This window comes from Pirellulaceae bacterium, assembly GCA_019636385.1.
In the GTDB taxonomy this organism is placed as follows: domain Bacteria; phylum Planctomycetota; class Planctomycetia; order Pirellulales; family Pirellulaceae; genus Aureliella.
This window is the reverse complement of the sequence record JAHBXT010000004.1, coordinates 403,699-519,041: the sequence shown is the minus strand read 5'-3', so window position 1 is coordinate 519,041 and position 115,343 is coordinate 403,699. Positions and strand designations below refer to the sequence as shown.

Sequence of the window (115,343 nt, the reverse complement as noted above, 5' to 3'; positions counted from 1 at the left end):
GCTCACAAGATGCAGGAACGTGGTGAAAGTGTGCTCACGTTGGTTTTGTCCACAGTTTTGGAGTCGTTACGACAACAGAATCTGGCGACGGGTAATGAGGCTGCGCAGGGCGATGCTGTGACCAATGATCCGCTGGAAAATCCGCTGAGCCTTGTCGAGTTGTTGAGCAATCCACAGAAGGCCAAGATCATGCTGGCCAAACAGTTTTCGTCAGCCGGTGCCCTGGACCAAGCTATGGGCGGATCGCTCAATCAGTTGTTGGTCGTGGATCGCAATGCCGAAGCGTTGCGCGGATTAAAGAAGCAAATCGACATGGGGCGTCGAAAAATCGGCATCTTCTACGGAGCAGCGCACTTGCCTGACCTGGAACAACACTTGCTGCAAGATTTCGGACTCACGCGTCAAGAAACGCGCTGGTTGAAGGCCTGGGATTTGACGGCCTCGGAAAGTCGCCAAGCGGACGAGCCCCTGCCGTTATTGCTCCAGTTGCTGCGGGAACTCGAATAGTTTCTGACGCCTTTTTTGCAACCTGTATTTTGACGAAACCACGTTGCTTCGGCTTCAACGAGAGTGTAGGCTAGACCGCACGAGTTCGATAATCCTCGATCGACTGGGAGCGGACTATGGTTGATAAATCCTCCACACGGATCACGGTCAACGCACCTTTCTTTCAGGAGATCAAACAAGATCACTTGCAATTGCAGAAGCTGTTGGTTGAACTGGAAAAGCTGACCGGCAATCGGATTGCATTACAAAATCACCCACGTCAGTTTCTGGAATTGATCGAAGCCCTAGTCGATCAATTAGCGCTGCATTTTTCATTGGAAGAGGCCTACGGTTACTTCGACCACGCCCTAGAAGAGTCGCCGCGATTCCATGAACAAGCTGTCAAGCTGCGCGACCAACATGCTCCACTGTATAACACAATTCGGGAGATAGCTGAATCCGTAGTCAAACAGTGCTCAGGTAAGCACCCACAGCTGGATTCAGCCGCAGATCGTTTTGCCGATTTCAATCGGTCCCTGAAAGCTCATGAATCTGCTGAAATGAGTATGATTCTTGAATCGCTCAATCGCGATATGGGCGGAGGCGACTGACTGCCAGCACTGCTGCGGGTCAAATCAGTACTGATTCACGCAATTTCTACAAAGCCGCTTCCAATAGACTCAGCAAATCAGCCAAGTCCCGGGGCGTTAGCAATTCCAGCATCCCGCTAGGCATGATCGAGATTTGACTCGGACTCAGCCGTTCAATTTCCTCAGCAGCCAGACGTATGCTCTGGTCGGCTGAAATCTGTAGCTCGATGGCACCATCGGGCTGTCGCGCGACGACGACACCGTTAAGTACTCGACCGTCGGTGGTTAGCGCCTGTATGGCTTGAAAGCCCTGTTCAATGCGTTCGTTAGGAAACAGAATGGCCTCCAGCAGTGCCTCGCGAGTCCGACTACGACCAATTTGACTCAGTTCTGGCCCGATTTTGGCACCGCGATAACCCATTTGGTGACAACCGCCGCAGTTGATCTTGGCGCTATGAAACAAGGTTAGCCCGCGTACCGGATCGCCCGGAGGCAATTGATCCAGCAGGGACCGAACTGTTTGTTGAACATCGGGATGCGATTGTTGAAGTTGTTCGTTCACGCGCTCAGCCGCAGCGCGCAGTTCAGCGCTGCGGTCGCGATAGATGTTCGGTAAGGTATCCGTAGGCCACGCTTTCGCTGCCGGTAATTTGGCCAGTTGGACCAGCAATTCCTGGTCCAGTTCATCGTCCCTGATGGTCGACACGATTTGGGCTGCTTGCAATAGATCGGTAGATGACATGTTCGGCAGGCGCAGGACAATGCTCTCGGCAGTCGAGCGCGTCAGGTGTAGTCGTTGTAAAACGCTCCACAGCGGGGTCGCCGAACCGGCGGCATCACTTACATCCAAGGCTTTGATTAACGAGTTGGCTAGAGCGTCGTCTCGGTAGAGATGTTTCGGTGGCAAACATCGCACCAGAAGCAACTTGGCGTTGTCGTCGGGTTGCTGCTGTAGCACTTCCAAGAGGCGCGAGACGATCGGAGATTGATCTTGGCCTCTCAGGTCAATTGTTGTTAGCAGGCTAGCCATGCGCTGGGCATCTTGCTGCAAGCCATGCAATACCCAAGAATGCCAGGCAACTGGCAGCTTGGCTCCCGATAGTGAAAGCAACGACGCCTCCATCCACTGCCAATGCTGCTCGGCAACGGGGGGGGTTAGCAGGTCAGACACCGCCTTAATCCAGGCGGGTTGACTGTGCCAGTGGCGCGCAAGTTGTGTAAACAAAGCCGGTGGAGCTTGACCAGAACTTAATGACTGCTGCCAGTGCGGGGTGAGCTGTGTCAAGACTTGCGGTGCCAGTGCGGGGCGTTTGATGAGCAATTCCGCGCCCACATCGTCCAGAGCAGGTTGCTGGGCAGCTTGGATTAATCGGTCGACACTGAGGTACGATTCAGCGTTCAACAGATCCAATGTTCCCAGTGCTAATCGTTGCTGTCGCCGATCGGAGCTGTCCAAGTATTGGGCCACCGCTTCAGCCTTGCCAATTTCAAACAGCGCATAACGAATCGAGTGATCCAGCACGCGGTCTATGTCGATCAGATGACTGCAACGCATCACCATAGCCACCGATTCGGTGTTGCCGATTCGGCCTAGAGCCTCGGCAGCGACGCGGGCCAATGCTGGCTGCTGCAGGTCTGGCAGGCTGGCGCTCCCCAGCAGTTGTTCGACAGGCGATCGCGCCGGTTGGTATCGATGCAGAGCGACAATATGCGCTGCAATCATTTTCAAAGCTTGCGCCGCTGTGAAACTTGAGCTATTGGAGGGCGCGTTACGATTTTCATGGGTGGGCATTGCCGAGGCTAGCAGTTTTGTAACGATCTCTAACGATTCTGGTGAGCCGATTGCGCCGAGCGCCCACAGGGCGTTTTGGCGCGAGGCGAGCGGTCGAGTGGATTGGCTGAGGTGCTGGGCGAGTTCATTCGTAGCCCAGTTATGCGAAGTCGCGATCTTGAGTAGTGCGGCTCGCGCGATCCACGGTCGGTCATCGTCCAGCAAATGGATAGCCTCCGTTGCCGAGATATTGTGCCATTGTGGAGCGGCCACCAAGCGGGGCGTTGCAGCGGATTGTCCTGGGCGGCGCAGCCGATAGATTCCGCCGGAAGCGGTCTGCTGATCGACTCGCGATGTTGGGCAACACAGGTCATACCAACCGCCGGTATCTACGATCAGCAAACTGCCGTCGGCGTCTTCCAGTACATCGGTGGGATGAAAGTCGATTCGGCTGCCGACCACCAGATCAACCGGCTGACTTTCAAACGATGCACCGACGGCTTGCAGTGGTATGGCAACGACTTTTTGAGTATTGAAAAGGGCTACCACCAGAGTTGGCATTGTCTTGCCTAGCAATTCAGTCTTTTCCAGGTGAAGCAGACCACTGGGTGCCGCTGGACCCAAATGTACTGCGATCGGCATCAGGGATCCCGTACGAATCACACCGTTCAGGGCCGCGTGTTCTTTGCCGTAAGCACCTCCATAGATTGCATGAACGACCGCATCACGCTGGCCGCCACCTGGATGAACCAGAAAGGTGCTGCTGAAGAATCGTTCACCATTGGGCAGCACTGCCAGTTCAACCGGATTGTCCATCCCGCCACTCATCACCGGCTCAACTGGTCCACCCGACAGATGACGACGAAAAATGTGTGCTGCGCTGTTCTTTAAGGTTGTGCCATCGATGAGTTGGTGGGTCTGCTCGGCAAAGGCACCTTTGCACCAGTACACCCAGCCATCACGCCCTAAATAGGGGCCATGCAAATCGTTGGCACAGCCGGTAATCGTTTGTCCGTCAAACCATACCTGGCGACTTTCGCAAAAGCCGTCTGCATCGGCGTCAGACAGTTGCCAGATCACCGGTGGTGCGCAAACCAACAACTCGTTTCCTAGGCACAGTACGCCTTCGACGAAGGGCAATTGATCGGCCACCAATTGTCGACGATCCATCACGCCGTCCCCGTTGTCGTCGATCAGCCGTACGATGCGGTGCAATCGACGCTCGTTGTGTTGTTCGATCGGCTTGGCGACTCCCGCGGATTCGACTACCAACAGATTTCCGTGCTGGTCCCAGTCCACAAGTGTAGGCCATTTCGTTAGCGGCTCGAGCGCGATCGGTGCAATCGAAAATCCATCGGCTACGTGAAAGCTAAGTGGCGCAGTGGTCGATTGCCCCCTGGCGGTACTACCTTCGATGTGCAGGCTTGTCAAACAGCCGACGATCAGCATCAAGAAACAGCGAGCCATGAATGAGCCTTCTAGTGTTGGATAGTCGGTAGAATTGCAACAGCGGACGATCGATGCCCTGCCAAGCCTGGCAATTACGCGTATATTGTAAACCAAAGCCTAACCCTTCACGCGCACGTAGTTCATTCCCACGCTGGCCAACCGCTGGCGTCAACAGCAGTTAGCGTTCGCCGTTGCACCAAAGTTGGCAATCGCAGAAATTGACATCAGGGTCTAAAGCAGGTTGCCATCGCAGTTCAGGACAGGTTCGATCAACAGATGATTGCAGCTCAGTCGCAACCGTCGATTCGCGGCATTTTATGGTTGATCGCCAGCCTTTGGGTAGTGTACCTCTTGGATGGGTTACTGCCGATCAACTTCACGGATTGGGGGATTGTGCCCCGTCGATTGACGGGGTTGATGGGGATTCCGCTGTCGGTTTGGTTACACGGCAGCTTGGGACACTTGATCAGCAATACGATACCCTTGCTGATTCTGCTGCTGCTGTTTGTGCATTCGCGCCGCACACCTTGGATTCGTATCGCCGAAATTATCGTTTGCAGCGGGGTGCTGTTGTGGGTTTTTGGACGCAACGGCAGCGGACAACAAGTGATCGTACACGTTGGGGCTAGCGGCCTGATTTATGGCTTGATCGCCTATCTAATTGTGGTTGGCTTTCGAGAGAAACATCCAGTGTCGCTGCTCATTTCCGTCGTGGTTGGATTTCTGTATGGTGGGTCGCTATTGTGGGGAGTACTACCGACGGCGGGCGGCGTTTCCTGGGATGGGCATCTGGCCGGTGCAGTGGCAGGAGCCATCCTGGCGCTGCTGTTTCCCGTCGAAGATGGGACTGAGGCCGCACAGAGAGTTGAAGTTGAGTCGTGAATTTTCACTGGTGACTGATGGACGAAGTCCGATGAAGCGTTGGGTGTATGTTAACGGAAACGTGGTGACTGCCGAGCAAGCTGTGGTCTCGGTCTTCGATCGTGGCTTCCTGATGGCCGACGCTGTCTATGAAGTCACGGCGGTTCTTGATGGAAAGCTGATCGACTTTGCCGGGCATTGCCAGCGACTGGCGCGTTCTTTGAGCGAGTTGGAAATCGCCAATCCGCATACGCCTCAGCAGTGGCTTGAACTGCACCGCCAGTTGGTGCAGCGCAATCAATTGGTCGAGGGTCTGGTCTATCTGCAGATCTCGCGAGGAAATTCGGGCGATCGCGACTTTGCATATCCGCCGAGCGATACGCCACCTACAGTGGTGATGTTCACGCAGTCCAAGCCAGGAATGGCACACCCGGCAATCGCCAGCACCGGGCTGAAAGTTATTACGGTGGCTGATATTCGGTGGGGCCGGCGCGACATTAAGACTGTCCAGTTGCTTTATCCCGCGATGGCCAAGATGATGGCCACGAAAACAGGTGCCGACGAGGCATGGTTCGTGCAAGATGGGCTCGTCACCGAGGGCACATCCAACAATGCCTACATTCTTCGCGGTCAAGTGATGATTACCCGACAGCTCAACAACGATATCCTGCACGGCACCACGCGTGGTGCCGTCCTGCAAATCGCCCACGAACTGGGCTTGGCGGTCGAGCAACGAGGTTTTTCAGTGGCCGAAGCATTGCAGGCCGATGAGGCCTTTATAACATCCGCTTCGGCGTTCATCTTGCCAGTAGTGGAATTGGATGGTCAGCCCATTGGCTCTGGGCGGCCAGGTGCGAATACGCAGCAGCTCCGACAAGCCTACATCGCCCGCGCTCGACAGCAGGCGATTTGAGCTTCTGCTACCTGGGGTCGCTGGCTGGCGGTCCAATACCCGCTCCTGAGGGCATGTATTTGCACAGCAGGATGCCAAAGAAATAAAGCACCACGAGCGGTGCCCCCAGTCCAATCATGCTGTAGGGATCGGCCGGTGTCAGCACCATAGCCAGGAATGAAATGATCAGCACTGCAATTCGCCACTGAGCCAAGAATGTTTCGACGGTAACAATGCCGAAGCGATGAAATCCCAACATGACCAGCGGCAATTGAAATGCCAAGCCAAATCCCAGTGGCAACATCAGGGCAAATGACATGTAGTCGTTTAGACGCGGTGTGAACTCCACATCTAAACTCGTGGTGTAGCCAATCAAGAACATCAGGATCAAGCGAAAGACTACAAAGAATGCCAACGCAACGCCACTAAAGAACAGCAGCAGACTCAGGGGCATATACCAATAAACATACCGTCGCTCATGAGGGTAAAGTCCGGCAGCAAAGAACTGCCAAATGTGCCAGAAGATGCCAGGAGCGCCAAAGATCGCTCCAGCCACCAATCCGGCTTTCATCCACATCATGAAGGGCTCCATGGCGGTCAGCGTTACCAGCTTGTTGGGAATAGGCTGAAATAAAACAAAAGGCTGCAGGCGATTGAGGTTTTCTGCATTTACTCCGCGCCACGCGCTGATCTTCGGCTTTACTTCCGAATGGTTTTTTGCCGTCAGTGGCTGCGGCTGTTGCGTGTTTTGCGCTGCTGCACTTGGCTGCGCAGCAGGCGATGGATCAGGCGTAGCTTGGACATCTGGCGAACTTGCCGATGCCTCAGAGGCTTCCACCAACATGGCTTGGATATTGGCTGGATCGACGAACACATGCTGGGGCATCATCGTATGTTGATGCATCCATCGCGCCAGTTCGTCGCTGGCCTCGATGTCATTGGCCTCTTTGTATTCCAGTTTCGCCCGCTCAATGTAATACTCGGTGATGGCTGCCTTGAGCGGAGTTTCGATAAACTTGACAATCCGATCGGCCAGCATCAGCCCCAACGCAGCTCCCAATCCCAACCATATTAAAGCTTTGGCCAAGGCGCGGCGCAGCTCTTCCAGATGCTCGCCGAAGGTCATCGAGCTACTCTCGAACAGATCGTCCGCCACCTGCTTCTTTAACATGCCAACAAATCCCTAGTCGTTCAATCGCCTTGGTGCCATCAGTCCGTTTGGCCTACCACGCCACCAGAAGTTTCCACTATAACTGGGCCGGTTCCTTTTGTGAGCCGCAATTGAAAAATTGCTTCGGCTCCACACAGTTTCCTGCGAGTGGACTCCACAACCCGCTGTGTTAGCGAAGGAATTCTACCGGTCTTCGGCTAACATTGCAGATGGTGATTGGACCTGGATGTCTGCATAAAACAGAGTGAGTCTTGATGATTACAGAAGCTTACCCGCTGCGTTGCCAGCCCAAGTTTCAGAATTATCTGTGGGGGGGCAGAAGACTGGCCGAGCGCCTTGGTAAAAAACTACCTGATGGCGGAGTGTGGGCCGAGAGCTGGGAGATCGTCGATCACCCGGAACATCAGAGCATCGTTGAAAATGGCCCGCTGGCTGGCTGGTCCCTGCGTCGCTTGGCTGAAGGCAATCCAGGCTGGTTGCTAGGGCCGGGGATCAAGACTCTGCCGCTGCTTTTGAAATACCTTGACTGTCAAAACGTTCTCAGCGTGCAGGTTCATCCAAGCGATGACTATGCACTTTCGATGCAGCAGCCCGATTTGGGGAAGACCGAAGCCTGGTATGTTATTGACAGCCGACCCGGTGCCGTGCTGTATGCAGGTCTGAAATCCGGGGTGTCGCGGGAAGACTTAGCACATGCAGTAACCGCAGGATCGGTCGAGCAGTGCTTGCATCAAATCCAGCCGCAGCCCGGTGATTGCGTGTTCATTCCGGCAGGCACAGTCCACGCTTTGGGGGCTGGGCTGTTGGTGGCCGAACTCCAACAAGCATCCAACACGACCTTTCGATTGTTCGACTGGAATCGAGTGGGACCAGACGGTCAACCGCGTGCGCTGCACGTTCAACAGGCATTGGCAGTAACGGATTTCGATGTCGGTCCCAGACAAATTGAAGTTCCCCAACCCACGTCACAGCCCGGTCGCCAGCGCTTGGTGAGTTGCGACAAATTCATCTGGGATCGCTGGGTTGGTGGTCAAGTACAACCCATTGCTGGCGACGGAGCGTTTCACATCGTCACCGCGCCTTACGGGGGAGTGGAATTGATTGGCGAAGCGTTTTACGAATCACTCTCCTGTGGCGATAGCGCATTTTTGCCAGCCTCGCTGCCGCATTGCATGGCCAGTATCGCTCCCGACGCGATACTGCTGGATATGTTTCTGCCGAAACAGAAGCGGTGACATGCGTTCGGCAGCGCCGCGCGCCAGCGCGTGGAGAAGCGGCCAGCGGCCCACATCAGGGCTGCCCGATCATCAACTGCAGCGCCGCGCGCCAGCGCGTGGAGAAGCGGCTACCTGACCCCACCGCCTGTGCGACGGTAGCTACCGAAAATGCCCACCGTCTGCGCGACGGTAGCTAGGCTCGATGGAGCCTCCAGACGCTTCCTCATCCCCATTGTCTGGCGATGCTAGATAAGGCCGAATTCGGCGCCCATAGCGGCCTTGATATATCTATTCTCAAGTCTTTGCATTTCAAGGCTTTGCGTCGCTATCGAATCAAGCTCAGGCGGTTGTCGAACGCAGCCCATTTTGGTATATTGCCGCCTTCCAAAAAGATTGCCCAGGAACTCAGCTTGAGCCACCATTTTGGCGATTTTTAGACCGCGTGGCGGCGGTATTTTCGGTGGCCCCGATGAACCCGTTTAGAAGGCAGAGACCTTGTCAAATCTACCTCCCGACGATGATGACTTCAATGCGCAGGACAACGCTGGCGGAGGTCAAGCGGATGACACTGATGTACCCGATGAAAGCGCACAGGATGATAATAGCGGTGCCGTCATGGACAGCGGCACAGGGACGATTTTGATCGATCAGCCTATCGAAGACGAGCTGCGCGATAGTTATTTGACATACGCCATGAGCGTGATTGTGAGTCGCGCTCTGCCCGACGTTCGCGACGGACTCAAGCCGTCGCAGCGTCGCATCTTGGTAGCCATGAACGACCTTAACTTGGGACCAGGTGCTAAGCGCGTCAAGTGCGCCAAAATTTCCGGAGATACCAGCGGTAACTACCACCCGCACGGCGAGGCAGTAATTTATCCTACCTTGGTTCGCATGGCGCAAGAATGGAACATGCGCCAAGTGTTAATTGACAAGCAAGGCAATTTCGGTTCAATCGCCGGCCTGCCAGCGGCAGCTATGCGATACACCGAAGCACGACTCAGCAGCGCTGCCTCGTTGTTGTTGGATGATCTCAAGCTGGATACGGTGGACTTTGTCCCAACCTACGATGAGGCTCGCACTGAGCCGGTTGTGCTGCCCAGTCGCTTTCCGAATCTGTTAGTCAATGGTGCCACTGGAATCGCCGTGGGCATGGCCACTAGTATTCCACCGCACAACTTGCGCGAAGTATGCGCTGGCATCATCGCCTTGGTAGACAATCCGGACGTCAGTCTAGACGAATTGATGGAGATTATTCCAGGTCCCGACTTTCCCACTGGTGGGATCATTTGCGGTCGCTACGGCATTCGGCAGGGTTATCGGACTGGGCGCAGTACCATTGTGGTTCGCGCCAGGACGAAGATCGAAACCGTCAGAAACCGCTCGCGAATCATCATCAACGAAATTCCCTTCCAGCAATTTCGTGATCGCGTTGTCGAGCGCATTGCCGAATTGGTCAGCAGTGGTCGAATTAAAGGCATTTCAGGGATTCGAGACGAGAGCGATCTGAAGGAGCCTGTTCGCTTGGTGGTCGACATCAAGCAAGGTCATGATGCCGATGTCGTGCTGAATCAACTGTATCAGTTCTCGCCACTGCAGGATTCATTCTCGTTGATCTTCTTGGCATTGGTTGACGGCAAGCCACGTGAGCTGAACATCAAAGAGATGCTGCAAGAGTTCGTGCGGCATCGCGTGACCGTGATTCGTCGACGAACGCAATTCCTGTTGGCTCGGGCGCGTAAGCGCAAGCACACGGTCGAAGGTTTGTTGTTGGCCCTGGCGGACATCGATCAGATCATTCAGATTATCCGCACCAGTCGCACGCAAGCCGAGGCCAAACAGCGATTGATGGGCGTGGAAGTTCCAGCCGCGATGATGCAGCGCGCTCTGGGCGATCGTGGCTTCGAGCAATTCAAAGAAGATCGTGGTCAAGCACCTACCTATTCGCTGACCAGCGTGCAGACCGATGCCATTCTAGTCATGCGGCTAGGCCAGTTGGTCAACTTGGAACAGGATAAGTTGGTCGAAGAATATCAAAAGCTGTTGGAGGAGATCGAAGGCTATCTGACGATCTTGTCGGACATGCGCAATATCTACGCCATTATCAAAGCCGAGACCGAAGAGATCGCTCGGCGGTTTGGCGACAATCGACGGACCGAGATCAGCCACGAAGAGATCGGCAACTACAACTTGGAAGATTTGATTACCGAAGAGACGATGGTAGTGACCATCAGTCATCGCGGCTACATCAAGCGCATTCCTTCGGTTACTTATCGAGCGCAGCGTCGCGGCGGTAAAGGTATCACCGGTGCCAAGACAGATGACGAAGATCCAGTTGAGCACCTGTTTGTAGCCAGTACTCACGCTTATCTGCTGTTCTTTACGACGCAGGGCAAGGTCTACTGGCAAAAGGTGTACGACATTCCGCTGCTCAATCGTGAAAGTCGGGGGCGGGCGGTCGTCAATCTGCTGAATTTGGCTGAAGATGAGAAAATTGCCGAATGCGTCGCGGTTCGCGATTTTAATTTGCCGGGGCATTACTTGATGATGGCCACCAAGCAGGGGTTGGTAAAGAAGACTCCATTGGAAGCCTACAGTCGCCCCAAGCGCGGAGGCATCATCGCCATCAAACTGCGCGAAGACGACGAGCTGATGGATGTCGTGGTGGTTGGTCCCGACGATCAACTGGTGCTGGCAACTGCACAAGGCAAAGCGATTCGCTTTGCCGAAACCGACGCGCGGGCCATGGGGCGGAACACTTCGGGAGTTAAGGGTATTCGACTGCGCAAGGGTGACAGCGTGGTCGGTATGGTCGTGGCCGACCCCACTGCCACGCTGTTGACTGTGTGTCAAAACGGCTATGGCAAGCGCACTTGGTTTGGGCAGGGAGAGAAACTTGCTGGCGGCGACCCGGATACCGAGACAGTCGATGGTGACTTGCCAGTCGCAGAGGTGGAAGAGCCAGCCGAAGTGGAAGTTGCGGACGAGCCCAATTCCAGCCAATCCTATCGCACCCAACGCCGTGGCGGAGGCGGTTTGATGGATATCAAAACCAGCCAGCGCAATGGTCCGGTGATCGGCATTGTGCCCGTGACCGATGACGATGAGTTGTTGATGATGACCTCGCGCGGAAAAATCCAACGCGTGGCCGCCAATGAAATCAACATCATCGGCCGCAACACCCAAGGCGTGCGGATTATGAAACTGGATGACGAAGACGCGCTAACCGCGATCGTTAAGGTTCCTAAGGAAGATGAAGTTGATGAAGCAGCGCCACTACCGAGTCCTGTCGGCCAGTCGCCGATGGAGCCATCGCTGGATGCAACTTCGCAGTCTGTTTCAACGTCGTTAGCTGACGACGAAAATGGAGCTGTAGATGTAGACGCGGACCAGGAGTCCGAAGAGTCTGACAACTAGTAGTGCTCGCTTTTTCATCAGCCTGCAGCACCCCTGGCTAGTGCCTGCCACCGCGCAGCGGCTGAAGAGATGCATGTGCGGGTGCGGATTCGAGCAGGAGATGCGTCACCAAGTGGGAACTGGGTGACAAGGGTCAAGGAAGGGAAGTGCACAGGGGGCTAGGCAATGAGCGCGGCGCGAGCTTGCTGTGCTAAGGTCGCGGCGTGATAGTCGTCTAATACAGTGATGTGGCCCATCTTCCGGCCGGAGCGGGCTTCGGATTTTCCATAGAGATGCAAGAAAGTCTGAGGGAGTTCTAGAACAGCATTCCAGTTGGGTGTGCTGTCTCGCCATAGATCACCCAGCAGGTTGGCCATGGCGGCTGGGCTGAGCTGACGTGGGGTTCTGAGTGGCAGGTTGCAAATGGCGCGCACTTGCATTTCGAACTGGCTGATGTCGAAGGCCTCTATCGTTAAGTGTCCTGAATTATGCGGGCGGGGAGCGATTTCGTTAATCAGTAAACGGCCGTCACGGCTGACAAAGAACTCGATGCAAAACAGTCCAACCACCGAAAACGATTGGGCGACATGGCGACAAATCTCCGTGGCTTGTTCTTGGAAGGGCAATAGTTCGGGACGCACAGGGCAATGGGTTACATCCAGAATGTGGTGGCTGTGCTGGTTTTCAAACAGTGGGTAGTGAACAATCTGTCCAGCGGCGTTGCGCGCAGTAAGCATCGAGACTTCGGCCACAAAGTCGATCCACTTTTCAGCCACCACGTGATCCGAATTCAGCTTGTTCCAGGCGGCAGGCAGGTCGGCGGGCGCGCGAACTAGGCATTGTCCTTTACCATCGTAGCCACTGCAGGCCGTCTTCAGAACGACCGGCCAGCCCAGTTGGGCTCCGGCAGCGGCCGCCTCGGATTGTGAGGTGACAGGCGTAAATGGCGTCGTGGGACAGCCAATACTGGACAACGATTGTTTTTCACGTTTGCGGTCTTGGCACAGCTCCAAGAACTCGGCGCAAGGATGCGTCAGGCAGTGATCGGCTGCAGCCCGCACCATGGACGCCGGAATATTCTCGAATTCCAACGTGACGACGTCGCATAAGTGGGCCATCCGCTGGACCAAGGCTTCGGGCGAAACGCCTGGCTGGTCGCTGGGGCAAAAGTTGCGATTGGCCAGTTGCGCCGCCGGACTTTCTGGTTCAGATTCATAGATGGCGACCTGGTAGCCCAGCCGTTGAGCCGCCTGGGTAAACATGCGCCCCAATTGGCCACCGCCCAGGACTCCCAACCAACTTCCCGGTTGTACCGATTGCGCGGCGAGCGTCGAGGTTGATGGCGATGGGGTATTGGCAGAAGCTGGCACGGTAATTTCCACGGAAGAAATATTGGAGATATTAGAGATGAAAACCAGAAAGTTTAGCGTGCGGTGGCCAGATATCCCAGTATGCGACTGAGGTTGCTTGTGAGATACTAAGTGCGGATCGACAATACATGGCTGCTCCTGGCACAGTAGTCGTTCACACGCCACTCTGTCTACGCAGGTGGTGGGCCGACGCGAGGCCGAGCTAATGGTGATACGACGATCGCTGCCGCTTTCCCGATAGTTTGTGTTTTGAACAGCTTGTAGGGGCCCGGCTGGTCCCACTCTACAAATTGCGTGAACGGTTACCTAGCATCGTAACGTGGAGAATGGATCCGCATGTGGTGGAAGTTTGCTTGTCTGTTCGTGGCCGGCGGGTTGGGTTCGTTGGCCCGAGTCGGATTGTCAACATTAGTTCAGCGCTGGAACGGCGGCGATTTTCCCTTGGGAACATTAGCGGTCAACCTACTGGGCTGCTTGTTGTTCGGATTGGTCTGGTCGTTGGCCGATCAGAAATCGCTGATGAGCGCCCAGACCAGTTGGATCATCCTGGCCGGATTCATGGGAGCGTTCACGACCTTTTCGGCTTTTGCTTTCGAATCCAACCTGTTGGTTCGTCAGGCACAGTGGGGCCAATTGTGCGTAAATTTACTGTCGCAGAACGTGTTGGGCATTGGTGCAGTGTTTGTGGGCAGCGCCATACCGCGATGGCTGTGAGCGACACGTTGGCCATTGCAACCATCAATCTTGTCCCCGATAACTGCTCATAAAGTACAGGGATATTAGGAGCACTAAGCCGCCCAGACCGCTCCAATAAAGTTGCCAGTCGACATGCTGGTCGTCGCGGCACATGGTGAGCCACCAACCGGTTGTCAAGTAACCAATTAAGTTGCCCACGCCACCAATCATCAGGCTTAAGAGCGCCTGAGCGCGCGTGGTCCAAGCCGCCTCGATGCGCTGAGCCAGATAAATCTGCGTGCTGATATAAGTGAAGGTAAACGCAAAGCCGTGCAGTCCGATGCCCAATAGAACCGGCACTGAAGCATTGCACGCATACAGCACATAGCGCAGCAAGCCGCAGGCCAATCCGGCGGTGATGACCCACTTGAAGCGCCAGCTACTAAGCAATCCCGTCACAAACATCATCGCCGCAATCTCACTGACTTGACCAAGACTCATCCAGGCACTGGTGCGCTCGAAGCCTAAATCACGCAGATGCGCCGGTGTGATGGGGTAGAAGGCCGAAAACGGAATGGCCACCAGTGCGCCGGTAATGAAGATCGTGCGGTGGTCGCGTACCCGCATGAGGCTCCACGCGTCCAGCCCGAAGCGCTCATGCAATGTCAATCGTTGTGGGCTACCACTGGCGGTAGGCAGTTCGGGCAATACCAGTGTATAGATTGACAACAAGAGCCACAGCAGACTGCTAAATACGAAGCTCAAGGTGCTGCCATCCAAGTGCATCAGACTAACCGCCCAACATCCGGCCATCCAGCCGATGGTTCCCCAGGCCCGGATCGAACCGAACTGGTGTCGCGCATGTCGCAATTGGGTGAAGACAATTGAGCCTGTGAGACTGGCGGCTGGGGTGCAGAACAAATATTGAATCTGGATAACTGTCAGAATTAGCCAGCGGGGCGATTGACTTTGGATACACCCAGCTACTAGGCTCACCAGTACCGCAGTGATTAGCGCAGTCCAACGCAACACTTTGGCGGGCGAGACAGAACGATCGGCCATAGCACCGAAGAACAGTGGCGAAAGCAGCGCCGAGACTGCGGACGCCGCAAAAGCATAAGGCGTGAGTTGGCTCAGACCGGCTTGATTCAGAATGGGAGTCATGGGAACGAACCAAGCAGCCAGCGCCATTCCATGAATGAACAGCAGTCCCATCAACTCCAGTTTTTCGGTCCGTGTCAATTCGCGTTGCAAGTGCGATCCTCGGCAGATGTATCGTCGATACTAGCTCGGCGCGCGGACTAGTCGAGGGGCGAATCGTCCAGTACGGTCTGAGTCTGAGATTGAGTCCAAGCCCGCAGCCGCTGGCGCAGATTGGCATCCTGCGTCGCCAGAATTCGCACCGCTAGCAGAGCCGCGTTCTTGGCACCTGACGATCCAATAGCCAGTGTCCCTACGGGTACTCCGCCCGGCATCTGCACGATTGACAACAGAGAATCCAGTCCTTGCAACGCGCGACTTTGCACGGGCACTCCCAGCACCGGCAGAAGTGTTTGGGCCGCAACCATTCCCGGCAAATGCGCTGCGCCACCAGCTCCGGCAATGATGACCTGCAGTCCACGCTGTTCGGCTTGCTGAGCATACTGAACCATCCAGTCCGGCGTGCGATGCGCCGATACGACGCGACATTCGTGAGCCACGCCCAGTTGACTAAGCATGTCCGCCGCTGCGCGCATCGTCTCCCAATCGGAGCGACTGCCCATAATGATGCCAACCAGTGGTGTTGCTGTCGCAGCTTGGCTACTCATGATTCAGCACTTGTCGAACTGGAGGCAGCCGTTGAGCCAGTTTCTTGATGACGTAACAGAGGAAACAAAATCACGTCGCGAATGCTGCGCGATCCGGTCAGCAGCATGACCAGTCGGTCGATGCCAATTCCTAAGCCTCCTGCGGGCGGCATGCCGTTGCGCAGCGCCAACACAAAATCATGATCCATGGTGGCCATAGAATCCTCAGCAGCTTGACCTGCCAACTGCTTGCTGAACAGTTCCTGTTGCAGCAGCGGGTCGTTCAGCTCCGTATAGGCGTTCGCCAATTCCATGCCATGAATGAACATCTCGAACCGCTCGGCGACCTCGGGATTGTTGGACTTGCGCTTGGTCAACGGGCAAATGCTGGCTGGATAGTCGATGACGAAAATCGGCCCGATCAGGCTATCTTCCACCTTCTCTTCGAATACTTCGCTCTTGATCACGTCGGGATGTTTGCCAGCCGTTTCCAAACCGATCTGCCGAGCATAAGTTGCCACAGCCGACGGGTCGGCAGGATTGACTCCAGTTGCTTCACAAAACAGATCGTCGTATGTGCGTCGAGCGAACGGTGGTGTGAAGTCGATCGTCTTACCGGCCCAGTTTACAACATATCCCTGTCCGATGGCTTTCAGAGCGTCCAAGATGATCTGTTCGGTCAGGTCCATCATCACTTCGTAGTTGGCAAAAGCTTCATAGGCTTCCAACATCGTAAACTCGGGGTTGTGGCGAGGACTAATACCTTCGTTTCGGTAGACACGCCCCAGTTCGTAAACCCGCTCCATGCCACCCACCAGCAACCGCTTTAAATGCAGCTCCAGGGCAATCCGCAAGACCAACGGCATGTCCAACGTATTGTGATGTGTCAAGAAGGGTCGCGCAGCGGCACCCCCGGCAATCGTGTGCAGTGTTGGACCTTCAATTTCGCAGTACCCACGACTGGCCAGTGTCTGCCGAATCGAATGGATAATCTTGGTCCGTGCCAGAAAAGTTTCCAATGAACCTTCGTTGTAGGTTAAATCCAAGTAACGTTGACGTTGTCGCTGTTCAATATCCTGCAGGCCAGCATATTTTTCCGGAGGCGGCTCCAGCGTTTTGCACATAAAGTGCAGTTGGGACGCAAACACGGTCAGTTCGCCGGTGTTGGTCCGTCCCAGTCGGCCATCGACGCCGATCCAATCCCCCAGATCGTAGTTGGACGTCATCTCGAAGGCCGCTTCGCCCACCTGCGCTTTGCCAATCAAGATCTGAATATCCCCAGTCCAGTCACGCAGCGTGATGAATTTCAACTTGCCTTGCCCGCGCAGCAAGATGATGCGGCCCGCTACCCGAACCTGTGGACCACGTTCCTCGCCATCCCCCGCTTGTTGCTTCCAGGAACGATAGTCGACCACCTTGTTGCCATCTGGATCGGTCAGCTCCAAATCCGGCAGATCCAGTCGCGTTCCATCTTTGAGCACGTAATGGATTTCGGCCGCGCGGCTGCGCACGTCACGGGTCCATGCGCGATGGGGAAAGTAATGACCCCAGGGATCGGTACCCTGGGCCTGAATTCGTTGCAACTTAGCCAGTCGCGACTCGTGATGTTCTGACATATTAGCAGCGCTAGTGGGTAGGTCGGGGGCGGTAAGCAACTTTGCCAGAATCGCCTGGCCATTCACGAAAAGGGGCCTCTTACCAGGCCGCTTCTTCAAGCCTTGCCTAAACAGCTTGTCTCAGCGGCATTGTCACGCGCAAACCGCCCGCCGCAGTCTGGCGATTTTATCCCACTCAGAGATTCTCGGCGAGGGGAAATCGAAACTAGCCCTGGTTGTCTTTAGTCGTGGCTGGCTCCTGCACATGGCTGCTGCTTCTGCCACAGGGGGATTACGCCAACCATTGCCGGACACGCCGGCACAAACCTTCAGCCACGACCGTCGAGCCAGCGTGCAACGCCAACCCGGCGGCGGCACCCGCCGGACCTCCAAACAAACCGCCGATACCGATGGCGGCAATGTTCCCCGACGTCCTGGCCAAGCGCTGCGTATGGTCGGCACTGAGGCCGCAGCGACAACCGGCGGCTAGCGCCACGACTTCGACGCCATCAGCCAATAGCGCCGCCGGATGTATCTTCACCGCACCGCGCAGACCCAGGCGAGCCGAAACGCCAACCGCCGTGGCCCACAGCGTTTTCGTAGCAGCCGACCCCAGGCAGCGGACTGCCGATGCGCTAACTTCGACTTGCCGGCTAACCCACTGGCCGGTCGCGCAGGCAGTTGCAAAGTGCTCGCAGTTGCCCTCCAACAAACTGTATCCGGTGCATCCCAGCATCGACTCGGCAGTTCGCACGGTGGTTTCGGGATCAAGTTGTTCGGGATGTCGCCGAGTCCAAATGGGGCGCCCGGCGGAGAATTCGTGCCAACTGACGCGGCGAACCGCAAACCTTTGCGACGAGTCTTTCAGGGCAATTCGAGGAGCATCCAGTGGGCCAAGGTGGATGATCGTGCCGTCGCCCATGTCGATGCCATGGTGTTCGTATAGCCAGCCCCCCCAATCATTTTCGACAAAAACATGGTCGCCACGCGCCATCGTCACACCGCCTCACGGGTCGCTGCCAATACTCAGTAAAGTTCAAGCTATTTCAGTGCAATCATTTGCTGCAGCGGCTGCAAAATGTTTTCCACCAGATAGTCGTTTACGAGCTGCCCAGCAATACCAGCCAGCCTCTCAAGTTCTGTGGTGAATTGCTCTTCTTGCGACAGACTGGCATAGCGCCGCACCGTCAGATGCACACTCAGTCCTTCCTCGCCGAATTCTCCTGTGCGGACTTGGTAGGCGGTCGAACGCGATTCAAAATTGATGCGGGCTTGCGTTCGGCAGTCTTCGTCCAAGGCAAATTGCAGCGTCGGCTCGTAGCCCAGCAGCGGGCCGGGCACGACTTCCGACAATCGCTCCAGAGCCGGCACCATTCCCAGCGCCTCGGCTAACAATTGGCTGTGGTTGCCGCGATAATGAAAGTCAAATCCCATCGTAAAATTCAACGACTCGCAGTCCAAACGTCCCAACGATAGGTCATAGGGAGCGATGTCCAGCACGCTACGATGCTGAGCCAGTGCGGCCTCCAGCGATGTCGGATTGACCGCTCCACTGCACAGCCTGCGCTGTTCGATGGAGACCCAACGATACTGCCCGTCCACCTTCTCCTGGTCGATGCAGTATTCGCCGCGCTGGCGAGCATAAAAGTTGGTCAAATTGGGATGTCGCCGCCGAATCTGATCGAAAAAATGCAGCAGTGTTTCTCGATTTCGAGGCAACCGCATTTCCGTTTGCAGGTACATGTTGGCGTAAAACTCGTCGCAGCAATTCTCGTATAGATGCATATCGTCATTCGTAGGGTTCGAGGAGGTTAACTAGTCAACGATTTTAAGCGACAATCTTTGCTGCCAGCCGGTTCGGAACAACCAGCCGACTCTTGTAGCTACGTGCGCCAGAAAGTGGTTAAATTAGCGGTACTTCCTCGACCGGCTGGTGACGGTAGCTACCATCGGCCTAAGAATAGGTGAATTTCGCATTTCAACAATGGACCACTCACTAAAACACGTCTTTGTTTATGGTACTCTCAAGCGCGGCCAATGCCGCGAGAATTGCTGGCCTTTGGCTCCACAGCGAGTCAGAGCGGGCTGGACATTTGGTCGCTTATTTGATCTTGGAGCCTACCCGGCCTTGCTGGAGGGAAAAGACCGGATTGCTGGCGAGGTATGGTCGTACTGTGAATTGGACCTGCCACGGGTCCTGCAAGTACTCGATCAAATCGAGGTTACTGGACAACCCGGCATACCGAACGAATATGATCGGATTCAGGTGCCGGTAACGCTTGTCGGTGGTCACCAGACGGTGCTGGCTGAGACCTACCGGTTTGCCGATCCCCACTATCTGCAGTGCTATGGAAGACCTGTGGCCGTTTCGGTTCGCTTGGACAATCACCAATGCGTCACTTGGCCGGTCAGTGTCCATCAGTCGTAACCGGTCACGCCCATGGTAGGGCGGACCACCGGAGGCCCACCGTCTGGTGACGGCAGTTACTGGATAAATTCTTTTTAGCCGCTGGCATTTGACTCCACAGGTGAAGTTTCCGGCCCTTGGTCCGTCTAAGTGCCCTTGGACGAATGAGCTTGCGCGGTGAAAATCTGCCGTGGCAAACGCGTGTGAGTTCCAGAGCCAAACGTACTCAAGGCATCCTATTTTCCGGCGACGCGGTGACAATTAAGCAGGCATTCATGTTCAAAGCTGTTAGTACTCAGGTTCGTTTTTCGCAGCAGGAAGAGGAGATTTTGGACTTTTGGAAGAGTCATTCTATCTACGCCAAGAGCCTTCAGCAGCGCTCGCAGGCACCGCCATTCGTCTTCTACGAAGGGCCCCCTACCGCCAATGGCATGCCGCATCCTGGCCACTGTTTGACGCGAGCCATCAAAGACCTGTTTCCCCGCTATAAGACGATGCGCGGTTATCGCTGCGAACGCAAGGCGGGGTGGGACACCCATGGTCTGCCCGTCGAAGTCGAAGTGTGCAAGCAACTAAACATCCATGGTAAGGATGAAATCGAAGCTTACGGCATCGAGCCGTTCATCCACAAATGTCAACAGAGCGTCTGGCGCTACATGCAGCAGTGGGAGCGGTTGACCGAGCGCATTGGATTTTGGATCGACTTGAATCAGGCCTACGTGACGTACCATCAGAGCTTCGTAGAAAGCGTCTGGTGGTCTCTCAAAAACCTATACGATCGCGGGTTGCTGTATCGCGGTCACAAGATTGTTTGGTGGTGGGCGCAGGGAGGTACGGCGCTGTCCAGCGGTGAGGTAGGGCAGGGCTATCGCCAAGTCGCTGATCCCAGTGTCTACGTCAAATTTCCGTTGGTCGATCAGCCTGACACTTCATTGGTGGTGTGGACAACGACACCTTGGACGCTGCCCAGCAACACATTTGCCGCCGTCCGTGCAGATATCGACTACGCGGTCTGTCGCGACCAGCAAAGTGGTGAGCAATTGATCGTGGCCGCGGAACTGCAAGCCGCCATCGCTGACAAGACCAAGCGGCAGTGGTCGGTGCAGCGAATCGTCCAAGGCCGCGATCTGGTGGGCCAGCGCTATGTGCCGCCAAGCGACAATTACTATCGCACCCTGGCAGACGCTCAGGGAACATTGATTGGCGGCCAGCGTTCCTATCTGCACTGGCATGTGGTGGCGGCGGACTTCGTGACACTCGATAGCGGCACCGGTCTGGTGCATATCGCTCCGGCTTTTGGCGAGGTGGACTATGAATTACTAGTGGCCGAACAAGCGCGTTACGCAGCCGACAGCCCCAAGCCGTCACTACTGTGCGCTGTAGGCCCCGACGGAAAGTTCACCGACGATTATCCGCCGCAAAAGGGTGTGTGGGTTAAGGACGCCGACAAGGCCATTACGCGGCAGCTCAAGGAAGATGGCAGGCTGCTGTTTTTAGATCAATACCTGCACGACTATCCGTTTTGTTGGCGAGCAGAACAAGACCCGCTGATTCAATATCCGCGCGAGAGCTGGTTCATTCGTACAACTCAGTTTCGCGACGCCATGCTGGCCAACAACTCGCAGATCGGTTGGCTACCCGAAAACATTCGCGATGGTCGCTTCGGCAACTTTCTGCAAAGCAACGTGGATTGGGCGCTGTCGCGTGAGCGCTATTGGGGTACGCCTCTTCCGATCTGGCAGTGTGAACAGACCGGCCACCGCGAGGCGATCAGCAGCTACGCCGAACTGATTGCCAAGCCCGGGGCCGCTGGCATGGAGGTCTGGCAGCGCGCCAAGCAAGCCGATCCGGAGTTGGTGGAAGATTTGAAGGTGCATAAGCCCTACATCGATGCCGTGACCTATGATTCGCCGTTCGCTCCTGGATCCACAATGCGGCGCGTGCCGGAAGTCATCGACTGCTGGTACGATTCCGGGGCGATGCCGTTTGCGCAGTGGGGTTATCCACATCAGGGGCAGAGGCAATTTGAGGCCGCTTTTCCAGCGGATTTCATCAGCGAAGCCATCGATCAGACTCGAGGCTGGTTCTACAGTCAACTGGCTATCAGCACCATGCTGTTCGGCGATCCAAGCGGCAAACCCACAGGTGCCGGTCAGCAGCCGTTTCCCCATCCGTTCAGAAATTGTATCGTGCTGGGGCTAATGCTGGCCGAGTGGTACGAAAGCAAAGATGGACGCAAAACCGCTGATGGGGCTGCCTGCCTGACGGAAGAGGATGCTCGACAGGCTTTCGGCGATGGTAATTACGCGCTGCGCGTCGGCAAGATGTCCAAGCAATTGCGCAATTATCGCAGCCCTCAAGAGATATTTGATACCTACGGTGCCGATGCGCTACGCTGGTATTTTTATGCCAACCAGCCGCCGTGGAGTTCCATCATCTACAGCGAGCGAGCCATTCGAGACAGCATACCAGAATTCATGCTCCGTATTTGGAATGTGCTGAGCTTCTTTACGATGTACGCACAATTGGACAAATTCGCCGGGCCCGCCGAGATCACCGACAGCTTGGATCAACTGACCGCTGCTGAGCTGGCCGGTGCCGCCAGTTATCGTCCCATCGCCCAGCGCGGTGAACTGGATCGCTGGATTATGAGCGAATTGTCCAGCACCGTGGCCGAAGTCATCCAGCGCATGGATGGTTACGACAGCTACACCGCTTGTCAGCGGATCAACGCTTTTGTAGACGGGCTGAGTAATTGGTACTTGCGTCGTTGTCGAGATCGCTTCTGGGGCGAGTCGCTCGCCGGGCAATCGGTCGACAAGTCTGACGCCTATTGGACGCTGTATGAAGTGCTGGTCGAGCTGTCTAAGCTAATCGCACCATTTGTTCCGTTTCTCGCTGAGGCCATCTGGCAATCGCTGACGTTGCCTGTGCTAGGCCGCGTGCGCGAAAGCGTCCACTTGTGCGATTTTCCAAATGCCAATGTCGATCACCAGGACGAATTACTAGCCCAGCGGATGTCGCTGCTGCGCGAGATCGCTTCGCTGGGCCGCAGCGCCCGCATGGACGCCAAGTTAAAAGTCCGCCAGCCACTGGCCAGCGTGCAAGTCAGCCTGACCAGCGACCAGCACACGAACTGGCTGGACGAACACGACGAGATTGTCAAGGCCGAGCTGAACGTCAAGCATATCCACTACAACACTGGCAACAGCCAATACATCGAATACAAAATTGTGCCGAATTTCAAACTGCTCGGCCCCAAGGTCGGCAAGTTGATGCCGCTGGTGAAGAAACATTTGGAGCAGGCCGATGGTGCAGCCCTGTTGACCGAGATGAATCAGCAGAACTGCATTCGTTTTGAAATTCAAGGACAACAAATACAACTGGACGATCAAGATGTGCAGGTTCGCTTGCAGGCCAAGAGCGGCTGGACGGCAGCTCAGGGGCGCCAGAGCGTCGTCGTGTTGTCGACTGAATTGACTCCAGAGCTGATCGCCGAAGGTAATGCTCGAGATCTGGTGCGACTGATTCAAGATTTTCGCAAGTCGCTCAACCTACAGCGCGACGCGCGTATCGAGCTGTGCTTGGATTTTGAGCAAGGTGGTTTGAGCACGGCGGTCGAGCAGAATCGGTCGTACATCATTTCTGAGACGTTGACGGTTGTATTGCATCTAAGACCTGTCCCAGACGACGTGCCCTCACAAAAACATCAAATTGCCGGGCAAGACGTGACTATCGGCATTCAGGTAGCAAAGACGTAACATGACGCCACTTCGCATCGCGGTGTTGATTTCCGGTGGCGGAACCACTCTCAAGAATCTGCTTGACTGGCACAAGCGCGGTCAATTGCCCGTGCAATTTGCCACCGTCATCAGCAGTAACCCACGCGCCGCAGGATTGCAGTTTGCGACTGAGCAGGCCATTCCCACCGCCGTCATCCGCCGCCGCGATTTTGCGAACTCCGACCAGCACAGTGCCGCCGTGTTTGCTCATTGCCGTCAGCATGACGTACAATTAGTTGTCATGGGCGGTTACTTAGAGCACCTGCTGATCCCCAGCGACTTCGAGAAGCGCGTCGTCAACATCCACCCTTCGCTGATTCCCGCGTTTTGTGGCCATGGCTTTTATGGGCTGCGTGTGCATCAAGCGGTACTGGAATTTGGTGCCAAAGTCAGCGGCTGCACCGTACACTTCGTCGACAACGAGTACGACCACGGACCCATCATCGCCCAGCGCACTTGTCCCGTGCTGGACGACGATACACCCGAAGCTCTAGCCGCCCGCGTGTTCCAGCTCGAATGTCAACTGCTACCACAGTGCATTACCGCTATTGCTGGCGGGCAGGTGCAAGTCAGTCATAAGCGCACGCGCGGTTTTCTTGGATCATCCTAACCAGTTGGAATCACTTGCAGCGGCTGCGATGCACCACAGTACGGAGTCTTATAGCCTGAGTTAGGCTCAGGTAGTCGACCCTTTGACAGCCAAATATACACTACAAGACTTGCAGTGAATTTGGAATGTCCTGGTCGAACTGGCTGGCAATGGTGCCCGAACGCTACTGAGCTTGGCTAGCAGAAGATTCTCGATACAACAGCCAGTAGACTGTTGGAATAACGATCATGGTGAACAAGGTCGAAGCAAAAATACCAAAGATGATCGCCCAAGCCAATCCCGAGAATACCGGGTCCAGCGTGATGACCCAATTGGCCAGCAAGGTAGTCCCTGCAGTCAGCAGGATGGGGCGTGTTCGAATCGCCACGGATCCTATGATGGATTCCTGTAAGCTCATACCCTCGCCGACTGCCATTTGAATAAAGTCGATTAGTACAATCGAATTGCGAATCACGATTCCAGCCAAAGCGATCATGCCAATCATGGCTGTGGCCGTAAAGAAGACCGGGTTCGGATGGCCACCGATGGGTCTGTCAGTAATCATATTCAAGGCCCAAAAGCCCGGCATAATGCCTATGGCACTCAAGGGTATCGCCAGCATTAACAGTATCGGTAAGAACCGCGACCCGGTCTGAAACATCAGCAGGATAAAAATCAGTATCAAGGCTGCGGCAAACGCCAGCCCAAGATCGCGAAACACATCCAAGGTAATATTCCATTCGCCCTCGCCAGCCCAATTGACTTCCATGCCATCTGGTACGGACCAGGGGACGCCTCCGCCCAGTGAAAGCCAGGACCGCTGGGAAAGCGGGCGTGGTTGGGCATTGTCGTCAACCAGTGCCACCGACCGATTGGGCTGCTGATCCCACAGGACATCAATGATCACATCGGCTGGCGGGCGACCAGCTATCTCCGCGTAGACAAATACCACCCGGCGCAGATTCTTGTGGTAAATCGTCTTGTCTTCGATTCGCTCTACAAAGCGTCCCAGGGCACCCAGTTGGACGTTGTGGCCGCTGTCACCTTGGACATATATCTCTCGCAAATCGTCGATGGCTGAGCGGTCAGCTTTGGGTAGCTTCAATTCAATCCACAATGGTTCCACTTCGCCAGGAATGTTCAAAACCGTCGCTTTCAATCCATCAGCGGCAATGGCTAGGGTGCGCGCGATGTTTTCTGTCGAGATGCCTGACAGGGCGGCTTTGGGCTTGTCGGTCTGGAACACGTAACGAATCTGATCGTCTTCGCTACTAATGTCTATGTCCACTACGCCGGGTTCTTGATGCAGTCGCCACTCGATATTGCGGGCAGCTTCAATGATCTGTTGATAACGACTGTCAGGCTGTCCATAGACTTCCGCTGTAATCGTTGAAAGAACCGGTGGTCCCGGAGGTACCTCGACCAGTTTTACATGGGCACCCAACGACTGACCCAACTTGGTTACTTCATCGCGAATTCGCAGCAATATCTCGTGCGACTGCTGAACGCGCTGCTGTTTGTGCAGCAGATTGACCCGAATATCCGCCAAGTGTGGTCCCTGTCGAAGAAAATAGTGTCGGACCATGCCGTTGAAGTCCATCGGGGAAGCTTCGCCGACAAAAACCTGATAGTCACGAACTTCGGCTACACCACTCAAATAACGTCCCAAGCGTCGAGCCACAGCATCTGTTCGTTCCAGAGTAGTGCCTTCCGGCATGTCAATCACGATCTGGAATTCATTCTTGTTGTCGTACGGTAGCATCTTGAGCGGCACCTGCCTCAGCACCACCGGCAACATGGCCATCATCAGTAACAGCGAGACTACTCCCAATACCCCCCAAGCAATCCAGTCGCTGCGCAAAATCGGGCTCAACAGGAGCTTGGACATTTTATAAAGTGGTTGTTGCGACGCATCGAATTCGCCGGTGCCATACGTTTGTACTTGTGACCCGCGAAGTACAACCATCGCCAACCAGGGCGTAATCGCCAAAGCGACCAGAGTAGAAATCGTGACCGTCAGTGGCACATTGAGAGCCATTGGAGCCATGTACGGTCCCATCATGCCAGTGATAAATGCCAGCGGAAGAAAGCTGGCGATAATGGCCAGGGTGGACATGATCAGCGCGGGCTGCACCTCCTGAACGGCTCGCAGTACCGCTCGTCGAATTGGCAGTGTTTTCAAGGAGAAAAAGCGAGCGATGTTCTCTACGTTGGTAATGGGATCGTCCACCAGCAGTCCCAGCGACAGAATCAGCGCGAACATCGTGACGCGATTGATCGTGTAGCCTGCCAACAGGTTGACGAACAGGGCCGCGCTATAACAAACCGGTATGGCCATAGCGACCACCAGCGCCGGCCGCCAACCCATGACCATGCCGATCAATCCGACCACAGTGATCACAGCTACCAGCAAACTCATCACTAGCTCGTTAACTTTTTCATTTGCTGTTTCTCCGTAGTCACGAGTGATTCGATAATGCACTCCCTCCGGAAGATGCGACCGCGACATTTCTTCCATACGCTGAGCCACCGTTTGAGCAATCCATACGGCGTTACTACCTTTCCGTTTGGCGACGGTAAGGTGAACCGCAGAGTATAGATCAGTCGTATTTCGACTTGCGACATTCGGTTCAGCTGCGCCAAAGCCCATCCAACTGTAGGATTCAGCTTCCGCCGGGCCATCGATAACGGAGGCCACGTTTTTTAGGTACACCGGTCGATCAGCAACAACGCTGATGACCAAGTCTTCCAGGTCGGTAATTTGGCGGATAAATGTGCCTGCCTCGACGATGAATTGCTGGTTCTGTTGGCTGAATTGCCCAGCGGGCAGCGAAACATTGGCAGCTTGCAATGCACGCACCACCTGCAACGATGAGGTTTGATGAGCTGCCAGACGCTGGGTGTCCAATTCAACGGTTACGCGCCGAGGCCGACCGCCAACCACCAGAACGCGATTCGTGTTGGGGATGGACTGCAGCTCGCGTTGCATCTCTTCGGCAATGCGCCGCAGCTCGTGATCACTGTACTGAGCCGGTCGCTCGGACCACAACGTAGCAACCACAATCGGGACGTCATCGATTTCAATGGGCTTGACTACCCAAGACTGGACGGCTGGCGGTATTTGATCGATTGAGGAATTGATCTTGTTGTAGATTTTGACCAGCGAATCCTCGCGGTTTTCACCTACGTAGAAACGAACGGTCACCACGGCTTGACCCGGTCTGGACATCGAATAGACGTACTCGACACCATCGATTTGATACAACAGCTTTTCTAGCCGCTCGGTTACCTGCCGTTCGACCTCTTCAGCCGACAATCCTGGTGCACCAATAAAAACGTCCGCGATGGGTACCACGATCTGTGGTTCTTCTTCACGCGGAGTCAGAATTAGAGCAGCTAGTCCCAGCAGCAGCGTCACTACCGTCAGCAGTATGGCCACGTCGCCGCGCAAGAGCGCGCTGACAATGCGAGTCAAAAAGGGCAGATTGTGGGTGGAGTCGCTAGTATCAGAAGTGTCTTGAGAACCCAGTTCATCGTGCGAGTTATTGCCGGAGTTGTGGTCGGAGCACGGAATGTCATGGGACATGGTGGTCTCCGGTTCGCAGGATGACTCGCTCGCCCGCCGCCAGTCCGCTGAGAACCTCTTGTCGGCCTGGTATTCCGATCTGGCCCGTCTTGATTAACCGGCGTTCGATCGTGCCGTCCGGCAGAACTACATCGACGAATTCAAGCTGCCCGATGCGAACCACCGCATCCATATTCAGGCATAAGTGGCGCCGCTCGCCAGAGGGCATTCTCAGCCGACCGAACATTCCCTCGTAAAGGTCCTCTGCTTGCGGCAAACTGGCCTTTACCAGAAAAGTGCGGCTCGGCGCGTCCGCCTGCGGAACAATCTCGTCGATGGTTGCGGTGACTTCTCGGCTGAGTGCATCGATATAGACTTTCAGTGTGTCGCCGGTCCGCAGGGTGACTGCCAGGTGTTCCATGACCGGTGCTTCCAGTCGTAGCGAGGTGGCATCATACAGCACCAATAAAGGCTCGCCGGGCCGAGCCACATCACCCGGTTCGGCCAGGCGATCGACAATTCGACCTCCCTTGGGGGCCAAAATGGTCGTATAGGAGAGCATCACTTCAGCTTCGGCAATTGCTTCGCGAGCCCGCGATTGTTCGGCTGAGGCTACCTGCAAGTCGCGATTGGCCTGATCAAACTCCGCGCGGGAGATGGCCTTTTGCTGCAACAATGTTTCTGCTCGCTGATAATTGCTTTGAGCTAATAGACTGGATGCGATTGCAGAATCCAAAGCTTGCCGAGCTTGATCCAAGCGGGCGCGATATTCGCGACTGTCGAGTAGGACCAACGTCTGGCCAGGAGTTACCACATCACCGGCGGCAACGCTGATCGATTCGATCGTTGCCAGCAACTTGGCGGAGAGTATCGTGCGGCTAGAGGCTTTCAGGGTGCCGACCGCCTCTTCAATGGTCGCCTTGTTAACTTCATGCACTTCATCTGTAGGTTCCCCGCTGAATCGCAGTTCATCCGACGCGACGTGTCCAGGAGGAACCTTAGAAACGAACATTCCAGTCAGCCAGGCAATCGTCATCACCAACACAGCCAGTCCCACAGCCACAATCGTGAATCTGCGTGCTGCACGTAGCCAGAGCTTCAGGTTTGCTAATTTCACTGGTTCCTCCTCTGCCATTTGAACGGGCAGGTACTAGATAGTGACCTGCTGGTATTTGGCAGGTAAATCGAAACAGCCTCCATTGGTGTGAAATCGGTTAGTACGTTCACCCTTGAGGGTCACTAGCGGCAGTTCGCTGTCCACCCATTGGACAATGCTGCCGCGATAGCTTGTGATTGTCCAGCCCTCTTCGGCAAGCCGCCTCCAAAATTCTTCACATCGCCCGCCGATGGTGCAGTGGGGCATGACTACCAGTCCTTGATATCTTTCAGTGTTCCTGTGGAAATCGTTCTGAGAGATAGTTCCAAGGATAATCGATACTGACATCTCACGATTGGAACGAACATCGACCAGCACGAACTTCGCAGGTGGAGGTACCTGTCCTTCGGATTCGGATTTTTCCAAGGCAGACATTCGCTCAAGAACCAGTTTACTCAGTTGTTCGGTTTCAATCGTTCCGACCCTCTGTCCCACCACAGGTCGCACACTTTGTGCCAAAACCGGAATGGAGCAGAAAACAGATCCACTGATTAAGACACTCATCAAAATCAGCAGTCGAAAATTTGTCGACATAGTATGCTCCTTTCATGCTTTGACCAAATTTTTTCTTCGTTGCACGGTAAGCGTTCACGCGATTCGTAGGACAAGGTCACGGGGGCAGCAAGTTGATCGCGAATTCAATCAGGAATGCTGGAACCAGTTCAGTCCCGCGACCGGCGGCTCATCATCGCGCTGGCATCATCTACCGGTCGGTCGCGTGATGAAGGGCGATTGTTAAGCCGCTGGTGGGCCGGCGGGTCCCGCTACAGCTACTAGGTGCTACAACGGCTCCCGGTATCCTGAACATTGTTCCAAGGCATCTTGGCTAACAGCATGCCCAACATGCAGCAGTCGGTAATGCCGGCCAAAAACAGCCCCGATCCCATCAGCGCGGGGATAATTGCCCACAACACGTTGCCTGACAGCAGCGCCCCGAAGGCCCCGGCGGCAGCTAGACCACCGGCCACAATTCGACCTTGCCGCTCCAAGGATACAGCTTTTTTGCCGCGAACTACCGGCAACCCCGCAGCGACCCAGGCATCGGTTCCTCCTTCGACGTTAACCACGTTCGTAAAGCCGGCGTCGATGAACTTTTGGGTTGCTTTCATCGACCGCCCACCACTCTTGCAAATGACATACAACGGCTGGTCGCACGAGCCGCTCCTGTGCCGCATGATTTCGCAGGGATCACAACGATCCAGCGGCACGTTACGAGCCATTGCGGCGTGCACGTCGCCAAACTCGGCCGGTGTGCGCACGTCCACCACCTCCACCTTGCCGCGAGCCTCCAGTTCCGCCAGTTGCCCAACAGAAATCGTCTTTACCTGACTCATCATTGAATCTCCTGCTTGTTTTTGTGCCATAATATCGCGATATTACGATATTATACGTTAAATAAAAGCGATCCCTAGCTGCTAGATTTGGTACTCAAGAATCGCGATTCGACGCAGGCCAGTATGTTCGCCAAGTGCGGTTCTGCGATCCGATAAAACACTTGACGCCCATCGCGGTCACTGGCCAAAAAACCACAGCGTTGCATCAGCCGCAGATGTTCGGAGGCCACGTTGTCTGGGACATGACAATCTTCAGCCAGTTGCCCCACGGTGTAACGGCCGTGGAGCAAAAGCTGCACCATCCGCAGCCGAACCGGATGAGCCAGCGTCTTCAAACACTCAGCCGCCTCAGCAAACAACTCCACGCTGCCAAAAGGCTTGTTTGCCTTCTGTTGGACCACCCCTTTTTTGGACTGCATACTCACACCTCACGCTCCAAATATATCGTCATGTCGCGATATGTCAATGGTGGGTTTTCGGATATTCCATGGATTTTGGTGCCAACTGTCGCCTTAGCGGACACCCCGGAACAGCTGCCGTGGATCCGGTCAGTTCTTTGTGCATGCCCTAGCGGTCGCGGTTCGCTGCCTGGTTGCACGCGCCCGCAACCACAGGGTTGAGATCAACTGCTCGCCGACCGTCTGGTGGCGAGTTGACTGCGGGGCAATTCGCGCGGTAATCAGGACGAATCCACACCTTTTCGGTGTTGCAGCGTAGCCAGTTTCGGATAGGCTTACAGCTGTTGGCAACCAGCTTTGTGGTGCTCTGCGCTCCATTGCAAGCGGTTGGAAGGTTGTTCACCTGACTTTGGGAGTCGTAAGATGATTGGGAAGCTCGCCCCACTAGCTGCGGTTTTTTGCTTATCGCAGGCTGTATTGGCTAATGAAATTCGTCAAAAGGCGGAAGAGTCCAATCGCTTGCCCGTGATTGGTCGAACGATCACAGATTTTGTGCTCAGCGATTTTCGCGGCAAGCAACACTCGCTGTCCAGCTTGGCCGACAAGCCTGTGGTGGTAGTCTATTTCTTTGGCACCGATTGCCCATTAGCCAAGCATTACAGTCTGCGGCTCGGGAGGATGAGCGCGGAGTATGCTGACAAGGGCGTCGCCTTTATGGGCATCAACAGCAACGTCCAAGACAGTCTTGCCGAGATTGAAAACCACGTTCGAGTTCACAACGTTGAGTTTCCAGCTCTTAAAGACGTGGGCAACCTAGTGGCAGATCAGTTCGGTGCGACTCGCACACCCGAAGTGTTTGTCCTGGATGCTAACCGCAAAATTCGCTACCAAGGGCGGGTGGACGCGCAGTACACGTTCGGTTCGGGCGTCGGACTAGCGGCTCCAGCCGAGAAGCGTGCGGACCTGCAGATCGCTCTCGATGAACTACTAGCCGGGAACGACGTGTCCGTACCAACCACCGAAGCCAAGGGCTGTATCATCGGCAGGGTGCGTCCACAACAGTCCGATAGCGACATTACGTATTCCAATCAGATCGCGCGTATCTTTCAACAGCGTTGTCTCGAATGTCACCGCGAGGGCCAGATTGCTCCGTTTGCGATGACCAACTACAGCGAAGTCGCTGGTTGGGGCGAGATGATCGCTGAAGTTGTAGACCAGCAGCGTATGCCACCCTGGCATGCTGATCCAGCCTTTGGTCATTTCCAAAACGATAGTCGCTTGAGCGATCTGGAAAAGGAGCAGGTTTTGGCTTGGGTTGACAAGGGCTGTCCCGAAGGTAATCCAGCCGATCTGCCCGAACCGATCCAGTACAACGACACGTGGCAACTTCCAGGCGGGCCGGACGAAATATTCTATATGTCGGAAGAGCCCGTTCTGGTGAAAGCCGAAGGCAGTGAGCCTTATCGATACTACGTTGTTGATCCTGGCTTCAAAGAGGATAAATGGGTTCGACTGGCCGAAGCGCTTCCAGGCAATCGGGCTGTGGTTCACCATATCATCGTGTTCATACAGCCACCCGGCAGGGCAGTGCGTGATCACGGAGAGACACGATTGCTCGTGGGGTATGCTCCTGGGACACGTCCTGGGGCCTACGGCGATGGCTGGGCCAAGAAAATTCCGGCTGGCTCCAAGCTCGTGTTCCAAATGCACTACACGCCGATTGGCTCCGAACAGACCGATCGAAGCATGTTGGGTTTAGTTTATATCGACGAATCGGAAGTCACTCATCAAGTAGTGACCACCAACGCCATCCGCATGGATTTTGTGATTCCGCCTAACGCCAAGGATCATCAGGTGGTTAGCACTCGAGAGCATACTCGCGATGGCTATCTGTTATCCATGTTCCCGCACATGCATATCCGAGGATCGGCATTTAAGTACGAATTGGTGACTCCCGATGGCCAGAGTCAGACTCTGTTGAATGTGCCCATGTACGACTTCAACTGGCAGAATCATTACACGCTGGCAGAGCCAATGTTTATTCCCAAGGGGTCGAAGATGGTCTGTACGGCTTGGTATGACAACACAGCGGATAATCTGGCCAATCCCGATCCGAATGTCTCAGTTCGTTGGGGTGATCAGACCTGGGAAGAGATGATGATTGGCTGGCACGATATCGCATACCCACGTCAATCGGGCGAGTCGGAACAACCGGGTGGCTGAGAGTTGATTGATATGAACCAAGCCCTGGCTTGTGTATTCACTCGTACTTGAACGTAGCCTGATTGGAGCACCACTATTCAGCCCGTTGCTGACGGGCTGGATGTATTCCATGCAAGATACAGTTGCCCAAGAATTCATCGAATACGAATACCTCGATGCTCAAGACGAGTCTCGGCAAGGCACGGAATTGTTAGGTACGTCGCATAGACAATAGAAGAATCTTTTAGTCAACGTCGAGGATCCCGATGAAGCTCTTGGCTGCTGTTGCTATGTGCGTTCCGATCTTCTTGGCGTTTGGAACATCAGCCAGATCGCAAATTCAAGATGCGGCAAATATGCGGCTTGCCGCAAAACCCATTCAGCCGGGAGATTGGGCGAGCTACAACTACAGTAATAATGGCTGGCGTCTGAACGACCACGAGAAGCAGCTCAATCGCCAGTCCGTCGAGCAGCTCGAGTTGCACTGGAAGTTTCCCGCCGAGCGTGATACGGAGGTCTGTGGTGTAATCCATGCAACACCATCTGTGGTGGATGGCTTCGTCTATTTTGGTACTGCCACGCTTCCCAAGTTCTATTGCCTGGCTCCGAACGGAGAAATAGCTTGGGTCTATGACCTGAGCCAGCATCGAGAGAATCGCCAGCGACTTTTAGATGATTCGATTGGGCATCTCAGCCCTGAAAACGGCGTCTATGTTTCTGCGCTGGTCACTGAAGGGGGTGTCTATTTTGCTGATGTCGCGGGTGTTATGTACGGCCTGGATCGCGTTACGGGTCGGGAATTATGGACAGTCGATTCGCACGCGAAAAACTTCCCAGGGGCGCATCAAGCCAATACGGTGATGGGTTCTCCCATGCTGGTGCATGACACCGTGGTCTTCGGTGGGGGAGCGTTTGAGCATGCTGCGGGAGCTATGCGAAATTATGAGTGTTGCAACGGTCGCGGTTTTGTAATTGCCATTCATCAGCACACTGGGCGGATTGTGTGGAAGTACGATGTCGGACCTGAGCCGGAGAGGTTCGATCCGCCTTATGTCGAGACCGACGAGCGCGGGGAGCATGCTTTTCATTACGGCCCCTCGACATCCAGCGTTTGGAGTCCCGTCTCGTTCAATCCTGAAAGCAATTTGGTGTTCTTTGGTACCGACGTTCACAATTCGCCGCGCAAGCCCACGGACGATGATCCGCGCAACTATACCGAACACTCAGCCGCAGTGATCGCAGTGGATGCTACCGATGGCACCCAGCGCTGGGTCAGCCAAGTCAATCCCGGCGATGTATGGAATTACTCGCGGCCGCTCTGGGATGCGGAGCGAAAAATGTACAAAGACCAGTCCATTGGGGATACTCCCAAGATCTATACGATCCAAGTTGATGGGCAGACAATTCCTGTGGTTGGTGTCGGCTGCAAAAACGGTGGCTACTATGTGATAGATCAGCGCGACGGCAAGATTCTCCACCATACACCGCTCTACAAAGAACCTCCCAACGATGATCCACATCCCGATCCACGAGTATTGGCCTTGCCGAGTGCTATCGGAGGCTTGCAGACAGGCTGTGCCACGGATGGTCAGCGCGTCTTTACCAACGGCATCGACAATTTTCCAGGACAGAAGCGCCGTCAGATACCCACCGGTGGCAGGGTCACAGCGATCTCGTTGGATGCGACGCAAGAGTTTTGGAGACACGAGCGTCCCAAGATTCCTTGGCTGGGCGGCACTGCTGAAAATCCCAGGTATACCAATGTGGGCGACCCGGTCGTGGCCGGAATTTCATTGGCAGGCGGCGTGGCATTTTTCAATGCGGTCAGCAGCAATTTACTGGTGTGTTTGGATACACAAACCGGCCAAGTGCTGAAAGAAATTCCCATTGGTCCTGTGCTTTCTTCTCCGGCAATTTCCAATGGCAAAGTATATGTTGGTACGGGAAACACTCTGTTCGGCATGATGTCATTTCCAACCAGCAAGACCGGTCAGCTGTTAGTTTTTGGATTGCCCAAGTAGGGCATGTGCCACAGGCCAATGGCTGCCTGGCATTGCCTGAGAAGGGTCAAGCAGGCCACACACAACGCCTATCAACTCCTGTACAATGACGGTTTTCGCATTCAGATCATACAGATTCAAACGTCAACGTCCCGAAGTTACCGATTGCGCAATTTTGATTTGTGGGGTGGGACAAGCTGGGCCAGTGCAACCTGGTGTTACACCCGAATGCATGCGCGAAAGACGATTCCGAGCGTTCGTATGTAATTGGATTGACCTCGCGCCGGCCTACCACTGCCGCTCAACCTAGACCTTCAAACATCTCAATCTATCAATCTATTCCAAACAAGGACTACTTCCATGTGGGTTCCCAAGTGGCAACGCGACCAACAGCAAGGTGTCGACTCGCCGATTCCAACGCAGCCTGTGTCCAACGAAGAGTTCATACCGCGACCTCAATCCCAGCAACAAAAGCAGTGGGAATCGTTGATTGGCGAGTTGTCCGAGAAGAATGCCAAACGCGTCGGCATGTCGCGTCGCGATTACATGCGTACGTCGATGGGCATGGCCACCGCCTTCGTCGCGTCCAACATGGTATTTGGTCCGAATTGGGAAGTCGAAGCGGCCGAAACGGTCGAACCGGAAGCTACCGAGGAAAAGTTTCCCAAGGGTGAGTATTTCATCATGGATGTGCAAACCCACTTTACCGACGGCATCGCCATCGGATTCCGCAATATGGAATTCGTCAAGAACATGGGCTTTGACCTGAAAGAGACGCCAGATGCCTACAGTTTTGCCAACTTTGTCAAAGAAATTTACTTCGACAGCGAGACCAGTATCGCGGTCATCTCGGGCGTTCCCGGCAAGGAAACCAACAAGAAACATGAGGGCGTCGAGGTCGAAGGTCGAGGTCGTGGCGGCGGTATATTGCCCAGTTGGTTGATGTCCCAGCGCAAGAAGGATATCAATGAACTGGCAGGTGGTCGCCGCGCCTTCTGCCAAGGAAATTGCGCGCCTAATCACTACTGGGATAAAGAGGCTAACAAGCCAGATTTCCCAGCTCTCTTCGAACAGATGGAGCGGGAAGTCAAGAAATACGGAATCGACAGTTGGAAATGGTATTGCCACACTGATCCCGGGCGCAGCGGTAACGGCTTCCGCATGGACGACGAAGCCGTGGCATATCCGTTTTTCGAGAAATCCAAGGAACTGGGGCTCAAGATTTTCAGCGTTCACAAGGGATTTGCCGCGCAGTCGCGGACGCTGGGCCATTTTGCGCATCCAGGTGATATCGAGAAGGCCGCTAAGGACCATCCTGATATCAGCTTCATCGTCTACCATTCTGCGCTCAAGCATGGACCCAACGAGCCGCAGTTCAACGAAGAGGGCTTTTATGATCCCGAATCAGGCGATTTTGCCTGGCACGCAGACCTAATGAAAATCAAACAGCGCAATCCAGATTTGAACAATGTCTATCCGGAGATAGGGTCGTCGTTCGGAGTCTTGGCGGTTTCGCATCCCGAAATGTGCCAGCATTTGATCGGCAAGAACGTCAAGTATTTCGGTAGTGACCACGTCATCTGGGGAACCGACTGTCTATGGTGGGGGGCTCCACAGTGGGTCATCGATGCCATGAAGCGCTTCCAAATCAGCGACAAGCTGTGTGAGAAGTTCGGCTACCAGAAGTTGACCAAAGAAGACAAGGCCAAGATTTTTGGACTTAATGCCGCCAAGATTTACAACTTCGACGTCAACCAGCAGCTCAAGGCGCTGCCTGCCGATACGCTCAGTCGCATTAAGACCGCGTATTTGGACAGGGGCGGCCAGCGCGATAACGCAGCTGCCGGCTGGGTTCGCGCCGATGTGTGACTGCCGTTATGCGAATGGGTAGCTAGGTTTGTCACGTTTGCCATGCGAGTCGTTGAAGTCTCTTGCTGTTGGGTTGCCTGCTGCTGGGCTACGTTCTGGAGTCTAGGCTGCGGCCAGTCCGCGGCAGACGAGCCTCACGTTCAGTCAGCCGACTTGAGCAGCCAACTCGTCCACTGGGGCAGCGATCACATTGGTCGCCCGACCCCTGACTATATCACTGGCGATGAATGCCTATTTTGTCATCGCAGTATTGGAATCACTTGGCCTCAAAATCCACATCAGACGACCATGCGTCTCGCTGATTCAGTGCCAGCGGAAATACAGTCGCTGGCAGCGCGTGAACCACAGGCGGCTGGGCAAGTAGATTTTGTGTTGGGAGCAGATCGTCTGGTACGATTCCTGCGACGCTCTGGTGCTTATGGTCAGTTGGAGATGTTGTCAGCTGGCCTCAACCCTGAGGGGCATCTGATCCATGAGGAAAATGTCCATTGGGATGGCAAGCGGTTTGGCCAGCGCTGTATCGGCTGCCATACGACGGCGGTCGATTCTCAGCAACAGACTTTCGCGGCCACTTCATTGGACTGCTTTGCCTGCCACGGCGAAGTGGTTTTGGAACATACCGGCGACATTTCTAAAGTACTGCTGTCGGGGCATCCGCAAGACCCGTTGGTTGTCAATTCCATCTGCTGTTCATGCCATCTACGTGGCGGCAAGTCCCAGACCACGGATCTGCCGTATCCCAATGCGTTCGTGCCCGGCGATAACCTATTTCGCGATTTTCAAGTGGATTTATCCGACTCGGCGATTGCTGCGCTACCAGCTATGCAGCAACATATCTATGTCAGTGGCCGCTTGGTCGGTAGTGGTGCTGAAGAGCCCTCGTGCATCGACTGCCACAGCGTGCATGGCAAACAATCCGACCGGCACATGGAGTTGAAGGACAGCGCTATTTGCAGTGCCTGCCACGTTTCAGGTTCTGACAACAGCCAATTAGTCGAAGCGGTTCGACAATACGATCGACGAAACACCCGAAATACTATCTGTGACTATTAAGTTTATTCCTTGGAGGCCAACATGAATGACGCCAGTTTAGAAATGCCGTTAGACCGTGCACCCGACGAAACCGACATTTCGATACGAGCCTACTTTGGCCGAATGAGCGACGAGCGACTGCGGGAGTACCGTAGCGACTGGACTGACGAGCAGGTCATCCAGTGGGACGGCAATTTTCGAGTCGATGGAGCGCTGATGTTAGTCTGCTGTGAGCGCGACATCGACATCGACGAATACCGACAAGTAATCCAAGAGCACATCCAGCGCCGAGGCCTCGCTTAATTGCTTGCCTTTCGGGGCACGTACCTGACTTTCATCCCCCCAGCACTCCATCCCACTGCCAGTGGTGAACGTGCGCGTTGGGCGCTGCGCCAGTGGTTCAGCGTTGCTTCTGTCTCAGCGAATCCAAAAATTTAAACAGCTCCTGCGTTGCCAAATCACCTTCCGTCCCCAGGTTGGCATTGAGTTGTCGATGTGTCGTTTCGGGGGCAGCCAAGACGGTGGAGTCGACGTCAGCAGCCCGCAAGGCGCCATGTAGTCGCTGAGCTTGGGCGGTCGTGTCGGGATGGCCGGCCACACACAGAATCAGAAACGGCGGAATCGACTTGCCTCGTGCAATGTGCGTGACCGCTGAGAAGTCAACGTGCTTCTGGGGGTCGTTACCGAACTTCTGCCGGTGGCCAAAAGTTGGTTGCGGCTGGCCATAGACCAACGCGCGGAATTCAGCCGTCATAATGATGGGTGGCAAGTCAAACGTGTCGCCGTCTATAGGCACACAGCCTGTGAGTACCTGCATGGGAACCTGGACTTCACCCAAGTACCGCTGATCAATGCACATCAGTGCCGCCAACTGTGCTCCTGCAGAATGCCCCATCACGATGATGTGTTGCGGATCGCCACCATAGCGTTCAATATTTCGATGCACCCAGCCAAGGGCTAGTGCCACATCACGAATCAGCTCGCCCATATCGACTTGTGGCAACAGTCGATAATTAGTCGACACAAACACATGTCCGCGCTCACAAAACACTTGAGGCTTAATGTGTACATCGCCCTTGTCGCCACTTTGCCAACCTCCGCCATGAATCCAGAATATCACTGGCAGACGGCGAGCGCCTTGGGGCCAATACACATCCAGCACCTGCTGCTCTTGGGCAGAATCCGTATACGGAATGTTCGTTTGTTGATTCTGGGCTACAGCCTGTGACAGTAGTGTCATCAACAGCAGCCCTGAAAGAATGAACGGCAATTTCACTGGTGGTATTATTGAAGCGCCCCGCAAGAGATCTGGTGGATTCATTTTTGAAACTCAGCTAAGTGCGTTTGAACATTTTGTCGAGTTGCTGGCGGCTGAAGAACAGGGCGGTGGGGCGGCCGTGGGGACAGTGGTGTGTGTCTTGGTAGTGATAGCGTTGCTCTAACAAGGCGGTGACCTCGTCGGCAGTCAATCGGTCGCCAGCTTTAATTGCGGCTTTGCAGGCGAGCATGTGAAGAAGTTCATCGAGCACATCGCGGGCGCAGGGTTGCTGCCCGCCAGACATCAACGGCTCCAAGACCTGTCGCAATACTTCGGCGGGACGCATGTTGGCCAACATGGCGGGATAACTGGTCAGCAAAATTGTGTCGCCCCCAAAAGGTTCGACCTGAATGCCGATCTTGCCAAGCACTTCACGGAATTCAATGGCTGCCGCCGCTTCGACCGGAGTCAAGTCGACGGGCTCGGGCATCAGCAGTTGTTGACTCTCTAAGTTGGAATTGTCGATCCGCTGTCGTAGTTGTTCGTACAAAATGCGCTCGTGCAGGGCGTGCTGGTCCACGACAACCATGCCGTGATCGTCTTGCGTGATCAAATAGCGATTGTGGATTTGAATCCCAAGATGACTGGGCTGCGGTGGAGCGGCTGATTCGAAAGCGTGCTCCGCAGGTCGATCTCTGTTGACAATGTCAGGTGGAGCCTGAGAGGACGCGAAGTCGTCAGGCAGCGGACCACTAGGAAGTGAGCTGTCAGGCCGTGACTTGGTCGCTGCTAATGGTAGCCCGTCCGCGAAGACGGATTCAGTTGGAACGGACGCAGGAGTCCAGTCGTTAGCGGTGTGACCTGTTGGCAGATGGTGCGCGGCAGTGGGGCCGGAAGGGAAGGATGCGGACTGACTGAACGGGCGGAAGGGCGGAACGGGTGTTGGCAAGTTCAGGCCACCAGCCGCTGGGGCTACGCTCGTCATCCGTTGGCTGTGGGCTTGCCAACGCGCCTCGTCGTTATGGTCGATGACGACGGTGCTCGGCTGCGCTGAGTTACCGCTGGACTGTGCGGCATCTCTCAAGCCCAGCGGCAGTGGACCGGGGACGTGACGGGCACGAGCCGTTAGGTCGGTGGTCAAGAATTGATGACGCAGCGTTTGCAGTAGCTGACTGTACAGTTTGCCGCCTTCCAGGAAGCGGACTTCCATCTTGGTAGGATGGACATTCACGTCTACCAGATGCGCTGGCATCTCTAGTCGCAAAAAGCAGACGGGGAAGCGTCCAGTCATCAGCAGTCCGCGATAGGCTTCGCCGAGTGCATGTTGCAATGAGCGATCGCGGATGTAGCGACCATTGAGGAATAGATACTGCATGCGATTATTACTGCGACTGACAGCTGGATCGGCAACGTAGCCAGCCAGTTGAATCTCGTCCTGCTGATTGTCCACGGCAATCAAATTGTCAGCAATTTCGTCGCCAAAAAATTCGCCGATCCGCTGCTTCCAGGAATCGGTGGCGGGCAGGTCGAGTGTGACTCGCGCACCGGTCAGCAGTTTCATCTGCACCTGCGGGAAGGCCAACGCGATCCGCGTGAACGCTTCGAGAATGTGGTTGGTTTCGGTTTGTGGTGTCTTCAAGAATTTGCGGCGTACCGGCGTGTTAAAAAACAGGTTACGCACCTCAATGGTCGTTCCCACCGGGCAGCCCGCCGGTTGTGCTTGCCCAGTCTGTCCGCCACGAACTTCGACCTCGCAGCCCGCGTCCGTTTCAGCCGTTCGCGTGCGGATTGTCAAATGGCTGACCTCGGCGATCGACGCCAACGCTTCGCCGCGGAAACCCAAAGTGTGAACGTCGAATAGATCGTCGGCTGTTTGCAATTTGCTGGTGGCATGACTGGCCAAGGCCAGTGGCACTTGGTCGGCCGTGATGCCGCAGCCGTTGTCGCTCAGCCTAATCAGTTCCATGCCACCGCCTTCGATGGACAGTTCCACGCTGGTTGCACCGGCGTCAATACTGTTTTCCAACAGTTCCTTGACGACGCTGGCCGGCCGCTCGATCACCTCGCCAGCGGCGATCTTGTTCACGAGACTCGGCGGTAGTTGTCGGATAGTTGGCATGGGGAGTAAGAGGTGAACAATCAAGGGTAATGGAAACAGAGTGAGCCGCCATGGGCGAAGGGGAAGCGCGGACGGTAATAGACTATTCGCTTTCGGCAGGCTGTTGACTGTCGAGTTTACGGTATAGGGTTCGTTCGCCGATTTTTAGTATTTCGGCCGCTTTTTTTCGGTTGCCGTTGGTTAGCTTGAGCGTTTCGTTGATCGCCCAGAGTTCAATCTCTTCAAGGGGTTTGCCAACCAACGATGAATCGCTGAAGGAGGGTAGGGGGGCTGCCAAGAGAGAAGGCTCGGCCGCGCGCGGGGCGAGGAGGTCTTCGGGGCTGCTAAGTTCCGGCGGCAAGTCGTTGACATCCAATACGCCGTCGGTATCCAACACGACCATGGTCTCTACGAAATTGCGCAGTTGACGAATATTGCCGGGCCAATCGTAGTCGAAGAATCGTTGCCTGACCGCTGGGGCGAAATGCGCGGCGTTCTTGCCGTGGCGTTTCAGAAAAAATTTGCGGAAGTGATCCATCAGTGGCACAACGTCCTCGCGCCGCTCGCGGAGCGGCGGTAAATGGACGGTCACAATATTTAGGCGGTAATACAGGTCATTGCGAAACGTACCCTGCTGGACCATCGTTTCTAACGGCCGGTTGGTGGCACTGATCAGTCGCACATTGACTTTGATGGCCTTGTTGTCGCCCACGCGGGTAATGCGATGTTCTTCCAGCACGCGCAGCAGTTTGATCTGTGTGCTCATCGGCATGTCGCCGACTTCGTCCAAGAACAGCGAGCCGCCGTCGGTGTACTCAAATGCCCCTACGCGATCGGTGGCTGCGTCGGTAAACGCGCCTTTGACGTGTCCGAACAGTTCACTCTCTACCAATTGCTCGGAGACGGCCCGGACGTTAAGGGCCTTGAGTCGCTTGTGCTTGCGCGGGCTATTTTGATGAATGGCTTGGGCGATCATCTCCTTGCCGGTGCCGCTTTCGCCAGTGATCAGCACAGTGGCGTCGGTGGGAGCAATGCGCTTGATACGGTCGATCACTTCGGTCATCTTGGGGCTGGCAAAGATGATGCCCTCGAAGCCAAACTTTTCATCCAGCCGCTGCCGCAGTTCGGTGTTGGCCTGCTTGAGCATCACGGCTTCGACGGCCTTGGCTGTGACGGCCCGCAGACGATTGGGTGTGATGGGCTTTTCGAGGAAGTTGAACGCCCCCTCCTGCATGGCCTCGACGGCGGTGGGCACGCTAGCATGTCCGGTTACCAGGATCACTTCGCAATCGGGTAGCGATTTTTTGGCCTTTTGCAGTACCTGCATGCCGTCGGCGTCGTTCATGACAAGATCGCTGACCACGATCTGAAAATTGCCACGTTCGATTTGGCTAATCCCCTCTGGGCCACTGGTGGCTACCGTGCAGCGATAGCCGACTTTTTCGAGACTTTCCGTCATCGCCCGCGCGTGGGCCTTGTCGTTATCGACGATCAGTACCGCAAATTCGCGTGGGTCTACCGCCGGGCGTTCTTGGTCAAGAGTACTTTCGTCAGACATGGAATAGTCGAGGTCTTGAAATCGTGTTAAAGGAGTGTTTAACCGTTAACGCAATATGCTGGTCCCCCCTGGCGTATCGCGTGAATGGCATTGGGCAATGAGGGATTTGAAGCGTTCTGCCACGGGTAGCCGCAACGCGCCCCATTTTATGTTGACGGCTGCCGTTTGTGTGGCGACCGAGCGGCCTGGTGGCCTAAAAACCCTGACGAATTGGTACTTGGGACCGCTCGCTGGCTGCAAATGAGTACCACAACTTTGGTCTTGCCGAGGTTGTGTTATACTCTTCGGGGGGTTCAGGCAGATGTAGAGCCGCGGTGGCTCGCTGGATGGACATCATGTGGTTGGGTGACTGGGAAGCGATGAGTGTTGTTTGTCGAGGCGTCCGCGGGGCGACTACTGTTACCAGCAATTCGCGCGACGAAATATTGCAGGCTACACGCCAGATGTTGGCGCTGGTGATCCGCCGCAATGGCATCGACGCCGCTGATATCGCCAGTGCTCAATTTACAGTGACCAGCGATCTGGATGCGGAATTCCCAGCTCTGGCGGCGCGACAATTGGGATGGCTGGAAGTTCCTCTACTGTGCGGTTACGAAATCCGGGTGCCCGGATCGTTGCCCATGTGCATTCGCGTTTTGCTGATGTGGAATACAACCAAGACACAGCACGAGATTCAGCACGTGTATATTCACGAAGCGGTGCGGCTACGCCCCGATCTGTCGAATCTGCCACCGGTTGACTGGGATGAACTGGAAGCTTGGATCAAGCAGAATTTGAATACTGGCAAGTCGTAGCTGGGGTTGTGGCTTATGATGCTAGCAAGTTGTAGCTACTTGAGCCAGATAGTGGTGTGGGGAAGTGGATTGTCCAGGTAATGGTGGGCGTAGCTACGAAGTTGAATCAGCCGAGAGTAAATTCGGGCAGGTTGACGATCTGGCCACCCTGGAGTGCTGATTGATGAGCGCAGATGCCTACGCATGTCCAGTTCGCGCTGGTGATAGCGCCCGGGCGCGGATCGCGGTCCTCGAGTAGCGCACTGACGAACTCATGGACTAAATGCGGATGCGAACCGCCGTGGCCACCGCCTTGAATGAAGGATAGGTGATGCGCATCGTGAATCTGTGAAGGTAACGTGAATCGCTGGATTTCCTTGGGCAGTCGCCAAGCAAAGTCCGGCACCTGGATCTTTTCTGGAATTTCAGGTTCAGGCTTCTTGGCCGTGTGAATCACGTGCGGCTCGTGTTCGATCAGCGTCCATTCAAAACTCTTGTTGGTGCCGTACACGTCAAAACTTTCGCGATACTGACGGGCAACATCGTACAGAAATCGCCAGATGTGAGCTGTCAGGTCGCTGTCTTTGATCTTGATGTGACAGGTTTCCACAGCGAAGCGATTGCCTGATTGCCGGGCGATGTCATCGCGGACGGTGCCTGATCCAAAGCAGCTCACGTACTGGGCCAAGCCGTCAACCAGTCCCAAGCAGGGGCTGACAACGTGCGTGGCGTAGTGCATAGGAATCATCTTCTGCCAATACTCAGGCCAACCGTCCATGTCTTGCGGGTGCGAGGCGGCCAAGTGTTGAATCTTGCCTAGTTCGCCAGAGTCGTACATCTGTTTGATGAACAAAAATTCGCGACTGTAGACCACTGTTTCGGCCATCATGTACTTCAGGCCGGTGGCTTTAACCTTTTCGACAATTTGCCGACACTCATCGATCGTCGTAGCCATCGGAACGGTGCACATGACGTGCTTGCCAGCGTCTAAGGCTTTCAGCGACATCCAGGCGTGGTCGTTGATCGGGCTGTTGATATGCACAAAGTCCACATCGGGATCGGCCAGAACTTGATCGTAGTTAGCATATCGGCGGTCGATGCCAAATTGCTGGGCACACTTGGCCAGTTCCGCCGGATCGCGGCGACAAACAGCCAGGACGTTGGTGCTGGGCAGCGCTTGATAAATGGGAATGAATTCGGCTCCAAATCCCAAGCCAATCATGGCTACGTTCAGAGGTCGTGGCATCGAATTGTTCTCCGGTTGAGTGTGAGCAGTAGCACGGGTCGCCAAAAACCGCAGCGTTAGCGAAGGGGCAAGCTTGGTCCCTCGCTAACGCTGCGGGTGGTGATCGACCGGAAGTACGCAAAGGCGGCGTCGAGCAAGCACAGCAGTCATGTGCAGCCTGCGTAGTATTGTGGCTTAGAAGCGACCGGTCGTCTATGCGGCCAAGTCTTGATTGCGGTCGCTGCGTTTGGCTCGGATCGCTTTTGGGGCCACCGCCGCGCCGGGGTAAGTAGTGGCTCGTCGCAACAGCCGTCGGCCCGTTTGCTGGATGACCTGTGACGACAGTCCACAACTGGCCAGCAGAAACAGCAGTGCCAATGCTCGGCCGCTGGCCGATATGCCGAACAACGTGAAATAACCGAATTGGCTGGCGCCCAATTGAAACAACACCAGACCGCCGACCAGTGCTCCACAACACCAGGCTGAAGTGTTGGCCAAGTTGTAGATGGTCAGTAGTCGTACACGGCGAACGATGGGCAAGGAATCAAACAGCAGCAAGAAAAAACCCAATTCATATGCCGCCCAGCCGATGCCGCTGAGCGTCTGGACTGTTAACAGCCAAGTGTAGTTGGATGAAAAAATCCACAGTACGGGAGCTGGCACAATCATCGCGCCGCCCAGCAGAAGTAGTCGCTGAGCGCCAAACCGCTTGGCGAATTTGCCCCAGCTCGCCAGTGCGACGATCTTGGCGACAAAAGCAGTGGCGATCAATACGGCAAACGCCCAATAGCTGAGCTGCAAGTGCTTGAGCATATACGGGGTGTAGAACGGTCCGGAGACTTGAACCATCCCCTGAACCAGCGCCAAGTACAGAATCAAATTGCGCGGGCTGACGATGCTGCCTTCACGCTGCGCTAGGCTGGCAGAGGTCGCGCTGGCGGCAGGTATGCCACTGGGCAAGAGCTTGCGCAGTGGTTTGGCCGCTGGTGCGCGGTGTGAGGCCAACATCAATACGGAGTAGGATCGTGCTAACCAGGCGACGGCGAACAAGATGGCAAAGGTTTGGATCTCCCAGCCGCCCGGCCGGCCGATTTGCAGCAACATGCCGGCTCCCAAGAATCCACAGCAGGTTGCAATCTGCGAGGCCCGAGTGCGGCCGGCAAAGTAGTTAGCGCGAATGGGTTTAGGCACTAGCTTGTCGATCCAGCTATTCCAAGCCGGGCCGCCAGCCAGCCCCCCGGCCCAGTACAACGATGCGCACAACATCAATCCCCAAGCGCTCATTTGGCCATAGATAGCGGCAATGAACAGTGGAATGAAAGCACAGCCCTGCAGGATTGAAGCGCCGACAACCCACACTTGCTCGCTCACGCCGCGCCGCAGTATCCACGGCGATATCGCTTGCAACACACCGCCCATCAGCAGCGGAACGCTGCCGACCAATCCTGCAGTGACTTCGCCCAAACCAATGGCTAGCGCAAAGGCGGGTAAATACGTTTCGCCAACACCAACCATGACGCCAAATGACGTAGCGTCGGCGGTAGACACGCGCAGATTGTGTCGCAGGGGAGAGCCGGAAATGTGAGACATGTTGAGACTTGGGAAATTCTGGAGATGCGCGGTTGGCTGCTAGTATTCAAAACTGGTTCCGGCCAACTCGGGTTGTCCAGGCTCAGCCGGTGGCTGAGCGACCTGCCGGATGGTTCGCCGAGCGACCTCGTCCAGCAGTTTGTTCATGGCTTGTGCGATGGGCATAGCCCCCAGATCACCGTCGATGCGATCGCGTAGCGCCAACGCGCCGGCCTGTTGCTCTTTGGGGCCGACCACGGCCATGTACGGGATCAGTTCCAACTGGGCATCGCGAATCTTGGCCTGCACTTTAGCTCCACGTGCGTCGGTGCTGACGCGTAGACCCGCTGCAGTCATCGTCCGCTCCAATTCGTAGGCATAGTCGTTTGACTTCTCGCTCAGCGGCAAGATGCGAACCTGCTCTGGAGCTAACCACAGCGGAAACGCGCCCGCAAAGTGTTCGATTAACATGCCTACAAAACGTTCCATGGATCCGAACGGGGCGCGATGAATCATCACCGGTCGGTGCATGGCGTTATCCGGTCCGACGTATTCCAGCTTGAATCGTTCCGGCAAGTTATAGTCTAGTTGCACTGTACCCAATTGCCATTGTCGACCGATGCAATCGCGGACCATGAAGTCCGCCTTGGGGCCGTAAAATGCAGCCTCACCCTCGGCGGCTGTGTAGCTCAGTCCACTGGCATCCAGCACATTACGCAGCGCAGCTTCGGCCTTGGCCCAATTCTCCTCGCTGCCAACGTATTTGTCGCTGCCCGGGTCGCGGAGCGACAACTGAACGCGATAGTCTGTCAGTCCCACACTTTCCAGCACGAAGCGCACCAGTTCGATCGTGTTGCGGAATTCATCTTCGACTTGATCCGGCGTGCAGAAGATGTGAGCATCGTCCTGAGTCAACCCGCGCACGCGCAACATTCCATTCAATTCACCGGTCTGTTCATGGCGATAGACGGTGCCGAATTCCATGAGTCGCAAGGGCAGTTGTTTGTAGGAGCGCGGTTGAGCACGAAACATCTGCGCATGATGCGGGCAGTTCATGGGCTTGAGCAGATACCGTTCGTGCTGCCGCTGCCAAGCTTCTAGGACAGCGATGCGATCTGCGATGGGGGCTGTCGGATTGTAGTCGGGCAGGTCGACCCCCAGGACGCTGGCGGCATCGCTCAACTGTCGTTCGTCGGCAACGGTCAAGCCTTGCTCGCCGCGCAGGCGGTCAATCCAAGCGTCGATCAAACCTCCAGCGGGTTCGCAAAACAACGGCGGGAACTGGCTTTCGCGGTAGTAAGGAAAGTGGCCGCTGGTTTCATACAGTTCAACCCGTCCCACGTGTGGACTGTAGACCGGCTCATAACCGCGTCGCATCAATTCGGTGCGCAAGAAGTCCTCCAGCAAAACGCGGACTCGGGCGCCCTTAGGCAGCCACAGGCACAGGCCTTGGCCGACATCGGGCGTAATGTGAAACAAGCCCATCTTTTTACCCAACACGCGGTGATCGCGGCGCTTGGCCTCTTCGATTTGATCCAAGTAGGCTTGTTGATCCTTGGCGCTGAACCAGGCGGTGCCGTACAGCCGCTGGAGTTGTTTGCCTTGAGCGTCGCCCTTCCAGTAAGCTCCAGCAACGTTCAACAGCTTAAAGGCTTTAATGTGGCTGGCGTCAGGAATGTGAGGGCCTCGACACAAGTCGACGAATTCGCCCTGGCGATAGAAACCCAATTGAGCATGATCAGCCAGACCGGTCTGGATGTGCTCGACCTTAAGCGCCTGTTTCAGGTCACTGCACAACTGCACCGCTTGATCGCGCGGCAGCGAGAATTGATCGAACGTCTCGGCTTGCTGAATGATCTGAGACATCTCACGTTCAATCGCCTCAAAGTCAGCTTCGCTAAGCTTATGCGGCAGATCGAAATCGTAATAGAAACCGTTTTGAATCGTGGGTCCAAAAGCTAGTGAAACACCCGGAAACAATCGCATGACGGCTCGCGCCATAACGTGGGCGCAGGAGTGACGCAGAACGTCCAGCGATTCGGTGTCTTTGTCGGTCAGCAGACGCAGCGGGATTGGATTGGCTGAAGTAAAATCGGTCAGCGGGCGCCGCGCATCGACAATGCGGTCCTCGATCTTGGCAGCCACGACGGCTTTGGCCAGCCGCGGGCCAATTTTGACAGCCACATCCAAAGCGGAAGCCGAGTCTGGATGTTCGACTAATGAACCATCAGGCAATTGAACTTGCAGCATACTAGCTCTCCCGCTCGCGGCATCCTGTGCCAAAAAGGCGAGCTTGAAGAAAGGTGATCTGGTTGTCAGTTCCAGACCACTGGAACTGATCCGCCTCACAAACGGCGGCATGCAGTAGGGTGTTTCCGCAAGTTACAGGCCAAATCTACAGAGTCGCTGCGACTTGCGAAAGTTCGCCAAAGAATGGCAAGGAAGGCAATTTTTCGCAAGAGCGGATTCTTTACAATGCTAGATAAGGCTGTCGCCGATTTTTCCAGGATTTCTGCGCCGTCCAGCCCGCTGGCAGTGACAAAGTCCGATCGCCGATATCGACAACGCAAAGGTACACACAAGGTGAATGAACCGCCCATTGACAGTTCGATCGTTGAAGTTGCTGGACAAACAGGCGGTCAGGCTCCGGGTGCCTCGCAGTCTGGCAGCTCTCGCCGTTCCACGGGACTGAGCGAATTGCTGCATAATCGCAAACTCGTCTTAGCGATCATCTTCCTGGCGATGATGTTTCTGGGATTGCCGCTGTTGTGGGGCAGTCCGGTATTCTCGCGGCTCGAAAAAGCGGTGTGGACAGTTATCGTGCTATTGTACTCGGCAGTGCTGATCACGGGCTTTGCTGCCGTCATGCTCTGGAGCTACCGAGTCATCAGCCAAACGCTGCACTAGAAGCAGACAGTAATGATGGCAATCGTGACAGTACCTACCAGGAATCGACTTTGAATCAGAATCTCACTTGCCTGTCGAACACGACTGTCTAGGATTCGCTGGGGCGTGTCGGGGATGGGGTGCCGAAACTTGCGAAAAAAACGATCGACTGAGCTGTCCTGTACGACCGTTATAACCGGACCAACTGTGGCGGCGTCAATCGAAATCTTTTCGCTTTCAGTCAACGCGGGAGGGAGCGACGTTGACGAAAGCGGTGGCGCTGGCATCAGTTAATAAGTATGCGATTTTTTAGTCCTCTGTGACCCGGGAGAATTTGATGCGACGCCGCTTACTGGCTGCTGGCATGGTCGTAACGATTTGGAGCAGTGCTTGTGCACCGTCGTTGCAGGCGGGACCGCTGATTGATTGGCTGTTTGGCGGACGTCGAACGCCTCCGGCCTATCCAGTGGGTAGTCCGGTTCCCTTGGGAACGGCGGCCACTCAGGCTCCAGCCTATGCAGCCGGCTACGCCGCGCCTGGAATTAGGCCACCCGGCTATGTTGTTCCCGGCTATCCTGCGCCGGGCTACGCGAGCGGCTATGCGCCGTTTAGTGGGCCAACCGCATCGGCAACTGGTTATTCGCCGAATATGGGTGTGTACTACGGCTCATCGCTGCCAACGATTGGGCCGTCTGGAGCCGGTTACATGGCGCCAGCCCCCGGTGGTATCACTGCTGCGACGATGCCTCAGCCGATGTCATTTGTACCCAATTTTAACAGCTCAGCGTTGCGTGCTCCGGTGACATACTATCGGCCGATCATGACTACCGACCCCAACACGGGGGCTCAAGTGGTCACTATGGCACCATGCACTTCTTATCAATACCTAACCCAGCGCGTGCCCACGTTTGGACAGAGTGCACTCTATGGCAGCTATCAACCGCCAGCGATTGCTCCGGCACCGTCGACGATGCCTACATACACCCTGCCCAGCGGCGGAATTCCATTGGCCTATAGTTCGCCTGCGCCAACGATTGGCACGACTGTGCCGATGCCCAGCACGACATACAGTCAGCCAACAATCACCCACAGCTTCCCAAGCACGACGTTCAGTCAGCCCAGCACAACATTGGGCTATGGCGCCTATCAGGGTGGATCGAATTACGCGACAGCACCGCTTAGTAGCTCATCGTACTACAATGGCCCCAGTGGCGGATCGGCGGGAACCATTTATTCGACCACCGTTCCGGGACTCACCGCTCCACAGGCTCCGCATTCGCCTGCCCCAAGTTATTCCGTGCCAGCCAGTCCACCATCGTCCACCTATCCACCATCGTCCCCCTATTCGTCGCCTCAACCGGTACTACCACCATCGGATCCTGCGGATACCAGTCCCAGTCTGCCGTATAACGGCCTTAGGCCACAACTGCGGAGCATCCTGCCCAACGCAGATACATTGGGCAACGAGTCGGCATCGGTTGGTGCACCGATTTTTGATGCCACACCCAAGTCAGCTCCGGCTAGCGTAGATTTCCCAAGCATGACTCCAATTCCAGCCCCTGAGGGGTTGGAGCGGCCCAATTGGAGCAACGGTCTTAAGCGAGACCAAGACATGACCGCGTTGCGGCCTGTTACCCGGGCTGCCGACTATGCAGGACAGTCCAAGAAGATTCATTGGGCAAGCTTTGAGCAAGAGCAGACGCCTGTCCTGAAGAGTCGGCAAGCCGTCCAGTTGGCTGACCAGTATGTCCAGCAGCCGAGCGCTCATGCTGCGGCATCGTCCAACGGGCTGCGCCCCGCAACGAACCCAGCATCGATCCGTCACTACGACAATTCGGGCTGGAAGGTTAGTCAGTAGACTGCAGATGGCAGCCAATATCGCCAATGGCTACCATCTCCAGGCGGTGGCAATCCTAGCTCAGTGGCTACCGTCTAGTAGAGTTGTCGTTGCCAAGCGGTTATCAGACTTAGCTTAATTCTCCCTGCAACGTAGCGACTAAGCGTCGTCGGCCACCGACATTGCGGTGCTCACACAAGTAAATGCCTTGCCACGTTCCCAGTACGAGGCGTCCTTGACGGATGGGCAGCCAAACGGAGCAGCCCAGCAATGACGACTTAACGTGAGCCGGCATATCGTCTGGGCCTTCCAACGTATGCGTCAGCGGCAGGCCCTGTTCAGGGGCCAGTGCGTTGAAGTAAGTCTCCAAGTCGGTCCGCACGTCCGGGTCGGCATTTTCATTGATAGTCAAGCTGGCCGACGTGTGCATGATGAACAGATGCAGCAGGCCAACTCGTATCTTGCCGATGTCCGGCAGTTGGTGGATAACCTCTTCAGTTACCAAATGAAACCCACGAGGCTTTGGGGACAGGCTGAATTCGAATTGATGCCACATAGATCGAGTCGAAAATGTCCAAAAAGATTCAAAAGAAAGGAAAAATTTTCTCGGCCCTCGCTAGATAGCGGAATGGACCGAGAGTGTCTGCTCAGCGGGTTTGTCGGTCGATGCGGCGTTCTACCGCAGTGCTCCGACGGGCTGTGCATAAAGCTAATTAAAGTTCCTTTAAGCGATGGTAAGGGGGGGATCGCGGCTTCAGCGCGAGCTGTCAAGGGCAAATCGATGAAGGCGGCGTTAAACTCGTCGCAAGGAATTCATTCTCGCGCAGTTTCATAGGCGGAACTGACCGTCAGTCAACAGTTTGCGCAAATCACAAATCTGAGAAAAAATTTCTTGACTTCCGTCCTCCTGTGTGAATAATCCTGCCATAGGGGTCTGGGTTCATCAAACTTTAACGGATTCTTCAACAGCCATTGCGGCTTTCCAAGCGGTAGATGAGTTGTGCATCAGCTGGCCATATAACCCTCCCATGGTTTGTATAAGATAGGAACAAGGAAATGAGCGACGTATGTAAGAATGTGTTTGAGGCTATCTTGAAGTATGGCCACGACGAGGACTTCGATCCGATCGTGGACGACTATTTCATGCCTACCGATGCTCCTGCGGGCTCGGCTGAGAAGATCGAAATTTTGCGCAAGCGAGTCGAACTCGGTCAACCGTTGTGGCACCGCGATGACCGCGTTGACTATGCGGGTCTGACTGGTGTCATTCGCCCCCGCGAGTAGCTTTTATTAGCGTCGTCGTCCGACCATCAACGAATCAAACAACACCAGCAAAGCCCGGCCATCCAAGCCGGGCTTTGTCATTGGTAGGCTGTACCTCTCGGGCGCTTACGAGCCAATGCGAGCGTAAGCAACTGATAAGGTGGGCAATTAGCGCGTCTTGGTAATGTGCGTGCCTGAGTAATGCTGTTCAACACGGTTCAAGCGGATCAATAGCAGCAATTGAATTCTCGCTCCATGTTCAATCTACGCGCCGTGCGCTGTATTGAACCGCACTTCCCATGGTCGCTGAGTTCCAGCTATACGTTCCCATCGTAGGCTTCAATCCTCCGGGATCGGCTACCTTCAAACTCAGTGCAAGGATGGCGGTGCATGTGGCGATACAATTGGGCAATCGTAGTAATTTGCATAGCGGCCGCCAACGTTCAGGCGCAATCATTTAGACCGCGTGGACAGGCAGGGGGTAGCCCTCCGCCACAGTCGAGCCGATCGGCCGACATGGGCCGTGCAATTGCTGCCGAAACAAAACAGGGCTACGCATCTGAATCGGCCATTGTCCAAGGCGCTGCGGTATCGCCAGACTTACTTGAGATCTACAGTCGTACCGGTTCGGCCAAGTCTGAGTCGGAGCTTACCGAGATCGCCCGTGCTTGTGCTCGGGTACTCGCTGGATCCGAGCGATCCAAGGCGGACATCCAGTACGCATCGAATCTGTTGGCCTGGTCGCTGAATCGTCGTGGCGAGTTGCGCAGCCAACAAAGCTTGGAACTGACCGAGCTCGATCAAATAGAGCAAGCCGACAAAATGGACCAACTGGCTATTGATGATTTTGCCACTGCGGCCGAGCGTGCGCCCAGCAACTGGCGCTATCGGCATAACTACGCTGTTTCGCTCGTATTGCGTGGCGATTATACGCGAGCGCTCCAGCAGCTCGATCAGACGATTCAGCTGAACAAGCAATATCCCAATGCGTACTTCAATCGAGCAGAGATCTATTTTGAGTCCGGCAAGTACGAGGCTGCTGATAAAGACTATTCCTCCGCCATAGAGCTAGCCGAAGAAGCAGTCTATTTCAATGGTCGCGGACACTGTCGATTTTTGATGCACGAATTTGCTGCAGCTCTGGCTGATTACCGTCGAGCCGCTGAGTTAGGTCGTGATGATGCTGCATTCCACACGGACCTGGGAGATGCCTGCCAGTATTTGGGCCAGTGGGCTGAGGCTGCTAAGGCCTATCGGGCTGCAGTGGCGGCCAATAATCGGTATCTACGAGCCTACCAGAACGCAGCTTGGTTAATGGCTACCTGTCCCCAGCCTGAGCAACGCAATCCCGAACTGGCGGTGTCTGCAGCCAAAAAAGCGCTGGAGTTATCCACGTCGCGTACCGCTGAGCTGGTGGAAACGTTGGCTGCCGCTCACGCTGCATCGGGTCGCTTTGACGACGCTATCCAATTGCAGCAGGAAGCTATGCTGCTCGCCAGACGCGATCCAGCGGCTGAAGAAGGGATGGTGCAGGAGTACCGCCAACGCATCGATCTGTACCAGCAGGGCCAAGCCTATCTCCAGCCCCAGCCGGCTACGCTGATCTCTTCAGTTGGCACTGCGCAAACCACTGCTGCCGTAAAGTAGCGGCCAGCGTTTAACTGGATGAGCGTATCTGCAGCCGCAGCAAAGATTAGAAATCTTGCGTCTTGGCTGGTGAGTCCTCATCGACATCACTGCTTGGAGCCGGTGCTGGAAGTGACTCGGGTTCTACAGTTGCCTGCGGCTCCAAAATGGACTGAGCATTGGGCGTCACCGGTAAGGGTGGCGGTGTAGACGTAGATGCTCTAGGCGCATTTCGCACAGCGACTCCGGCTCGTGAAGGTGATGTAGCAACGGTCGATGCTGATCGGACATCGGGAGCCGACTTGGGCTGAGCGGCCACAGCCGAACGCGTCTCGGAATTCTCGCCGGAGTCCGTGGAGGTTGCTGATCGCGCCGTGGGGCCTACAGCAACGACAACCGAACCGTCCGATAGTACCATGCCCGGCTTTAATTGATTGCTGGTCGAAGTGTTACCATTACGCGCCAGCGGTGGCCTGGATGGGGTGTTATTGCCGCTGCCGGTGCGATTGGATGCGCTTTGGGCCTTTGAATTGCGGCGATAATCTCCATAGCCGCTGGCGTATGGCGAGACGAGGGCTGAGCCTACGCCAACCTGCAAACCGGGCACGCGAATATAACCAGGAGCTGCAGCACCTCCGGGCACTGGAACCAGATACGCGTTCGGCACCGGTACGGCCACAACAGCCGGGGGCAGTGGACGCACGCCAAAAGGTGGGCGGACTGGCGGAGCAGGCGACGGTCCTGGAGGAAAAAATCCTGGCCGAAATAACATGCCTCGTGGGCCTTGCGCCTGAGCGCTCGAAAGACCACCTAGTATTGCCAACACCATTCCGCACAAAATTGGGCCGCGCATGGTTAAACTCCTTCCGGTTCCAAACGACGATCTTCGACTGTGATAACTGAAGCCCTATCGTACGCTGCCATTGGCCCAAGACAATTCGAGTTAGTCGCGAATTGGTAAAAAAATGGCTAAAGGCATCAGAAACACAGGTTTTTTGGGCGCAGCGCCGAAGCCGGTGATCCGCAGCGGGAAACGCTTAAGACCTGGTACCCAGTCAGTCCCCAATACTCAGTGCGCGGTACCTAGTGGCCAGGAAACCAGCCTTGGTTTCCTGCCCATTCGTAGTTAAACCTCCAAGAACAGTCGCGTTGGGTCTTCGCAGATCTCCTTGATGGTCTTCAGGAATGTTACAGCTTCACGCCCATCGATAATGCGATGATCGTATGTCAGCGCCAAATACATCATGGGCTGAATGACAACCTGTCCGTCAACGGCCATGGGGCGCTCCTGAATGGAATGCAGTCCTAAGATGGCGCTTTGGGGAGGATTAACAATGGGAGTGCTGAGCATGGAGCCGTAGACGCCCCCGTTGCTGATGGTGAACGTTCCGCCAGTCAAATCTTCGGGCATCAAACGATTCTCCATGGCTTTGGCGGCAAAGTCGCCGATGGTACGTTCTACTTCCGCAAAACTCAGTAATTCAACATTGCGCAGCACCGGTACAACTAGTCCCTTGCCGCCACCGATGGCGATGCCGATGTCCATATAATTGCGATAGACTACGTTGTTGCCCCGAATTTCGGAATTGACCGCCGGAAAACGTCGCAGCGCCTCGACACTGGCTTTGGCAAAAAACGACATGAACCCCAACTTTACACCGTGTCGCTGCTGAAAGGCGTCGCGGTATCTGTTGCGCAGGTCCATAATGGGCTGCATATTCACTTCATTGAAGGTGGTCAGCAGCGCGGCTGTCTGCTGGGCTTCGACCAGACGGCTGGCGATGGTCCGACGAATCATACTCATCGGGCGAATCTCTTCGACTCTCTGAGTTGAACCCTGAGTCAAGCCGGTCGAATTGGAAGGAGCCCCCGAGGCTGCTGGCACCGGCGCCTGCAATGTCCCACCGGCTCGGGGCACAGTGCCAGCGGCAGATGCGGTCACAGCAGCCAGAGCATCCTCCTTTAAGACCCTCCCGCCTGGTCCTGTGCCGGGGACGTTACCGGCAGGGATTCCGCTTTCACTGAGGATGCGTTGAGCCGCCGGCATGACGCGCTGCTGGCTGGTAGGCTGGGCATCGACCTTGCCGCCACCATTACCAGCGGCGACAGCAGATGCGGGACTGGCGGACTTAGCAGGCGTTCCAGAAGTTGGAGGCGTGGTAGAAGCTGGCGGCGCTGCGGCTGGTTCCAAATCGCACAGCACATCGCCCACACTGGCAAATTCTTCCGCTTGTTTACGGATATTGCGAACGTAACCCGACTGTGGAGCCGGTACTTGCACGGCAGCCTTCTCCGTTTCCAGATCGACCACGGTTTGATCTTTGGCTACCCAGCCACCTTCGGCAACTAGCCACTGGCCGATTTGGACTTCCGATATCGACTCGCCGACGGTGGGAACTTTGATTTGCAACATAGGTCAAATAATCGCTATCTAGGTCTAAAGGTTTCGTCGAGCAATTCCTGCTGCTCCAGTGAGTGTGAGCGGGCCGAGCCCGTGGAAGGGCTGGCCGATTCGACTCGCGAAATTCGCGTCAGCTTCCAGCCTTGTTCCATTAAGCAGTCGCCAAACCGCACTTTCATGTACTGCCAAGCGCCCATATTGGTCGGCTCTTCCTGCACCCACACCAAATCGGTGCCGGGCTGATACGGCCGCAATGCCGTCAACAATTCATGTTCACTTAGCGGATAGAGCTGCTCGATGCGGATGATGGCAACATCGTGCGCCTGAGTCTGCTGACGGCGCTCGATCAATTCGTAATACAGCTTGCCGGTGCACAACACGATGCGTTTGGCGGCCTGTGGCTCGATCGAATTGTCTGGCAAAATCTTGTAGAACTGACCAGCAGCCAGTTCGTCAATTGACGAGACGCAGGCCGTGTGTCGCAACAAGCTTTTGGGAGTCAACACCATCAAGGGCTTGCTCCATCGACGTTTGACTTGCCGTCGTAGCAAGTGGAAATATTGAGCCGGTGTGGAGGGTTGGGTGACTTGAATATTGTGCTCAGCCGACAGCAGTAGAAACCGTTCGAGCCGAGCCGAGGAATGTTCAGGGCCAGCGCCTTCAAAACCGTGAGGCAACAACATCGTCAATTTGCTGAGCCGCCCCCACTTGTCTTCTGCGCTGGCGATGAATTGATCGACAATCACCTGCGCGACGTTCCAGAAATCGCCGAACTGTGCTTCCCACAAAATCAATCCTTCTGGGCAGTCCAGCGAATAGCCGTACTCGAAGCCCAAAACGCCACTTTCGCACAATGGACTATTGATGACATCGAATCGCGCCTGCTGGGGCGACAAATGATTCAGTGGCGAATAACTGCTACCATTGGTACTGTCGTGCAAAACGCAGTGGCGCTGACTGAATGTGCCGCGTTGGCTGTCCTGGCCGCTCAGTCGCACCGGATGGCCTTCCAGCAGCAGGCTGGCCATGGCCAGAGTTTCGGCTGTGGCCCAGTCCAGCGGTCGCGCTCCGTCTGCCATCTCGGATCGTAAAGTCATGAAACGCTGCAGCTTCTTGTTCACAGAAAAATCTGCAGGAACCTGCACGAGTTGGCGCAGAATTGCTTGCACCTGTGGTTGCGACAGAGCAGTACTCGGATTGTCATGATCGGGCTCAGGGCCACCAAAGTAGCCATGCCAATGTCCGCCCATCGTTTGAAGGTCGGAAACGAATTCTTCCTTTTGAGCCAGCTCAAAATCGCGCTCAAGCTTGGCCTGTCGCATTTCAGCAAAGCGATCGGCTTCTTCGCGAGTGAAGTCGCCAAATTTCAGCAAGTGCTCCAAGTAGCTTTCGCGAACGCTCTTCCGCTGGTCGATGGCCTGGTACATCACCGGCTGTGTGTAGCGCGGTTCGTCGCCTTCGTTGTGACCCCAGCGCCGATAGGCGTACATGTCGATGACTACATCGCGTTTGAATTCGCGGCGAAAATCCATGGCCAGACTCACGACCTGAGCCACTGCTTCGGGGTCTTCGCCGTTGACATGAAAAATCGGGATCTGCAACATCTTGGCCACATCGGTGGCATAGGTACACGAGCGAGATTCGCTGGGCAGTGTGGTAAAGCCAACTTGATTGTTCACGATCACATGCAGCGTACCACCGGTCGCATAGCCCGGCAGCTCGCTCATATTCAGCGTTTCTTGTACGATGCCTTCGCCGGCAAAGGCAGCGTCGCCGTGAATCAGAATGGTCATGTGCTTAGAGTAGTGATTGTCATCTTGCCGATCTTGCTTGGCGCGGCAGCGGCCTTGCGCCACGGTGTTGACGTACTCCAAGTGACTGGGGTTGAAGCACAGCGAGATGTGAACTTTAGCACCGGTCGAGGTTGTCCAGTCGCTACTGTAGCCCAGATGGTAACGCACATCGCCGCCACCACGATTCAGGTCGGGTACCGGGTCGTCAAACGACCAGAAGATGCTCTGTGCACGCTTGCCCATGATGTTGGCCAGTACATTCAATCGCCCGCGATGCGCCATGCCCAGCACGACGCCTTCGACTTGATGTTGGCCCGCTTTCTCCAGGGCTAGGTCCAGCAGCGGAATGAGGCTTTCGGCGCCTTCAAGCGAAAATGTCTTGGCACCCACAAACTTGCGGCGTACAAACTCCTCAAAAATTGCGGCGTCAGTTAGCCGTGTATAAATGCGGACCTGCACATCGCGAGACAGCTCCAGCCGGTTCTCGCAGCTCTCCATGCGTCGCTGCAGCCAGTCTCGAATGTTACGGTTTTCGATGTGCATAAACTGCGCACCGATACTGCGGCAGTAAGTATTCCGCAGTTTGGTCAGAATGTCACCCAGGGTGCGCGAATCGAAGTAGTTCAGATTTTCGCATGTAAACGGACGTTCCAAATCGACTTGGCTCAATCCGTAGGTGGCCGGGTCCAGTTCAGGTTGGTTACGGTTGGACAGATTCAGCGGATCGAGCTGTGCCATCATGTGGCCCCGCACGCGATGCTCGCGGACTAAATTGTCGATTCGATCCTGCATTTGAGCCAGCCACAGGGCTTCCTCGCGAAGTGCGACGGCCTGCGGACTGGGGCCGTCATCGTCCGCGACGGCGACGCTGCTGGAACCCCGAGTGGCGATGGGTTGAAGCGCTCGGGTGGCGGGCTGAACCAGGGAGAACTCTTCAAAGTACTTTCGCCAGCCCGGGGAAACGCTGGAGGGATCCCGAATGTACTGTACGTAGAGATCGTCGATGTAGCCCAGACTATAGCTGTCCATGAATGTACCGCGCAATTTTCTGATAGCTCGCCCACAACCGCCTAGCGAGTGGCAAGTCGTGTTCTGTGTAGCTTTCGCCTCAAAGTAGTCGTCGCCAGAGGCTGGACGCTAACCTTGACCACTCTCTGGTGAGAATAACTCGCTGATGGGGCTTGACCTACAGCTCGTGTCCGGAGTTAAAATCCTCCCACCTTGCCTGTTCGCTGCCTAATAGTATTGCGGGGCCGCTGCCAGAAGGCTAGTTCATTTTCTACGGACTACGAAGCTGTAACAACAGGCAGTTGGCAAGGTTGGCTCGCTCGCCGTCGATTGGCTTGCACAGCGAACTGCTCCAATTCAGGGCTCACCAGATTGTAAAACACGTCCCGCTGGCGCGGCTCATAACCCAGCTCCTGGATGGCACCGCGAATCTGATCGAGCGTCAGAAAGTGAACGGTTCCAGCTTCAGCCACCACATTTTCTTCGATCATCAGACTGCCCATGTCATTGGCACCATACATCAAAGCCAGTTGCCCAATTTTCAACCCCTGTGTTACCCAACTGCTCTGAATATTGGGGATATTGTCCAAATACAATCGGCTGACCGCTTGAGTATGTAAATATTCGTAGGCACCTTTGGCAGGCAGGTGCGCCAAATCAGTGTTTTCCGGTTGGAATGTCCAACAAATAAAGGCTTTGAATCCACCCGTCTCGTCCTGCAATTGCCTCAGTCGGTCCAAGTGCTGGATGCGTTCTTCCAGCGTCTCTACATGGCCAAACATCATGGTCGCCGAGCCGATTCCGCCCAGTTCGTGCCACACGCGCATCACGTTCAACCAATCGTCGGATAATACTTTGCCGCGGGTGATCTGGCGGCGCACGCGATCGACCAAGATTTCGCCGCCTCCACCGGGCAGCGACCCCAGCCCGGCTGCTTTAAGTTCACTGAGCACTTCACGTAACGACAGGCGATTGATCTTGGTGAACTGGTAAATCTCGGGTGGACTGAAGGCGTGCAAATTGACTTGCGGATAACGGGAGCGGAGCTCAGACAGCAAACTGGTATACCAATCCAACTTCAACGTTGGATGCATCCCGCCTTGCATCAAGATTTGATTGCCTCCCAAGGCGATGGTCTCTTCGACTTTCTGGAACAGCACTTCACGATCCAGCACATAACCTTCGGGACTTTTCGGCGTTCGGTAAAACGCGCAAAAATCGCACACCGCTGAACAGATGTTGGTGTAATTGATGTTGCGGTCGATGTTGTACGTGCGGTAGTTCTCCGGGTGCAGACGCTCGGTAGCAGCGTCGGCGGCCCGGCCAATGGTGGCCAGTTGGTGGCTGTGTAGCAGTGCTAGGCCTTGGGCTGGTGTCAAACGTTGGCCCGAATAGGCTCGATCCAATATGGCATCGATGGATTGCGCGGTTGTGGACATAGTGGACTCCAATCGCATGCTGATGTAATCGAGTTGAATAGCGAGGCAGCCAAAATGATGCAGGGTAAGAACTAAACTCTTTGGGTTGGCCTGCGATGGGTACTGGCTGGGACCGCGTGGTCTGGTGTCGAGGCGTCGGTTGCAGGGCGACCGATCAAACCTAAACTGTCAGCCAACTTTTCAAACAGCGCTAGCCCAGACCGTTCGGCATGCCGCAAGGTAAAGTGTAGTTGGTTGGTAAAATAGTTCAGGCAATCGTCGATTGTTAAATCATAGATCGGAGCTTGCTGAGCGGCGATTTCAGCAACATGGGCCAAACCTGCATCACGAGCTTCGCACAGCGCCCGAATCGTGTCGGTCACATCCCAGTCGGTAGGTGCCTGCTGGCCAACGACCCACATGGCGAATACAAAAGGCAAGCCTGTCGTTTGATACCACTGTTGCCCCAAATCCCAGCACTGCACAAACTGTGTCGCGTCGATGGACATCGCTCGGTCGCCAATCACCAGCACCGCGTCGGCCGATGATTGTTGGAAGTCGGCATCGATCGGCAGCGGTTGTAACTGCGGACGCACTCCGACGTGGCGATGCAGCAGCACTTGAGCCAGCACGGCGCTGGTTCGTGAACCTTCGTCTAGCGCCAAAGTTCTAACTTCGCTGGGATGACAACGGAACAGAAGTTGAACACTTCGAACCGCCCCACAACAAGCTATGCAGGCATCGGAGGCAATTGCTAAATCTTCGCTACGGCGAAAGTATTCGATTGACGGAATCAGCGCTACTTCCAATTCGCCAGCCATCAAGCGATCCGCTAAACGGCTGGGTAGATCCAGCACAATCTGGCTGCTAGGCAGTCGCTGTTGCAAGCCGTAAATCAGTGGCTTGGTGTTCAGGTACGATACGGCTCCAATGCGTGGCTTCATGAATGCTACGTAGTTAAGGATCTAGGTTGCGGAGGGCTGATGCGAATCAAAGTTACTCGGTTGATAGTCCGATCGCTATAACCAACAGATATAGCTTATTGGCTCGTCTGACTTCGACCAGCGGAAATGGCCGCCAGCCTGTCCAGAATAGCGGGTTTTGGCTGAAATTACGGCCCTGGAGCTGACCAAAATCCTTATGGGGTGGAGCTGATTTCGCTGATTGCCTCAGTCCAACCGGTTATACTCAATCTCAGCTTGTAGGGTCGCACTCGACAGGGACTGCAGCAGGCCTTTGGCGAACGGCCTACTGGTTTATTCGAATTGGCTGCTCAGCTTTGGCAGAGTCTTTGATAGAGTCAGGTTAGGTTGATGCAATCAAAACGTCCGGCGATGCAACCCGATCTGAACGATTTGTCGCAGGTGGCGCCAGCCTTGGCTCCCGACAAGTGGCTGCACAATTATGGCGACCAGCTCTACAACTATGCGTTATCGCGGCTCAGACGGCACGATTTAGCCGAAGACGTTGTCGGAGAAACACTGGTGGCTGCCGTGCGCGGAATAGCTGGCTTTGAAGGACGAGCAACTGAGAGAACTTGGCTCATGTCGATCCTTAAGCGAAAAGTCATTGACTGCATTCGCAAACAATGGCACACCAGAGCATCTGTTTCGCTGAGCGATGAAGCGAATCCAGAAAAGTTACTGTTTACAACGCACGGTGATTGGCAGCACGAGGCTCTCCGCGCATGCACTCAACCCCTGGAGCTGTCTGAATTATGGCAGGTTGTGGTGCGTTGCTTGAATAAGCTACCGCAAAATCTCGCGGACGTGTTCGTGCTGCGCGTTCTAGAGCAGAAAAATACTGTCGATATCTGTAAAGATTTGGAAATCGACACGTCTATGTTTTATCGTCGGCTGCATCGTGCTCGCTTGGGAGTGGCCAAATGCGTATCCGAAAACTGGGGCGATTAAGTCCTCACTTGGTTGAACGCTGACTCGAATAGTAGGAGAATTCAATGAACGATCAAGCAGCCGCGGAACTCATTACCCGGGCACTGGACCAGCCGCTGACCGCCCCACAACAGGCAGTGTTGGAGGCTCACTTGCAGCTTTCGCCCCAGTCCCAACATCTGGCCGATTGGTGCAAGCAGATACAAGCAGTTGTCGAGCTGTATCGAGACGATGAGTCAATTGGACAATTGGGGCCTGGTGTGAGCGGAATTACTCGTGCTCGGCTAGAGCGACTGCTTCAGGACGAATTGAGCAATTTAATCGACACTTCGCAGTTAGATACCGATGGGCAACGTCGAGTTGCAGAAGATGGGGGAGATTATCAAGACAATTGAGAGTAAACTGGGTGGTCGCAAACATCACTGCGGCCGGCACAGTTCAGGTATACGCAAGCCAGTCACAAACAAGCCAGCTTGGTACGTTCATCTTGGGGTTCCCATGTTAAGTCATTGGTTAGTGTTTTTTCTTCAATGTCGCCTGATTGGAGTGGCCACAGCGTTGATGGGGATGCTGATTGCCAATACTACCCTCGGTCAGGAGTCATTTCGACCACCTAAAGCATCCGATGGAGAGCTTCGCTGGAAATTTAAGCCAGGGCAGGTCATCAAGATGACGATCGAATCTAAATCCACGACGATGAACAAAATTGGAACGACAGAAAATGGCGTTGTCTCCAAGTCTTTACAACAGGTGACCACGAAGGTGCTGGAGGTCGATTCAGAGGAGGTCGCTAAGGTCACCGTGACAATTGACCGAATTAGGATGCAAAACGAAGCCGGTGGGCAGAGCGCAACCTATGACTCTGCTGATGAATCGACGCTTACCAGCCAGACGGCGCTCCTTGCCGGTGTACTTAAGCCGCTGATCGGTCAGACAATAACTCAAGATTTTGCCCCTACGGGAGAAATCTCAAACATCGTGGTTTCGGAGAATGACCCTGACAGAGCTGATAAGGCCGGATCGCCAGTCGTAGCGAATTCAACTCAGCAGGTCTTGGTATTTCCACAGGTTATGCCACAAGTGGGAGGTTCCTGGCAAAAGAAATCCGATATGCAAATCGGGTCGCTCAAAGCGGCTGTGACCACGGATTACAAATACCTAGGAGTCCAGGATCAAGCGTCGGGGCCTGTTCACGTCGTTGAAGGCCAGCTAAAGACGGAATTCCCCCAGGGATTCCAAGGAATGCAAGCGAAAATCATTGACCAAGATTCCAAGGTGCGCATCTATTTTGACGGAGTCAATGGCCGTATGGTGCTCAGCGACACAGGGCAAGATATGGCTTTAGAGATGAATGCGGGAGGTCGCACTTTCGAAGTTCATCTTCAGCAGGCGACTAAGGTCGGCTTTGAGTATCCCGCTGATACTGACAGGTGATGTTCCAACTGAGTGTCTGAAGACCGCACCATGGACCATGAGGCATCGCTGGACTATCTGCAACTTGCGTTGACCGCTGGTGTTGGCGTGGTGCTGATTGAGCGATTGCTGGAACGTTTCGGCTCGCCCACCGCTGTGCTGGCGGCCAGTCCCGCCCAGTTGTGCGAGGTTCCCGGTGTGAGCGTGGCCGTGTCGCGTAATATTCGCAGCCCTCAGTCGCGCACGTTGGCCGAGCAAACATTGGAAAGCTGCCAAGCTGGCGGTATTGACATTCTGATGCCTCACCACGATGCCTTTCCACGATTGCTGAAAGAGATTGCTGATACGCCCAGTCTGCTATTTGTACGCGGCACGTTGTTGGCTCAGGATGAACTGAGTCTGGCCATTGTTGGCACGCGTACCGCTTCACACTATGGCCGCTCGCAAGCCGCCCGATTTGCGAACAGTTTGTCGCGAGCCGGTTTGACCATCGTAAGCGGACTAGCCCGAGGCATCGACGCTGCGGCGCACACGGGAGCCATAGAAGCTGGTGGCCGAACGATCGCTGTGTTGGGCAGTGGAGTTCACGACATTTATCCGCCGCAACACGCTGAACTGGCTGAGCGAATTGTTGGCTGCGGAGCGCTAGTCAGTGAAATGCCTCCGGGGACAAAACCCAAATCTGGTATGTTCCCGCGCCGCAATCGACTAATTAGCGGGCTGTGTATCGGTACTTTGGTAATCGAAGCTCCTGAACGTTCCGGAGCGCTGATCACCGCTCGACTGGCCGCTGAGCAGGGGCGTGACGTGTTCGCTATGCCTGGCCTGGTAACTTCTCCGGCTGCGCGGGGCTGTCACAAGCTAATTCGCGATGGCGCGATATTGGTGCAGGATCCTGAGGACGTTATCGAAGCGTTGGGGCCTCTGGCCCAGGAAGTTGACATTGGACTGGGGCAGACGGTGCGCAGTCCCCGCGAGCTGCAGCTTAATGAGCAGGAGACAGCGGTCTTGCAGTCGATTCAGCTTGAGCCGACCGATGTCAATAGCGTGATCGCTGCCAGCGGGCTTCCCGTGTCGCGCGTATTGAGTACCCTAAGCGTTTTGGAAATGCGCAAGCTGATTCGGCGCATCAGCGGCAACGTTGTTCAGCGCGTTTGAAACGACAGCACCATTGACAGGCATGGATTCAACTCGCCGTGACACTTAGCGTCTCGCAGATTCTGGGACTAGGCGGGCTCATCGCCAGGCGACTACCGCACTACGAACATCGCACGCAGCAACTTGAATTGGCTCAAGCGGTTTGGGAGGCGCTGTCCCATCAGCGTCATCTGGTAGCCGAAGCCGGTACCGGCGTTGGCAAGAGTTTTGCCTATTTAGTGCCTGCCATCTTGCACGCCACGGCCGACCAGCGCGAAGAAGCAACTCAGCCCGAGCAGGCTGGAAGTCACCATGATTCGGATCGTCCATCAAAAAACATACCACTAGAAGATGATTTTGAACAACTCAGCAGCCGGCGCGTCGTGATCAGCACGCACACGATTAGCTTGCAGGAGCAGTTGATCTCCAAGGACTTGCCGCTGCTCAACAGTGTCATCCCACGAGAATTCAGTAGCGTGTTGGTCAAGGGTCGCGGCAATTATCTCAGCCGCCGACGTTTTGACGTGGCCAACTCACGGGCGGTGCAGTTGCTGGATTATGCCGAGCAGTCGCAGCTCATGCAACTCAAAAGCTGGATTCAGGCAACATCCGATGGATCGCTCAGCAGTCTCCCTTTTCGACCGATGGGTTCACTATGGGACGAAGTGGCCAGCGATAGTAGCAACTGCTTGGGCAAAAAGTGTAAGACCTATGATACTTGCTTTTATTATTTGGCCCGACGTCGCGTCTTTGGTGCCCAGGTCTTGGTAGTCAATCACGCTTTGTTCTTCGCCGACTTGGCTCTACGGCACCAGAACGGTTTTGGCATTCTGCCCAACTACTCAGCGGTGGTACTGGATGAATGCCACACTATAGAGTCCGTGGCCAGTTCGCATTTGGGAATTAAAATCACCAGCGGCCAGTTGCGATATACGCTGAACAAGCTCTACAACCCGATGACTGGCAAAGGGTTGTTTGCGGCATTGGACTTGGATCGTCTGTGTGAACTTGTCAATCAAACGCAGATGGGCGTCGACCAATTCGTGTTTGATTTGGATCAATGGATGGGGGCGGATGGTTCGTCGTCGCGTCGCGTTCGTAAGCAGAATATCGTCGGTAATGCGCTCAGTGATCAATTCATGGTTATTGCCGCCCAACTGATTCGCTTGGCAGACAATGCCGAGGATCCTGCGCGCCACAAGGATTTGACATCTGCTGCCGAGCGCCTGCAGTCGCTGGCGACAAATCTGAAAACGTGGCTCAGTCAAAGTCAACCAGAGTTGGTCTATTGGTTGGAGCGTTCGACCCTTAGGTCGGGGCTAAAGATGGAGCTGCACGCGGCACCTGTCGATATCTCGACCCAGCTGCGTGAAATGCTGTTTCAGCAGGTCCCGAGCGTTATCATGACCAGCGCTACCGTCTCAACAGGACGCGAAGACGGATTCCAGTTTTTTCAGTCGCGAGTGGGTGCCGCAGGCAGTCAGTCACTGCAGTTGGGCAGCCCATTTGACTATCGTCGTCAAGCCGAATTGATCTTGGTGACCGATATGCCTGATCCCTCGGCACAAGCGCAGCAATTTGAAGCGGCGTTACCGGAGATGATTAAGCGATACCTGCTGCACAGTCAGGGCCGCGCCTTCGTGCTGTTTACCAGTTATGGATTGTTGCGCTCTATGGCCAGCAAGTTACAGCCATGGTTGACTGCCCAGCACATGACGCTGTACAGTCAAGCCGATGGAATGCCGCGCGGACAATTGCTGGAAAAGTTCAAGCAGAATCCACGCAGCGCCCTGTTTGGCACCGATAGCTTCTGGCAAGGCGTGGATGTCCCCGGCGATGCGCTGCAGAACGTGATCATTACCAAGTTGCCGTTTAGCGTGCCGGACCATCCGCTATTGGAAGCCAGATTGGAAGCGATCAGTGCCGCTGGTGGCAATCCCTTTCAAGATTACCAAGTTCCTGAGGCCGTCATCAAATTGCGTCAAGGCTTTGGACGGTTGATTCGAACCGCACAGGATCATGGGATTGTGGTCATTCTTGATCCACGCATTCGCAGCAAGCCCTATGGTCGGCAGTTCCTGGCTGGTTTGCCGGACTGCAAAATCACCCATCACAGCTGCCAACGACCCCATGGCGAATCATCCCAGCAATCGACTGGCGGACCTACGTAAATCTAGACCAATCAAACTGGACAATCTGAATGCTGGTTAGCGAGACATCGGTGGCCACTGCTGCAATACTGTCTTCGGCCACATTCAACGGATGGATCAGCCAGGATCGGGCCGCTGTCCAGTTTAGTCGCCGACAATCGGCGCCTTCATTCAAGTGCAATTGAATGGCAGGCTCGATGTTCACAGGATGAAACGTCTCGTGGTCTGGGATGGGTAGTTGGAAACTGATTTGCTGCAAACACTCCGAGATGCCCAGCCCCAGCGCCTTCAGCAGCGCCTCCTTGCACACCCACAGCCGCAGAATTTGTTGCTGGTGTACTGGGGTCGGTAATTCATTCCATGTAATTTGCTCGGTTGGACTGAGCACTATGGACATCAGAGATCGAGGATGAATCTGCGGTCGCAGAACTTCGATGTCTACACCAATGGCTGTGCGAGCGACCGCGATTAACCCCACGTCACCTGAGTGCGACACGTTGAAGTGTATAGCAGGTGGCGAAAATGTCGCTGACTTGACTGAGCAGTTTGGTGGCTTGGCTGCTGGAGCCAAGTGCGGCTTGCCCCAATGGTCACAGGTTAGAACGATGTCCGTCGGCGAGGAACCGCACAATTCCCCCAACAGCAAGCGCAGCGCCGCGCGGCAACCGATGAATTGTCGCCGAGGATGTGGGACGACGAATCGATCGGCTCTGCTGCGTTCGTCTGCAGTCAATATCTGCGCCAACGTCGACAATTGCTGGTCGGTCAGTTTCAGAGGCACACGATAGACAAGGGCAGTATCAAGCTGTGGCACGATTCGAATCGCTGTCGTTCACGAAGTTAGCGCGTAGGTCCAGTAAGCTGTAGAGTATACCGCTGAGTCAAAACTACCGACACTCGCGGCGGATCATAGCGAATCTGCACCGATTATGCTGTTGAGTACTCTCGCCGACCTCGGAGCGGACAGTTATTATTGACGCCTTCAGAACTGTCGTTGCCGTCGCCAGACGACGAACAGGCCATTTTTGACTAGCTGTCTTACAATTTCAGTTGACCGCGTAGACTGTGCCCAGCCAATTTGACTTGAGTTTTGAAAATGTACCGTTCAAGAGCACTGCAGGAGAGAACCATGAGATCGGATTGTGAATGTTCGAGTTCAGTCGCCCACTTGGTCACCCGCACTCTCCAGGCCAGAATTCTGATTTTACAGGGGTGTACAGTCTATGCGCTGCTGGTGTCCGGTCTTTGCGGTGTGATGAATCCCATCGCGCTTGGCCAGGATTCGCCTGTTGAAAAGACGATGGCGATTGTACTCAACGCTGCCTCAGGGCGCACTAAGAACTTTCAATCGCGTGCAGTGATACAGGTTCCGCTTGCCGGTCAAACGCAAGAAGTCATGATCGACGTCCAGCGTGATGGAGCAAACTATGATATGTCGATCGTCAGCAAGCTATTCTCAATGGTCTTACGGCGACGTGACGAGGGTACGGCCCTGGCGATTCCCAATCATAAAGTTGTTTTCTTGGGCAAAGAAGCGGTTACTACCCAGGACAGCTTGGATTTTAACGGACTGTCTGTCCGACTGATTAGCGGTGCAAGCCAGGTAGGGAATATGGCACCGATGCTCCTTCAATTGGACCCAGCCATGGTGCTGAACATGGCCAAATCGGCGATGCGCGCCAAAGTAGATGACGCGGCGGGGACGCTCAGCATGGGTGGTATTCAGATTCGTGTTACTCAACCTGGGCAAATCGCTGGCGGCATGGGTGAAATCAAAATGCGCGTCGGTGTTAAAGATTTTGAAGCCAAGTTGCCCAATCTGGAAGATTGGCCTGGCTACCGCGTTGAGTCAGTCGAGCGCAATGAATTGGAGCAGACTCTGGCCCGCGCAGTGAGACGCGTTACCGAAATGATCATGCCCGGTGATGGGCTGTTGGAAATCTCTGGCTACGATACGGCGGTCGATAATGGAGAAATTAAGTGGATCGAGGGTCAGCGAGTTGTCCTACTGCGCGGCACTCCAGAACAAATCGGCAGGGCGCATGGCGAACTGATGAACTGGGAGGTCCACACGAGTATTGATACGTTGGTAAATTGCTACGGGTTGGCTGAATCGCTCAGGAATGGCAAGTGGTTTGGCAACGAGTTGCGACAGCGTTTCGCAAAGTTAAAACCGTCGCTGCCAGAGCAGTTTGTCAGTGAGATGCAGGCCTTAGCAGATGCCGTCCAGCAGCCTGTCGAGGCCGTGATCGGTCTGAATCTATTGGTCGATACATTGCCCGGTTCTGGCTTTGCCATCGGGGGAACAGCCACCACCGAAGGCATTCTGCACCATGGTCGAACCTGGGACTTCATGGCGCTGTTGGGCTTACAAGATGCGGCTGTGACCTATGTGATTTCCCCCACAGGGCGCACCCCCATTGTGTACGTCGGCTTTGCGGGACAGGTCGGTTGTTTGGCTGGTATGAACGATGCTCAACTGTCTGTTGGTGAACTAGTCCGTCACGCCCCGGTTGCCGAAGGTGATGGCATGCCTCGCTGCATGTTCACACGCCAGGCTTTAGAAGAGAGTACTTCGCTCGAGCAGCTTGAGGAGTTTTGGAGCAAGCATACGCCCAACGGCACGTCCGACTACATTCTGGCCGATGGCAAGTCGGGACAGATGGTGGTCGCGGCGTCACGCTCAGGTAAAATTCGCATGGTGAAGCCGGGTGAACACCATCCGTTGCTGGCTACCCAATTCGTGGAGACAGCATTGTTGCCTGCAGATGATCGTTGGCAACCGCTGACAGCCCAGCTCTCCTCTTCGTCAGCTTTGGAAAGTGAGACGATCGGTGAATTGTTAGGGAAATCGGCTAGTGCCAGCGACAACTTGCAAAACGTCCTGTTTGTGCCCGGCGAAGGCACCTTGTATGTTGCCCACGCCACACGTCGACAGCGTGCCGCCGAATTGCCTTATGTGCGGATTGAAGCCCGCCAGCTGATTGCGGCTCCTCTAACCCCCAAGCCGCAGTAATAATTCACCAGCAAAGGTAGCCACAAATCCCCGGACCTAGTGTACGCGCTGTCCTGGCTTGGCACCTGAGTCAGGCGACAGCAGGTAGATCTCATCGGCTCCGCTTCCGGCTGCGGCCACCATGCCTTGGCTGAGTCCAAATTTCATCTGTCTGGGCTTGAGGTTGGCTACGCAAATGACTAAGCGGCCGATCAATTGCTCGGGTTCGTAGGCCGACTTGATACCTGCGAAAACATTCTTGCGGACGTCACCGCCTAAGCTGAGCGTCAGCCGCAGCAGCTTACGCGCCTCGGGCACCTGCTCAGCAGCCACGATGCGCGCAACACGCAGGTCGACCTTTACAAAATCATCGATCGTGCATTCAGAGGCCAGTGGTTCGGCAGCTAAGGGTTCGGCAGAATCATTCCACGGGTCTGCGGCTGCTGCTGAAACCGTCTCAGCGGCTGGTTTGCTTTCGTCGATCATTGCTTGAACATCCTGAGGGTTGACGCGTGCGAGCATGTGCTCGAAGGGTTGTACTGGATTACCAAGTAGCGGTACCTGGCTTTGCGACCAATGCCTGATTGGATCATTTAACAGGCGTCCACACTGCAGGGCCAGCCTGGGTAGTACCGGAGACAAGTAGACGACTATCTGCCGAAACAAGTTCAGTCCGACCGTACACACATCGCGCAGCTCGTCAATTCGATCCGGCGTCTTGGCTATCAGCCAGGGTTGCGCATTTTCGACGTAAGGATTGGCGCGGTCGGCCAGCTCGATAACTAGCCGCATTGCCTTAGCGAAATCGCACTGCTGGTAGGCAGCAGCAATATCTTCTCCGGCGGCTGCCGCAGCGGCGAACAACCCGCCATCGTCCGGGTACTGTGGCGACAAACCAGTCTTGGCCGCAAACTTGGCGGTACGACTGGCTAGGTTTACAACTTTACCAACCAAGTCCGCGTTTACCTTGTTGACCAATTCGTCCAAGTTCAAGTCCAAATCGTCTAGTCGCGGTCCAAGTTTACTGGCGAAATAATAGCGTATGTAAGCGGGGTCCAGATGGTTTAAATAGGTTCGTGCCGTAATGAACGTGCCCTTGCTCTTGCTCATTTTTTCGCCATCCACGGTCAGGAAGCCATGAATGTGAACATAACTTGGCAAGGTGAATCCGGCAGCTCTCAACATACCGGGCCAGAATAGCGTGTGAAAATAGGTGATATCCTTGCCGATAAAGTGATGAACTTCTGTTTCAGGGCTGCGCCACCAATCATCCAAGTTCTCGCCGTTGTCTTTGCACCATGCCCAGGTGCTGGCGATGTAGCCGATGGGAGCATCAAACCAGACGTACCAGTAGTTCCCTGGTGCATCGGGAATCTCGAAGCCAAAGTAGGGTGCTGGGCGCGACACATCCCAATCGCGCAGCGGCTCCTGCAGAAAATGGCCCTTCAAGTAGTTGGCGACTTCGGGTTGCAAGTGCTGGCCACCCTGAGTCCATTGCTCCAGAAAATCGTGCAACTTGTCAAGCTGCACGAACAGGTGGCTGGCTGAGCGCGACTCGGGTGTAGCCCCTGACAGCGTGCTGCGCGGATCGATCAAGTCAGCCGGTGAGTAAGTGGCGCCACATTTGTCGCAACTATCGCCATACTGATCGGCAGCGCGGCACTTGGGACAAGTGCCCTTGACGAAGCGATCCGCTAAGAATGTTGCCGCCTGCGGATCATACAACTGACTGACCTCTCGCTCGACTATCAAACCGGCGGCTCGCAGCCCGCGCCAGAACTGACTGCAGAGCTGGCGATTCTCTTCGGAATGAGTGCTGCCATAGTTGTCGAATTGAATGTCAAAACCGGCGAAATCGCGCTGGTGCTGGCAGCTCATTTCCGCAATCAACTCTTGTTCGCTGCGACCTTCCTTGCGCGCCCGAATCATGATCGCCGTACCATGTGTATCGTCCGCACACACGAAGACGCAGCGATTGCCAATCAGCTTCTGAAATCGTACCCAAACATCCGTCTGGATGTACTCTACCAAGTGACCGATGTGAATCGGTCCATTGGCGTAAGGCAGTGCAGCGGTTACCAACAAGCGTCGCTGGCGATCGGACTGAGCGGTAGTGGAACCGGCTGAACTCATGGTGTACTTAGATGCCGAACGACAAGCGAGTGTGGGGAGTACCGACGGTGACGCTAAGCGGCGGAGTGATCATCGATCGCCTCAGGAACAGGTTGAATCTATGCGAAATTGTAGCGGAGGTAGATTTCGTCGCGATGCCCCTCGAGCACAGAACGCACAAGTGGCTTAAGATCTCAACAGCAACTTGAGCTGGTCCACCAGACTGGCGAAGTAGTCCAAGGCCGTTTCGATGGGTTCTGGCTGCGACATATCAACACCCGCCTGGCGGAGCAGATCGAGCGGATCCTGTCGGCAGCCACTGCTCAGGAATCGTAGATAGTCTGACAATTCTGACGGACCACCTGACAGAACGCGGCGTGACAGGGCAATGGCAGCGGCTAGACCAGTGGCGTACTTGTAGACATAGAATCCCCGATAAAAGTGGGGAATGCGGAAACACTCCAACATCAGATCGTCGTCGATGCAAAATTTGTCTCCGAAGTATTGCTCAAGCAGTCCTCGATACACGGTTTTGATGGTTTTCACCGTTAGCGGCTGGCCAGTCTCCGCATGCTGGTGCGTGATTTTTTCAAATTCGGCAAACATCGTTTGCCTGACAATTGTAGCGCGAATGCTGTCAATTTCATGATTGATCAGATAGGCTTTAACACGCGGATCATCGGTGGATTGCAGCAGATAGTGCGTCAGTAATTGCTCGTTGAATGTACTGGCGACCTCCGCTACAAAGATGGTGTAGTTGTAATAGTGGAATGGCTGATGTCTGGCCGAGTAGTAACTGTGCATCGAGTGGCCGGCTTCGTGAGTCAACGTGAATAGATCGTTTAGCACGCGCGGCTTGTAATTCATTAGAATGTAGGGGTCACCGTCGAAGGTGCCGCAACTGAAGGCACCACTCTGTTTGCCTTTATTGGGATAACGATCGCACCAGCGTCCTTCTAACCCGCGTTGCAGGACATGGCAGTACTCCTTTCCCAGCGGTTGCAGCGAAGCCATCACGGTTTGAACCGCCTGATCCCAGGAGCGTTCCTGGTCTAGATCGGCCAGCAGCGGCACGTAGGTATCGTAGTGATGAAGGTCTTCCAACTGCATGGCACGTCGGCGAAGCTCAAAATAGCCATGCAGGCTGGGTAAATGTCGATGTACTGTGTCAATCAAATTGTCATAAACGGCTTGCGGTACATTGTCTGCAAACAATGCCGCCTGCAAACTAGAAGCGTAATTACGGGCTTTGGCATAGTAGACATCGGTGTGAATGCTACCGGCCAGCGTGGCAGCCAGCGTATTTTCGTGCGCGGCGAACTGTGCGTAGTATTGATGAAACGCCGTCTTGCGAACCTCTCGCGAAGGGCTAATCATGAGTTGGCTGAAAGTCGCGTTGGACAACTCGACGGTTTCGCCGCGCTCGTTTTGCAAAGTTCCAAATTTGAGGTCAGCGTCGTTGAGTTGTCCGAAGGTCTTGCTGGCCGTTTGAGACATCTCGCCTTGCAGAGCCAGTAGTCGTTCTTCGCTGTCGCTGAGCGTATGGGGACGATAGCGAATGATACGCTCCAGCAGCACACGATAATCCTGCAACACAGCCGATTCCAAATAGGACTGCATGGTGTCCGCTGGAATCGACAAAATTTCAGGACGCACAAAGCTTGCCGCCTGGCTAGCGCGAACCGATAGGTTTTGATATCTGGCCACCAACGCTTGGGCCACCGAGTTGGTTTGATCTTCCGTTGACTTCAGAAACGCATAAGTCCCCAGACGCTCGGACAATCGCTCCAATTCGCAGTCGAACTGCAGGCACTCGGCCAAAACTTGGCTGCCCGATGACAATGTGCCACGAAACCGATCGTAACCAGCAATGCGGCTCGCCAGCAACGCAAAATCTTCTTCCCAGCGTTCTACCGACCGATAGAGACTGCTCAAATCCCAGCAGTCTTGCGGGGCGACCTGATCGCGAGTTGGAACGGTTGCGCCGGCCACGAAATCCTCCTTTAGTAGTTGGCAAAAAAGCACAGGCCGACGAATGGTTCGCCGGCCTGTTTTCATATGATTACGGGACCGCTGGCATGTGCGATCAGTCGGGCAACCAGCCAACGTCCACTTGTTACAGTTGTTGCTTGGCAGCCTAGAATGTCGCCGAGACTATTTCTTCTTCTTAGCAGCCTTGTCGTCCTCTTCTGGACCCTTGACCTTTTTCTTCTTCTTCAGCGAAATCTTGGTGACACGCGTTTTGGGAATTCCCACGACCGGATCGCCTTCCTTCCAGCGATCGATCTCTTTGAGTCGCTTAATACGCTCGACACGGGTCAAAACATTGCGGGATTTGATAGCCCCGCCAGCAACTTTCAGGCTCTTGTCGAGCGTCATAATTAAGGTCTCCGCTAATTGGCCCGTTGAATCTCAGCCTATTTTATCCAAGGGCTCCCACGCCTTTGTTCTGGGCTGCCAGCTTCAGTTGGGGGCGAAATCTTAACTTACAGCGCGTGAAACCTCAACATCTAAATTCCTCGGAATTTACCATCCCCCCAAAGTAGTGTGGCTTTCAGCTGTATGGACCACTGTCCGCTAAGCCACCGCCTTCGGAAGATTGGAGACGGACACCTCCCGGCTCGGCTCTCAGGCGCGCCAGCGGTACCGCCGTGATACGAGGGACAAACCAACCAAGGCAAAAGCCAAGCTGGATGGTTCTGGGATGACTCGAATCCGTAGGTTGTCGTACATTGCCTCTTGCCCAGACCCAATCGGGACGTCGCCAAGCATCACGCCAATGATATCGCCGATATTATCGGCCGGGCCTGCAGAGAATAGTTGAAACAGGTCTTGGGTAATCGTACTGTGATTTACTGAGCCGAGCGTGCCCATAAACGTGACTCCTGCCCAGCCGCCGCCGGTACCGGTAATCCAAACCTCAGCCGTTTGAACTTTCTCGCCCGGGGCAAGCGTGAAGATTATCGAATCGGTGGTCAGGGCTCCTAAGAATAGCGCATGCGGGGCAGATGGAGTTGGAAAGAACGGAGTGGCGAAGAAGCTATTGAGTCCAGCCACATTATGCTGGAATATCGCAGAGGCGAATCCGGGAGCACCAGGAATCAAATCGTGCTCAAAATCTTCGGTGTACACAACGTTCGCACCGGCATTTGCCACCAGAAGTAGACTCAGCGCGGATGCCAGACAAAAACGCAACCGGCTCGGGACGTACTGACGGACCATGATACGATCTCCCTGTGTAGAGCAGAACCTAGAAAATGACTGACCTCCTGCAAACTAACACTCCAGACTCGGGCGTATCAGCGAACCCTCTCGCCAGACCCATTCTAGGCTCCACGCACGGCCATGCAATGCCGCGCCGTCCTATTCCAGCAATCCGCACTCAATGCAATATTGGTAAACCCGTGGTTCACTGGTTCAACCCTGCTTTGGACAGCTATGCTGAAATTGGGCTGATTCGCAGTGACCAACCAGCGAGCACTGATGTGTGGAAGCCGGTTATAATGGGTTTAACCCACAGAAAATTCATTGCTGGAAGCGCAAGAATGAACGATTTTCGATCCAAGTCTTTAAGTTGGCCTATTGCTGGCGGCCAATGCTTCCGCCCACCAACTCTGGCGGCAGCAGCATTGTGGCTGCTGCTACTGACGTCTTCGCTGCTAGCGGACTCCAACGACAACCAGCAGCCTCAGTCCGGGGCGGCGACCGCCAAGTCGGCGTCTGGTCAAGCAGCTGCAACCAAGAATTCCACAGTTCCAATCGGTGCGCAAGTCGATGCCTTTGAGCTGATGGACTATCGAGGCAGAAGCTACAACAGCTCCGAATTCTCCTCGGCAACCGCCATTGCTTTAGTATTTCTCGGAACCGAGTGTCCACTAGCCAAGCTGTATGCGGGTCGAGCCAGCCAGTTGGAGCGCGAGTATCGCGAATCAGGGGTCGTCTTTCTAGCCATCAATCCCAATGTCCAAGACAGCCTGGAGATGATGGCTTCGTTTGCCCGGCGGCACGAATTGGAAATACCGTTCCTGAAAGACCCGGCGCAGAAGTTGTCCGACGCAGTTGGCGCAACTCGTACGCCCGAAGTTTGCCTGTTGGATGGACAGCGGCGGTTGGTCTACCGTGGGCGCATCGACGATCAGTGGGGCATCGGCTATGCCCGCGACGAAACTACTAGCACCGAGCTGAAAGACGCGCTGCAGGCGGTGTTGCGTGGAACCGCTGTGCCGCTGGCAGAGTCTCCAGCCCAGGGGTGTCTCATCGGTCGCCGCAGTCCGTCCAGTGGTGCTGGGGAAGTAACGTTCGCGAACCAGATTTCCCGGTTCATTCACCGGCGGTGTCTGGAATGTCACCGCGATGGCGAAATTGGTCCGATGGATTTTACTAAGTACGAAGATGTGGCGGCTTGGAGTGACATGATGTGGGAGGTGATCTCCGATCGTCGGATGCCGCCCTGGCATACGACTCCGGAATACGGACCGTTTTCCAACGATCGCTATTTATCCTCCCAGGAGATCGAACAATTTCAAAAGTGGGTTGACGCTGGCACGCCACTGGGCGATCTGGATCAACTACCTGAGACGCCGACCTATACCACGGGTTGGCAATTGCCGCGCGAACCCGACTTGATCATATCCGCCACCGCCGAGCCTTTCACAGTGCCTGCCAAAGGCATTGTCCAGTATCAGCATTTTATCGGTGACTTGGGGCTGACCGAAGACAAATGGGTCAAGGCGGTGGAGGTGCGGCCGGGCAACCGCGCAGTCGTGCATCATATTCTGGTCTTTGATCGCCCGAAGGGCTCCAGAGCCACGATCATGCCTCACCGCTCCTTCTTTGCTGGATATATTCCAGGCGGTCGAGTCGCTCCGCTGCCTGACGGCATGGCCAAGCGTCTGTCAGCCGGTAGTGAATTAGTCTTTCAAATTCACTACACGCCGATCGGTACCGAGCAGTTGGATCAGAGCCAAATCGGAATTGTGTTTGCCGACCAGGCCAAACCATTGACTCATGAGGTCCAAACCATCAGTGTGGTGGACCTGCTGTTCGGCATTCCGCCTCACGCTGCCAGCTTTGCGTCCTCTGCGGTGCTGGATAATCCGTTGCCTGAGTGCGAGTTGCTGGCGCTGACTCCGCATATGCACCTACGTGGTAAGTCATATCGCTATACGGCCATTTTCCCGAATGGAAATCGGCGGGTGTTACTGGATGTCCCCAACTACGACTTCAACTGGCAGACCGATTATCTGTTCGCTGAGCCCGTCAAACTGCCCGAAGGAACTCAGATTCTGGGCGAGGCGATATTTGACAACTCGACTAAGAACCTGAACAATCCCGACCCTTCCAAATGGGTCTACTTCGGCGAGCAAACTTGGGATGAAATGATGATTGGCTATATGCATTTGGCGATACCCGTCGATCCCGCGACGGGCCGGGCTCGGACCAGCGTGCTGCCACATGAACTCAAAGGCGGGATCAGTTCACTCGACGCGCTGTTCAATCGTCTGGACGTCAATCAAGATGGTGTGTTAAGTAAAGCGGAAGCTCCCAATCGCGTAGTCGCTTTTTTCCGAATGCTCGACCGGAACGGCGATGGAGTGCTCTCCAAGCAGGAGTTTCAAATGGTCGACAGATTTCAAAAAATGCTATCCGAATTTCAACCTTGATCAAGCAGTTTTGCTTTCAACGTTGGGCGAACAGCTTGCCACGCGGTTACTCAGACGCTGCCCTGGCAGCCTGTTGCCCGGTTAACATTGCAATCCGTTGACTCCATTGCTGAATCCGTTCCCGATTAGAGATACCAACGAGTTGTACCTTAAAATCACGACTCTGGCCCGGTTCAAGTTCCACGAGGCGCCCCTGTTGCTCCTCAATCGAGCGTGGGTTGGGGTAGCCCGTCCCGGGCTCCAGTCCTGTCACGTATCCGTCCGCCTCGGCAGCGGTGTTCTTCCAGTGAGTAAAGTAGGGTAGGGTCTCCCTCTGATAGCGAACCGCCGCCGCTTGAGTTTGGTCTGCCGAAGTCAGCAGGGCTTCTACCCAGCCATCTTGTCCGGCAATGGGCTGGGAAAAATAGACCTGCTCGGCATAGCCACCAGTGGGCGGCAAATACAGACTCCATGAGTCGATGTCCTGCGCGGCTCGCGCATCGCGCGCGGTCACCTGCCTTGTAGCCAGATGTAACTGAGCCCCCCCGCCCAGCAGCGGCCTGCCAAAATTGATGTGATACAGCATTTGCATTGACGTGCTCTGGCCAGCAAGATTCGTAACAGTATCGTGAATATCGACCGCAGGATCGCCCAGCCGAATTCGATAGCGCGCTTGCAACCGTAAGTTGTAGACCAGGAATCGCGTTTCATAGACTTCACCCGTGATGGTCAGCACCCGACCATCATCGCTCAGGTCGCAGCGTACGTTTTGTGCCGGCAAATTGCCGATGCGACCATGCAACGGAAAGCGCACATGACCCTGAGCATCGATATCCGGCGCTCCGAATGAGCGTAAGCCGCAACGGACCAGCAATTCATCGAAACCGTCCAGCCAGCCGATGCCGGTTGAGTCGTTGATGGCTACCCAGCTGGGATGAATGGGACCGTGAACCGGCGAGTTCCACTGGCAGTCGATACCATCCAGGCGAGCCTTCCACAGGCTCATGCCCCGCGTTGGGCAAATGGCCACACGAGCCCGCCCACCATCCACCACGATCAGTTGGCAGCCTGCCTGCCGGCCCTGAGTCAATTGGACGTGGCCAACAGAAAAATCGCCTAACTTGCTTGTCAGCGGTTCGTCCAACAGTCGCCCGGAAGCCGGCCAATTAGTCAGTTCAGCAGGTGGTAATTCGATGTGCATGGTGTTCACTTTGTACAATCGCTCACGAATCTGTAGGAGGGGACAGGCGGGCCATCACCATGGTACCGTATTACCCGGCTAGCTACCGTCGCCAGCCGGTGGGGAGTTGAGATTCCACTCTCTGGCGACGGTGGCTACGCGTGGGCCACTCGACTTGTCCGACGTAAAGCACCGCCCTCCGCCAGAAGTGCCGGAATTTGCCATACCTTACTTGTAACGCTGGCAGGCTGGGAATAAAACAATCGGTTTGCTCGCTCGACAGATCATGACCCGAAGCGTCAGCCAGAGACTCCAGCCCGCGCCGGTCACAGGCGATTGAGTTCAGTGCCTTGCTTCGGGGCAGCCAGCTACGACTGAGACCATTCGTCAATCACCGACGACCGCATTCGTTTCCTTTTGACCAACACTGAAGCCAATCTCCACGAATCACATGACCAACGTAAAACTAGACGACGGCCTGATTAAAAAAGACAATGTTGCCGGAGTACTCGAACGAGCACTCGATGCAGGCCAAGGACTGCTGCGGCTGACGCCAACTTGGGTGCCGCGCAGCTTTTTGCACCCAGGCCGCCGCATTAAGCTCAACCCGGCCGATCTGTACGCTTTTGGTGCCGATCGTGGAGGCATCGACGAACGCTGGTTCGGTAGTACTACCGAAGCCGCTAACGAGGGCCGCGTGTGGCACGAAGGACTGAGCTTGTGCCTGTTTGAAGGCCAGAAATTCCTGCTGCGCGATGCTGTGTCTGAGGCTGGTTCGCGGCTGATCGGCCAGGCGATGTTTGGCAAGTACAGTCGCTGGCCGGTGTATTCCAAATTCTTCGACAATATGGGGCCAATTCCGCACCACATGCACCAGTCGGCCAAAGATGCGGCCTTGGTTGGGCAAGAAGGCAAGCCGGAGAGCTATTACTTTCCGCCCCAATACAACAACGTTGATAACAACTTCTGTTACACGTTTATGGGACTCGAACCTGGGACCAGCCGAGATCAATTGCGCAAGTGCCTGGAGAATTGGAACCGTGGCGACAACGGCATCCTGGACCTGTCGCGCGCCTACCGACTGAAACGTGGTACAGGCTGGTTGATTCCGCCGGGGGTACTACACGCTCCTGGATCGCTGTGCACCTACGAACCTCAATGGGGCTCAGACGTGTTCGGCATGTTCCAGTCGATCGTAGAAGGCCGGTATGTTCCCTGGTCGTTGCTGGTCAAAGACATGCCGCCCGACAAGCACCAGGACTTGGACTTTATCATCGGACAATTGGATTGGGATAAGAATGTCGATACCCATTTCAAGAACAGCAACTACATTGAGCCCATCGTTGATGCTCAGCGCAGCGGCAAAGGCTATACCGACAAGTGGATCGTCTACGGCACAATCGACGGCCAACAACTGTTCAGTGCCAAAGAGCTGACAGTCGAACCTGGGGCCAAGTGTACGTTGAAAGATCCGGGGGCTAGCGGCTGGATTACCGTGCAAGGCAAAGGTCGCATGGGCAAGTTGGTCCTGCAGACACCGGCCATGATTAACTTTGGTCAAAACACCGAAGATGAAGTGTTCATCAGCTACGAAGCAGCCACGCGCGGCGTCGAAATTGAAAACACCGGTAGCGAACCGCTCGTCGGCTTACGCTATTTTGGCCCCGACGTTCACAGCGACTTACCCGCCAACGGTGCCTGGCAAGAGCAAGTGTAGAGCGGTTGCCCTCACATGCTTAGAACCAGTGTAGATCACTGGCCTTCAAGTGCTTACACAAACGAACCTAGATTCCCCACCTTCAGTGCTCTGAATGATTGAGGACAATCGTTCTACACTCACCAAACCTCGCGCCCCAAGGGAGCCGACCTCGATGAGCTTTACCGCCCCTAAACTTCACAACGCCATGTGGCCGGGATTGGTCGGCAAAGGCATGGACCCTGGCCAAGAGCCGCCCATTAGCTTGGAACGCATGTTGGACTTGACCGCCGCCGCTCAGGTCGACGGCCAGAAGTTCGATGGCATCGACTACTTTTTATTTTTGCCGCACACCGATCCGGCTGCCTCGGACGCCGAGCTGAGGCGCATTGCCGACTTGATCCAAAGCAAAGGATTTTCCGTCGGTTCGCTGGTGGCGCCGGTGTGGCCCGGAACTGTGGGCGATTCCGCCATGGGAGACGCAGCGGCTCGCGAAAAATTCCTGGATGCCGTCCGCACCGCCTGCCGCATCGCCAAAGTCTTCAACCAACACGGCGTACGAAAATATGGTGTCATCCGCATCGACTCAGCAGAGTTCGGGGTGGAAAAATGGCGCGCCGATGCCAAGGCCAACACGACCAAGATCGCCCAAACTTTTCGTCAGGCCGCCCTGATTGCCGCCGACCATGGCGAGCGGTTGGCTGCGGAAGGCGAGATCTGTTGGGCAGGCATGCACAGTTGGCGCGATATGCTGAATCTATTGGAGGAGGTCGGTATGCCCGAAACATTGGGATTCCAAGCCGACCTGGCGCACACCTATCTGTACTTGATGGGCTACAACGCTCCAGAGTGCGCGTTGTTGCATGAAGGGTATACCACTGACGAGTTCTACGCAGCTTACGAGCAGATGACCGACAAGCTGCGCCCCTGGACGATCGACTTCCACGTGGCCCAGAATGATGGCCAAGTACATGGAGCCGGTTCGCACGACAAGACCGGCAAGCACTGTCCGGCCGATGATCCCCATGGCAAGCTAGACATAGTTCGCTGCGCGGGTTATTGGCTCAAGGATGCTACTCAGCGTGGCATCCAGCATATTTGTTGGGATGGCTGTATGTTTCCCAATGCTACGCTGGAGACCCCATCCACCTGGAACACCATCCTGGACGTGATGTTAAAAGTCCGCGCTGCCCACGGCTGGAGCTAGCAAACTTTGTCCTGGTAGCATCGTAGGGTGGGACATGCGGGGCCGTGATGTCATGTGAAACTACCAAAGAATAGTGTCAAACAACCGTTACGACCTCGACCAAGATTGGTTCGGCCCCGCGCCGGTCCACCATGTGTACTGAAGTCTGATATCTGAAATTCCCTTCATTCCCAAGCTCCACCTTCTGGCGACGGTGGCTACAACCTCAAACTGGCTGAAATCGCATGAAAGAACTACGCATCGGCATGATCGGTTACGGATTCATGGGCAAGACGCACTCCAACGCCTACTTGCAGGCCGCTAAATTCTTTAGCAGCCAGCATCGACCAGTGCTGCAAGCAATCTGCGCCCGTAATGCCGACAAAGTCAAATCGTTTGCCGACAATTGGGGTTACCGCTCGATTGAGACCGATTGGCGCAAATTGGTCGAGCGCAGCGATATTGACGCCGTCGACATCTGTACGCCCAACAATCTGCACAAAGAAATCGCCGTGGCCGCTGCCAAGGCGGGCAAAATGATCTTGTGTGAAAAACCGCTGTCGATGAACGCGGCTGAAGGCGAAGAGATGTGCCGCGCCGTCGAAGCGGCCGGTGTGCCGAATATGGTTTGGTACAACTATCGTCGCGTACCTGCTGTGACGCTCGCCAAGCAGATCATCGACTCCGGCAAGTTGGGGCAAATCTTTCACTATCGCGCCAATTTTTTGCAAGACTGGACTATCAGCGCTGATGTTCCTCAAGGCGGCACGGGTACTTGGCGCTTGGACGTCGGTGCGGCTGGTAGTGGTGTAACCGGCGACTTGTTGGCGCACTGCATCGACACCGCTATCTGGCTTAACGGTTCCATCACCGATGTCTCGGCTATGACCGAAACGTTTGTCAAGGAGCGCCTACACGCCGAGACCGGCCAGAAGCAACCTGTGGGCATTGACGATGCCTGCGCCTTTTTGTGTCACTTTGCCAACGGCTCGCTGGGGCTATTCGAGTCGACTCGTTATGCGCGCGGTCACAAGGCGCTGTACACGCTAGAGGTTAACGGCGAACACGCTAGCCTGCGCTGGGACCTGCACGACCTGCATCGCTTGCAGTACTTTGACCACCAGGATGAATCCATTGTTCGCGGCTGGCGCAGCGTCCACGTCACCGATGGCGACCAACCTTACATGGGACACTGGTGGGTCCCCGGTTTGCAGATCGGCTACGAGCATTCTTTTACGCATCAAGTTGCCGACTTCTTGACCGGCTTGGATACAGGCAAGCCTGCGCATCCGACTTTCCGCGACGCGCTGGAAACGCAAAAAGTCTGCGACGCTGTGTTGGCCAGCGCCGCTCAGCGCGCCTGGAAGAACGTGTAGTGAATTATCTGGCGCATGCCTATCGCTTTCTCGATCGACCGCAATTTGTCGCTGGCACCGCGCTGCCGGATTGGATGAATGTGGTCGATCGTAAGAATAGGCCGCGCCGACAATTGGCTCAGCCGCTGCTGGCCGACCGTGATCCGGATGTTGCTGAATTGGCTGCCGGCGTCATCCAACATCATGATGATGATCGCTGGTTTCATACGCAAAGCGCATTCGTTGAACTAAGCACACAATTTGCCGTAGAACTCCGCCAGCACCTTCCCCCTGGCGGCGGACATCAAGCCGGCTTTCTCGGTCACATTCTGGTCGAGCTACTGCTAGACGCCGCCCTAATCCAGCGAGATCCTCAATTGCTCCAGCACTACTATGAACTGCTCGACCAACTGGATGTTCACTGCGTCCAAGCCTCCGCCAATCGCATTCTCCGCACCGCCGAGCAGCGGTTGATCATCTTAATTCCTCGCTTCACCCAGGAGCGATTCTTAGCCGACTATACAACCGAAAGCGGTCTGCAATATCGACTATCCGGCGTCATGCGCCGCGTTGGGCTACCTCCGCTCCCAGACCTTACCGCTTGGCTCCTCACCGCCCGCCACCGCGTCTATCAATCCGCCGATCAATTGCTGCCCAGTGCGAATCGGTCCAGTAACACAGGCCACTGAAACGCAGAGTGGATAAATGCCAACGATTCTTGCCATGGTTCTCGTACTGCATAGCCACACAGCGTAAGTTGCGGGTGCCATAGATTGGTACGCGGGGACCTTGAAAGCCTCTGCGCCCGACTTCTAGATTTAACGCTGTACTCTCTACTCCTCGAGTTTTCAACATTCGCTCCTAGCGCCAGCGCCGGGCTGATTATTCATGGATTCAGCCTCCTTCGTCGCGCCGACAGTCGCGTTGCGTCTTCGAAGCGATACCTCGTGGCTATTCGAGGGCCATTTCAGGTGCAACACTGTAAACTTGCCTAGCAGCCAGTCGCATGTTACAACCGAACTGCATTCTCAGAGGGTGGCAACGGCACCTGGGGGGCGTTGCGCAGTGTGAGACTCGATAGACAGGCGGTTGCATTCCGATATGGCCAGCCTCCAAAATCGCATTCAACCTAAGCGCCGGCCTTCGCCGGCTTCACACACGGAGGCGGCGATTCCTCGTCGAAAATCGGCAGTCTATAGTGCGGTATGCTTCGCCATTGCCGCACTGGTTGGAGTCCGATTTTGGCAGTGGAGCACAAATCCTGAGGTAGTTTATCTATCGCAAGATGCACAGGCCGAATGGATTCGCCCCCAAGTCGCTACCGATTTAGAGGCACATCGCACGGAAGAGATGTCCGCGATGTTCGTGCTGCATTTCACAACAGCACGACCAATCGAGAATGCCAAGTTGCATGTCAGGGCATTACGGAAGTTTGAAATTGCCTTAGATCGTGAGTTTATTTTCAGTACTGAGCATGAAGAGTACAACTGGAAAGATGAGATCGTTGTTCCCATTAAACGCCGATTGCTGCCCGGTAATCACGAATTGACGATTGTCGTGATTAACACGGGTGGATTTCCGTGTCTGTGGGCTTATAGCCGGGAGCTTGGTGTTAGATCGAATGCCGACTGGCTAACAACTACCGATCTCCAGGTGTTTAGTTCAGTGATGTTAGCAAATCACAGAGAATTACCTGTGGTTGCTGCCAGTTATCCGTCATTGTCTCAGTCGACTCGAAGCTTGGCACTGTGGATACTCTTGATGTTTGCGGGCTTTATAGGAATCATATGCTTGGCAGACTATGCTTCGACCTGGATGGAGTCGCGGGTTGCCCACTGGCGGATAACAGCTGCTCGCGTGCGCGCCGGTTTGTACTTGGCATGGATTGTTCTGATCATAAACAACACGATTCGAGCGCCTGCCGGTCAAGGGTTCGATGCCCAGCGGCATTTTGAATACATTGAGTACCTTGTCCACCAACATGCATTGCCGTTGGCAACGGACGGCTGGCAGATGTTTCAATCGCCGCTGTTCTATCTATTGGCTGCCCCGATTTACGCCTTGCAAGCAGAGTGGCTGGATGAGTTTGTCAAGGTAAAGATGATTCTCGTCATGCAGTTGCTGTTTGGCATGATTCAAATCGAGATTGTCTTTCGAGCGGCGCGTTTGGCATTTCCGACAGACGAGCATCTGCAAAACGTAGCGCTGATTGTCGGAGGGATGTTCCCGGCGAACATCTATATGTCGCATTGGCTTGGTAACGAGCCGTTGGCAGCCATGATTACTGGTTGGTTGATTGTGGCCTGCTGGGCGTTGATGCGTTTTGAAGGTCAACAGCGGAGCTGGCTGTCATCCTTGACAATCGGTTCTCTTTGGGGATTGGCCCTGCTGGCTAAAGTGACGCCAGTTTTGCTGGGGCCGATGATCGTCAGTACGATCAACTATCAAGTTCATCGCAGTGGACGAAGCTGGTCGATCGCCTGCCGGAACGTGGCAGTCACCCTTCTGGTTGCTCTGATTGTCAGCGGATGGTACTTCGCCAGAAACTGGTTGTATTTGGGAAAACCGTTTGTGGGTGGCTGGGAGCAGGCACGCGGCATGGATTGGTGGCAATATCCAGGCTACAGAACCTGGGAGCAATTGACCTCATTCGGTGCAGCACTCGATCGTCCAGTATGGTCGGCTACCTTCGGGTTCTGGGATTCGCTGTATTCAACAATGTGGCTCGACGGTATGAGTAGTGGCAGCATCGAGTCGGCTGAAAGTCTTTGTTGGAATGTGAATTGGATGGTTGCTTGCGCAGGGTTGGGATTGCTGCCGACGGTCCTAATTTTGATCGGAGTACTAACGAGTTGGCACAAGAAAATGCAGTCCGCAAGGCCAATGCTCCTATGGTCAACTGCCGCCATCGCAATTTATGTGGCCGCGATTTTCGAACTCTACCTTCAGGTGCCGATATACAGCACCGCTAAAGCGTCCTACATGCTGGGGCTGCTTCCGTGCTTCGCTATCTTGGCCGCTGCCGGTAGTAAACCCCTCATGGATAACCGCTGGATTCGTTCCATAACCTATGCATTGCTGCTGACCTGGGCCACGACTGTATACACAGCCTATTTCGTGTGCGGCTGATAGAACCGGGCAACATTAGCATCCGATTCCAATTTGAAACCCTGTGCCACAGAGGTCCAAATGTTAGATCGTATTGGACCAATCCATGCAGAGCTATGTCCAAGGATTGAACAGTAGCACACCTGCAGCTTCAAAATCGGCTAGGTTTCGCGTCATCAGGCGAAGTCCGTAGCGGAAAGCTGTTGCAGCAATAAGTCCGTCGATCGCAAGTATTGATCGCTTTGGGCTGCAGTTCGAAGTATGTCAAGCGGCTATAAGCAATTAGGAAGCGACTGAGAGCTTGACTTAGGCCACTTTATGTGCCACAATAACTAAGAATCGGATGGACAAATTATCGAAGAACTGAATCGTTGGGCTCACGGAAGACTGCACTCTATTGGGGCTACGCAACTCCGTAGGTTTGGGTTGCATTCCTGGTTTCTGCACCTGACTGTCCCCGAGAATATGCCCTAATCTGCCGAATTTGTCCGATTTGGATGCTCGGTCGGGATCAGTGCTTTTAAGTTGAAAGCCACCACCAGAGTTCTATGCCGGTCTGCTGTCATCGCAGACTATAACTGAAAGACGATTGCTTGAACGAATTTAAAGAACTTGGGCTTTCCATGCCCTTATTGCACGCTCTGGCCACTGAAGGATATGAAAAGCCCACGGCCATTCAGCAGCTTGCTATCCCGATAGTGCTCGACGGAACTGATGTGATGGGATGTGCTCAGACGGGGACTGGAAAGACTGCGGCCTTTGCGCTGCCCACGTTGCAGAGGCTGGCTCAGAATCGGAATCCTGAACAGCCAGCCATCCGAGGGTTAGTTTTGGCACCGACTCGTGAGTTAGCTGCTCAAATCGGACAGAATTTTGTTGCTTACGGCAAATATCTGAAACTGCGAGTGGCAGTGATTCACGGTGGGGTTAGTCAAGTACCTCAGGTTCGAGCGATTGGGCGTGGCGTCGATCTGTTGGTGGCGACGCCTGGCCGACTGTTGGATTTAATGAATCAGCGGCAGGTGGATATTTCAAAGGTACAGATGTTAATCATCGATGAAGCCGATCAAATGTTCGACATGGGGTTTCTAAGAGACTTGAAGCGGATTGTCTCCAGCGTTCCCCAAAAACAGCGACAAACGCTGATGTTTTCTGCGACCATGCCCGAGCCGATTCGCGACCTGGCCAAGCAGTGGTTAAGCCACCCGAAATACGTCAAAGTTGCAAAAGTGTCCAGCGCTTCTGGGCAAGTCGAGCAGTCGGTATTCCACGTGTCAACTCAGAACAAGCCGAAGCTGCTGGCCAACTATCTTAAGGACTCGGTCCCCGCCCGTTCTATTGTCTTCACTCGAACAAAGCATGGAGCAGATAATCTTGTGAAGATGCTGTTAAGAGCTGGTATCGATGCGGTAGCCATCCATGGCAATAAAAGTCAGAACGCCAGGACGCGAAATATGGAGCGGTTTAAATCTGAGCGGCCACCAGTGTTGATTGCCACAGACATTGCTGCCCGAGGCATTGATGTCGATGGTGTGTCACACGTCATCAACTATCACATGCCAGAAGTTCCCGAAATTTACATCCATCGAATTGGTCGTACCGGGCGTGCGGACGCCACAGGGGTAGCAGTATCTTTTTGCAGCCCGGAGGAACGCGGTGATTTGCGTGGAATCGAGCGGCTATTGGATGCTAACATTCAAGTGAATCAAAGCTTTGCTGTATGGACGAATTCAGCTCAGGACAGTGACGAGCCTGCGAACAAGGGCTTGTCTGTGTCAGCGGGAAGATCAAAATATTCCAATCAACGGAGCAGCCAGGGTGGCAAGGGTGCGCGGCGGCTAAAGGACTTGCCAACAACGGTTGAACCTAAACGCAAGAAACCGCGAAAGCCCTCATGTTTCGCTTTAGTGGTTGGTGAGCATGAGTCGTTGGACAAGGCTGAGAGACAACTCCTTTCGGGCTGCATTTTCCCTTGAATATCAGAGACATATGATGGCGGTACAAGAAAAAATCCTGTGGAAGAACTGGGCAACTTCACTTCGCCAATCCATGATGACCAGTTTGACACCAGAAGTTACCAAGTCTGTTGCATCGATTATCGATGAGACAGGCACAGCCAAAGCCGAAAGCACGCTCAATGGATTTCGATTCTGGCAAGCCTGTCAGGAGGGAAAGAGTCCCAACGAAGTCCTGACCCTTTCAGGCTTTGAAATTGATTTCACACCGGATGAAAACCGCAAAGTACACGAGGTCACCTTTCGCTTGAACAAGACCTGGAAGGACATCCTGCAAGGTGTGCTGGATCGGAAGCGCAATTAGCATCAAACCAAGAATCCAACCTGGTCAACTCTGCTCGCTGGCCAGCTCTTCCTCAACCGTGTGATCCAAGATCGGTTCTTCATTTCCATGCCGCTTGAAGCCGACCAGGGTCAGCGTGGCAACGATGCCGACGGTCATACCGACCCAGGGATTGGGGAAGATAGCCAAGGCGACGGCCATCAGAACTACCACACCGCGCTCGATCTGCGTTTTGGGAATGCCCATGGCCACGTAGGCACAGGCGAAACCCGTCAGCACCAGAGTCAGCGATAGCGCGACGCCCAGCAGCGGCTGCAGGCCGGTCAATAGTGGCACGCAGGTGTACAGGATCGGTATGCCAAACACGTAATAGGACGAAATGCCGCCATAGAGCGAGCGCATGCTGTGGCGGCCTTCAGTCCAGCGCTGGACGATGATCACTTGAACGCCGGTCCACAGGCAACCTTGCGTGGGAAAGAACGGTGCGAAAAGCGCTCCAAACGCATTGCGTATCGCCAGCGACAGGTGGCTGCGATTGATGTTGATGTCGATCTTCTCGTCCGGCCGAGCGCGCATGCCAGCCGCCAACACTTCATTGCCGGTAATTAAGTCGCCAAACAGGATCACATAGCCCATCAGCGCCAGCGGAAAGGCTTGCCATAACATCGCCAAGCTCGGCCAGCCGACAAACAGCGGCGAAGCTTTCTGGAAAAAATCGACAAACGGCGGGACCAGAAAGAACTCGGAGAAGCCGGGGATCACGAGCGTGTCTGCGAAGGGTGGAATCTGGAGTGGGGGTCGTACGTTGTATTGGAACTCGCCAACCAGCGGCCCAACGATCGCTGCCAGCAGAAAGCCCGGCAACAGTCCCAACCCGGCCAACTTCGCCAACCAGCGATAACGCAGCTTGTAATGCTGGATCGGCGCGGAGAAGGTCAGGATCAAACAAACTGAAATCGCCACGATTGTGCTGACCGGCTGCACCATCAGAAACCGTTGGGCGTCGTCCAGAAATACGCGTTTGAGCGCTGCGATGGCGGCACCCAGGATGATCCCCGCCTTAATTGCATCGGGTAACCACTGGACGAACTTGGCACCCAAGCCGGTGACGCCCAGCACCAGCAGGATCACCGCAAAGTCGATACTCATCGCCGCCATAATTTGGAACTTAGCACCCGGAGTCGGAAACAGCGGCTGGCCGCCGGGGGCTTGCAAGATAAACGCCAGCACCAGGGGCAAGGCCGGAGTTACCCAGCCGGGTGCGTATGGATCGCCAAACAGAATTGGCGCAATGCCAATCAGAAACGAGATCAAAAACACGCACGCTACAGCTTCTTCGAACGTCAGCATAAAGCCGTAGTGCTCGCCGGTCAGCACCGGCACTAGCGCCAGCCCGGTTGCACCGGCAACAAAAACTCCCTGCAACAGTTCCGGCCACTCGACGCGCGTATGATAAAACGGAATTCGCAGAGTAAACGGTCCCCAACGAAATCCCGGACAAGCAGCCGCCTGGTGTGACTCGGTCGCCATCGTGCTTGGCTCCTCGTGTAAATGAGTTGCAGTTTCGAACGGTGTCTCGGCAACGAACATTGTAGCGTTTTCCTAACTGCTCTTCGTAGGCTGGGACCAAGTCGCGGGCAATCACAAAAAACATGGCACCGAACCAACCAGCGAAACACAACCAACCATCCCGCGACCGCCGGCCCACTTTATGCCGGTCATGTGAATTTGACCATCGCGGGCAGCCGAAGGATTGTGAAACGCAGAGCCGCAGAGAGCGCGGAGAACGCGCATGGTGGGCCGGCGCATAGCAGAAGTGCTTTGAATTCAGTAAAGCAGGATGCCGTGACGCGGTCTGTCCGATCGATTTGTTATGTTCTGTTGTTGTGGTATGACATTCGATGGTCTACGACTGTCCGCTGCCCAGACCGCTTCACGCACCCTACATGCTACTTGCCCCGATCAATTTATGCACGGTACGCTTAAACGGCTGCGGCTAAGCGGCTGGCTTGTTCGATGGCGCGTTTGGCGTCTAGCTCGTGGGCTTCATGAGCACCGCCGATCAGATGTACGGTCAGGCCGCGCTGACGCAAGGGTTCAACTAGCTCGCGCAAGGGCTCTTGGCCGGCGCAGACGATGACGTTGTCGACGGACAAAAGTTGCGGCTTGCCAGCTACGGTAATGTGCAAGCCAGCATCGTCGATGCGCTGGTACTGGACGTCGGATAACATCTTCACGCCATGTCGCTTCAAGCCACTACGATGGATCCAGCCAGTGGTTTTGGCGAGTCGCTCGCCAGGTTTGCCTCGGGATCGTTGACAAAGATAAATTTCGCGAGTGGGCTGGACGGGGGCCGGCTTAGTCAGCGCCCCGCGATCAGCATAGTTCATATCGACACCCCACTCGGACATGAAGGCGGGAATGTCCAGGCTGGTGGGATGCTCAGACTGCGTCAGAAAGGTAGCCACATCAAAGCCAATCCCGCCAGCACCGATGATGGCCACGCGGCGTCCTACGGGCTGGCCGTGCCGCAAGACGTCGATGTAGGTAAGCACTTGCGGATGATCGCTGCCGGGAATGGAAATCTGTCGCGGCGCTACACCGGTAGCGATAACCGCCTGGTCAAATTCCTCAGTGGACAACAACTCTGTTGTGGCGCGTGTGTTCAAATGTAGTTGCACTCCAGACAGCTCGATTTGCCGCCGATAGTAGCGCAGCGTCTCGTGGAACTCTTCTTTGCCGGGAATGCGTTTGGCCATGTTGAATTGACCGCCGATCTCCGAGTCGGCTTCGAACAAATGCACTTGATGTCCGCGACTGGCGGCGATGCAAGCATAGGCCAGGCCTGCCGGTCCAGCGCCGACAACGGCCAACTTCTGCTTGCGCGGCGTTCGAATATAGTTCAGCTGTGTTTCGTGACAGGCGCGGGGATTGACCAAGCAACTGGCGATCTTGCGGCTGAAGATGTGATCCAGACAGGCTTGGTTGCAGGCGATGCAGGTATTGATCTCATCAGCTCGTTGCTGCTGCGCTTTGTTGACAAATTCAGCGTCGGCTAACATGGGCCGCGCCATCGATACCATGTCGGCTTGGCCGGCTGACAATATCTCTTCGGCCTTCTCTGGCGTGTTGATGCGATTGGTGGTGATTAGCGGGATGTTGACCTGGCCTTTCATACGCCCGGTGATCCAAGCATAGCCACCACGCGGGACCATGGTGGCGATGGTGGGCACGCGCGCCTCATGCCAGCCAATACCGGTATTCATCAATGTCGCCCCGGCTTGCTCGATGCCTCGCGCCAGTTCAACCACTTCGTCCCAACTGCTGCCGCCTTCGACTAAATCCAGCATCGACAGTCGATAGATCAAGATGAACTTGTCGCCAACGGCCTGTCGAGTTCTCCGCACGATCTCCAATGGGAAGCGAATGCGATTCTGATAGTCGCCTCCCCACTGATCACGCCGACGGTTGGTGCGCGCGGCGATGAATTGGTTAATCAAATATCCTTCGCTACCCATGATCTCGACGCCGTCGTAGCCGGCAGCCTGAGCCAATTGAGCCGTGTTGACAAACGCGCGAATCGTACGCTCGACGCCGCGTCCGGTCAGCGCCCAGGGGGTAAACGGCGAGATCGGCGACTTGATGCGCGACGGGGCGACGGCCAGCGGATGATAGCCGTAGCGCCCGGCGTGCAGAATCTGCAAACAAATTTTGCCGCCGGCTGAGTGAACCGCGTCGGGCAACAGGCGATGACGACGCATCTCGCGATGGTTTGACAGTTTCGCAGTGAACGGGCCGGCCCAGCCAGCGCAGTTGGGAGCGATGCCACCGGTGACGATCAAGGCCACGCCGCCCGCGGCGCGCTCGGCAAAGAAAGCTGCCATGCGCTCGAAACCATCACGCTTCTCTTCCAAGCCGGTGTGCATCGAGCCCATCAGCACCCGATTCTTGAGCGTCGTAAAGCCCAGGTCCAGCGGTGCCAGCAGATGAGGATACAAAGGGTGCATTGGCTCGCGTTTCGTTGTGGTTAACTATGGGTCAGTGGCTGAGTTCGCCCCGATTCTGCAGGAATATGTTATCATAACGCCCGGCCCGAGCCATGCGTTTGTGAGGGAATTCAATGAGCGATACATCGTCAAAATTTGCCATGATCTTTGAGTTGCTTGAGCTCGCCGAGCGCGCCTTTGTGTGCAAGCTAAAGCGGAAAACCCCCACGATTCCACCACAAGAAATCGAGCTGGCGGTGGGAGCCTGGTATCAAGATCGTCCCGGTGCTGAACATGGAGACGGAGTAGGGGTACTAGGAGATATTACGAGGTTTCTGCAATGCAACAGCTAGAGGCTACAACCGTAGTAAAGACTTGTTGGCAGATTTTGAAGATTACCGCAGAAAGCTGCACTGGCGCTGGGCAGATGAGGGTCGGTGACGCAGTAGTGATTCTGTGTGTCGGCTTAACCCTGCTTGTGTTTGCCGGACCACTGACGGCTCAGCCGTTCGTACCCAATTACGACGAGTCGCGCGTTCCCCAGTACACTCTGCCCGATCCGCTGGTCGATCAGTCGGGAATGCAGGTGGAAGTGGCCAGTGCGTGGCCGAACCGCCGCGCGGAATTGATCGAGCTGTTCTCGCAGCATGTTTATGGGCGGAGTCCTCAGCCGATTCCCGTTCACGCACAGTTAATTGCGACCGATGAACAGGCGCTGTCTGGGCAAGCGGTGCGCCGCGAAATCGACTTGACGCTTCGCCATGAGGGTCGCGAGCTAACCATGTCGCTGCTGGTCTATACGCCACAGGCGAAGACGAACGTGCCGATGTTCTTGGGTTTGAATTTTCAGGGCAACCATTCGGTCGAACTCGATCCGGCAATTCGCATTCCGTCCACCTGGATGCGCAATCGCGAGGATGGCAGCGCCAAAGAGAACCGTGCGACCCAGCTGGGACGTGGCAAAGGCAGGTCTGCCCTGCCAGCCGAAATGATTGTCCAGCGAGGTTACGGTCTGGCGACGATCTACTACGGCGATATTGATCCGGATTTCGACGATGGCTTTGACAATGGTATTCATCCGCTGTTCGCCCAGTGGGCCACCACTGTACCGAGCGATGAGCGCTGGGGGTCGATTGCCGCTTGGGCTTACGGTTTGAGCCGAGCGCTCGATTATTTGCAATCAGATCCGCTGGTCGATGGCGAGCGTGTAGCGGTGATCGGTCATTCGCGCTTGGGCAAGACGGCGCTGTGGGCCGGAGCGCAGGACGAGCGCTTTAAGCTGGTGATCAGCAATAATTCGGGTTGTGGTGGAGCGGCACTCAGTCGCAGAGCTTTCGGTGAAACGGTTGGACGTATCAATCGCGCTTTTCCACACTGGTTTTGCAAGAAACATTGGCTCTACAACGAAAACGAAGCAGCGTTGCCAGTGGATCACCACCAGCTGATCGCCCTGGTGGCTCCGCGCGCCGTCTATGTGGCCAGTGCTAGTGAGGATCGTTGGGCCGATCCGCGCGGAGAATATCTGTCGTGTGTTCATGCTGATCCGGTTTATCGACTGCTGGGGACACAGGGGTTGGGTGGTGACCAAGCTAATTTCGAAATGCCACCGCTCGATCAAGCTGTACAACTTGGCCCGATCGGCTATCACTACCGTACCGGCGAACACGCACTAACGCCGACCGATTGGCAATACTACCTCGATTTCGCCGACAAGCATTTGTAGGGTGCGTGGCGCGGTTTGGGCAGCGTAAATGCATCGAGTGATGTCATTTAGGTTGGCTGAAATTGGAGTGCTTCATTGCGGAGAATCACACCGCGCAACGCACCAGAGGCTACTATAACCAATAAATGACATCAGCTCGCCACGCCAGCTCTCTCAATTTTCGATATGAAACGCAGAGTCGCAGAGGGCGCAGAGATTTGCTGACATTCTTTCCTCGGCGCTCTCAGCATAACTGCGTTTCAAACTGGCTTTTGCGAGTCTGTGCTCACAATCGAAACACGCTGATAGAGTACGATCACGCAAGAATCAACCGATTGTCACAATTCTTCCCACTCCTTTAAGGAATGAATCGTCATGAACAACGCTTCCACTGAATCTCAGCCAGTTTCGCGATTGCGCTTATGGCCGGCGTGGTTGATCTGCGCAGTGATGCTGCTGTGTATTGGATTGTCAGTCACACCGTCGATCGCCAATGGGCCACGATTCATGTTGATGGTGGGTGGTCCGGTACTGGGTGGGCTGGCGTTCATTGTGTGGGCTATGTTTGCTAGTCGGCTGAGCGCCCGCGAAAAGGTGCTGTGGGGGTTGGCTGCTAGCATACTACCAGCACTGAGCCTGATCTTGACGATGCCTGGGCTGGCGACTCGATCGATGCTGCTGCTTTATGGATTGCCATTGGCCGTCGTAGCCGTTGTGATTGCACTGACCATTGGGGCTCGCAGTCCGCGTCGCGTCGCCTGGTCGGCTGCCTTGATGGCGGTGGCATGGAGTTTTTTTCCGGTGATTCGCAACGAAGGATTCGATGGCGATTATTATCCCGAGCTGGCGTGGCGATTTGCTCCGGTTCACGAACAGACGCTGCCTGAACTGCGAACCCCGTCAGAAATTCCAACCATCAGCCGTGCCAATCCTGATTGGGCCAAGGGTCAGTCCTGGCCGGCGTTTCGTGGACCGCAGGGCAATGGCAGCGTCGACGACCAACTGGCCGACCAGGATTGGTCAAGCAAGCCGCCCAAGGAGCTATGGCGCATCGACATTGGTCCTGGCTGGTCGTCGTTTGCGTACCACGAAGGTCGCTTGTTTACTCAAGAGCAGCGGGGCGAAATGGAGCACACGACTTGTTATTCTGCCGAGGATGGTAGCCTGTTGTGGAGTCACGGCGATGCGGTTCGGTTTGAGGAGGTCGTCTCCGGTGCCGGGCCACGTGGCACGCCCAGCGTGGCTGAGGGCCGTGTTTATGCGATGGGTGCTCGAGCACTGCTGACCTGCTTAGATGAGCAGCGGGGCACCGTGATTTGGCAACGCAATTTGGAGCAAGAGGTGCAGGCCAAGGTTCCCACTTGGGCCTTCTCAGGTTCGCCGCTGGTTATCGGCAATCTGGTGATCATTTTTGCAGGTGGTTCAGGTGACAACGGACTGATCGCGGTTGACAGCCAGAGCGGTCAAACCGTGTGGGCATTTTCTGTGGCTGGGGAGAGCGAAAATTACACGACCGCGCGGCTGCTCAGACTTGCCGATGTTGACTGTTTGATATTTTGCGATGGTCGCGGAGTCCACGCCTTGGAGCCACTGTCGGGAGCCCTCTTGTGGGACTACAAGCCAGCGCAGTGGAGCAGCAGCGGCATGAAGATGGTTGATCCACAGGCTCTCGATTCGACTCGCTTGCTGGTCTCCTTAGGAGACGGAGTCGGCTTGTGCTGCCTGCAGGTTACGCTGGACGGCGACCAGTGGACGATCAGCGAGAATTGGACTACGACTCAACTTCGCCCCTCGTTTAACGATTCGCTGGTGCACGGTGACTTGATTTTCGGATTCAATCAGAATATTTTCGGCTGCATTGATGCTCATACCGGCCAGCGGTTGTGGCACGGCGGACGCTACGGATTCGGACAAGCCATTTTGCTTAAAAACTCCAGAACGATCTTAGTTGTCAGCGAGAAGGGCGATCTGATTCTGCTAAAGGCTCAAGGCGACAAGCTGGAAGTTTTGCAGCGACAGCCGGTGCTCGACGGAAAAACCTGGAATCATCCTATCGTCGTCGGTGATCGGTTGTTCATGAGAAACGGGAAAACAGCTGTCTGTCTGCAATTGGCTTCCTGGAGCAGTTCAGGCTAAGAGCAGGCTGTAGCGGTATGTTCAGCTTGACAGCGCGTGATGCTGGAGACACACTAATCACAGATCAAGGGAGAACAGCTATGAGTCGTCTGTTGGTCGCTTTTACCATCTCGACTTTAATCCTTTGCGAGCAATCGCCAATTGCTCGAGGTTCATTGATACTGTTGACCACGCCTGGCAACTGTACGCAGGTTGGCAATCTGGTTACGAATGGCAGTTTTGAGTCGGTAGGCGGCAACGGCCCAAGCGGTGATGGGCCAGCTAATCAGGTGTTCTGGGCAACGGGCACGTCACTTTCACCTTTTGGATTGCCTGCCGGATGGAATTCGTCGGGCAACGCAAATTCTTATGCTGTTTGGGGTAATGATGCTTCCGGCCCACCGTACACCCTTCGCAACTCCGAGCAACTGCCCAACGGAAGGTATGGCATGTACTTTGGCAATGGCGCTCACGTGACCGTCAATCTGCCACCCAATTTTCACGCGGACGGTCGCGTTACCTTCCCTGGAACCCCAACCTTCACACAGCCGCTGAGTTTCCCGACTCCTGTTGAGTTATGGCAACAGATTCCTACTGCTTCCAATCCAGCACCCAAATATTGCTTTAGCTTCTGGGCCTCGGGAGAATCCGTACTACAAACTTCGGACCCTCAAGGAATCTTGATGGGTATTTTCGGATTACAAGTGACCAACGTCCTGCCTGGAGATCCGGTAATACACTTGACCGTTCCTAGTGCGCCAGATTCTCCCATTGGTGGTTTCAAGCGATACGACTTTGAATTCGTGCCGCTGAACTCAAGCCTGGATGTTACAATCAAGTTCATCAACTACGGTCACCTCGACCTCACCTCATGGGGACGCGGCCCCACGACCGAGCTGGTAATTGACGATGTGATCATTAATGGCATTCCTGAGCCGAGCGCTCTCTATTTGGTGTTTACGGGTTGGATGATGATCAGCCGGTTGCGTCGGCGACGAAGTCGTGCGTGTTAACAGTGCATAGCACTTGTAATACAACGCAGTCATGAATACCACGCTGACCATTCGGCTGAATCAACAGGCAAATCCAGTGGACTTCGTGAGCTGGCATCCCAGCTTGACAAAAGCGATTTGGAGCTTGTCAGCGAGATGAGTCAGCGGGGGCTGGCTGAAGCGTCGATCGGACTTAGGCTGTCAAAATTGAGGGGAGCGTTGCCCGACAGGCCACAAGCTGTCGATTCGTTGTAATGTTCGATCCGTAAACAGAATTGACCGTCGCGAATTTCGAACTTATCGTAACGGTAGAAAAGCCTTTCGTTTCATGCTGGATGAATCATAGTGGTCACCAGCATTGGCAGTTATTGACCGGCGTGTTTGATGCAGTACATCCGCTCAGCGGTGCGCAGCAACAGGCGATTACCGACAATGGCTGGCGTAGCCATGCCCATATCGTCTTCTTCCAAAGGGTTGGTGTGCAGCAGTTTGAACTGGTCGCCCGCCTGGACCACGAATGTCACGCCGTCTTCGTTCAAGCAAAATACTTTGCCGTCGTAAGCCCAAGGCGATGAAGTGAAGGCGCGGCCGTTGGGTAGTCGCTGTTTGCTGTACAGTTCCTGGCCAGTCACTGCATTGTAGCAGGCCATTAGCCCGCGATCGTACAGAACATATAACCGGCCATCGTAGACCAGCGAACTGGGGTTATAAGGTGCCCCCTGGGGCTGCGACCAAGCGATGTATTGATTGCTCGTTTCACCTTCGGCCAAAGAAATGTCACCGCTGGCACCCGGACGAATGGCGTAGATCGGCCGCCGATTGTCCATTACGTAACCTGAGCTGATATACAACAGGCCATCCGCCTCGTAGGGAGTGGCAATGGTGATGCTGGACATGCCTTTGAGGGTCCACAATATATTGCCGTCCAGATCGTAGGAGCGGACTTGACCGGTACCCGGTGTAACGATCTCGGTGCGGCCAGCCGTCGACCAGACATACGGAGTAGACCAATTGCTCTTTTCGTCACGCGGCTTCTTCCAGACTTCGCTACCGGTGCTAGCGTCCAGAGCCAACAGATAGGATTCCTCTTCGTTGTCGTTGCACAAATAAAGTCGCCCGTGGTGAAGTACGGGCGAAGCGGCCGGTCCCCATCCAAAGCGAGTTTGATGAGCAGCCAAGTCGCGCCGCCAGACTTCATTGCCCGCTAGGTCGAAACAAAAAATTCCCAAGTTTCCAAAACAAAAGTAGACTCGCTGGCCATCCGTCACGGCAGTTTCCGAAGCAAAGCTGTTTTTAATGTGCATCGAGGAAGACGGTATGCCTTCATGAACCTGTCGCTCCCACTGGACTTCGCCGCTATCCAGGCTCAGGCACAGCACCTTCCATTGATGGACCGTTTCGGGTGGCTTGAGACGTTCGCCACCAAAGTAGAGCCCTTTTTTAGCCTCTTCGGTTTCTCCGGTGTTAATCACTGTTGTTAAGAAAACCTGATTGCCCCACACTACAGGCGACGACCAACCGCGTCCAGGAATATCGCGTTTCCAAGCCACGTTTTCGGTCGTAGACCAACGGTCTGGCAAGTGTCCACCCTCAGCAATCCCGCGCGCACCGGGGCCACGAAAGCCAGGCCAATTATTGTCAGCCGCAGTGGCCGTGGTCATGAAGGTGACGAATAAGAATTGGCAGAGGATCGGTATCGTCCAGCCGGTTTTGATTGTGGCGTTCACTGCTGTTCTCCGAGTTGATTCGTTTCAGCGGAATAGATCTATTGGCAACAGGCATAATTGTACAGTATCAGTCGCGGTAGCGCTGCCAGGTGCCAAGTGTAGCCGGCATTATATCGCAAGGACAAGTTGCCGGGATGACGAGGGGCAGTCGAGCGTGCCTCTCAAAGCCGAAGGTGGTGATGGGGCAGCTATGCATTAGAATATGCTGTCTTGTCATGCTCGCCGCGAGCGCCATACAACGATGTTCAACGTGGCTTGGCACGGCAGGTGCGCGATAGGCGTGGGTTGCGTCCTTGAGAGTTAGATTGATGAGATTTGAGATTTGAGCAGCCTATGTCAGGTGACAATTACTTTCGGCTAGCAACAATGACGGTCTTTTTGGTGTCGATTTCGATTGGCGTTTACTATCGACTCCAGGCCCGATCGGCTGAAAAAATTTCGCGAAAACCAGAGGGCTATGTGTTGGCTGTCGCGCTGCGGTTCGCAGGATTGTTTCTTTGGTCGGCCACTTTCGGTTATTTGATCTATCCGCCGTCGGTTGGCTGGGCTTCGCTACCGCTGCCACCATGGATTCGTTGCCTTGGAGTTGTTATTGGTGGTGCCAGCGCATTTCTGATGTACTGGACTTTATCCAGTCTTGGAAAGAATTTGACCGATACCGTCGTTACGCGTCGCGATGCCACGTTGATTACTCACGGACCATATCGCTGGGTTCGCCATCCATTCTATTTAACGGCGGCATTGTTGATGAGTTCGGTTGCGTTGCTTGCAGCCAACTGGCTGATTGGAATTGCCGGTTTGTTAGTCTTGACGCTGCTAGCGATCCGGACACCAACTGAAGAAGCACACTTAGTCGCGCGATTCGGTCAGCAATATCGTGACTACATGGACCGCACCGGCCGCTTCTGGCCCAGACGGTTCAAATGAGCCCGTGAACTGTGATAGTTCCCTCGATCATTTTCTAGGTCACAAATGGAGGCGAGAAGGTTATGGCTTGACTCGAAATCGTCGCCTGCCAAGAGCATCCTTGCGGCTTGATGTTGGAATCAGTTGTATTGGGCGACGTATCGAAGTTGTCACGATCACGCCAATATCGTCGCTTAGTCAGGAGGGTCACCGCCGGGGACCTTCAAAATCCAAATTTTTCAGCGATGATCAAAATTCGTTGGCAACTCAGCTCATTTTTTCGGGAACTGATTGGAGCGGGAAGGCGTTTAAGACTCTGGCCAGTGATGGCGTTTCTGGCCGACAGTGATAACAATGGGGTGTTTGCGATGGGTTGCACATGGCGGCCTGGAACGCTGGCCCGACGCGATACAGATTGGGGAGTTTACGTAACGTGATCCGAAATAATGGACTTTGGGCCAGTTTACCGTTCTGGGCAGTATTCTGTGGGGCAGCACTGTTGGGGTGGGGGTTCATGATGCCACAGTTAGTTGCCGAGGACGGGGATAAGGACAATGATCCGCTGTGGAATGCGGTGCTGGAGGCTTTGGCACAAGGTCAGCCAAAGACTGCGATCGAGCGGCTGGCTCCGATAGCCGCTCGTGCCCAGGCCACTGGCGATGTGGCCGAAAAGATTGTCGTGTTAGCTACTCGAGTCAATCTGGAATCAACCACCAACGAGAGCGCTCCGGATACTCGGCTGAAACGACTGCGAGCCGAGATCGACTCGGCCGAAGCAGCCATGCGGCCGATGCTGGAGCTGATCCAAGCTACCTGGATGTGGGAATTCTTTCAGGAGAATCGTGGGCGGTTTGCGGGTAGGACAGGTGTGGCGGATTCCCATAGCCCTCAAGCCGACGATGCTGACGCCGCGGCTGTTCCTGGGCCCGATGATGATCTGACCACTTGGGATCTGCCTCGCATTTTGAAAGCCGTCGATGGCCAGTTTGCTCGCGCGCTGCGTGAAGCCGAGCAACTCAAGCAGACGCCGGTGGAGCAATACAAATTGTTGCTTACCAAGGGCAGTGTTCCAGCCAAGTATCGTCCCAGCATGTATGACGCAGTGGTCCATCATGCACTGGAGTTCTACTCGGCTGCCGAGCAGGCCGGTTCGCGATCAATCCACGCTTTTGATCTACTGGTTGATAGTCCCGTCTTTGCACCGCTGGAAGAGTTTCTGGCATGGCAACCCGAAGCGGTCGATCGTCGCGCGCCGTTGTTGGTAGCGGTCAAACTGCATCAAGAGCTATTGAAATTTCACAGTGCCGATGAGGATTTGACTGCGCAATTGGAAGCGGATTTTGCACGGCTGCAGTTTGCGAATAATCATGCACAAGGTGGCGACAAGGCCGCTCGCTACGATGCTGCGCTGAGGCATTTTCAGATTGCAGCCAGCGATCATCCTCTGTGGGCACAGGCTCAAGCAAAACGTGCTCAATTGGCTCAAGACGCCGGTCAGTCAGCGGCTGCACACCAACTGGCTAGCGAGGCACTGGATCGCTTCCCCACGACTGTGGGTGGAAACCAATGTTACAACTTGATTCAGGAGATTGAAGCCCGCGAAGCCCAGGTCACTACCGAGCGCGTGTGGAATGATCCTTGGCCGACGATCGATGTCCGTTATCGCAATGTTACCAAAGTTTACTTTCGCATGCTGCCGCTGAATTTCCAGGAATTCGTTACTTCACATCGCTGGCAGCCTGAGAATTTGAATGATGACGACTATCGCCGACTGTTGAACGCCAAGCCGATCAAGGCGTGGTCAGCCGATTTGCCAGCCACTGCGGACTACAAGCTGCACGTCCATTCATTGCCGGTCCCAAAGGATATGCCACTCGGGGCCTATTATCTGCTGTCCAGCCACAATGAAGATTTTTCCGATGCCGACAATCAAGTATGCGTCACCGAGGTTTGGGTTAGCAAGTTGTCGTTAGTCGTCCAAAACAAGCAAGATGATGGCAAAATCGGAGGATATGTATTGGAAGCTGGAAGCGGACTGCCGATTGCTGGAGCCACAATCCAGGCCTGGCAACATGAACCCCGCAATGGCAAGCGAATCGCGCTCACCCCTATCAAGACCGATCGCGACGGGCGATTCGAATTTCCCGTCGATGAGCGCGGACCGGTATGGTTGTGGGCAGAGCATGGGCGCGATCGTCTGAGTTCCACCAATATGCACAGCAACTTCGGTCGTCAGCACGGTTCGCCACTAGTTCAGCAAACTGTGTTTTTTACCGACCGCGCGATCTATCGGCCGGGGCAGACCATTCGGTTCAAGGGCATTTGCTATTCGTTCCAGCACGAAAACGATAAATATGAAACGCTAAGTGGTCAGGATATGACTGTCGCGTTGCTGGATGCGAATCATCAGCCGGTTGAACAGCTACAGCTGCGCAGCAACGACTATGGAAGCTTCAGTGGCAGCTTCACGGCACCTAGAGATCGGCTGACAGGCATGATGACCATTCAAGTCGTCTCGGGATCTCCTGGACAAGCCGCAGTGCGCGTGGAAGAGTACAAGCGGCCCAAGTTTGAAGTTGAATTATCTCCACCCACCGCAGCTCCCAAACTCAACCAGCAGGTAACGGTGGCTGGTAAGGCCACTGCGTACACCGGAGCCAGCACCCTCGGTGCTAGTGTGCAGTGGCGCGTCGTCAGGCAGGTGCGTTATCCAGGTTGGTGGTACTGGAGGATGTGGTGGCTACCGCCGTCGCGCGGCGAGAGCCAGGAGATTGCTCGCGGTAGTGCAGTCACCGACGATAACGGCGAATTTCAACTGCAATTCGTAGCCAAGCCCGATGCGTCGGTAGCCGAAGATTCTCAGGCCACGTTCCAATACGTCGTTCACGCCGATGTTACTGATGGTACCGGCGAGACTCGCTCTACCGAGCGTACCGTGAATGTAGGCTTTATCGCGCTCAGCGCGAATTTGTCAGTTGATGACTGGCAAACGACGGCTGGGCCGGTCGAACTGACCATCAAAACCACGGATTTGGATGGACAAAACCAAGTAGCGGCTGGTCGCATCAAAATTCACGCGCTGCAGCAGCCCGATCAAGTAGCCCGTCCGTCACTGATGCCGCCTTGGCGCGGACACACAGGACGCCGCGGACCGGTGCCTGTCGGGAGCGACGAACGCCCGAAGGAGGATTTGAGCAATCCGGCGAGCTGGCCGTTGGGCGATGTGGCTTTCGAAGCTGATTTTCAGACCGATGCCACAGGCCTGCAGAAGTTGTCGACTGAGCTGGGCGCAGGAATGTACCGAGCGATATTGACCACGCAGGATCGCTTTGGCAAGCCGGTGACCGCCGAATTGCCGCTGGAAGTTTTGGATGTTAACGCCCCACGCTATGCGGCCAGGATTCCTCATCGACTGAGTATCGAAAAGTCATCGGTCCAGCCCGGCCAGACCTTACGTGCTGTATGGGGCAGCGGCTATCAGTCGGCGCGCGCGCTGATAGAAATCGAGCATCGTGGAAAGATGATCCGCAGCTACTGGACCGACGCCAATCGCACTCAAAGTATCATTGAACTACCGATCACCGAAGCCATGCGCGGAGGCGTGACGCTACATGTTACATTTGTGAAACAGAATCGAGCTTATCTGGAAACTCGCAAAATAGATGTGCCCTGGAGCAACAAACAGCTGAAAATCACTTGGGAACGATTTGTATCAAAGCTTGGTCCCGCTCAGCGCGAGACCTGGACGGCTGTCATTCAGGGTCCCGATGCAGAAAAAGCGGTGGCTGAAATGGTCGCCACGTTGTACGACGCTTCGCTGGATGCATTCGCACCGCACGCCTGGATGTCAGGTTTCGGAGTGTTTCGACAGGACTATTCGCACCTAGTGCGTGAGTTTGCCAATCACGCCAAGCTGCTGCAGACATTCCGATATGATTGGAACATTGCATACAAGGATATTGATTGGCGATATTCCGTGCTGGACATCCCCGGTTCGTCCGCGGGGCCGGGTGGCGGCCGATTGGACAGGACGATGCCAATGCTCGGTCATGGAGGAATATCCATGAGAGCCATGAGTGCAGCACCAGAAGCTATGGCCGATTCAAGCCAAGCCGGCATCATCATGCAGAAGTCGGGCGGAGTGGCGAGTTCTGACGCCAACAGCCAAGCTTATGGAGAAGAGCAAGCTGCTGCGGGTACAGGTGGCGACCTGCCCAAGGTTAGTTTGGACGGTATTTCGGTACGCACCAACTTAAACGAGACAGCATTTTTCTTTCCGCACATCGTGTCGGCAGGCGACGGTGTGGTGAGGTTGGAGTTCACGATGCCCGAAGCGCTCACCCGCTGGCGTTTCCTGGGGTTTGCCCATGATCAGCAGCTGCGCGGCGGCTTACTGAGTGATTCTGCGGTAACCAGCAAGGACTTGATGATCCAGCCGAATGCCCCGCGCTTCTTGCGCGAAGGCGACGAAGTTGAAGTGACCGTGAAAGTTACCAACATGTCTCCGACACGGCAGACCGGTAGCGCCGGTCTGAATTTCAATGATCCGCAGACAGGCAATTCGCTCGATGCACAGCTCGGCAATGCAACTGCATCGCAAGAGTTTGATATACCGGCTGGCGGAACGCAGGCTTTGGCTTGGCGCATTCGTGTGCCGGATGGCTTGTCGCTGATAACCTACCGCGCCTTGGCATCTTCCGGGCGGCTCAGTGACGGCGAAGAAGGTTACCTGCCGGTGCTGTCGCGGCGCGTGCTGATAACCGAGTCGTTGCCCCTGCCAATTCGAGGGGCGCAGACCAAACAGTTTCAGTTCCGCCGACTGCTGGATTCGGGAAATTCCAACACTCTCCAGCATCAATCGCTGACAGTCCAAATGGCCTCCAATCCAGCCTGGTATGCCGTGATGTCATTGCCTTACTTGATGACGTATCCACATCAGTGCAGCGAACAGATTTTTAATCGACTGTACGCCAATTCGTTAGCCGGGCACATCGCGGCCAGCGACCCCAAGATCGAGCGCGTCTTTGAGCAGTGGCGCAGATCGGATGCACTGGATAGTCCGTTGACGAAGAATCAAGATTTGAAGTCGACGATGCTGGAAGAATCTCCCTGGGTCCAGCAAGCTCAGTCGGAAAGCCAATCCCGGCGGAATGTCGGCGTATTGTTTGACCGCAATCGCCTGAGTGACGAGACACAGCGAGCGCTGACCGAGTTAGCCGATCGGCAGTTGGCCGATGGACGTTGGGCTTGGTTCCCCGATGGACCTCCCAGCGATTATATTACGCTGTATATCACGACCGGCTTTGGCCGATTGAGACATCTGGGGGTCGCCATCGACTCGACTGCGGCCATTCGTTCGCTCACAGCCTTGGATAACTGGCTGGACCAGCAGCATCGTTTGGCACTTGACGCTATGCAGCGCAAGAAAGACACGCCCAACCCACCGGCCGGTGCAAAGGCTGTTGATCAGCCGGGCAATTTCTTGAACTACACGATCGCCATGTATTTGTATGGTCGGAGTTTCTTTCTGCCCGAGCATCCGATAGCCGCCGAGCATCAAGTGGCCCTCAGATTTTGGCTGGATCAAGCCGAGCGTTATTGGCTACAAATAGGCAGTTTGCAGTCGCAGGCGCATGTGGCACTGGCCTTGAAGCGATTCGGAAAAGGCGATGCGGCGCAGAAGATCATGGTCTCGCTGAAGGAGCGATCGCTGACCAACGAAGAACTGGGTACGTATTGGAAAACGGCCGATCAATTCTATTGGTGGTATCACGCTCCCATCGAATCGCAGGCGGCGCTGATCGAGGCTTTTGATGAAGTTGCTCAAGACGCGAAAATGGTGGAAGATTGCAAAGTCTGGCTGCTCAAGCAAAAGCAGACCCAGCATTGGAAGACCACAAAAGCCACTGCGGATGCCGTGTACGCCTTACTATTGCGCGGGACAGACCTGTTGGTTGCCGATCAGCCAGTCGAAGTAGCCCTCAACGATCAACTGATTCAGCCCGTCAAAATCGAAGCTGGTACCGGATTCTACGAGCAGAGGCGCGTCGGCGGTGACGTGAACGCTCAGTTGGGTAATATCAGCGTCACCAAGCGTGAGCCCGGTGTTGCCTGGGGCAGCGTGCATTGGCAGTACTTTGAAGATATCGATCGCGTGACGGCGCATGCCGACACACCGCTCAAGCTGACCAAAGAATTGTATGTCAAACGCAATACAGATAGTGGACCTCAGCTACAGGCCGTCGGCCAGAATGATCGGGTGGCCAACGCCTTTGTGGGTGACGAATTGGTCGTGCGGTTGGTGCTGAAAGTGGACCGCGACATGGAATATGTTCACCTGAAGGATCATCGCGGCAGCGGCACCGAACCGGTCAACGTGCTGTCGGGCTATCAATATCAGGATGGCCTGGGCTACTACGAATCGACACGCGACACCGCCAGTCACTTCTTCATCGACTACTTGCGCAGCGGCACTTATGTCTTTGAATATTCGACGCGCGTACAGCTCAAGGGCAGCTACTCGACTGGTATGGCCAATGTGCAATGTATGTACGCTCCGGAATTCAACAGCCACAGCCAGAGTATTCGCCTGGAGGTTCAATGAGCGTAGCCGGCTGGCAACGGTCGGGATTATAGTTTATGAGTAACCGCTCACGCGTTTTGTAGGGTGGGACCAGCAGGGCCAATGAAGTTTGGTATTCAACGCTAAAGTTAGTCGATTTGAGCCAAGCCTATCCCAATACGAATCACTTGGCCCCGCGCTGGCCCACCACAGCACAGGTCCTGAACGGTTACGTTTTTTTTTAGTAACACCTAACGGCAATGACTTTGGTGTGGTTGTTCCCTAAGTAACGTTGATGAGCGAGCCAGGATTGGAAAAGCGGCGATCCAGCGAACTGCACGATGCGATCTTTCTGCTGGTCATGGGCGGATTGTCGTCCTGCTTTGTGTTGTTAATCGCCCTGATGTTGCTAGCTGACATTTGGTTTGTGTCGCTCGAGGATTTTAGGAGCATTCTGGTCAAACCAGAGATTCGGTCGTCGCTGCAGTTGACACTTCTGTCGTGTACGGTGGCAGCCATCTGGTCGTTGTGGGTGGCTACGCCGTTGGCCTATCTGCTGTCGCGTTATCGTTTTCCTGGTCGCTGGCTGATTGACGCCATAGTCGATATACCCATCGTGCTGCCCCCGCTGGTGTTGGGATTGAGTCTTTTGATACTGTTCCACCTCAAGATCGGTCAGTGGCAATTGGATTCCTGGTTGCGGCATAGTTTAGGTCTTGAAATCGCTTTTCGTTGGCCCGCCGTCGTGCTGGCACAATTCGCGGTTTCTTGCGCGTTTGCAATTCGTACCATGCGCGTGACCTTCGATCAGATCAATCCGCGGGCTGAACAGGTGGCTAGAACATTGGGGTGTTCACGGGCTCAGGCGTTTGTCAAAGTCGCATTGCCGCAGAGTTGGCGCGGAATGATCACGGCTGGCACGATCGCCTGGTCGCGAGCGCTGGGGGAATTTGGCCCGATCATGGTGTTTGCAGGTACCACGCGGATGAAGACGGAAGTGTTATCGACGTCAGTGTTCTTAGAGTTGAGCGTTGGTGAGCTCAACGCGGCGGTGGCGATTTCGCTGCTGATGGTGACGATGGCCGCTGTGGTGCTGGTCATTCTGCGCTGGGCAGGAGTCGACAGGTAGCCTCATGATACGCCTGGAAAACGTAACGATTCGCGCCGGCCGCTTTGAACTGCGAGATGTGCAGTTGGAGGTGGAGTCCGGGCAATACGTCGCCTTGATGGGCCGCACCGGTTGTGGCAAGACGACAATGTTGGAAGCCATTTGCGGATTGCGCAGTGTGTCAGCCGGTCGCATCGTCATCGGCAATCAGGATGTAACCGACGCGGCGCCTGGAGATCGACGCATCGGCTACGTTCCGCAAGACTTGGCGCTGTTTCCCACCATGACCGTCGCGCAGCATTTGGGTTTTGCCTTACAGTTGCAACGACAGTCGCGAGCCGAAATCCAGCAGCGCACACAGGAGCTGGCTCAGCAACTTGCGATCAGCCATTTATTGCAACGCTATCCAGCCGGACTGAGCGGTGGCGAGGCACAGCGGGTCGCGCTGGGCCGTGCCCTGGCGTTTCGACCGCCATTGCTACTGCTCGATGAACCGCTCAGCGCGCTGGACGATCAGACACGCAGCGAGTTGATAGAACATTTGTCTAGGATCAAGCACAGCCGCAGTGTAACTGTATTGCACATTACTCACAATCAATCCGAAGCTCAGTCGCTGGCCGACAGGATTGTCCGACTGGCAGACTGTTGCCGATCCGGGTGAGACGACCGGCTTATCTGTTTTGAACGAATTTATCGAGAAACGGAAGTGATCTCCCGGACAAGCCGGAGAGCATTTCGATCACGCGCGGCTTGCCCGGGGGCAGGCTGTGATTCTGGCTAACTGGATCTTCACAATTCGATTTCCGTTAACTGCAATGGGCTTCAGGGGTCGCGCGGTCATCGGCGACCTCAAGCCATCCAGCGGCAGCTGCGCGAATGCTGGCAAGCGTCTCATCGATTGTTTCCCCCCTGAAAAACGCAACCGGGCAGCGCAGGAACTTATGCCCAGAATCCACCTTCTTCAGCCGGATGGATGATAACTCTGACCTTCACGACAATGGCTCCGGACGTAATAAGCGAAAAAGGAAGCTACGCTGATAATACACCGTCGACTTCAGATTATTGAAATGCTTCAGCAAATAGGTGAGTGGTCGAATCGTAGCTACCATCAAACGTTACAGCAACTCAATAGCTGGAAGCCGCTGAGGGCTTAGATTGAAACTGGATGGGTAGCAAGCCCAGCTCTTGACGGGCGCGATCGAGAATGACGGCGGTTGCACTGGCACCGCAGCGCGTGACGCCAAGCTGTTTGTATTCGGACAGTTTGTCAAAGTCGCGAATGCCACCGGCGGCTTTGACTTGCACGCTGGGACCGACGGATTGTAGCATGAGCCGCAAGTCATCGGCGGTAGCTCCGCTGCTGCCATAGCCAGTGCTCGTCTTGACCCAATCGACACGCAGCTCGGTGCAGATGTGGCAAAGTTTGCGCTTGTGGTCGTCAGTCAAGTAGCAGTTCTCGAAAATGACCTTGATCTTCCGTCCGGCGGCGTGAGTCACCTCGACCACGGCAGCTATGTCATCGGTGACGTAGGACCAATTGCCCGACAGAACTTGGCTGATATTGACCACCATGTCCAGCTCTTGTCCGCCGTCGTCGATGGCCTGGAGAGCTTCAGCGCGTTTGATGGCGGTTGCATGACCACCGTGAGGGAAGCCGATGGTGGTGCTGGGCAGCACGGTCGATCCGGCCAGAATCTGACTACAGCGTTTAAGGTAGAAGGGCATGATGCACACACTGGCCACATCGTAGGCCAACGCCAGTTGGCAGCCATCGTCCAGTTGTGGCTGGGTGGTGGTAGGCACCAACAGCGAATGGTCGATCATCTTCGAGAAAGCCAAATAGGAAGCGCTCATGGGTAAGCTCACGGAATAAAGTTCTTCAGATAGCGGTAACTCTGGACCAACGACGCCTTGCGGTCGGCTAGCGAGCCTTCATAGGCGCGGTCCTCCACTTCCACGCACATTGCGCCCCGAAAACCACTGTCCAACAAGGTGGCTATGAAGGCACCCCAGTTCACTTCGCCCAATCCCGGCAGCTTAGGAGTGTGGTATAGCGGAGGATAAGCCAGCAAGCCGACTTCGTTCAGCCGATGGCGATCCAGTGTGGCGTCCTTGGCATGTGTGTGCCAAATGCGGTTGCCGAAATTGCGAACCGCAGACAAGTAGTCCATCACTTGCCACACCATGTGTGAGGGATCGAAATTCAGCCCCAGGTTCGGACTGGAAATATCGCGGAACAGTCGCGACCAGACTTCGGGGTTAGAGGCGATGTTCTTACCGCCTGGCCATTCATCTTTGGAGAACAGCATCGGGCAGTTCTCGATGCCGACCTTCAGATTCAAGCTATCGGCCAACTCCATGAGCGGCCCCCAAGTATCCAGCAGTCGCGGCCAATTATCTTCGACGCTCAGCCGATGATCGCGGCCAATAAACGTATTCACGTTTTGCAGTCCCAGTCGCGGAGCAGCTTGCATGACTCGACGCAGATGTTCCACCGCAGCTTGAGCTTCTTCGAGGTTGGCCGACAGGCAGTTGGGATAGTAGCCCAAGCCGCTGATCTTCACGCCGGTACTGTGCTGCAATTGATTGATCTCAGCGATCGCCGAATCACTCAACTGCGTGACGTCGATGTGCGTTACACCGGCGTAACGCCGATCGGCTTTGCTGGGCGGCCAGCACATAACCTCCACGCAATCGTAGCCGATCTGAGCGGCCAGTTGCAGTACTTCAGGCAACGACAATTCCGGCACGATGGCCGTGACAAATCCAAGTTGAATCATGGGTTACCAACTCTCTTGAGGCGATGTAGTGTCATCAGGCCGCTATGGATGGTCGCTCCACAGTTGTCTGCGCTGTACCCAGCTAAACGCGGCCAAGTCAGCTTAACAAGCCTGAGAAAACATACCAGACCGCATCGTGCTAGTGGCCTTGGTCCCATTTCGATACCGGCTTTTCGGCACGTGGCAGTTAAAATCTACCGTCGACACCATCACCAGTCGCTGGTATCGCCCAGCCTCCACCGTCTGGCGACGAAAGCTACCTTCTTACAGGTTGCCTTCAGAGGTACAGGTTGCCTGTGAGGCTGTTGGGAATTGGAATAGAATGTTAACACAGGTGAACATAATGAGCCCAAATGAAGAACTAGCGTCTATCCATCCATGCTATCGGTGTCCGGTTAGCCGCTGGATAATTTTTGCCGTGTTGATAGCTGGTTTGGCGATGCAGGTCGGTTGTCCAAGCGGACGTCGCGACGAAGGTGTTGCGGCGATCGCCTACGTCGAAGACGAAAATGGCAAGTTGGTTCCTGCCGATCAATATCAACGGCGCGGCATCAGTCAGCCGCCGCGCAGGCCAGCGGGCAGCGACCAGGAGTGGTTGAGCCAGTTTGAGTTGACCGACATTCATGGCAAGTCGGTTTCAAGCCACGACTTGAAAGGTCAGCCTTATGTGCTTAGTTTCTTCTTCACCGTCTGCCCAACTATTTGTCCTAGACAAAACGAAAAGCTGAAGTTGTTGCAGCAGCAGTTTCGCGGCCAACCATTCCGATTGGTCAGCATTACTTGCGATCCAGATGTCGATCAGCCGCCGGTATTGGCAGAGTATGCCAAACAATATGGTGCCGATCCCGCTCAATGGTACTTTCTGACAGGCGACTTGACGTACATTCGCCGGGTGGGTGCCGAGATGTACTTTCTGCCGGTCGATCGTCGCTTTCATGCCGACAAATTGCTGTTAGTCGATGCCGATGGGCAGATTTACGGTTCGTACGAATGGCCCGAAGAGCCAGCGTGGCAAGGATTGATCGACGATATTCAAGCTATGCTGGCTGCTGGCGGGCGACTACCGCTCAAGCAATCAGAGCCACAGTCGCTGACGGCTGGCGGAGCGGCTGACACAGATGTCGAGGCTGAAACTGATGAAAACGCTAGGGAGGAATAACGTTCGATGGTTGCTGAACCCTATCCATCTGCCAGCTTGACTATCGCCGATCATCTAGCACGACGCTGGATTTGGACGGTCTCGGCAATCGTGTTTTTGGCGGTGACCCTACTGAGTCGCGTGCAACTGCCTGCACCTGCTGGTATGGATGTACATCTGTTTGCCAAGTGCAACGCCGTTATCAATTCGTTGGTTAGCGGGCTGTTGATCTGTGGAGGATGGGCCGCCAAGTCGGGTAGGTGGCGACTGCATCAACGGCTGATGTTGTCAGCGCTGGTTCTGTCAGCGCTGTTCTTGGTGTCGTATATTCTGCACCACCTCTTCGCTGGTAATACGCGGTTTGGCGGCCAGGGGTGGATTCGACCGGTCTACTATGGATTGTTGCTCAGCCATATACTGCTGGCAGCTGGATCGCTACCGTGCATCTTATTTACAGCCTACCGAGCGCTGTCGGGCAAATATCCTGAGCATCGACGAATGGCCAGGTGGGTATGGCCCGTCTGGCTGTATGTCAGCCTGAGTGGTGTTGCAGTATTTTGGCTCATTTTTCCATATTACTAATGCCATGAATGGTCGGTGGCGCGTTGGCTGGCTGGTGTGCTATTTGGCGCTTTTGCCGGTGAGTAGAAGGCAAGTTTGCGGCCAGTTTTCTGACGTACCGGAACCGGCCAGTGCGGTAAGTGCCGCCGACCGTTTGGCCATCGAGCAGATTGCACAGTTGGTGGATGTGGGCCAATTTGCAGAGGCTATGACGCAACTCGATCGGCTCATGGACTTGCCGCCTGCTCTGGTTGCCACGGGTCCTCAGCAAGCGGCTGGAACGCAGCGAGTTCAGGCGTATTTGCCCGTCAGTCAATGGAGTTGTCAACAGCAGCAGCGAGTCATTGCCAGGGCTCTGGCCGGGCAGCTTGAACATCGTCAGCAACGGCTAGGCGCTGCTCAGGCGGCATATCGTGGATTGCAGCAGTCCAAGAGCACAATGGCAGGCCGTGATGCGGTCATTCGTTATCGAATGACCGAGGCTGGGCCAGCTCTCGTACGCTTGCTGGCGGATGTTTTTTTGGAACAAGGTCAGGCGCTGGCCGCGGTCCAGATGATGGAAGCATGCCTTCCGGAATTGATGCGCGTTGATTTGTCACAATTCGACGCTCGAGCCGCGACGGTCCAGTTGCCTTGGCATGTTGTCTACACTGCCATGGATGCGGATAGCGATCAAACTGCGCGGTTGCTGAAGCACTGGCGAACTGTGTGCGGGTCCAATCAACCGCTGGCCGTGGACTTGCTAATACGGCAATTGACTGCTGCCGCGATGGAGCCGCAGTACGTGGATTACGAAGCGCTCGGTCGTTGGGCAGAGGCGGTTGTAAAAAGTGAAGTTGAACCGGCTGAGCGCGATCGTTTAACGGCCTGCCTCCAGCAAACCCAAGCGTATTATGAGTCGGCAACATGGACGGTCCAACCAAGTTTTACGCTCGATCATCGGCCGGCTTGGCAACTGCCTCTTACGCGATGGGCCAGTCCACTTGACGTGACGCCAGCCAGCCAGCCGCGCGTCGGGCAAGGACCAGTCATGCTGCCGATCATCGTTGCTCAGTCTGCAGACATGGTGTTCCTCCATGAACTGACTCGCGTGCGAGCGATTGAACTACACACAGGCACAGTATGGCCCGATGCTCAAACCGGTGCCGCACTATTTGATACAAGGCTACCACAGGCCGACTATTTGCCAGCAGGTTATCCGGTGATGGGGCAGCCGAAGGGCGAATTGACCGTTGACGATGGATGCTTGTACGCCCGCATGGGGTCGCCGATTACCGCCTGGGCCAATCGCAGTCGCGCCTCCGACGGTAGTTCGCTCGGCTATTTGATTGGCCTGGACCTGGATAGCCAAGGTCGCCAACTGCGCGGCTTTCCGTTGCGTTTGGTGCCACCGCAGTTCGTAGATGCAGAACTGGAGGGGCGTCCCGTGGTTTGGCAACAGCTGTTGATTACCGGGGTGGTCGAGCGCGACAATTCTGGCATACGCCGAAGTCTGGCAGCGTTTGATCGCTATAGCGGGCAACTAGAGTGGCGTTCAGCAGTGCTTGGTAGCGGCGTGGTCGTCGGCAGCGAACGCGCCAATTTGATCGCAGCAACTGGGCCGATTGTGGCAGGCGGCTTGCTGTACTACGCAACCGATCTGGGCACCATCGCCTGCCTCGATCCGCACAGCGGCCGTACACTATGGCAGAGTTGCTACCGACGACGGCTCAGCAATTCGGGCAATGGACGGCAACCCGATCGCTACCGCTACCGCGATGGACAAGGCTGTTTCGTGCAGCGAGGGTTGGTGTACTGTTTGCCTCAAGATGCTCCCGAGCTGTTCGCGTTGGATGCGCTGTCGGGCAATTTGCTCTGGTCCAGCCAGGATATCGAGTTTCAAGACGCGACCTATATCGTCGGGGCTGTTGGACAAACGCTGCTTGTCGGCGGAGATCGGTTGATCTGGGTAGATCGCTGCGCTGGACGAATATTGGAAAGCTTTCCAGAGCCAACAACACCGGGATTGGTCAACGCGCTGCCGCAGCCGCGCGGAATGGGGCAAGCCGCCTTAGTTGGCCAATATGTCTGCTGGCCGACCGCCGAGGAGATCATTGTTTTCAGCGCCGACTTGGCCGGGCAGAGCAGGGTGGAAGAATCGACGAAAGTTGCCGCGACAGACCATCAGCCCTTTGTCAGACGTTTCCAGACCGGAGCATTGACCAGGGAGGGTGCACGATTGAGCTGGGTGGGCGAGCATCTGTTGCTGACCACACCTGATTGGCTGTACTGTTTTCGCGCGCAGCGGTGAGCCGTTGCTGTCGCGTTTTAGCAGCAATTCGTAGCTGCGGTCGCCAGTCCATGGACACACCGCTTCCTCTCTTTGGCGAGTGTTGCTAGTTCACCAACGGAAACAGATGCTAGCAAACGCTTGATGGCCTAATCTTTACTCAGGCCGTAGCGATCTGGTATTGCTCAACTCCATTAACTCTAACTAGGCAGCTTACTGGGTTTCCAGGTCGGAAGTGGCGCAGTCAGAGTTCAGCCTTGATGAATGTTGCCGTGGTTCATTTCTTTCTCACCGAATTCGCCCCGTGCCTCGTCAATCATGCCAGAATGAAATTCGCCAGCAGCAGCGCCACTGCGCGGGGGTGGATCTACGGATATGCCTCGACACTCGGCAGCCGCATTTCAAGCCAGGCGCTGAAGTTCGACTTACGCGGTTTGGGGTGACCAGCCTCCCCGTGGTTCTATTGATCATCGTTTTGGCCGTTGTAGCCACAGTGCTCTGTTACCGGCTGGTGGAGCATCGGTTGGGTGGCGAGTTGCGAACTGCAATTCGAAAAGAGCTAAGCGAGCTATTTCCCAGGGCGCGCGTCTTCGTAGGCCGCGTGGCCTTTGATGGTCCAGGGCAGATCATAGCCAACGATGTGCGGATGGCATTGCCCATCGACGGCCAGCGTGTGCAGGTTTTATCTGCCGAGCAGGTGTTGATCCAGGGCAAGTTGGACCTGGCCAGTTTCATTCAGCAGACCGCCCGTGTTCAGCAAATCCGACTCAAGGGCGTTCAATTGGACATCTGGCCACTGGCCGATGGAGGATGGTCCGTAGGATGCCTCAAGCCGCATCCCAAACCCAACCGAATTCCGCCAAAAATTATTGTCATGGATTCATCGCTCCGATTGCGGCAAAGTGCGGATGAGATGGCGGGGGAAATCGTGCTGCATGACCTGCAGGCTGAGGTCGAGCCCCTGGAAGCCGAAGAGCTGTATACTGTCGATTCACCGACCACCACTATTCAGCGCCCGACTCGCCGCCA

General features: G+C 55.2%; 82 protein-coding genes (2 of these 82 only partly in view). 46 read left to right on the top strand and 36 right to left on the bottom strand.

Annotated features, from left to right (window positions below; translation table 11 throughout):
* Positions 1 to 507, top strand: the 3' portion of a protein-coding gene (locus KF752_16505) for a hypothetical protein (protein ID MBX3423160.1). The gene continues 495 nt to the left of window position 1, outside the view; 507 of the gene's 1,002 nt are visible here — the last part of the coding sequence; its start codon lies beyond the left edge, outside the window; it ends in the stop codon at positions 505 to 507.
* Between the two features lie 116 nt (positions 508 to 623).
* On the top strand, positions 624 to 1,097 hold the full coding sequence (locus tag KF752_16500) for a hemerythrin domain-containing protein (GenBank protein ID MBX3423159.1): 474 nt from the start codon (positions 624 to 626) through the stop codon (positions 1,095 to 1,097).
* 46 nt (positions 1,098 to 1,143) lie between these two features.
* Here the strand turns inward: KF752_16500 and KF752_16495 are convergent, their stop codons facing one another.
* Positions 1,144 to 4,314 carry a hypothetical protein gene (locus KF752_16495; protein MBX3423158.1) on the bottom strand — a complete coding sequence of 1,057 codons (3,171 nt, stop codon included), beginning with the start codon at positions 4,312 to 4,314 and terminating at the stop codon, positions 1,144 to 1,146.
* A gap of 258 nt (positions 4,315 to 4,572) precedes the next feature.
* Between KF752_16495 and KF752_16490 the strand changes: the two genes are divergently transcribed.
* Positions 4,573 to 5,178, top strand: a complete 606-nt coding sequence (locus tag KF752_16490; GenBank protein ID MBX3423157.1) for a rhomboid family intramembrane serine protease — start codon at positions 4,573 to 4,575, stop codon at positions 5,176 to 5,178.
* A gap of 31 nt (positions 5,179 to 5,209) precedes the next feature.
* Positions 5,210 to 6,070 (top strand): D-amino-acid transaminase, encoded by an 861-nt coding sequence (locus tag KF752_16485; protein ID MBX3423156.1) that lies wholly within the window; start codon positions 5,210 to 5,212, stop codon positions 6,068 to 6,070.
* 7 nt (positions 6,071 to 6,077) lie between these two features.
* Here KF752_16485 and KF752_16480 read toward each other — a convergent pair whose 3' ends face one another.
* The gene (locus KF752_16480) at positions 6,078 to 7,220 is read right to left on the bottom strand and encodes a twin-arginine translocase subunit TatC (GenBank protein ID MBX3423155.1); all 1,143 of its coding nucleotides are present in this window, start codon (positions 7,218 to 7,220) and stop codon (positions 6,078 to 6,080) included.
* A gap of 254 nt (positions 7,221 to 7,474) precedes the next feature.
* On the opposite strand from KF752_16480, the gene KF752_16475 reads away from it, so the two are divergent.
* Together KF752_16475 and gyrA are read left to right on the top strand one after the other, a co-directional pair.
* Entirely contained in the window at positions 7,475 to 8,455 is a 981-nt protein-coding gene (locus KF752_16475; GenBank protein ID MBX3423154.1) for a class I mannose-6-phosphate isomerase, read from the top strand.
* A gap of 597 nt (positions 8,456 to 9,052) precedes the next feature.
* Positions 9,053 to 11,851 (top strand): DNA gyrase subunit A, encoded by a 2,799-nt coding sequence (gyrA, locus tag KF752_16470; protein ID MBX3423153.1) that lies wholly within the window; start codon positions 9,053 to 9,055, stop codon positions 11,849 to 11,851.
* Between the two features lie 158 nt (positions 11,852 to 12,009).
* Here the strand turns inward: gyrA and KF752_16465 are convergent, their stop codons facing one another.
* Positions 12,010 to 13,200 carry a 5-(carboxyamino)imidazole ribonucleotide synthase gene (locus KF752_16465; protein ID MBX3423152.1) on the bottom strand — a complete coding sequence of 397 codons (1,191 nt, stop codon included), beginning with the start codon at positions 13,198 to 13,200 and terminating at the stop codon, positions 12,010 to 12,012.
* 336 nt (positions 13,201 to 13,536) lie between these two features.
* Between KF752_16465 and crcB the strand changes: the two genes are divergently transcribed.
* Entirely contained in the window at positions 13,537 to 13,914 is a 378-nt protein-coding gene (gene crcB, locus KF752_16460) for a fluoride efflux transporter CrcB (protein MBX3423151.1), read from the top strand.
* 24 nt (positions 13,915 to 13,938) lie between these two features.
* Here the strand turns inward: crcB and KF752_16455 are convergent, their stop codons facing one another.
* The 5 genes from KF752_16455 to KF752_16435 form a co-directional block, all read right to left on the bottom strand.
* Positions 13,939 to 15,129 carry an MFS transporter gene (locus tag KF752_16455; GenBank protein ID MBX3423150.1) on the bottom strand — a complete coding sequence of 397 codons (1,191 nt, stop codon included), beginning with the start codon at positions 15,127 to 15,129 and terminating at the stop codon, positions 13,939 to 13,941.
* 47 nt (positions 15,130 to 15,176) lie between these two features.
* On the bottom strand, positions 15,177 to 15,683 hold the full coding sequence (purE, locus tag KF752_16450) for a 5-(carboxyamino)imidazole ribonucleotide mutase (GenBank protein ID MBX3423149.1): 507 nt from the start codon (positions 15,681 to 15,683) through the stop codon (positions 15,177 to 15,179).
* Positions 15,680 to 17,278: a lysine--tRNA ligase gene (gene lysS / locus KF752_16445; protein MBX3423148.1), complete on the bottom strand. Its 1,599-nt coding sequence runs from the start codon at positions 17,276 to 17,278 to the stop codon at positions 15,680 to 15,682. Before lysS ends, purE begins: the two co-directional genes overlap by 4 nt.
* Positions 17,279 to 17,549: 271 nt before the next feature.
* A complete protein-coding gene (locus KF752_16440) occupies positions 17,550 to 18,251 on the bottom strand; it encodes a lecithin retinol acyltransferase family protein (protein MBX3423147.1) in 702 nt (233 codons plus the stop codon).
* A gap of 47 nt (positions 18,252 to 18,298) precedes the next feature.
* Positions 18,299 to 19,042, bottom strand: coding sequence for a hypothetical protein (locus KF752_16435; GenBank protein MBX3423146.1), 744 nt, complete (start codon positions 19,040 to 19,042; stop codon positions 18,299 to 18,301).
* 199 nt (positions 19,043 to 19,241) lie between these two features.
* Here KF752_16435 and KF752_16430 point away from each other — a divergent pair, with 199 nt between their 5' ends.
* The 3 genes from KF752_16430 to KF752_16420 all read left to right on the top strand — a co-directional run bounded on the left by KF752_16430 (position 19,242) and on the right by KF752_16420 (position 24,056).
* On the top strand, positions 19,242 to 19,685 hold the full coding sequence (locus KF752_16430; GenBank protein ID MBX3423145.1) for a gamma-glutamylcyclotransferase: 444 nt from the start codon (positions 19,242 to 19,244) through the stop codon (positions 19,683 to 19,685).
* Positions 19,686 to 19,939: 254 nt separating this feature from the next.
* Positions 19,940 to 23,425, top strand: coding sequence for an isoleucine--tRNA ligase (ileS, locus tag KF752_16425; GenBank protein ID MBX3423144.1), 3,486 nt, complete (start codon positions 19,940 to 19,942; stop codon positions 23,423 to 23,425).
* 1 nt (position 23,426) lies between these two features.
* A complete protein-coding gene (locus KF752_16420; protein MBX3423143.1) occupies positions 23,427 to 24,056 on the top strand; it encodes a phosphoribosylglycinamide formyltransferase in 630 nt (209 codons plus the stop codon).
* 163 nt (positions 24,057 to 24,219) lie between these two features.
* On the opposite strand, the gene KF752_16415 is transcribed toward KF752_16420, so the two are convergent.
* From KF752_16415 to KF752_16395, 5 genes are all read right to left on the bottom strand, one after another.
* Entirely contained in the window at positions 24,220 to 27,621 is a 3,402-nt protein-coding gene (locus KF752_16415) for an efflux RND transporter permease subunit (protein ID MBX3423142.1), read from the bottom strand.
* Entirely contained in the window at positions 27,611 to 28,717 is a 1,107-nt protein-coding gene (locus tag KF752_16410) for an efflux RND transporter periplasmic adaptor subunit (GenBank protein ID MBX3423141.1), read from the bottom strand. The genes KF752_16415 and KF752_16410 overlap by 11 nt, the downstream gene beginning before the upstream one ends.
* A gap of 33 nt (positions 28,718 to 28,750) precedes the next feature.
* A complete protein-coding gene (locus tag KF752_16405) occupies positions 28,751 to 29,290 on the bottom strand; it encodes a rhodanese-like domain-containing protein (protein MBX3423140.1) in 540 nt (179 codons plus the stop codon).
* Positions 29,291 to 29,529: 239 nt separating this feature from the next.
* Complete coding sequence (locus KF752_16400) at positions 29,530 to 30,090, bottom strand: rhodanese-like domain-containing protein (protein MBX3423139.1); 561 nt, start codon at positions 30,088 to 30,090, stop codon at positions 29,530 to 29,532.
* Between the two features lie 74 nt (positions 30,091 to 30,164).
* Positions 30,165 to 30,509 (bottom strand): winged helix-turn-helix transcriptional regulator, encoded by a 345-nt coding sequence (locus KF752_16395; protein ID MBX3423138.1) that lies wholly within the window; start codon positions 30,507 to 30,509, stop codon positions 30,165 to 30,167.
* 402 nt (positions 30,510 to 30,911) lie between these two features.
* On the opposite strand from KF752_16395, the gene KF752_16390 reads away from it, so the two are divergent.
* The 5 genes from KF752_16390 (at position 30,912) to KF752_16370 (ending at position 37,894) form a co-directional block, all read left to right on the top strand.
* Positions 30,912 to 32,711 carry a redoxin domain-containing protein gene (locus tag KF752_16390; GenBank protein ID MBX3423137.1) on the top strand — a complete coding sequence of 600 codons (1,800 nt, stop codon included), beginning with the start codon at positions 30,912 to 30,914 and terminating at the stop codon, positions 32,709 to 32,711.
* A gap of 245 nt (positions 32,712 to 32,956) precedes the next feature.
* A complete protein-coding gene (locus KF752_16385) occupies positions 32,957 to 34,711 on the top strand; it encodes a PQQ-binding-like beta-propeller repeat protein (protein ID MBX3423136.1) in 1,755 nt (584 codons plus the stop codon).
* 339 nt (positions 34,712 to 35,050) lie between these two features.
* Positions 35,051 to 36,559: an amidohydrolase gene (locus tag KF752_16380; GenBank protein ID MBX3423135.1), complete on the top strand. Its 1,509-nt coding sequence runs from the start codon at positions 35,051 to 35,053 to the stop codon at positions 36,557 to 36,559.
* A 153-nt stretch (positions 36,560 to 36,712) separates the two neighbouring features.
* The gene (locus KF752_16375) at positions 36,713 to 37,612 is read left to right on the top strand and encodes a hypothetical protein (protein ID MBX3423134.1); all 900 of its coding nucleotides are present in this window, start codon (positions 36,713 to 36,715) and stop codon (positions 37,610 to 37,612) included.
* A gap of 21 nt (positions 37,613 to 37,633) precedes the next feature.
* Positions 37,634 to 37,894, top strand: a complete 261-nt coding sequence (locus tag KF752_16370) for a hypothetical protein (protein ID MBX3423133.1) — start codon at positions 37,634 to 37,636, stop codon at positions 37,892 to 37,894.
* A 97-nt stretch (positions 37,895 to 37,991) separates the two neighbouring features.
* On the opposite strand, the gene KF752_16365 is transcribed toward KF752_16370, so the two are convergent.
* The 3 genes from KF752_16365 to KF752_16355 all read right to left on the bottom strand — a co-directional run bounded on the left by KF752_16365 (position 37,992) and on the right by KF752_16355 (position 42,505).
* A complete protein-coding gene (locus KF752_16365; GenBank protein MBX3423132.1) occupies positions 37,992 to 38,912 on the bottom strand; it encodes an alpha/beta hydrolase in 921 nt (306 codons plus the stop codon).
* A gap of 13 nt (positions 38,913 to 38,925) precedes the next feature.
* Positions 38,926 to 40,968 (bottom strand): DNA mismatch repair endonuclease MutL, encoded by a 2,043-nt coding sequence (gene mutL, locus KF752_16360; GenBank protein ID MBX3423131.1) that lies wholly within the window; start codon positions 40,966 to 40,968, stop codon positions 38,926 to 38,928.
* An 82-nt stretch (positions 40,969 to 41,050) separates the two neighbouring features.
* Positions 41,051 to 42,505 (bottom strand): sigma-54-dependent Fis family transcriptional regulator, encoded by a 1,455-nt coding sequence (locus KF752_16355; protein MBX3423130.1) that lies wholly within the window; start codon positions 42,503 to 42,505, stop codon positions 41,051 to 41,053.
* Positions 42,506 to 42,864: 359 nt separating this feature from the next.
* Here KF752_16355 and aroH point away from each other — a divergent pair, with 359 nt between their 5' ends.
* Positions 42,865 to 43,299 carry a chorismate mutase gene (gene aroH / locus KF752_16350; GenBank protein ID MBX3423129.1) on the top strand — a complete coding sequence of 145 codons (435 nt, stop codon included), beginning with the start codon at positions 42,865 to 42,867 and terminating at the stop codon, positions 43,297 to 43,299.
* A 106-nt stretch (positions 43,300 to 43,405) separates the two neighbouring features.
* On the opposite strand, the gene KF752_16345 is transcribed toward aroH, so the two are convergent.
* The 3 genes from KF752_16345 to thrS form a co-directional block, all read right to left on the bottom strand.
* Positions 43,406 to 44,524, bottom strand: a complete 1,119-nt coding sequence (locus tag KF752_16345) for a Gfo/Idh/MocA family oxidoreductase (GenBank protein ID MBX3423128.1) — start codon at positions 44,522 to 44,524, stop codon at positions 43,406 to 43,408.
* A gap of 192 nt (positions 44,525 to 44,716) precedes the next feature.
* Complete coding sequence (locus KF752_16340) at positions 44,717 to 46,093, bottom strand: MFS transporter (protein MBX3423127.1); 1,377 nt, start codon at positions 46,091 to 46,093, stop codon at positions 44,717 to 44,719.
* Between the two features lie 39 nt (positions 46,094 to 46,132).
* Positions 46,133 to 48,433, bottom strand: coding sequence for a threonine--tRNA ligase (gene thrS, locus KF752_16335; GenBank protein MBX3423126.1), 2,301 nt, complete (start codon positions 48,431 to 48,433; stop codon positions 46,133 to 46,135).
* 114 nt (positions 48,434 to 48,547) lie between these two features.
* Here thrS and KF752_16330 point away from each other — a divergent pair, with 114 nt between their 5' ends.
* Together KF752_16330 and KF752_16325 are read left to right on the top strand one after the other, a co-directional pair.
* Positions 48,548 to 48,979, top strand: coding sequence for a hypothetical protein (locus tag KF752_16330; GenBank protein ID MBX3423125.1), 432 nt, complete (start codon positions 48,548 to 48,550; stop codon positions 48,977 to 48,979).
* 316 nt (positions 48,980 to 49,295) lie between these two features.
* Positions 49,296 to 50,816 (top strand): hypothetical protein, encoded by a 1,521-nt coding sequence (locus KF752_16325; protein MBX3423124.1) that lies wholly within the window; start codon positions 49,296 to 49,298, stop codon positions 50,814 to 50,816.
* A gap of 109 nt (positions 50,817 to 50,925) precedes the next feature.
* Here the strand turns inward: KF752_16325 and KF752_16320 are convergent, their stop codons facing one another.
* Positions 50,926 to 51,351, bottom strand: a complete 426-nt coding sequence (locus KF752_16320; protein MBX3423123.1) for a secondary thiamine-phosphate synthase enzyme YjbQ — start codon at positions 51,349 to 51,351, stop codon at positions 50,926 to 50,928.
* Positions 51,352 to 51,851: 500 nt separating this feature from the next.
* Between KF752_16320 and KF752_16315 the strand changes: the two genes are divergently transcribed.
* Both KF752_16315 and KF752_16310 read left to right on the top strand, forming a co-directional pair.
* Positions 51,852 to 52,079, top strand: coding sequence for a hypothetical protein (locus KF752_16315; protein MBX3423122.1), 228 nt, complete (start codon positions 51,852 to 51,854; stop codon positions 52,077 to 52,079).
* Positions 52,080 to 52,574: 495 nt separating this feature from the next.
* Entirely contained in the window at positions 52,575 to 53,705 is a 1,131-nt protein-coding gene (locus KF752_16310) for a tetratricopeptide repeat protein (protein MBX3423121.1), read from the top strand.
* Positions 53,706 to 53,751: 46 nt separating this feature from the next.
* On the opposite strand, the gene KF752_16305 is transcribed toward KF752_16310, so the two are convergent.
* From KF752_16305 to KF752_16285, 5 genes are all read right to left on the bottom strand, one after another.
* On the bottom strand, positions 53,752 to 54,537 hold the full coding sequence (locus KF752_16305; GenBank protein MBX3423120.1) for a hypothetical protein: 786 nt from the start codon (positions 54,535 to 54,537) through the stop codon (positions 53,752 to 53,754).
* A gap of 273 nt (positions 54,538 to 54,810) precedes the next feature.
* Positions 54,811 to 56,097, bottom strand: a complete 1,287-nt coding sequence (gene odhB, locus KF752_16300; protein ID MBX3423119.1) for a 2-oxoglutarate dehydrogenase complex dihydrolipoyllysine-residue succinyltransferase — start codon at positions 56,095 to 56,097, stop codon at positions 54,811 to 54,813.
* Between the two features lie 14 nt (positions 56,098 to 56,111).
* A complete protein-coding gene (locus KF752_16295; GenBank protein MBX3423118.1) occupies positions 56,112 to 58,907 on the bottom strand; it encodes a 2-oxoglutarate dehydrogenase E1 component in 2,796 nt (931 codons plus the stop codon).
* A 257-nt stretch (positions 58,908 to 59,164) separates the two neighbouring features.
* Positions 59,165 to 60,325 (bottom strand): dehypoxanthine futalosine cyclase, encoded by a 1,161-nt coding sequence (mqnC, locus tag KF752_16290; protein ID MBX3423117.1) that lies wholly within the window; start codon positions 60,323 to 60,325, stop codon positions 59,165 to 59,167.
* A gap of 71 nt (positions 60,326 to 60,396) precedes the next feature.
* The gene (locus tag KF752_16285; protein ID MBX3423116.1) at positions 60,397 to 61,248 is read right to left on the bottom strand and encodes a menaquinone biosynthesis protein; all 852 of its coding nucleotides are present in this window, start codon (positions 61,246 to 61,248) and stop codon (positions 60,397 to 60,399) included.
* 369 nt (positions 61,249 to 61,617) lie between these two features.
* On the opposite strand from KF752_16285, the gene KF752_16280 reads away from it, so the two are divergent.
* The 5 genes from KF752_16280 to KF752_16260 all read left to right on the top strand — a co-directional run bounded on the left by KF752_16280 (position 61,618) and on the right by KF752_16260 (position 66,917).
* Positions 61,618 to 62,217: a sigma-70 family RNA polymerase sigma factor gene (locus KF752_16280; protein MBX3423115.1), complete on the top strand. Its 600-nt coding sequence runs from the start codon at positions 61,618 to 61,620 to the stop codon at positions 62,215 to 62,217.
* Positions 62,218 to 62,261: 44 nt separating this feature from the next.
* Complete coding sequence (locus KF752_16275) at positions 62,262 to 62,591, top strand: hypothetical protein (protein MBX3423114.1); 330 nt, start codon at positions 62,262 to 62,264, stop codon at positions 62,589 to 62,591.
* A gap of 103 nt (positions 62,592 to 62,694) precedes the next feature.
* Positions 62,695 to 63,630: a hypothetical protein gene (locus KF752_16270; GenBank protein ID MBX3423113.1), complete on the top strand. Its 936-nt coding sequence runs from the start codon at positions 62,695 to 62,697 to the stop codon at positions 63,628 to 63,630.
* A 30-nt stretch (positions 63,631 to 63,660) separates the two neighbouring features.
* Entirely contained in the window at positions 63,661 to 64,767 is a 1,107-nt protein-coding gene (gene dprA, locus KF752_16265) for a DNA-processing protein DprA (GenBank protein ID MBX3423112.1), read from the top strand.
* Between the two features lie 26 nt (positions 64,768 to 64,793).
* Positions 64,794 to 66,917, top strand: a complete 2,124-nt coding sequence (locus tag KF752_16260) for a helicase (protein MBX3423111.1) — start codon at positions 64,794 to 64,796, stop codon at positions 66,915 to 66,917.
* Here the strand turns inward: KF752_16260 and KF752_16255 are convergent.
* A complete protein-coding gene (locus KF752_16255; protein ID MBX3423110.1) occupies positions 66,910 to 67,710 on the bottom strand; it encodes a 4'-phosphopantetheinyl transferase superfamily protein in 801 nt (266 codons plus the stop codon). The two genes, KF752_16260 and KF752_16255, sit on opposite strands and share 8 nt — an antisense overlap.
* Positions 67,711 to 68,025: 315 nt before the next feature.
* Between KF752_16255 and KF752_16250 the strand changes: the two genes are divergently transcribed.
* Positions 68,026 to 69,912, top strand: a complete 1,887-nt coding sequence (locus KF752_16250; GenBank protein MBX3423109.1) for a hypothetical protein — start codon at positions 68,026 to 68,028, stop codon at positions 69,910 to 69,912.
* A 36-nt stretch (positions 69,913 to 69,948) separates the two neighbouring features.
* On the opposite strand, the gene metG is transcribed toward KF752_16250, so the two are convergent.
* The 4 genes from metG to KF752_16230 all read right to left on the bottom strand — a co-directional run bounded on the left by metG (position 69,949) and on the right by KF752_16230 (position 75,225).
* Positions 69,949 to 72,024, bottom strand: coding sequence for a methionine--tRNA ligase (gene metG, locus KF752_16245; protein MBX3423108.1), 2,076 nt, complete (start codon positions 72,022 to 72,024; stop codon positions 69,949 to 69,951).
* 165 nt (positions 72,025 to 72,189) lie between these two features.
* Positions 72,190 to 74,061, bottom strand: coding sequence for an oligoendopeptidase F (gene pepF, locus KF752_16240; protein ID MBX3423107.1), 1,872 nt, complete (start codon positions 74,059 to 74,061; stop codon positions 72,190 to 72,192).
* 96 nt (positions 74,062 to 74,157) lie between these two features.
* Entirely contained in the window at positions 74,158 to 74,382 is a 225-nt protein-coding gene (locus tag KF752_16235) for a small basic protein (protein MBX3423106.1), read from the bottom strand.
* Between the two features lie 249 nt (positions 74,383 to 74,631).
* Complete coding sequence (locus KF752_16230) at positions 74,632 to 75,225, bottom strand: hypothetical protein (protein MBX3423105.1); 594 nt, start codon at positions 75,223 to 75,225, stop codon at positions 74,632 to 74,634.
* A gap of 323 nt (positions 75,226 to 75,548) precedes the next feature.
* Between KF752_16230 and KF752_16225 the strand changes: the two genes are divergently transcribed.
* Positions 75,549 to 77,666, top strand: a complete 2,118-nt coding sequence (locus KF752_16225) for a redoxin domain-containing protein (protein MBX3423104.1) — start codon at positions 75,549 to 75,551, stop codon at positions 77,664 to 77,666.
* A 46-nt stretch (positions 77,667 to 77,712) separates the two neighbouring features.
* Here KF752_16225 and KF752_16220 read toward each other — a convergent pair whose 3' ends face one another.
* Positions 77,713 to 78,846: an aldose 1-epimerase family protein gene (locus tag KF752_16220; protein ID MBX3423103.1), complete on the bottom strand. Its 1,134-nt coding sequence runs from the start codon at positions 78,844 to 78,846 to the stop codon at positions 77,713 to 77,715.
* A gap of 430 nt (positions 78,847 to 79,276) precedes the next feature.
* Here KF752_16220 and KF752_16215 point away from each other — a divergent pair, with 430 nt between their 5' ends.
* The 7 genes from KF752_16215 to KF752_16185 all read left to right on the top strand — a co-directional run bounded on the left by KF752_16215 (position 79,277) and on the right by KF752_16185 (position 88,489).
* Positions 79,277 to 80,542, top strand: coding sequence for a hypothetical protein (locus KF752_16215; GenBank protein MBX3423102.1), 1,266 nt, complete (start codon positions 79,277 to 79,279; stop codon positions 80,540 to 80,542).
* A gap of 154 nt (positions 80,543 to 80,696) precedes the next feature.
* Positions 80,697 to 81,728, top strand: a complete 1,032-nt coding sequence (locus KF752_16210) for a TIM barrel protein (protein ID MBX3423101.1) — start codon at positions 80,697 to 80,699, stop codon at positions 81,726 to 81,728.
* A 224-nt stretch (positions 81,729 to 81,952) separates the two neighbouring features.
* Positions 81,953 to 83,083 (top strand): Gfo/Idh/MocA family oxidoreductase, encoded by a 1,131-nt coding sequence (locus tag KF752_16205; GenBank protein MBX3423100.1) that lies wholly within the window; start codon positions 81,953 to 81,955, stop codon positions 83,081 to 83,083.
* Positions 83,083 to 83,751 carry a hypothetical protein gene (locus tag KF752_16200; GenBank protein ID MBX3423099.1) on the top strand — a complete coding sequence of 223 codons (669 nt, stop codon included), beginning with the start codon at positions 83,083 to 83,085 and terminating at the stop codon, positions 83,749 to 83,751. Before KF752_16205 ends, KF752_16200 begins: the two co-directional genes overlap by 1 nt.
* 412 nt (positions 83,752 to 84,163) lie before the next feature.
* The gene (locus KF752_16195; GenBank protein MBX3423098.1) at positions 84,164 to 86,191 is read left to right on the top strand and encodes a hypothetical protein; all 2,028 of its coding nucleotides are present in this window, start codon (positions 84,164 to 84,166) and stop codon (positions 86,189 to 86,191) included.
* Positions 86,192 to 86,793: 602 nt separating this feature from the next.
* Entirely contained in the window at positions 86,794 to 88,146 is a 1,353-nt protein-coding gene (locus KF752_16190) for a DEAD/DEAH box helicase (GenBank protein MBX3423097.1), read from the top strand.
* Positions 88,147 to 88,159: 13 nt separating this feature from the next.
* Complete coding sequence (locus KF752_16185) at positions 88,160 to 88,489, top strand: hypothetical protein (GenBank protein MBX3423096.1); 330 nt, start codon at positions 88,160 to 88,162, stop codon at positions 88,487 to 88,489.
* Between the two features lie 24 nt (positions 88,490 to 88,513).
* Here the strand turns inward: KF752_16185 and KF752_16180 are convergent, their stop codons facing one another.
* Positions 88,514 to 89,998, bottom strand: a complete 1,485-nt coding sequence (locus tag KF752_16180; protein ID MBX3423095.1) for a hypothetical protein — start codon at positions 89,996 to 89,998, stop codon at positions 88,514 to 88,516.
* 452 nt (positions 89,999 to 90,450) lie between these two features.
* On the bottom strand, positions 90,451 to 92,475 hold the full coding sequence (locus KF752_16175) for an FAD-dependent oxidoreductase (GenBank protein ID MBX3423094.1): 2,025 nt from the start codon (positions 92,473 to 92,475) through the stop codon (positions 90,451 to 90,453).
* 113 nt (positions 92,476 to 92,588) lie between these two features.
* On the opposite strand from KF752_16175, the gene KF752_16170 reads away from it, so the two are divergent.
* The 4 genes from KF752_16170 to KF752_16155 all read left to right on the top strand — a co-directional run bounded on the left by KF752_16170 (position 92,589) and on the right by KF752_16155 (position 97,284).
* Positions 92,589 to 92,807: a hypothetical protein gene (locus tag KF752_16170; protein ID MBX3423093.1), complete on the top strand. Its 219-nt coding sequence runs from the start codon at positions 92,589 to 92,591 to the stop codon at positions 92,805 to 92,807.
* A gap of 74 nt (positions 92,808 to 92,881) precedes the next feature.
* Positions 92,882 to 94,177, top strand: coding sequence for an acetylxylan esterase (locus KF752_16165; protein MBX3423092.1), 1,296 nt, complete (start codon positions 92,882 to 92,884; stop codon positions 94,175 to 94,177).
* Positions 94,178 to 94,531: 354 nt separating this feature from the next.
* On the top strand, positions 94,532 to 96,292 hold the full coding sequence (locus KF752_16160; protein MBX3423091.1) for a PQQ-binding-like beta-propeller repeat protein: 1,761 nt from the start codon (positions 94,532 to 94,534) through the stop codon (positions 96,290 to 96,292).
* Between the two features lie 80 nt (positions 96,293 to 96,372).
* Positions 96,373 to 97,284, top strand: a complete 912-nt coding sequence (locus KF752_16155; protein MBX3423090.1) for a PEP-CTERM sorting domain-containing protein — start codon at positions 96,373 to 96,375, stop codon at positions 97,282 to 97,284.
* A gap of 344 nt (positions 97,285 to 97,628) precedes the next feature.
* Here KF752_16155 and KF752_16150 read toward each other — a convergent pair whose 3' ends face one another.
* The gene (locus KF752_16150) at positions 97,629 to 98,924 is read right to left on the bottom strand and encodes a PQQ-binding-like beta-propeller repeat protein (protein ID MBX3423089.1); all 1,296 of its coding nucleotides are present in this window, start codon (positions 98,922 to 98,924) and stop codon (positions 97,629 to 97,631) included.
* A gap of 432 nt (positions 98,925 to 99,356) precedes the next feature.
* Between KF752_16150 and KF752_16145 the strand changes: the two genes are divergently transcribed.
* From KF752_16145 to KF752_16130, 4 genes are all read left to right on the top strand, one after another.
* Positions 99,357 to 99,917 (top strand): isoprenylcysteine carboxylmethyltransferase family protein, encoded by a 561-nt coding sequence (locus KF752_16145; GenBank protein MBX3423088.1) that lies wholly within the window; start codon positions 99,357 to 99,359, stop codon positions 99,915 to 99,917.
* 493 nt (positions 99,918 to 100,410) lie between these two features.
* Entirely contained in the window at positions 100,411 to 106,500 is a 6,090-nt protein-coding gene (locus tag KF752_16140) for an alpha-2-macroglobulin (GenBank protein ID MBX3423087.1), read from the top strand.
* A 253-nt stretch (positions 106,501 to 106,753) separates the two neighbouring features.
* The gene (locus KF752_16135) at positions 106,754 to 107,587 is read left to right on the top strand and encodes an ABC transporter permease (GenBank protein ID MBX3423086.1); all 834 of its coding nucleotides are present in this window, start codon (positions 106,754 to 106,756) and stop codon (positions 107,585 to 107,587) included.
* Positions 107,588 to 107,591: 4 nt separating this feature from the next.
* Complete coding sequence (locus KF752_16130; GenBank protein MBX3423085.1) at positions 107,592 to 108,227, top strand: ABC transporter ATP-binding protein; 636 nt, start codon at positions 107,592 to 107,594, stop codon at positions 108,225 to 108,227.
* Between the two features lie 464 nt (positions 108,228 to 108,691).
* Here KF752_16130 and deoC read toward each other — a convergent pair whose 3' ends face one another.
* Positions 108,692 to 109,420, bottom strand: coding sequence for a deoxyribose-phosphate aldolase (gene deoC, locus KF752_16125; GenBank protein MBX3423084.1), 729 nt, complete (start codon positions 109,418 to 109,420; stop codon positions 108,692 to 108,694).
* Positions 109,421 to 109,428: 8 nt separating this feature from the next.
* The gene (locus KF752_16120) at positions 109,429 to 110,343 is read right to left on the bottom strand and encodes a sugar phosphate isomerase/epimerase (GenBank protein ID MBX3423083.1); all 915 of its coding nucleotides are present in this window, start codon (positions 110,341 to 110,343) and stop codon (positions 109,429 to 109,431) included.
* A 421-nt stretch (positions 110,344 to 110,764) separates the two neighbouring features.
* Here KF752_16120 and KF752_16115 point away from each other — a divergent pair, with 421 nt between their 5' ends.
* The 4 genes from KF752_16115 to KF752_16100 all read left to right on the top strand — a co-directional run.
* Positions 110,765 to 111,505 carry an SCO family protein gene (locus KF752_16115; GenBank protein ID MBX3423082.1) on the top strand — a complete coding sequence of 247 codons (741 nt, stop codon included), beginning with the start codon at positions 110,765 to 110,767 and terminating at the stop codon, positions 111,503 to 111,505.
* 6 nt (positions 111,506 to 111,511) lie between these two features.
* On the top strand, positions 111,512 to 112,066 hold the full coding sequence (locus KF752_16110; GenBank protein ID MBX3423081.1) for a DUF420 domain-containing protein: 555 nt from the start codon (positions 111,512 to 111,514) through the stop codon (positions 112,064 to 112,066).
* 4 nt (positions 112,067 to 112,070) lie between these two features.
* Positions 112,071 to 114,335 (top strand): PQQ-binding-like beta-propeller repeat protein, encoded by a 2,265-nt coding sequence (locus KF752_16105; GenBank protein ID MBX3423080.1) that lies wholly within the window; start codon positions 112,071 to 112,073, stop codon positions 114,333 to 114,335.
* Between the two features lie 283 nt (positions 114,336 to 114,618).
* Positions 114,619 to 115,343: the 5' portion of a hypothetical protein gene (locus KF752_16100; GenBank protein ID MBX3423079.1), read on the top strand. The gene runs 2,641 nt beyond the window's last position; 725 of the gene's 3,366 nt are visible here — the first part of the coding sequence; it begins with the start codon at positions 114,619 to 114,621; its stop codon lies beyond the right edge, outside the window.

Bases quoted from the DNA above. Each gene is read 5' to 3' on its own strand.
- KF752_16310 (MBX3423121.1), top strand. From the start codon at position 52,575: ATGGGCCGTGCAATTGCTGCCGAAACAAAACAGGGCTACGCATCTGAA.
- KF752_16205 (MBX3423100.1), top strand. From the start codon at position 81,953: ATGAAAGAACTACGCATCGGCATGATCGGTTACGGATTCATGGGCAAG.
- KF752_16390 (MBX3423137.1), top strand. From the start codon at position 30,912: ATGATTGGGAAGCTCGCCCCACTAGCTGCGGTTTTTTGCTTATCGCAG.
- KF752_16145 (MBX3423088.1), top strand. From the start codon at position 99,357: ATGACGGTCTTTTTGGTGTCGATTTCGATTGGCGTTTACTATCGACTC.
- KF752_16155 (MBX3423090.1), top strand. From the start codon at position 96,373: ATGAGTCGTCTGTTGGTCGCTTTTACCATCTCGACTTTAATCCTTTGC.
- KF752_16400 (MBX3423139.1), bottom strand. From the start codon at position 30,090: ATGAGTCAGGTAAAGACGATTTCTGTTGGGCAACTGGCGGAACTGGAG.
- KF752_16435 (MBX3423146.1), bottom strand. From the start codon at position 19,042: ATGCATCTATACGAGAATTGCTGCGACGAGTTTTACGCCAACATGTAC.
- KF752_16315 (MBX3423122.1), top strand. From the start codon at position 51,852: ATGAGCGACGTATGTAAGAATGTGTTTGAGGCTATCTTGAAGTATGGC.
- pepF (MBX3423107.1), bottom strand. From the start codon at position 74,061: ATGAAAACAGGCCGGCGAACCATTCGTCGGCCTGTGCTTTTTTGCCAA.
- KF752_16430 (MBX3423145.1), top strand. From the start codon at position 19,242: ATGGACCACTCACTAAAACACGTCTTTGTTTATGGTACTCTCAAGCGC.
- KF752_16365 (MBX3423132.1), bottom strand. From the start codon at position 38,912: ATGAATCCACCAGATCTCTTGCGGGGCGCTTCAATAATACCACCAGTG.
- KF752_16250 (MBX3423109.1), top strand. From the start codon at position 68,026: ATGAGATCGGATTGTGAATGTTCGAGTTCAGTCGCCCACTTGGTCACC.
- KF752_16490 (MBX3423157.1), top strand. From the start codon at position 4,573: ATGATTGCAGCTCAGTCGCAACCGTCGATTCGCGGCATTTTATGGTTG.
- KF752_16140 (MBX3423087.1), top strand. From the start codon at position 100,411: ATGATGCCACAGTTAGTTGCCGAGGACGGGGATAAGGACAATGATCCG.
- KF752_16235 (MBX3423106.1), bottom strand. From the start codon at position 74,382: ATGACGCTCGACAAGAGCCTGAAAGTTGCTGGCGGGGCTATCAAATCC.
- KF752_16395 (MBX3423138.1), bottom strand. From the start codon at position 30,509: ATGCAGTCCAAAAAAGGGGTGGTCCAACAGAAGGCAAACAAGCCTTTT.
- KF752_16370 (MBX3423133.1), top strand. From the start codon at position 37,634: ATGAATGACGCCAGTTTAGAAATGCCGTTAGACCGTGCACCCGACGAA.
- metG (MBX3423108.1), bottom strand. From the start codon at position 72,024: ATGAGTTCAGCCGGTTCCACTACCGCTCAGTCCGATCGCCAGCGACGC.
- lysS (MBX3423148.1), bottom strand. From the start codon at position 17,278: ATGTCAGAACATCACGAGTCGCGACTGGCTAAGTTGCAACGAATTCAG.
- KF752_16295 (MBX3423118.1), bottom strand. From the start codon at position 58,907: ATGGACAGCTATAGTCTGGGCTACATCGACGATCTCTACGTACAGTAC.
- KF752_16405 (MBX3423140.1), bottom strand. From the start codon at position 29,290: ATGTCGACAAATTTTCGACTGCTGATTTTGATGAGTGTCTTAATCAGT.
- KF752_16500 (MBX3423159.1), top strand. From the start codon at position 624: ATGGTTGATAAATCCTCCACACGGATCACGGTCAACGCACCTTTCTTT.
- KF752_16420 (MBX3423143.1), top strand. From the start codon at position 23,427: ATGACGCCACTTCGCATCGCGGTGTTGATTTCCGGTGGCGGAACCACT.
- mutL (MBX3423131.1), bottom strand. From the start codon at position 40,968: ATGCCAACTATCCGACAACTACCGCCGAGTCTCGTGAACAAGATCGCC.
- KF752_16380 (MBX3423135.1), top strand. From the start codon at position 35,051: ATGTGGGTTCCCAAGTGGCAACGCGACCAACAGCAAGGTGTCGACTCG.
- KF752_16305 (MBX3423120.1), bottom strand. From the start codon at position 54,537: ATGCGCGGCCCAATTTTGTGCGGAATGGTGTTGGCAATACTAGGTGGT.
- KF752_16440 (MBX3423147.1), bottom strand. From the start codon at position 18,251: ATGGCGCGTGGCGACCATGTTTTTGTCGAAAATGATTGGGGGGGCTGG.
- ileS (MBX3423144.1), top strand. From the start codon at position 19,940: ATGTTCAAAGCTGTTAGTACTCAGGTTCGTTTTTCGCAGCAGGAAGAG.
- KF752_16110 (MBX3423081.1), top strand. From the start codon at position 111,512: ATGGTTGCTGAACCCTATCCATCTGCCAGCTTGACTATCGCCGATCAT.
- KF752_16185 (MBX3423096.1), top strand. From the start codon at position 88,160: ATGATGGCGGTACAAGAAAAAATCCTGTGGAAGAACTGGGCAACTTCA.
- KF752_16280 (MBX3423115.1), top strand. From the start codon at position 61,618: ATGCAATCAAAACGTCCGGCGATGCAACCCGATCTGAACGATTTGTCG.
- KF752_16170 (MBX3423093.1), top strand. From the start codon at position 92,589: ATGAGCGATACATCGTCAAAATTTGCCATGATCTTTGAGTTGCTTGAG.
- mqnC (MBX3423117.1), bottom strand. From the start codon at position 60,325: ATGTCCACAACCGCGCAATCCATCGATGCCATATTGGATCGAGCCTAT.
- KF752_16415 (MBX3423142.1), bottom strand. From the start codon at position 27,621: ATGTCCCATGACATTCCGTGCTCCGACCACAACTCCGGCAATAACTCG.
- KF752_16225 (MBX3423104.1), top strand. From the start codon at position 75,549: ATGAACGATTTTCGATCCAAGTCTTTAAGTTGGCCTATTGCTGGCGGC.
- KF752_16195 (MBX3423098.1), top strand. From the start codon at position 84,164: ATGGCCAGCCTCCAAAATCGCATTCAACCTAAGCGCCGGCCTTCGCCG.
- KF752_16480 (MBX3423155.1), bottom strand. From the start codon at position 7,220: ATGTTAAAGAAGCAGGTGGCGGACGATCTGTTCGAGAGTAGCTCGATG.
- KF752_16340 (MBX3423127.1), bottom strand. From the start codon at position 46,093: ATGTCTCACATTTCCGGCTCTCCCCTGCGACACAATCTGCGCGTGTCT.
- KF752_16150 (MBX3423089.1), bottom strand. From the start codon at position 98,924: ATGACCACGGCCACTGCGGCTGACAATAATTGGCCTGGCTTTCGTGGC.
- odhB (MBX3423119.1), bottom strand. From the start codon at position 56,097: ATGTTGCAAATCAAAGTTCCCACCGTCGGCGAGTCGATATCGGAAGTC.
- aroH (MBX3423129.1), top strand. From the start codon at position 42,865: ATGAGTGTTGTTTGTCGAGGCGTCCGCGGGGCGACTACTGTTACCAGC.
- crcB (MBX3423151.1), top strand. From the start codon at position 13,537: ATGTGGTGGAAGTTTGCTTGTCTGTTCGTGGCCGGCGGGTTGGGTTCG.
- gyrA (MBX3423153.1), top strand. From the start codon at position 9,053: ATGGACAGCGGCACAGGGACGATTTTGATCGATCAGCCTATCGAAGAC.
- purE (MBX3423149.1), bottom strand. From the start codon at position 15,683: ATGAGTAGCCAAGCTGCGACAGCAACACCACTGGTTGGCATCATTATG.
- KF752_16180 (MBX3423095.1), bottom strand. From the start codon at position 89,998: ATGGCGACCGAGTCACACCAGGCGGCTGCTTGTCCGGGATTTCGTTGG.
- KF752_16485 (MBX3423156.1), top strand. From the start codon at position 5,210: ATGAAGCGTTGGGTGTATGTTAACGGAAACGTGGTGACTGCCGAGCAA.
- KF752_16275 (MBX3423114.1), top strand. From the start codon at position 62,262: ATGAACGATCAAGCAGCCGCGGAACTCATTACCCGGGCACTGGACCAG.
- KF752_16385 (MBX3423136.1), top strand. From the start codon at position 32,957: ATGAAGCTCTTGGCTGCTGTTGCTATGTGCGTTCCGATCTTCTTGGCG.
- KF752_16495 (MBX3423158.1), bottom strand. From the start codon at position 4,314: ATGGCTCGCTGTTTCTTGATGCTGATCGTCGGCTGTTTGACAAGCCTG.
- KF752_16220 (MBX3423103.1), bottom strand. From the start codon at position 78,846: ATGCACATCGAATTACCACCTGCTGAACTGACTAATTGGCCGGCTTCC.
- KF752_16130 (MBX3423085.1), top strand. From the start codon at position 107,592: ATGATACGCCTGGAAAACGTAACGATTCGCGCCGGCCGCTTTGAACTG.
- dprA (MBX3423112.1), top strand. From the start codon at position 63,661: ATGGACCATGAGGCATCGCTGGACTATCTGCAACTTGCGTTGACCGCT.
- KF752_16475 (MBX3423154.1), top strand. From the start codon at position 7,475: ATGATTACAGAAGCTTACCCGCTGCGTTGCCAGCCCAAGTTTCAGAAT.
- KF752_16190 (MBX3423097.1), top strand. From the start codon at position 86,794: ATGCCCTTATTGCACGCTCTGGCCACTGAAGGATATGAAAAGCCCACG.
- KF752_16355 (MBX3423130.1), bottom strand. From the start codon at position 42,505: ATGTCTGACGAAAGTACTCTTGACCAAGAACGCCCGGCGGTAGACCCA.
- KF752_16215 (MBX3423102.1), top strand. From the start codon at position 79,277: ATGACCAACGTAAAACTAGACGACGGCCTGATTAAAAAAGACAATGTT.
- KF752_16270 (MBX3423113.1), top strand. From the start codon at position 62,695: ATGTTAAGTCATTGGTTAGTGTTTTTTCTTCAATGTCGCCTGATTGGA.
- KF752_16135 (MBX3423086.1), top strand. From the start codon at position 106,754: ATGAGCGAGCCAGGATTGGAAAAGCGGCGATCCAGCGAACTGCACGAT.
- deoC (MBX3423084.1), bottom strand. From the start codon at position 109,420: ATGAGCGCTTCCTATTTGGCTTTCTCGAAGATGATCGACCATTCGCTG.
- KF752_16325 (MBX3423124.1), top strand. From the start codon at position 49,296: ATGCGACGCCGCTTACTGGCTGCTGGCATGGTCGTAACGATTTGGAGC.
- KF752_16320 (MBX3423123.1), bottom strand. From the start codon at position 51,351: ATGTGGCATCAATTCGAATTCAGCCTGTCCCCAAAGCCTCGTGGGTTT.
- KF752_16105 (MBX3423080.1), top strand. From the start codon at position 112,071: ATGAATGGTCGGTGGCGCGTTGGCTGGCTGGTGTGCTATTTGGCGCTT.
- KF752_16330 (MBX3423125.1), top strand. From the start codon at position 48,548: ATGCTAGATAAGGCTGTCGCCGATTTTTCCAGGATTTCTGCGCCGTCC.
- KF752_16165 (MBX3423092.1), top strand. From the start codon at position 92,882: ATGAGGGTCGGTGACGCAGTAGTGATTCTGTGTGTCGGCTTAACCCTG.
- KF752_16175 (MBX3423094.1), bottom strand. From the start codon at position 92,475: ATGCACCCTTTGTATCCTCATCTGCTGGCACCGCTGGACCTGGGCTTT.
- KF752_16230 (MBX3423105.1), bottom strand. From the start codon at position 75,225: ATGGTCCGTCAGTACGTCCCGAGCCGGTTGCGTTTTTGTCTGGCATCC.
- thrS (MBX3423126.1), bottom strand. From the start codon at position 48,433: ATGCCGCCGTTTGTGAGGCGGATCAGTTCCAGTGGTCTGGAACTGACA.
- KF752_16345 (MBX3423128.1), bottom strand. From the start codon at position 44,524: ATGCCACGACCTCTGAACGTAGCCATGATTGGCTTGGGATTTGGAGCC.
- KF752_16160 (MBX3423091.1), top strand. From the start codon at position 94,532: ATGAACAACGCTTCCACTGAATCTCAGCCAGTTTCGCGATTGCGCTTA.
- KF752_16210 (MBX3423101.1), top strand. From the start codon at position 80,697: ATGAGCTTTACCGCCCCTAAACTTCACAACGCCATGTGGCCGGGATTG.
- KF752_16285 (MBX3423116.1), bottom strand. From the start codon at position 61,248: ATGAAGCCACGCATTGGAGCCGTATCGTACCTGAACACCAAGCCACTG.